Consider the following 115,343-nt stretch of genomic DNA (forward strand, 5'->3'; position numbering starts at 1 on the left):
GAAAGCCTTGGGGTGATCAACCACCAGGGCGTCGTTATCACCACAAGAAAACGTGAGCGGGTAAAAGTGGCGCTCACGCCAGGGGGTATTCTGCACCTCGGCAATCATGCTGTCGGGCTGGCTTTGCCCTTCAGGAAAATGCAGGTACAGCACCAGCGGATTGAACAGGGAACCAAACGTACGCCACTGCCCCAGCATAAAGGTCCGCCCCCGGGACCAGTCCAACCCCAGAGTGGCGGCTTTTTGCTGCACTTTTTCCGCCAGCGGCACGCAACGGTCATCCAGGTAGTCCCGGTCACGGAACGTTACCGGTCGCCATGCCCGGCCCCAGGCCCAGTGTCGTCCCAGCAACTCATCAATTTTTTCCAGATCGCACCAGACCATCCACAGCGGGTAGTCAAAGCGATGCGTAAAGGGTTGCAAGCGCTGATGCCAGACCCGCCCCTGTGCAATGGCACAGGACATTACCGCCTGCTCTGCCGAGGCACGCATTACGCAGCACTCCCCGGCTGCGCTGTGCCAGCAATGCCTTCCACCACGTTCAACGCAGACACCACACCATCTTCATGAAAGCCATTGCGGCACCAGGCACCGGCAAACCAGGTACCCCGTTTGCCGTTTTCTTTCAGCAATTGCTCCCGGGCCGCCACGGTGTGCGGAGTGAACAACGGGTGCGCAAAACGGTAGCGGGCCAGGATCTGTTCTTCATCAATAAGATCTGTGGCATTGAGCGTCACACAGAACGTTTCCGGGGCGCTGATGCCCTGCAGGATATTCATGTTGTAGGTCACCTGAACCCGCTCCTGATCCTGTTCAAACAATAGAGCATTCCAGCTGGACCAGACCCGCTCGCGACGGGGCAAAAGCCGGGTGTCCGTGTGCAAGACCACCTCGTTATCCTGATAACCCAATTGCGACAAGGCGTCTTTTTCTCGCGCATCCGGATCATCCAGCAATGCCAAAGCCTGGTCGCTGTGGCAGGCCAGCACTACCTGGTCAAAGTGCTGCTCTTTGCCCTGTGCGGTGACGTGCACCCCGTGATGATCTCGACGTATCCCCTGCACCGGTGTGGCGATATGGAACGCGGCATCACAACCGTCCACCAGTGGCTGCACATATTGATTGGAGCCACCCGGCACCACAAACCACTGCGGGCGATCATTCAGCGACAGCAGGCCATGGTTCTGGAAAAACTGGATAAAGAATCGGGCAGGAAACACCTCCATCTGCTCCAGTGAGCAGGACCAGATAGCCCCGCCCATGGCCAGAATATAATCCCGGCAAAAGCGCTCACCGTAACCGTGCTCACGCAAATATTGCCCCAGCGGAATGTCTCCCTCTGCGCTATTGAGCAAGGCCGGCGCCTGCTTGTTGAATCGCAAGATGTCACCAATAAAGCGCCAGTGTGATGGGCTGAACAGGTTGCGTTTTTGGGCAAACATGCCCCCCAGCCCGTCGCCACAATATTCCAGTCCGTTCTTCTGGTCGCTCACCGCAAAACCCATGGGCGTCGGTTGCCCCTGTATGCCCAATTCATCCAGCAGGCGCAGATAGTTCGGGTAGGTGCGGTCATTGAAGACGATAAATCCCACATCAATCCCGTACTCCCCGTGGGGCCGGGAAACCGGCACCGTACAGGTATGGCCACCCAGATAGTCATTGGCTTCAAACACCTCAACCTGATGGCCCGCTTTGGACAGATACCAGGCTGAGGTGAGCCCACTGATCCCGGCTCCGACGATGGCGATACGCTGACTCATGCCTTTTCCTTTTTGCTGTTACCCATGTTGTTTTCCATAGCCGAGCCCATGGATTGCGCCTGATCAAACTGTGTCTTGGCCGCCTTGAACGCGGTGGTCACCCGCTCACGCACCCCGGCATGGGGCACGATGGGTGGCGGATAATCCGGGGCCAGTAACGGTTGCTTCCAGGGCTCATGGATTTGCTTGCTGTCCAGCCCGTTTAGTTCCGGCACCCAGCGGGCAATAAAACGTCCCTGTGCATCAAAACGCTGGCTCTGGCGCACCGGGTTGAAGACCCGAAAATAGGGCACCGCATCCGTGCCCGCCGACGCGCTCCACTGCCAGCCCCCGTTATTGGCGGCAAAATCCCCATCCATCAGGTGTTCCATGAAAAAGGCTTCTCCGCGACGCCAGTCCAGCCAAAGATGCTTGCTGAGAAACATGGCTGTCACCATACGCAGCCGGTTGTGCATCCAGCCGGTGGCAACCAGCTGACGCATGGCCGCATCCACCAGCGGGTAACCGGTACGCCCTTCGCACCAGGCGGTGAAGCGTTCGTCATCCTGGTCCCATTGCAACAGATCGGTTTCGGGTCGGAATGCCTGGCCGCGGCTGACACGGGGAAACTGGGCCATGATCTGCCGATAGAAATCCCGCCAGGCCAGTTCACCAATCCAGCATGCGGCACCGTCACGGCTTCCCGCATCTGCCATGGCCTGACTCGCCGCCCGGTAACAGCTGGCCACGGACACGGTCCCAGCGGATAACGCCGCCGACAAACCACTGGTGCCCGCAATATTGGGAAAATCCCGCTGGCGGCGATAACCCTCCAGTGATTGCTCCACAAACTGGTCGAGCTGCTGCCAGGCAGCCTCTTCTCCAGATTGCCACTGTTGCGTTAAGGCCTCAGGTACGCTCAGGGATTTCAGGGCCCTGTCCACCACCGCAGCCCCGACAAAGTTACCGCGGTGATCAGATTCTGGCGGAGCCGGCGTCACCACCGGGTGATGGTCCGCCATCCAGACATCCCAGCGTTTCTTGTAGGCACCAAACACCGTGTAGGGGGTGCCTTTTCCGGTACGCAATGCGGCAGGCGGCACCAACACACCATCGTCGAATCCCTGCAGGCAAACACCCTGCCCACGCAACCGCTCTGCCACCGCTTTGTCGCGCTGTTTTTCGTTCAATGGGTACTCACGATTGCAGTACAGGTGTGTCACACCGTGCTCTTGGGCAAACCGGGCCAGCACCTCCGGCACCGCAGCAAAGGTATCTGCCTCCAGCACATGCAGATCAATCCCGCGGCGGGCCAGTGCCTCCCCCAGCTCACGGACACTTTCCAGCACATACCAGCGCCGTAACGGCGCCACTTGATGGCGATCCCACTGCCCCTGGCACAGGCAGTACACCGCCAGTGCCCGTGGCCCCGATGACCGCTCTGACGATTCCGACAGGGCGGCCTGCAAGGGCGAGTGCGCGGCCACACGCAAGTCATTGCGATACCAGACCAGATTCATACGTGACTCCAGGATTGCTGCAGACGGTCCAGCTCACTCGCCAGCGCCTGGCGGCGCCCGCTGAGCTGCGACACTTGCGTCGGCAACGGCATTGAGGACAAATCCAGGCCCCAGCAGGCTTCACTGAGGCCGCGGGCAGTGGCCATACCGATTGGCTGACGCTCCACCGCCGTCGGCCAGCGATCCACCACCCAAAGCACACCACCCGCTCGCCCTGCCATACCTTCCACGACACTGCGTGCCTGGCCCGCAGCCAGGTTAGCGGCCAGGCACCAGAGGGGGCGGTTTAATACCATCGCCAGTTCCAGGGCCGGCAAAGCGCCCCCCACCGGCACCAGCAGCCAGCCGGCCTCCCGGCGCCGGGGCGCCAGCGACAATGCCCGCGACGACCACTTAGCCATAAGCACGCTATCCAACACCGTCAACAACCCGGCCAGCGACGGCGTCCCCGCCAGGCGCGCCCGCAATGGATCACAAAACTGCTCCAGCACCAGCGCATGGCTGTAATCGTTCAGCAACCCGTTGAGCAACTGCTCCAGACGGCGGGTATTAAGTGATTCCAGCGCCGTCATGGCCGCAACGGCAGCCTCCTGCCAGGGGCCATCTCTCGACTCATAGCGAGCACTGGCCGCCGTGTCCGGCTGGGCCAGCAAGCCCGCCACCTGACTGATCGGTACGCCCCGCTCCAGCCACTGCTGAATCTGCTGGATACGGGCCATATCGACCTCGCTGTAACGCCGGTGGCCTTTTTCGGTCCGGCCAGGGGACAGCAAGCCATAACGGCGCTCCCAGGCCCGCAGGGTGACCGCCGGAATACCACAGCGGCTGCTCACCTGCTGAATACTGACGCCATCGGCTTGCGGAGCAAGCAGCGGGGAAACTTCCACCGAGTCACTCATACCCGGTTTCTCAGCCCCAGCGGATCGGGGTACGGCGACAGATAACGCTGCTGGGCCAGGTACGGCTGGTCCGTTTTGCGCAGCGCCCCGCGCAGCAACGTCATCGGCACCACCAGGGGCACCTCTTCACGCAGGTAGGCATCAATCTGCTCGTTGATCAGTGCCCGGTCGGCATCTCCCAGGTCCTGGCGCAGAAACCCGGCCAGGTGCTGCAAGGTATTCACGTGCGCCCCGCGGGAGACCCGCTTCTTCATGGCGGTCATAACCGCCTGGATATAATCCCCGGCAATCTCGTCCAGCGGGCGCGCCTTCATGTCCGCCAGCATGGGACCCAATTCACGGTAGGTTTTCTGACAATGCGCCAGTAGCTGGAATTTGTGTCGGCTATGGAAGGCGATCAGTTGCTGGGCAGTAAGCCCCCGCTCCATCATCTGGCACCAGTCGTCATACAGAAAAACGCGCTCAATGAAATTCTCCCGCAAGGTCGCATCATTCAATCGCCCCTCTTCTTCCAGCGGCATCAGCGGGTAGCGCTCTGCCAGCGCCGCCGCGAACAACCCGCTGGCATCACGGCGCTGCACATTGCCGGCAGCGTTATAAACACGGATTCGCTCCATCCCGCAGCTGGGGGATTTGGCCATCAGGATATAACCGCGCAGGGGCGCCAGAGACGGCAGCGTACGGTCAATGAAATCCTGCATCAGCGCGGTGCAATCGCGTTCCCCGTCCGTGGTGAGCAGGCGCAGGGCCTCGCTGCCCGGCTCCGGTTCTGTCTGGGCCGGCTCGACAAGATGCATGGCCTTGCGAGGCGCCGGCATGCCCGCCCCCATTTCCGGGCACAGCGAGCGGAATTCAAAGTACGACGACAGCACCTCGGTACAGTAGCGGGAATGCTTGTGCCCCTTGTCATGACGCACTTCCAGGCCCATCAGACAAGCACTGATCCCCACCGGAATACGCACCCCGGGCAACGTCGACAACGATGATGATTGAGCACTGTCCATGGAGCGACCTCACTGGTTGCAGGAAAGAGCATCACGATGCATGGGCTCTTCCAGGTTGTACACGAAGAAAATCTTGTACAACTTTAACCTGTCACTCTGTCAACGACCTGTGAATGCGGCCATCCACCTATCCATCACGTGCCTGCAAGACAACAATCACAAAGATGCAATCGCTGAGCCCTATGCTTATACTTCCCGCAACACTGACATTATGGACAGTATAATGCGTATTCTTGTCTGCGGTGGCCGCGATTTTGACAACCATGCCCTGCTGGAGCAGACCCTCTGCCGCCTGCACCGGAATGACACCCTAAGCCTGTTGATTCACGGCAACGCCAGCGGCGCCGACCGCCTGGCAGGCCAGTGGGCCCACAACCACGGCATCGACCAGGTGAGCTACCCCGCCAACTGGAAAGCCCATGGGCGGGCCGCCGGCCCCATGCGTAACCGCCGCATGCTGCATCATGGTCGCCCACAGGGCGTCATCGCCTTCCCTGGCGGGCGTGGCACTGCACACATGGTGGAGCTGGCTGAATTGGCTGGCCTGCCCGTGTGGAAGCCTGCGGAGGAACACGACAACCGCTTGTTTCAACGCACGGGAGAACTGCAGCGCTGATCGATCGCAGCCCGCACAGAACATCGGAGGAAGGGAGAAGAGAAGCCGGGAGGCTGAAACGAAAAAGGGCCCGCCGTAGGCGAGCCCTTTAAATATGGTGGGTCGTGCTGGATTCGAACCAGCGACCAATTGGTTAAAAGCCAACTGCTCTACCAACTGAGCTAACGACCCGCTCCCGAAGGAGGCGCAAATAATACGGATTTATTTCTGGGTGACAAGGGGTTAACCGAAATTTTTTCCGCTTTATTGATAGTTTGTTGGATCTTTAACCAATGCATCCTCGAACCCCTGGCTGCGCAAGCGGCAACTGTCGCATTTGCCACAGGCATTGCCATTCTCGTCAGCCTGATAGCAGGACACCGTGAGCCCGTAATCCAGCCCCAGCGCGACCCCCTGCTGAATAATCTGCGCCTTGCTCAGGTGCATCAACGGGGTCTCGATCTGCATCGGCCGGCCTTCCACCCCGGCCTTGGTGGCCAGGTTGGCCATGGACTGGAACGCCTCGATAAAGGCCGGGCGGCAATCCGGGTAACCGGAATAGTCCACCGCATTCACGCCAATAAAAATGGCTTGTGCATCAACCACTTCCGCCAGACCCAACGCCAATGACAGGAACACGGTGTTGCGCGCCGGCACATAGGTCACCGGGATGCCTGCGCCACCGTCTTCCGGCACATCGATAGAATGATCGGTCAGGGCGGAGCCGCCGATATTGCCCATGCCCAGCTCAATAACGCGGTGGCTCAGTGCCCCCAGCGCCCCGGACACCTGCACCGCCGCATCCAGCTCCGAGCGGGTGCGCTGGCCATAATCAAAGGCGATGGTATGGCATTCATAGCCCTGGTCCCTGGCAATGGCCAGGCAAGTGGCAGAATCCAGGCCACCGGATAGCAACACCACGGCTTTTTTCATGGCAAGGCTCCTTAATTACTCATTACTTGAAGGCTCTCGGGCTTTACGTCAGGCATCGTGCATCTGGCACCAATCAACGCCCCCGGGCATCATTCCAAAGGTATTTATGCAGCTGTAACTGAAAACGGACCGGCAAGCGATCTGCCACAATCCAGTCCGCCAATTCTCCCGGCGCCAGACCGTCCTGCACCGGCGAAAACAGCACATCGCTGACCCGTTTATGCAGCTGGTGCTGGTCCAGCATGAAACGCGCCCAGTCATAGTCCTTGCGATCCGCCAGCACGAACTTCACTTGATGGTGCGCCTTGAGCAGGGGGATATTCTCCAGACGATTGTTGTGCTGTTCCCCGGAGCCCGGCGCTTTCAGGTCCATGACCACAGAAACGCGCTCATCCACTCCGGCAATATCCATGGCACCACCGGTCTCCAGGCTCACCTGGCAACCGTCATCACACAGCGCCGTAAGCAACGGCAGGCAATTCGGCTGGGCCAGCGGTTCGCCACCGGTCACCGTCACGTAGTGCGCCCCATGGGCGGCTACCTGCTCGCGAATCGCCGCCAAGGTCCATTTCTCCCCTCCGGAAAAGGCATATTCCGTATCACACCAGACACAGCGCTGCGGGCAGCCGGTCAGGCGCACGAATACCGTCGGGCAGCCCACGGTGCGGGATTCACCCTGTAGGGAATGGAAAATTTCGGTAAGACGGAGTTCCACAACATCTCCTGAGGGCCCCTTAATCGTCGGCTGGGGCGGAAATGCGCGGATTCTATCACCTTTACCGGCCTCTGTGCCGCCGGTAAAGGGACAGGAACGGGTTACGGGTTGAGCTGGTCCAGCAGGCTCTTGGCCTGGCCGGCTTCGCTGCTATCCGGGTATTGCTTGATCAGCTTGTGCAAATTGACCTTGGCGGGCGAAACCTCACCGGCCTTGGCCTGCATGACGGCCAGAATATAGAGGCTTTTCGGGGCCTTGCTATGGTCCGGGTAATCGTCGGCCACCGCCTGAAAATGGCCTTCCGCCTTCTTCAAATCCGGCTCTTTCTGGTCACTGTATAGCTTGCCCGCCCAGAAATGGGCGTTGGCCCGGGACATTCCCTGCGGGAATTCACCCAGATACGCCTCGAAACCGGCAATGGCACCCTTGAAGTCACCACTGACCAATTTGTCTTTGGCGGCATTGTAGGCGGCACGGTCCGCTTCCGGGTCATTATCCCCTTCAGCGCCGTCCTCTGGCTGCTCGGTCTGTCCCCGCTCAGCCAGCGTATTAATTCGGGTATCCAGATCCAGATAACGTTCACGCTCGGCTTCCTTGAGAGTGGAAAGCTCGTGGCGCAGTTCTTCCAGCTGACCCTGCAGCTGCTGAATCTGTTCTTCAAACTGTTGCTGCTGTTGCATCAACACCATCAACCCATCCTCGTTCACCGCAGCAGACGGTGTGGAGGTATTGCGCATTTGCGATTGCGCCTGGGCGAGGCTGCGCTCTTCAACGGCCAGCGGCCCAGTGCTCTGTGCATGCGCACAGAGCACCAGGGAGCTGAGCATCGCGCCTGCGAACAGGCGCGCTGTCATCACTACCTTCATGCCTTACGGACGGCCGGACAGGTAGTTGATTTCTACGCGGCGGTTCTTGGCCCAGTCCATTTCACCGTGGCCAAAGGCTGCCGGCTTCTCTTCACCGTAGGAAACGATTTCCAGCTGTGAGGAAGCAACACCTTGTACGCGCAGGAACTTCTCTACCGCTTTGGAACGACGCTCGGACAGAGCAACGTTGTATTCACGGGTACCGCGCTCATCAGCGTGACCTTCCAGACGAATTTTCGCGTTAGCGTTGTTCTTCAGGTAAGTCGCGTGGGCACGCAGGGTTTCGAAAGCCGCAGCCGGAACGGTGTTGCTGTCGAACGCGAAGTAGATAACGCGAGAATCGGTAGTACCGTCATAGTTGGACGGATGGTTGTAGAAGTTGTCAGCAGTCAGCGGGATGCTGCTGGTGTCCGGCTTAACCGGCTCTGACGGCTCAACCGGAGTCACCGGAGAAGTGTCAGTCTGCTGAGACATGTTGTCAGTGGCAGAAGTATCGTCTTCAGTCGGGGTGCTGGAACAGGCTGCCAGGGCAGCTGCCAACACAATGGCAAACAGCGGGTTAAGTAATGAACGCATGCGAAAAGCTCCTATAATTTCCTAGTATTGGACTCCGAGAACCACTCAGAGGAACGGCGACCATGCCGGTTCTCTGACTTCCCCTTCCTTCGACGGCAGCTCAACTTTCACTCTGCCATCGATGGATACGGCTTCCAGAACCCCCGTTCCCCCGTGTTGCGTCCCGTAAATTACCATACTTCCATTGGGCGCAACACTGGGCGATTCATCCATATCGGTGCGGGTCACAATATTAAATGTGCCGCGCTGGAGGTCCTGCACACCGACATTGAAATTTCCATTTCGCCGGTGCACATAAACGAGATAGCGACCGTCGGGGGTGACATCCGAGCGCGCATTATAGGCGCCCTGGAACGAAACCCGCCGGACCGACTTATCATTTATGTTCAGTTTGTAAATCTGTGGGCCACCGGAACGGCTGGAGGTAAACACCAGGTGCTCACCATCCGGTAACCAGCGCGGCTCGGTATCAATGCCGTAATTGTTGGTTAACCGGGTCAGTGCCTTGGTCGACAGATTCAACATATAAATTTCGGGATTACCGTCCCGCGACAACGTTAACGCCAGCTTCTGGCCATCCGGTGACCAGTCAGGGGCACCGTTGATGCCGCTGAAACTGGACACTTTTTCCCGCTCGGTGGTGGCCAGGCTGTGAATATAAATGGCCGGGCGTCCCTGGTCTTCAAAAGAAACGTAAGCAATTTTCCTGCCATCCGGTGACCAGGTAGGGCTCATGATCGGCTCTTTACTACGCAGAATCGTGGTCACACGATGGCCATCCGCATCCGCATATTGCAACTGATACGGGTTGGCATCATGACGATTGTGTGTCACATAAAGAATCTTGGTGGAAAAGGCACCGGGAATACCGGTGAGCTGTTCATAGATACGGTCACTGATGGCATGGGCCACATCGCGCAGCTGCGACTCTGGCGGACGGTAGGTTTCCGACATCAGTTTTTTCTGCCGGGCCACATCGAATAGCGCATAGCTGACTTCATAACCACCGGTTTCCTGGCGCTTCATGCTGCCCGTGATCACGTATTCCGTGCCCAGCACCTTGAAGTCCCGGTAGATCATTTCCTGTTCATTACGGGGCCGACTGAGCATGTCTTCCGGCGGCAGCGGCTTGAACTGGCCACTGCGATGCAGGTCGGCCTGAATAATCTCGGACACATCTTCCGGCGCATTTTGCGCGCCATCAAAGGGCACGACTGCGATCGGCACCGCGTCCACGCGCCCTTCTGTTACCTTGATCAACAACTCAGCCTGGGCATTTACCATCCACAGGGCGGCCATCAGGGCGATGCTGACTTGTGTCCACACTTTGCGTTTACAGGTTTGCTGCATCCTTAACACACTTCTCATTGTGCAACTCCAGGATCAAATTCGATCACCAGTGAGCGAAACTGTTCGTTAAACAGCTGGCCATCCGGTACCGGTAGCGGGCTGGCCAACTTGACGGCATTCATGACCGATTCGTCGAAATCCGGGTAACCACTGCTTTGTGCCACCGATACATTGATCACTTCACCGCCCGGGATCATCTGTATTTTAACCCGCGTGGTGATGTCATCCCGGTTACGGTAATTGCCGGGAATCCGCCAACGCTGCCCCACATGGGCGGCGATGGCGTCGGTAAAACTGGCCACTTCAGCGTCAGCCTGATCCGCATTGCTGGCCGCTTCCTGATCGGGCTGATCAGACGCCTTGCTCTGCCTGTCCATTTCCAGCTCTTCCTCGGCCAGCATTTCTTCCACGCTGGGAGTGTCAATGTCAGGCACCGCCGGTTTCGGATCCGGTTTGGGCGCTGGCTTCGGGTCCGGCTTCTTCACCGGATCCGGTTTCTTTTCCGGCGCCGGCTTGGGCTTGGGTTTTGGCGCGGGCTTGGGCTTTGGCTCCGTTTTCGGTTCAGGCTTGGGTTTCGGTTTCGCAGCAGGCTTGGGCGTCGGCTTCACTTCTGTTTTCGGCTTCGCCACGGGCGCTTTCTGTTGTTTCGAGCGCTCCACCATGGTGGCCTTTACATGAGGCGGCACCACGGGGGCCTTGTGCAGAGACGGGTCCGTGCTCCAGCTAAACACCAGCAACCCGAATACCAGCAGGTGGATAAACAGCGTGAACAGCAACCCAACGCGGCGATCACTCATTGCGTCCCTGCGGTTCTGTCACCAACCCCAGCTGGGAAATACCCGCTTCCTGTAACGCGCCCATCAGCGATACCACCCGGGCGTAGGCCACGTTGCCATCGCCTTCCACCAGAAACAGGGTGGATGGTTTATGCTTGTGGATGCGTAGCACATGGCCTTTCACCGTCTCCAGGCTGGACGACTTCTGGCTCTCGCCACCCACATCAATGAAATAACTGCCATCGGCGGTAACGGAAATGATCACCGGTTCGTTCTTGGTGGTATCAATGGGATCGCTGTTACTGTCCGGCAGGTCCACATTGATGCCCTGGGTCATCATCGGCGCCGTGGCCATGAAGATCACCAGCAGTACCAGCATCACATCGATGTAGGGCACCACGTTCATCTCGGCAACGAGCTTGCGCGGCACCCGTATCTTTACGCCGCTCATGCTCATGCTCCGCGCCCGTGGGCCTGACGGTGGAGTACGGAAGAAAACTCTTCCGCAAACATCTCATTTTCCGTCAGCAGGGCGTCGCTCTGGGCGGAGAAGCGGTTATAAGCCATCACCGCCGGGATCGCCGCGAACAGGCCAATGGCCGTGGCAATCAGCGCTTCTGCGATACCCGGGGCCACCACACTGAGGGTCGCCTGCTTCACGTTGGCCAGCGCCATAAAGGAGTTCATGATGCCCCAGACGGTACCAAACAGGCCCACATAGGGACTGGTAGAACCGACCGTGGCCAGAAACGGCAAGTGTTTGGTCAGGCGAGTCTGCTCACGCTGCAGGGCCACGCGCATGGCCCGTTGAGCACCATCCATGACCGCTTCGGCACCACGGGTACTTTTGGAAAGCCGAACAAATTCCTGAAAACCGGCACGGAAAATGGCTTCAGTGCCGGAGTCCACATCCGGGTCCTTGCGGCTCTGGTTGTAGAGGGACGCCAGATCATCGCTGGACCAGAACTTTTCCTCAAAGGCACGGCCCGCACGATGGGCACGGCCGAGCACCCGGAAACGGCCCACAATCATGTACCAGGACGTCAGTGACGCCAGAATCAACAGCGCCATCACCAGCTGCACCACCACGGTGGCATTGCTGATCAAACTGACGACAGACATGTCGGATGCCTCAACCATGTAGCCCTTCTCCTTTGCTGGCCGCGCTAAATTTTTTATACAGTGACGGCGGAAGTGCCGACGGCTTCAGGGTATCGGCGCTCACGCAGGCCACTTTAATCTCTGCCTGGCAGATTAAGGCGCCCGTTTTACGCACCTGCTGATCAAACACCAGCGTGGCCTTACCCAGTTTTTTCAATGAGGCTGTCACCGTCAGCGCATCATCAATACGTGCCGGTTGGCGATACTGCACATTGGCGGAATGCACCACAAACTGAAAGTTTTCATCCGCCAGCGCATAATGCTGATAGCCCAGCGTGCGCAGAAACTCGGTGCGCGCCCGCTCCATGAATTTCAGATAATTCACGTAATAGACAATGCCACCAGCATCAGTGTCTTCGATGTAGACGCGCACCGGCAGGGTAAATTCCCCGTTTTCCTGATCTTTTTCAATCATTAAACAAATCACCGTCACGGCGGGGACGCTGCAGGCCAAAATGGCGCCAGGCATGATTGGTCACCGCCCGCCCGCGCGGGGTGCGCTGAATGAAGCCCTGCTGAATCAGGTAAGGCTCCACCACCTCTTCCAGGGTGCCGGAGTCTTCATTGAGCGCCGCCGCCAGGGATTCCAGCCCCACCGGCCCGCCATCAAATTTGTGCATTATCATGTCCAGCAAGCGGCGGTCGGTGCCATCCAGGCCACAACTATCCACTTCCAGCATGTCCAGAGCCCGCTGAGCGATGTCTTCGGTAATGCGGCCATCGCCTTTCACTTCGGCGTAATCACGCACTCGGCGCAACAGGCGATTGGCAATACGGGGGGTTCCCCGGGCCCGGCGTGCCACTTCCAAGGCTCCCGCCTTTTCAATGGGGATGGCCAGGATGTCGCAGGCGCGGCTGACAATGTCGGACAGGTCATCCACGGAATAGAATTCGAGGCGTTGCACAATGCCGAAGCGATCGCGCAATGGAGCGGTGAGCAAACCGGCGCGGGTGGTCGCCCCCACCAGGGTAAACGGCGGCAGATCCAGCTTGATCGAGCGAGCGGCCGGGCCTTCACCGATCATGATATCCAGCTGATAGTCTTCCATGGCCGGGTAGAGAATTTCCTCTACCACCGGAGAGAGGCGGTGGATTTCATCCACAAACAGCACGTCGCCCTCTTCCAGATTGGTCAGGATAGCCGCCAGATCTCCGGCTTTTTCCAACACCGGACCGGATGTGGACTTGAGTTCGCAGCCCATTTCACGGGCAATAATGTGCGCAAGGGTCGTCTTGCCGAGACCCGGCGGGCCAAAAATAAGGGTATGGTCGAGCGCTTCATCGCGGCCGCGCGCGGCATCAATAAAGATTTCCAGGCGCTCGCTGACTTTCGCCTGCCCGTGATAATCCGCCAGGCTGGCCGGGCGAATGGCCCTGTCCTGTTGCTCTTCGTGGCTGCCAACCGCAGCCGCGGTAATGACTCGTTCGTTATCCATGCCTGCGGCGGGCTTGCCTCTACATCGTTGAATGTGGCTAGCGTAGCGCACCCTGATACCGAACTGCTATTACTGTTATCACAAAGTGAAGGGCGACATCAGGGTATCGCGCTAGCGGGCCAGGCTTTTGAGCGCCTTGCGGATTAATTGTTCACTGCTGAGGCCATCCTCATCCGCGGCTTTGGCCACCGCCGCGGATGCATCCTTGTTGCGATAGCCCAGCGCTTCCAGGGCGGCAATGGCATCGCTACGGGCGTCATCGGGCTGTCGGGTATCCACCAGACCGGGCAGATTCACCGGGCCGCCGTCAATTTTGTCGAGCCGATCGCTCATTTCGATCACCAGCCTCTCGGCGGTTTTCTTGCCAATGCCCGGCACCTTCACCAATGAGGTCGTGTCCTGATCCTGAATACAGCGTGCCAGTCGATCCGCTTCGATGCCGGACAGAATCGCCAGGGCCATTTTCGGCCCCACGCCGTTTACCTTGATCAAGGCGCGAAACAACTCTCGCTCATAACGGTCGGCAAAGCCATACAACAGCTGGGCGTCTTCGCGGACCACAAAATGGGTATGCAGGGTCAATTCTGCGCCCGCGTCGGGCAGGTCGTAGAACACGGTCATGGGGGCTTCCACTTCGTAGCCAACGCCGCTCACATCCAGCAGCAATACCGGAGGGCGTTTTTCCAGCAAGGTTCCGCGAAGTTGTCCGATCATGGGGTTATCCGTGTTGTTAACGTGTAATTAAAGGCGCCAGCTTAACGAAGCCGCCCTCGCCTGACAGCCGTGGCACCGCCCATTCTGGCCAGAGAAACACGCATATGCGCATGGCAGAGGGCGATGGCCAACGCATCGGCAGCATCTTCCTGGGGGCGCTGTTCCAGCTTCAACAGGTACTTCACCATTTCCCCGACCTGGTTCTTTTCCGCGCCGCCTTTACCGACCACCGCCTGTTTTACCTGGCGAGCGGAATATTCGAACACCGGAACATGGGCCTGCATAACCGCAGCAATGGCAGCCCCCCTGGCCTGGCCCAGTTTCAGGGCGGAATCCGCATTGCGCGCCATAAAGACTTTTTCAATGCTGACTTCCGCCGGGCCGAATTCTTTCACCACCTGATCAATGCCCGCGAATATTTCCCCCAGGCGCGGCGGCATCTCCTTGTGGGTGGTAGCGATGGTACCGAATGCCACGGCCCTGGAACGATTACCCACCTGCTCCACCAACCCGTAGCCGGTACGACGCGAGCCGGGATCGATACCTAAGATAAGCGCCATATTTCTCTGACCGATAATGAAAAGACAGCTGCCTGATAGCTGGCCCAGTTCTACCCGAGCACTGTCCAAATGTCCAGCTTCTAGCTTCTAGCTTCTAGCTTCTAGCTTCTAGCTTCTAGCAAGATTGTGGCCCGGCACCAAAAATGCACAAGCTGAATAACAAAAACCCCGACATAGCGGGGTTTTGGTTTTCCTCGTGGCTAGCAGCTCGCAGCTAAATCGCTATTCTTCCGGCGCCGGCCAGCTGGCGTTGGTATAGACGTTCTGCACGTCATCCAGATCTTCCAGCATGTCGATCATCTTCTGCACGGTTTCCGCAGTATCGGCATCCATTTCCGCTTCCGTGGACGGGTGCATGGTGACTTCCGCTTCGGCGAACTCCAGCCCGGCTTCGCGCAGGGCATCAACCACTTCACCGAAACTCTTGTCCGGTGTGGTGGTGACCACAAAGCCGTCATCGCCCACTTCTTCCACGTCTTCTGCGCCAGCTTCCAGAGCCACTTCCATCAACTTCTCTTCGTCTACCCCCGGCTCAAAGAAAATTTCGCCACGCTTGGTGAACAGGAAGGCCACAGAACCGCTGGTACCCAGATTACCGGCGAACTTGGAAAAGGCATGGCGCACTTCGGCCACGGTGCGGTTCACGTTATCGGTCATGGTTTCTACCAGGACCGCCACGCCGCCCTTGCCGTAGCCTTCATAGGTGATTTCGTCCATGTTGCCGTCGTCATCACCGCCGGCACCACGCTTCACGGCCCGGTCGATGGTGTCGCGGGTCATGTTCTGCCCCAACGCCTTGTCGATAGCCGCGCGTAGACGCGGATTATCGTTGGGTTCGCCGCCACCCATCTTCGCGGCCACGGTGAGCTCACGAATCAGCTTGGTAAAAATCTTGCCGCGTTTGGCATCCTGGGCCGCCTTGCGGTGTTTGATGTTGGCCCACTTACTATGTCCTGCCATATTACCTCCGCCAGCACGCAGCACGCGTCACGCAACACATTTGCGGCACGCTTGTTTGCGTGAAGCGTGCTGCGTGGTGCATGCCTGCGTCTTTCTATATCAACCTTCTTCTTTTCGTACCTGTACGCCCACTTCACGCAGCTGCTTGTTGTCCACCGGTGACGGCGCGTTGGTCATGGTGCACGCTGCGGTCTGGGTCTTCGGAAAAGCAATCACGTCACGGATCGACTCACAGCCGGTCATCAGCATGACCATGCGATCCAGACCGAACGCCAGACCACCGTGGGGCGGCGCGCCGTACTTCAAGCCGTCGAGCAGGAAGCCGAACTTCTCGTCCGCTTCTTCATCGGAAATGCCCAGGGCTTCAAAGACCGTGCGCTGCATGGCCGGGTTGTGGATACGGATGGAACCGCCACCCAGCTCGGTGCCGTTGAGCACCATATCATAGGCCCGCGACAGCGCTTCTGCCGGGTTGCTCTTGAGTTCTTCCGCGCTACAGCTGGGCATGGTGAAGGGGTGATGCAGAGCGTGGTACTGCCCTTCGTCTTCCTCGAACATGGGGAAGTCCACGACCCACAACGGTGCCCACTCGCCTTCAACCAGGTTCAGGTCGTGGCCCACTTTAACGCGCAGGGCGCCGAGGGCTTCGTTGACGATCTTGGCCTTGTCGGCACCGAAGAAGATCAGGTCGCCGGTCTCGGCGCCGGTGCGCTCAAGAATGCCCTTGATGGCATCCTCAGTGAGGAATTTCAGGATCGGCGACTGCAGGCCTTCTGCGCCAGCGGCCAGGTCGTTGACCTTGATATAGGCCAGCCCCTTGGCGCCATAGATGCTGACAAACTTGGTGTAGCCGTCGATATCCTTGCGCGACAAGGAGCAGCCGCCCGGTACACGCATGGCCGCCACCCGGCCTTTCGGATCGTTGGCCGGGCCGGAGAATACCTTGAAGTCCACACCGGCCAGCAGATCGGCGATGTCGATCAGCTCCAGCGGGATACGCAGGTCCGGCTTGTCGGACCCGAAGCGCTGCATGGCTTCTGAGAACGGCATGCGCGGAAACTCCGGCAGGTCCACCGCCAGCAGCTCTTTAAATACCGAACGCACCATCCGCTCGGTAATCCCCATGATGTCTTCTTCCTCTACAAAGGAAGCTTCCAAATCAATCTGGGTAAACTCCGGCTGGCGATCGGCGCGCAGGTCTTCGTCACGGAAACACTTGGCAATCTGGTAGTAACGATCAAACCCCGCCACCATCAACAGCTGCTTGAACAGCTGCGGAGACTGCGGCAACGCAAAGAAGCTGCCGGGATGGGTTCGGCTGGGCACCAGATAATCACGGGCACCTTCCGGGGTAGCGCGGGTCAGGATCGGGGTTTCCACGTCCATGAAGCCTTCGCCTTCCAGGAAGGCACGGACCACGTGGGTCAGGCGCGAACGAAACTGGAAGTTTTTCAACACTTCCGGGCGACGCAGGTCCATGTAACGGTACTTGAGGCGCACCTCTTCACCGGCGGCGGAATGGGCATCCAGCTCGAACGGCGGCGTCTCGGCTTCATTGAGGATAGTCAGTTCCTTGCCCAGCACTTCGATGTCACCGGTGGACATCTTGCTGTTACGCACCGCTTCGTCACGCATGCGCACCCGGCCGCTCAGGCGCACGACATACTCGCTGCGCACTTTATCGGCCAGGGCAAAAGCTTCCACCGTATCCGGGTCGAAGACCACCTGCACCAGACCATTGCGATCGCGCAGGTCGAGGAAGATCACCCCACCATGGTCACGGCGGCGACTAACCCAACCGCAAAGCTCTACTGTTTCTCCGTCGTGGGAGGCTCGCAAATCACCGCAATAATGGCTTCGCATGCTTAACGTCCGCTTCTATTCTGATTACGCCGTCCGGCTCATTGAAGGCGATCCCAGGCTCGCTGGAACCTGCCCCGACGCCGGACCACTGAAAAAGGCGCCACAGTATAGCGATTCAACCGTCCCCGAGCCATGCCAGACGGCGATTCACTGCCAAACGGGCCACATGCCTACCTAATTTCACAAAATACCTTGAAAAATAGTGTCTCAACGCCTTGTGCCCTGAAAATCCATGACATATAAAAGATGCGAACCCTATCAGGGGGCCACTGTGTTGTGCAGTCCAGGGCCATACCTGACAAGGAAGCACCGCCGGTTATCCGCACCATTGCGGAACCAATACAACATCAGGAAGACACCAATAAGGGGTAAGCAATCCATGGCTGCAAAGAAAAAGACAGCTGCTAAAGCATCCAGCGCTACAGCGGCTCGCAAGGTGAAAACCATCACCGAACCGATGAACAAAACCCAGATCGTTAACCAGATCAGTGAAACCACCGGCCTGACCAAGAAAGACGTCAACGCGGTTTTCGACGAACTTGCCGATATCATGGAAGGTCACCTGAAAAAGCGTGGCGCTGGCCAGTTCACCCTGCCGGGCCTGCTGAAAATCGTGACCCAGAAAAAACCCGCCACCAAAGCACGCAAGGGCATCAACCCGTTCACCGGGGAAGCCACCACCTTCGCAGCCAAACCTGCCCGCACCATGGTCAAGGTTCGCCCGCTGAAGAAACTGAAAGATATGACCGCCTGATTCATGCTCCACCACCGGGTGCCTGGCGCCCGGTGGGCTCTCCCCGCCCATTTCATCGCGCCACCCCTGACTTTGCCCCACGCTGGCCCCCAAAGGCCGCAAGCCTCTATAATGCCGCCGCATACGGAGGAGACCCCCATGGCTGAACGTAAAGACAAGCAGAAGGTGATCGGCGAGCCGATGACCGATGAACAGATTGCAGTATTTCTCGATTTCCCTCCTGAAGAGGGTGTAAACGGGGACTTCCACTTGCTGGAAAAAGCGTACCGCGCCCTTCGCGCGGAGGATTTCGCCCGCTTTCTGACGTTTTTCAAGGACCAGAACCGGGATCTGGATGCCCGCGACCCACAAGGTCGCACGCTGCTGGATCAGATTGCCCAACACCCGAAAAGCAGCGATTACGCGCAGGCCCTGCGCGATGCCGGCGCCACCGCCTGATTCCCGCCCCTCCCCTCACCTGCCCGGTGCAAACCGGGCAGGCATAACAACGTTACACTCCAGTCAGCAAACTCATACTGACCAGAACTTGTTCACATCCCGCCCGCATGGCATTGTTATGCCATACAGGGCTATCGGGGCCCGGCGAACCTGTTCGCCTACAAACACAACAACAACAAGAGCTGTAAAACACCATGGCAGCATATTCTGTACCGTTCTGGCGCTCTCTGTGCCTGATCGCGCTCTGCGCTATCAGCTTGCAACTCCATGCGGCCCGCGATGACGAGGCCGACGACGAAATGGACGAAGTCACCCCGGAAGAACTGCAAATGCAGGAAATCCCGGTGGATGAACGTATTTTCGTCGAAAAATGGAACGAGGTGCCCTACAAGAAAAGCTACTTCACCTATACCGACAAGCAGATCCGCGACAAATGGGAATACCTGATGCGCGGCTTGAAGGTGCCCTACCCATCCGCCGCTTACATGAAGGAACAGTTCGAAAAGTACCCCTTCATGAAAGAGGATATCAAAGACTGGAACGGTGATTATCAGGTGCTGGAGGCTCGCAGCCTGCAGGTATGGCGCAAGTTCTTTGCCGGCGACTTCCAGGAAGCACGCGAAGAAGGCCTCCAGCTTGGCCCTATCGGCAAGATTCCTGCCCTGTTTTCCCAGCTGATGTACGCCATCTACCTGGCTGATCGTCAGAGCACCAAATACATGATGCTCCAGGACGTGGCCAACCAGGCACAAGAGTACTTTGATGACATGGAAGAAGCGGCCGACGATCCTGCGGTGGCCCCCATTGTCGCCTCGGTGAAACTCGGTTACGCCTACGCCATTGCCCGCATCGCGGAAGAATCTCCGGTGCCGATCGTGGTCGCCCGCCGTTATATCGGCAAGATCAAGAACAGCGCTGAGGAAGTGGTGGAGATCATGCCCGATCAGCCGCTGGCCCATGCTTTCCGCGCCGGCGTGGACGCCGGTATCATGCGCCGGGTGGGCAAGTTCACCGGCCGCATGACCTACGGCGCACGCACCACCACGGTGGAAGAATCCTTTGCTGACGCCCTGACGCTGGCCCCGGATATTCCCATCGTCAATTACGAATACGCCAACGCGCTGATCTACATGAATCGCAAGCGTGACCTGAACGAAGCGATCAGCTACCTGGAAAAAGCCATGAAGATCCGTCCGGAATTTTCCATGGATGCGCTGGATGTCATGTACTCCTACAAGCGCCTGCAGGAAGTGCGCCTGTATGCGCTTAACTTCCGCAGTTTCCGCAAGTTCGAAAAACTGCGTCGCAAGTTCAGCAAGAAAACAGACCGGAACCTGACCAGCATTATCAGCGACCCGCTGAGCATGGATATGCTGAACAACCCGGACAAATACATCCTGCCAGAGCGCAACTAACAGGCGACACATGTCCCTCTACGAAGACAAGCTGTTCCCGGTATTACTGGATTGGGCCACCCGTCCGGTCTACCGGGACCGGCAACGGCTGCTGGCCCAGGCCAGCGGCCGGGTATTGGAGCTGGGCGTCGGCACCGGCGCCAATTTCCCTTTCTACAGCCATACCGCCACCGAAATTCATGGCATCGAGCCGGCCCGCGGGCTACTCACCCTGGCCCGCGACAGTGCACAACAATGCGATGCCCCTGAACGTTTTCACATCCAGGAAGGCGATGCTCAACAGCTGCCCTACCCGGACCAGCATTTCGATACGGTAATTGCCTGCCTGGTGTTCTGCACCATTCCGGACCCGGACCTGGCGGCGCGGGAAGCCTTCCGCGTCCTCAAACCCGGCGGTACCCTGCTGTCACTGGAGCACGTACTCAGCGAACGCCCCTGGATTCAGCGCCTGCAAAAAACGCTTAACCCGGCATGGAAACCGCTGGCATGCGGTTGCCAGCTCACCCGCGATACCGCTCGTATTTTCCAGCGCGCAGGCTTTCAGGCCGAGACGGCCCGCCAGCACCGCCATCCCAAACTGCCCGCCTTTGCCGGCGAGTTATACGAAGGGCGACTGCTGCGCCCTTGAAGAACAGTAGAAAGTTCAAAGTGTAAAGTTCAAACGCGATGATAACTTCGTGCCGACGCTGAAAAGCGTTCCTTCGCGCTGCGGTACTGTGTGCGGGTACTGAGCCATGGAATGGCACGGCGCTATGACGTGCTTTTCAACTTTACACTTTGAACTTTCAACTCGCCCCCACCCGGGCAAACTGCCACACCTGCCCGCGCCAATTTACCGTTACAATAGCCACCATGGATAATCGCCCCCCCTTATTGAACTGGCGTCTGCGACTGATCTGGCTGCGCAGCCTGCTGGTACTGGTCATCACGCTGGCCCTGATTGTGCTGCAGCGTTTCGGCCACACCGGCTATCAGCTCACGGAGCTGGGCTGGCTGGGCGCATTACTGCTACCCAACCTGGTCACGCTGCTTACGCGCAAGGTCCACGGCCTCCGCCACAGCCAGTTGTTGACGCTGGAACTGGCCATGGACGTGGTGCTGTTTGCCGGCCTGATTCAGGGGTTCGGGGGCGCGGGGAACCCCCTGTCGTTTTACCTGCTGGTCCCCGCCCTGATGGCCTCGCTGACCCTGCCCATGGCGGGGGGCCTACTGGTCGCCCTGCTGGCACTGGGCGGCTACATGGTGTCGCTGAGCTGGTATCAAATGCCCGCCATGAACAGCCCGTTACATGCCCTCAGCCACCAACTCAGCGGCTTGCACAGTGCCGGCATGGCCGCTGTCTTCATCGCCCTGCTGGTCATGCTCAGCCTGCTCGGACAGGTCATCCAGCGACTGATGCGACAACAACAACGGCAACAGGAACAGGCACTGGATCTGGCCGGGCGCCGTGAGCATATGTATCAGGTAGCCGCCACCCTGGCGGACCAGGCCCATGAACTGAATACCCCGCTGGGCACACTGGTGATGCTGGCAGACAACCTTATTCACGCTCCCGAAATGCCCGACTCACTGCGTCCGGAAGTCGAGCAAATGGATCACCTGGCCCGCAACGTGGCCAGCCGACTCAAACAGGGCACAGACGCCCAGCTGGAATCCGGACTCCCCCTCAGCGTGCTGATTCAACAATTACAACAGCACCTGCGTCATCTGGCACCCACCCTCAAGGTGACGCATGCGCTGGAAACCGACCCCCAGGTGGCCGACAGTCAGAGCTGGTTCCGGGTACTGTGCAATCTGGGCTACAACGCCATGGACGCCGGCGCCACGCGACTGGCCATCACCGTCAGCAATCATGCGCCGCTTTATCGACTCCAGCTCAGTGATGATGGCCCGGCACACCCGGACTCAGAACGCGAAGGCCTGGGCATGGGGCTCACTCTGGTGCACTCCAGCCTGGCGCAAATCGGTGCCGAGCTGGAAATGGACTTTGGCCACAGCTGGACCCAGGCGCGGATTCACTGGCCGCAAACCGACAGCCCGGGAGCCGCATCATGAACAACGCCTCTCTCACCCGTCAGCTGTTGCTGGTCGAAGACGATGACTTGCTGGCCGAGCAAACCGCCCGGGCGCTGAGCCGCCATGGCGCCCAGGTCCATGTGGCCCATGATCGCGAGCAGGCATTGCAGCTGATCGCGCAGCTAACCGCACAGAGCGCCCCGCTGGACGGCACGATTCTGGACCAGAACCTGGGCAGCGATAATGGCCTCGACCTGATCGAGCCGATCCGCCAGCACTTCCCCCTTTGCCGGGTGATCCTGTTGACCGGCTACGGCAGTATTGCTGCCGCTGTCGCAGCCACCCACCGTGGCGCCCATAACTATCTGACCAAACCCGCTGGCGCCAACGATATTCTGCAGGCACTGGATGCCGACCCGGCCAGCCAGGCCCTGCCCCTGCCAGACAGCCCACCCTCACTGCAGCGGCTGGAATGGGAGCATATCCAGCGCACCCTCGACACCCACGGCGGCAATATCTCACGGGCGGCAGACGCCCTTGGCATTCACCGCCGCACCCTGCAACGCCGGCTGAAAAAACGGCCCAGTGCCAGCGACTATTCACGTGACAGCCAGCGAGAAAACCCGCACCACAAGGTTGACCCGCCAGGCAGTTAAGGTTCTCGTTCCCCCCGCCCTTGGCTTACACTGTGGGCTGACGTAAACAGGGATGCAGAGCTTGGCGCACCATCGATACCACAATCGGCAGAGCAAGACGTTCATCCTGATGCTGCTGATGCTGTTTCCCGCCCTTGCGTTCGCCAAAGACACGCCAAACCTGCACATCACCGGCAACGCCAGCGAGGCGGTAGCCAACAACATTCAGGCGCTGGTGGACCTGTCACGCTACCCCTGCCGGCCGCCCAGAGCCCAGTACGGCCTGATCCGCCGTCAAATCCTTGCCAACAGTACCGATGCCCTGCAAGCCATGGGCTACTACGACAGCCAGCTTTCCCTTTCCGCCGATGAAAACGGCGACTGCGTCAGCGTGACCCTGGACGTGAACACCGGCCCACCGGTGATACTCAAACACGTGCAAGTGGAAATCACCGGTGATGCGGCCCAGGACCCGGCGTTCACCAAATTGGTGGAACAGGCACAGCTGGCCACCGGTCAACGGCTGCAACACGACCGCTACAGCAACCTGAAAAAAAGCCTGCAACAGCACCTGATCAGCCGCGGCTATGTCCACGGCGAGCTGACCACCCACACCCTCAAGGTGGACACAAAAGCCCACCGGGCCAGCATTACGCTGCATGTGGACAGCGGCCCGCGCTATCACTTCGGTGAAATCACCGTTAGCGGCAGCGTACTCAATCCATCATTGGTTAACGCCTATGTGAGCTTTCAGGAAGGCGAGCCCTACGACAGTGGCCGCATGCTGGAAACCCAGCAGTCCTTTCTTGGTGCCGGTTACTTCAGTGCCGTGCGGGTAGAGAAAGGCGAACCCAACGACACCACCCGCCGGATTCCCGTCAGCATCGCCCTGACGGACAACAACCGCTGGTCCCTGCTCACCGGCGTCGGCGTCAGCACCGATACCGGGCCGCGGGTTCGGCTGGGGGTAGAGAATCGCCGGGTCAACAAGGCCGGACACCGTTTCCGGGCGGAAACCGAATTGTCCGAAGTGCAGCAAGGGGCCGGAGCCAGTTACCAGATCCCGCTGAAGGACCCGCTCCATGAACGGCTGGACCTGCACACCAGCTTCGTCAACGAAAACACCGACAGTAATGAAAACGAGCGCTGGAGCACCGGGGCAGATTATATCGTCGAACTGGAAAATCGCTGGGTGGCCACCACCTCCCTGGAATTCTTGCGTGAGACCTACCAGATCGCCGACCAGGTGGATCAGGCCGAACTGCTGATTCCCGGTTTCCAGTTAAGCCGCGTCAAGGCCGACGACCCGGTCTACCCCACCTTCGGGTGGCGCCTGAACACCGCCGCGCGGTTCGCCGATCAGAACCTGTCCTCCACGGCCTCGTTCTTGCAACTCACCAGCGGCGGCAAGATTCTCTTTCCCTTGCTGGGCGGGCGCGTCTTGATGCGCACCGATCTGGGTTACACCGAGGTCAATGATGTGACCGAACTGCCAGCCTCCATCCGCTTCTTCGCCGGTGGCGATTCCAGCGTGCGCGGTTTCGCCTATGAATCCCTGGGCCCGGAAGACAGCAACGGCGAAGTCATTGGTGGGCGTCACCTGGCCACAGGCAGCCTGGAATACGATCATCCGATCACCGAAAAATGGCACCTGGCGGTCTTCACTGATGCCGGTAATGCTTTTAACGATTTCGATGCCTTCGAACCCCGCCACAGTGCCGGCATCGGCATCCGCTGGCGCTCACCGCTGGGACCGATTCGGCTGGACCTGGCACGGGCGGTGGACGAACACCGCGACTGGCGCGTGCACCTGAGCATGGGGCCAGACCTGTGATGGGGCGCCAACGTCAAAACGGCGTTGCCTTGCGCACCGTCCTGACCCGCGGTCTTCTGGTATTGCTCAGCCTGTTGCTGGTCTGCGTGCTGGCCCTGGCCTTGTTGCTGGGCACCGCCACCGGCAACCGCTGGCTACTGGAAAAAGCCTCCCCCTTTATCCCCGGCGAACTCAGCCTGGGCGAGTGGCACGGCAGCCTGCTCAGCGGCATCACCCTCAATGACATCGACTACCGCTATCAGGGGCTCACCGTGACCCTGGATCAGGTCAGCGCCGACCTGGTGCCGCGGGCCCTGCTCAGTGGCTGGCTGGAACTGGAAAACCTGTCCCTCGGCACCCTGCACATTACGCTTGCGCCCGGAGATGACACCGAGCCGCAACCAGCCACCCTGCCAGAGAGCCTGGCACTGCCCTTCGGGATACGTATCGACCGGTTAACCGTGGACGCCTTTCAACTGAACGACACAGTCCTGGTCAGCAAGCTGGAAGCAGACAGCCTCGCGGCCTGGCGACGCTTCCAGATCGCCCGCCTGCACACTCACACCCTGGCCGATGCCACGGTGCAGGCCACCGCCCAGGGCAAATTGACGGCCCCCTTCGATGTGCAAGGCACGGCAAGCTGGCAGCTGCCACTGCCCGACACCGATACCCTGCAGGCACAACGGGCCAGCGGCCAACTCACCCTGGCGGGCCCACTGAGCCAACTTCAGCTGCACCATCAGCTTACCGGCCCGGTGGAAATGCAAAGTCAGGGGGAGTGGCTGCTCAAGGATGAGCAATGGCAAATCGCCCTGCAGCATCGCTGGCCTGCCCAGACCTTGCCGCTTGTCTTGCCGCAGCCTTTGTCGCTGGGCAAAGGCGAACTGGACACCAGCGGCCCACTCGACGCCCTGCGCCTGAGCGGCCACACCGGCCTGTCCAGCGGTGAGCGCAATGTGGCCATTACCGTGGACAGCGCCCTCATTCCCGGCGGCATTACCCTGCATGAATTCACCGTACAGGACGGCGAGCAAACTCTGGCCAGCAACGGCCAGATCATGTTCAGCCCATTAAGCTGGGATCTGGACCTCAGTGGCGATCTCAACACCGCCCTGCTGCACCCGCTCTTCCCCGGCCAACTGGCCATCGACGGTCACAGCCAGGGGCAGTGGGACGGCGATCGCTGGACCCTGTCGCCCAGTGAGCTGACGTTACGCGGCCAGGTGCGCCAGCAGGCACTGTCATTCACCAGCACCCTGCAAAGCCGCACGCCCGATGGCAAACAACAATTGCAGCTGAACACCCAGGGCAACTGGGGAGACAACCAGCTGCAGGCCAGCGGCCAGGTGTGGCCACAGTGGCAACTGCGCAGCGACCTGACACTGGCACGCCTGCAGCAAGTACACCCGGGGCTGAGCGGGAATCTGGCTGGCCAGATTCAGCTCCAGGGCACATATAGCGACCCGGCACTTAGCGGCCAACTCACCGGCAACACCCTGGGCTGGCAGGACTGGCAGATTGCCCAACTGCAAAGCCGTTTTGCCCAACTGCGCCTGCCACAAACCACGCAGCAGGGAGACATGACGCTAAGCCTGAACGCAGCCCAGATCACCCAGAACAACACTGAACAGGTCAGCGCCCTCACGGTCACCGCCAACGGCAACTGGGCCCGGCATCAGCTCCAGGCCAACGCCAGCCGCGATGACGTATCCCTGGAAACCCGCTTGCGGGGCGGCCTCAACCCGGCGGGCAACGCCTGGCAAGGCACCCTCTCCGATACCCGGCTGCAACACACTCGCCTGGGCCATTGGCAACAGGAGGCGGACAGCACCTTGCGTGTCTCTGCCCAATCACAATCACTGGCCCCGTTCTGTCTGGCACAGGCCCCCAGCCAGCTGTGCCTGCAAGGCAGCCATACCTCCAACGGCCAGGACAACGTGAACGCAGAGGTACATCTGGCCGACCTGCCGCTGGCCCTGGCCAATAGCCTGCTCGGCCCCACCCTGAGCCTGGAGGGCGCCGTGAATGCCGACATCACCCTGCACGGCCCGCTGGACAAGCCTGACGGCCAATTCTCTCTGCAAACCCGGGACGCGAAGATCACCGTTAACACCGCAGATGCCCCTCCCCCGGTGGAGGTCGAAACGCTCACCGTGCAAGGCACGCTCGCCGATCAACGACTCAGCAGCAACCTGACCCTGACCACCGCGCTGGGCAATGCCCAGGCACAACTGGAGCACGGGCTGGAGCTGGATTCCTCGCTGCAAGGCGAGGTGGATTTCACTCTGAGCAGCCTGGCGTTTGTGGAACTGTTCACCGCCGACCTGCGTGAAGTGCAAGGTCGTATTCGCGGCGACTTTTCCCTGGCCGGCACGATTCGCCAGCCCATCATGAACGGCGCCGTCAAACTGCAGGACGGGCAAGCACTGATTCCTTTTCTCGGGATCGATATCGCCGACTTGCAAGTGGCAATCCAGGGCAACCCCCAGGGCAAACTGGACATCACCGGCTCCGCGCAAATGGGCACAGGCACTCTGCGTCTGAACGGCACGGTGGACCCCAGCGAGAAAAACATTCCCCTGCAACTGACACTCGGCGGCGAGCGTTTGCTTGCCGCTGACCGGCCCGATGCCCGCATCCTGCTAACGCCGGATCTGACCCTGGCAGGCGACCTAGAAGGACTGAACCTGACCGGCTCCCTGGCCATCCCGGAAGCCGAAATCCGCCCAGTGGAAATTCCGGAAGGCGCCATCACCGTCAGCAACGATCAGGTGCTGGTCCATCAGGAAGGGGACAGCCCCAGCCAACTGCCACTGGGCATGGATGTGACCCTGACACTAGGCGACAAGGTTCACTTCAAGGGTTTCGGGCTCGACGCCATGCTCGGCGGCACCCTGCAGGTTGAGCAGAAACCCCAGCGGCCACCGCAACTCAATGGCGAGCTGGTGATTCGTGAAGGGCGTTACCGGGCTTACGGACAGAACCTGGCCATCAGCGACGGCCAGCTAATATTCCAGGGGCCACCGGACAACCCTGGCCTGGATATTCGCGCCATCCGAAAAATCCCCAGCGAAGGCGTAGTGGTGGGTGTGCAGTTAAGTGGCACCCTGCAAGAACCCAGTGCATCTCTGTTTTCCGATCCCAGCATGGAACAAAGCCAGGCCATGTCTTACCTGCTCACCGGGCGCCCACTGGAAAGTGGCTCCAAGAGCGAGGGCAACCAAATTGCCCAGGCCCTGGCGTTATACGGGCTGGAAAAAGGCAGCGGTGTTACCGAAAAAATCGGCGATAAACTCGGTGTGGATGACATCAGCGTGGGTAGCGACTGGGAAAGCGACGACGCGGCACTGATGCTCGGCAAACAACTCTCCGAACGGTTGTATCTCACCTACGCGGTGGGCCTGTTCGACGTCATTTCCACCGTCATCCTGCGCTATACCCTGACCCGCAGCCTGCACCTTGAGGCCCGCTCCAGCAGTGAATCGAACAGCATCGATCTAATCTGGGAAAAAGAGTTGCGGTAAAAGCAGCGACGAGCTGCGAGAAAGCATAAAGTCGACTTTAGAAAGCACAGTGAGTACAGGAACTTTTCCCCCTCCCACTATCTTTTTTTCGTAGCTCGTAGCTCGTAGCTCGTAGCTCGTAGCTCGTAGCTCGTAGCTCGTAGCTCGTAGCTCGTAGCTCGTAGCTCGTAGCTCGTAGCTTGTAGCTTGTAGCTCAACGCGGCAGCGCGTACGTCCCGGTCACATGGGCCACCATTTCATCGCTCCCTTCACTGAACAGCTGTACCTCCAGCACCGCAGCACGACGGCCCAGCCGCAGAATCACCACCTCGGCGATCAGGTCCGCCGGCGCCGGGCGTGACAGGAAATTAATATTCAGATTCTGTGTCACCGCCATTTCCACCCGGCCCAGCTCTCCCAGAATCGCCGCGTACATGGCCGCATCCGCCAACCCCATCATGGTCGGCCCGGAGATACTGCCACCGGGGCGCAAGGTCGACGGCCGGAACGGCGAACGCACCCGCGCCCGCCGCGCCCCCACTTCCTCAATCCGCAGCCCTTCTTCAGAGGCCGCTGGCAGGCCCTGGTAAATCACATCCTGCACCTGCTGCGCATTCAGCATATCCATCTCTCAATCAATACGGTAAAACCTCAAGCATACGAGAGCGCACCGCATAAACACAGTGCCGGAAACGCCGGATGACTGGTTAGCAATGCCCTTTGCCCATAGAATGGAGGGCTATCGAATTAACTGGCCGAAGACACCCTTTATGCGCACCTCCCAATACTTGCTTGCTACCGTGAAAGAAACCCCGGCGGACGCCGTTGTGACCAGCCACCAGCTGATGCTGCGTGCCGGCATGGTGCGCAAACTGGCTTCCGGCCTTTATACCTGGTTGCCATCCGGGTTGCGGGTGCTGCGCAAGGTAGAACAGGTTATCCGTGAGGAAATGGACCGGGCCGGGGCGCAGGAAGTGCTGATGCCGGTGGTGCAACCCATGGAACTGTGGGAAGAATCCGGCCGGGCGCCGGCCTATGGCCCGGAGCTGCTGCGCATTACCGACCGCCACAACAATCCCTTCTGCCTGGGCCCGACCCATGAAGAAGTGATCACCGACATGGTGCGCAACGAGCTGCACAGCTACAAACAGTTGCCGGCCAACTTCTACCAGATTCAGACCAAGTTCCGTGACGAAATTCGCCCACGTTTCGGCATCATGCGCTCGCGGGAATTCATCATGAAGGATGCCTATTCCTTCCATGCCAACATGGATTCCCTGGCAGAGACCTACCAGGTGATGCATCGGGCTTACTGCGCCATCTTTGATCGGCTGGGCCTGGATTATCGCCCGGTGGAAGCCGATACCGGCGCCATCGGCGGCGCCGCCAGCCACGAATTCCATGTACTGGCCGAATCCGGCGAGGACGACATCGCTTTCTCCGATGGCTCCGACTACGCCGCCAATGTGGAACTGGCGGAGGCGCTGGCCCCTGCCATCGAGCGCCCGGCGCCCGGCGCCGCCATGGAAACGGTGGATACCCCCAATGCCAGAACCATTGAGGAACTGGTGGCACAGCTCGAACTGCCCATCGAGAAGACCATCAAGACACTGGTCGTGAAAGGGGCCGAAGAAGGCCAACTGGTAGCCCTGCTGGTACGCGGCGACCACGAGCTGAACGACATCAAGGCCGAAAAACTGGAGGCCGTGGCCGCGCCACTGGAGTTCGCCAGCGAAGACGCCATTCGCAACGCCGTGGGCGCAGGCCCCGGCTCACTGGGCCCGGTGGGCCTGTCGATGACGATCATCGCTGACCGTAGCGTAGCTGTGATGAGCGACTTCGGTGCCGGCGCCAATGAAGATGGCAAACACCACTTCAACATCAACTGGGAACGGGACGTGGCCCTGCCGCAAATCGCCGACCTGCGTAATGTGGTAGATGGCGATCCCAGCCCCGATGGCACCGGCACCCTGAGCATCAAACGCGGCATCGAGGTGGGGCATATCTTTCAGCTCGGCACCAAGTACTCAGAAGCACTCGGCGCCACCGTGCTGGACGAAAATGGCAAATCCGTGGTGATGCCCATGGGCTGCTACGGCATCGGCGTAACCCGCGTGGTCGCCGCCGCCATTGAACAGAACAACGACGACCGGGGCATCATCTGGCCACAAGCCATTGCCCCGTTCCAGGTGGCCCTGATTCCGGTGAACATCAAGAAGAGTCCCCGGGAGCGTGAGCTGGCAGAAACGCTCTACGCCGAGCTCACCGCTGCCGGTATTGAGGTAATCTTCGATGACCGCGAGAAAGAACGCCTGGGCGTCAAACTGGCTGACAGCGAACTGCTCGGCATCCCCCATCGCATCGTCATCGCCGAGCGTGGCATGGACAACGGCGTGCTGGAATACAAAGGGCGTAAGGATGCGGACAAGACCGAGGTGCCGGTGGATGAGGTGGTGGCGTTCATCAAGGGAAAGTTGGGGACGAATTAATAGTTAATAATGAATAATTAATAACTGGCGCGAGCCAGTTATTAGCAGTTTAAAACGCAAGAGGCCGCGCCCAAACTTTGGGCGCGGCCTCTTTGCTTCCAGACCTGAAAAACCGTGTCTGCGACGTTATTAATTATTCATTATTAACTATTAATTAAATTTTCACCGTGCGCTTGACCGCCATCACCTGACTCATAGTGTTGTCCCCATGGGCAGTCAGTTGCCAGAGCGGCAGGCCACGGCTGTCTTTTTCTGCCGACCGATTGATCAATCCCAGCGCCCGCAGATGGATTTTCACCTGATTAAAGGCATGGGCTGCCAGCACCACATTGCGCACGGCATGGGCTCGAGGGAAATCGTTCTGCACATCCACCAGAGCCTTACGGCCGATAAAGTCTTCCAGCGCCTTCTGCAGCACGGGTTCCGACGCCGGATTCAACATCAACGGCGCCACACAGGAAAAAGCCTGGTCCCAGCTAATCCTGGTGGTCACCATGGCCAACTTGCAGTCACCGCCTTCATACACATTACAGGAATAATCCAGCGCCACCTGGTCACCGGCACGGGCCAGGGTCTTCAAGGGAGGGCGAGCCTGACTGAGCGCTTCTTCACGCTCTTTTTCCAGCAATTCAATGCGCGCCTTGAGCCCCTCCGCCTGGGCACCACCGCCCTCGCCCGCCTGATCGGCACGCACCCAACCCACGGCATGGTGCTCACGCATCAGGTGGGGAATGACCTTGGCAGCCAGCTCATTCAGGCCCGCTTCAGTGCTCCAGCGGTAGCAGGTCACCTTCTCTTCCAACAGGCGCACAAAATCGTCACGGCGCACCTGACCGTCACGGGTCGGCTCGCGCTGTGCTTCCGGCAACGCGGAGGGGTTTTCGTGGATAAAGGCAACAATCGGTTTGCGCTTGGTGGCGGCGAAAATGTACTCGCGATGGATCTCGCTAAGCCCCATCGGCGACAGGGTGCCGTAACGGCCGCCCACAATCAGGATGAAATAGTCACTGGTTTCGATCAGTTTCTGGATCACCGGCAACAGAGTATTGCCGTCCGCCGCCGCACTATCCAGGCCGGTAGGAATCAGCCCGTGCTCCAGCATCGGCAGCATCAGTGCCTGGCGCGCTCCCTGCATATCGGGAAACGTGGCGCTGATAAAGACTTGATAGCGTTTGTTGGCTGTCGCGCTCACCCTGATCGAGACCTCTTTCTTTGTAATTCCGGCCCGCCGGGCCGTGCCTGTGGAGGGCTATTAAAGCGCCTGACTGCCCTGATCACAAGCCAGCCCAGTGGCCCGGGAGCCCAGCGCAGGCGAGACATGGGACATTTAACCGGTTCGTGCTAGCCTGAGCCCAGCCTATAACGCGGCCGGGGCCGCTATAATGGCGGGTCGCACGGGCAGGCAGACGGGAGCCCCGGGCACTCCACTCTCAAAGCTTACAGGAAAGGGACGCCATGCAAACCATTGCCTTTTACAACCTGAAAGGGGGCGTAGGTAAAACCACCACCGCAGTCAACGTGGCCTGGCATGCTGCCCGCTGGAAACATCGCACCCTGCTCTGGGACCTGGACCCGCAAGGGGCCGCCAGCTTTTACCTGGGTGTGGACGATGGCGATGGCTACAAGGCCGCCAACCTGATCAAGGGCAAGCAGCCCATTGGCCGCCTGAAGCGGGAAACCCGCTGGGCAAACCTGGATGCGATCCCCGCCGACCTGTCCATGCGCAATGCGGACATCAAGTTGATCGAGAATGGCGGTGCCAAGAACCGCCTGAAACAGCTCATTGCCCCGCTGGGGGAAAGCTACGAACTGGTGATTCTGGACTGCCCGCCCACCCTGAGCCCGGTGGCGGAAAGTATCTTCGCCGCCGTGGATTACCTGTTTGTCCCGGTGATTCCCACCCACCTGTCAGTGCGCGCCTTCCAGCAGGTGCTCGACTGGATCGACAGCAAGAACTACAAGAATCTGACGGTGGTGCCGTTCTTCAACATGGTCGATCGCCACCGCGACTTGCATGTGGAAATGCTGGTGAAACGGCCCAAGGCCATGAAGGGCGGATTGAAAGGCTGGATCCCGTATTCCACCCACGTGGAGCAGATGGGAGACCACCGCGCGCCGGTCGGCGAATTCGCCCCCTACACGCCAAGCGCCCAAGCGTTCCGCGCCATGTGGTTCGAGATTGCAGGAAAGCTGAAGCTTTAATTAATAATGAATAGTTAATAATTAATAACGTCGCGAGACGGGTTTTCGTGTTTTGAAACGCATGAGGCCGCGCCCAATGTTTGGGCGCGGCCTCATTGCTTGGCATTAAGACAGTCGCTGCTCGCGCAGCTATTAATTATTCATTATTAACTATTAATTGCCCTCCCACGGGTTCGCCCGCTTCAACACCTCATCCAGGTCCAGCCCCCTCGGCAAGGTCCCATAATTACGGTCGCCGTGCTGACCGAGACGAGAAGCGATAAACGCCTCCGCCACGGACTGATTCCCCGCCGCCACCAGCTGGCTGGCCTGCATGGTCAGTGATACCCGATCCACGATATCCCGGGCCCGGTATTCCGCCTCATCCATATCGCTGAATTCGCGCTTGAGCGCGTCCACGGCCTTGTCCAGACGGGCATCACTCCCCTGGGTCTTCGCCAGTTCCGCAAACCAGGTATCCAGCACTGCCGGCGTTTTACCAAGGGCGCGCAGCATATCCAGCGCCTGCACATTACCGGAGCCTTCCCAGATCGCATTGATTGGCGCTTCGCGATACAGGCGCGCCATGATGAAGTCCTCCGTCACACCGTTGCCACCCAGGCACTCCATAGCCTCGTAGGCATGGAACGGGGTGCGTTTGCAGATCCAGTATTTGCCGGCGGGCAAGCCCAGACGCAGCAGCAGGCTTTCATGGCTGTTGGACGGGTCCAGCGTGGACTGATCCAGCGCTTCGCCCATGCGCATGGCGATGGCCAGGGAACCTTCCACTTCCAGCTGCAGATCCGCCAGCACATTACGCATCAAGGGCTGGTCCAGAAGCGTTTTGCCGAAAGCCGCACGCCCGGCGGCATGGTTCACGGCCTGGGCCACCGCCTGACGTTGCCCGGATGCCGACCCGATCATGCAATCGAAACGGGTCATCGCCACCATTTCGATAATCGCCGGCACCCCGCGGCCTTCTTCGCCGACTAACCAACCCAATGCACCACGCAACTCGATTTCCGAGGAGGCGTTGGACACGTTGCCCATCTTGTTTTTCAGGCGCTGTACCTGGATCGGGTTCTTGCTGCCATCCGGGCGCCAGCGCGGCACCAGAAAACAGCTCAACCCGCTTTGCGTCTGCGCCAGCACCAGAAAGGCATCGCACATGGGAGCGGAGGTAAACCACTTGTGCCCCACCAGCTCATAGGCTTCACCCGGCCCTTCATTGCCAATGGCAGTAGCAACGGTGGTGTTGGCACGCACATCGGAACCGCCCTGCTTTTCGGTCATGCCCATGCCAATGGTCAGCGCCTGCTTCTCGGTATGGGGCACATTGCGCGGGTCATAGGCGTTATTGAGAATCTTGGGCAACCACGCCTTCGCCAATGACGGCGTCAGGCTAATGGAGGGCACCGAGGCAAACGTCATGGTCAGCGGGCAACCGTGGCCGGCGTCGACCTGCGCCTGTAAATAGCTCTGCGCTGCCCGGGCCACATGAGCCCCGGGCTTGGGGTCCGCCCAGGGAGAGGAGTGCATGCCAGACTCCAGCCCCAGGGCCATCAACCGGTGGTAAGACTCGTGGTATTTCACCAGGTCCACCCGGTACCCCTGGCGATCGTGGGAAAAAAACTGTGGCTTGTGTTCGTTGGCCAGAAAGCCCCACTCGATCACTTCGGCACTGCCAGTGCGAGCACCGTGAGCAGACAGGGCACCCTCCGCCCAGCCCGCGCCATGGCGGGCCACCGCCTCGCGCAGGGCCGTATCGTTGTCGTAAGCGTTGTAATCTTCCAGCGCCCGGGCCTGGTTGAAGACCTCATGGGTCTGGGCCAGCGGGTCCGCTTTCAGGGTGTCGTGCTTGGCATTCATGTGAGCTCTCCCGTTTTATTAACGCAGCGTGTTTCACGCTTCATGCAACAAGCTCCACGGCCACTCCCCACGCAGGGAAAGCGCGCTGCCGTTGCTGCTTTTTACGCAGTCTGTTGCTGCTGAATAGCTTGCGCCTGCGCCGGTGGAGCACCCACCGCGCGCAAACAAAATTGGGTCAGGGATTCCGCCAGGCTGGCCTTGGGTAACGGTTCGGACAACGGACCCACCAGCGCCTCAGCAATGGCGCCCACCAGTGCTGCCGCACTCACAGCCGTGTCCTGCATGGGCAATGCTCCCTGGCTGACGCCATCGCTCAACAACTGCTGGTACAGCTCGGCATAACGCTGGCGGTAGATCAGACGCTCCGCGTCCACCGCCGGGTCCACCGGCTCGGCGATCAGGGACCAGGCCAGCGTAGACGCGGCTTGCGCCCGGCGTACAAACACCTGCAGCACGTATTCCAGCCGCTGGGCAAAATCGCCGCCTTGCTCCATGGCCCGGGCCACCGCCGCCACTTCCCGCTCGGTGGCCAGGCGAAACACCTCCGCCGCCAGCACCGCCTTGTTGTCGAAATAGCGATACAAGGTGCCCACACCAACCCCGGCCTGGCGGGCCAGCGTCTGCATGGTCAACCCGGCAAAACCGCCGTCGCGCACCAACTGCTCCGCATTACGAAGCAAGTGGGCGCGCTGGGCCGCCTTGCGGGCTTTCACATTGTCGGTTTCCCGGTACGCCATAAACGGAATCCATATTCATTTCTTAAAAGAAGTGAACCATGGTTCCGACTTTCGATCAAGCACCACCTGTCGCGCAGCTCGCTGCGGCAGGAGCATCGCTGGCGGCGCGCCTACAACAAACCTGTTAACACCCCCAGCGCCGCCATGCCCAGCACCATCCCCCACAAGGACACCGTCTTGCTGCGCAACACCACGAAACCAGCCACCACGATCAATAAATCCCACCCATCATGCACCGCAGAGACGAACACCGGCTGGTACAGCACTGCCAACAGCAACCCCACCACTGCTGCATTAATGCCCGCCACCGCACCGGCCAGCGCCGGGCGGGAGGACAACCATTGCCACCCTTCCATCATTCCCAGTACCAGCAAAAAACCGGGCAGGAAAATCGCCAATGTGGCCAGCAAGGCGCCCCACCAGGGGCTGGCTGGCAGCAAAACGGCCCCCAGATAGGCGGCCAGCGAGAACATGGGCCCAGGCACCGCCTGTGCCGCCGCATAACCGGTAAGGAACGAATCCGGGCTCATCTGTGGCCCTACCAGCTCCTGCAATAACGGCAGCACCACATGGCCGCCGCCGAACACCAACGCACCGGCAGTGAAAAAATCATTCCAGAGACCCAGCAACCGCCCGGCGGGTAGCACCGTCAACAGCGCCAGCAGTCCCAACAGCCCCAACGGCAACCAACGCCAGACCGGCTTGCCCTGCAACGGCGCCACGTTTGCGGGGCGCAACCAGTACCAGCCCACCGCTGCCGCCAGTAGCAGGGCCGCCACTTGGCCCCAGAGCGCAGGCCATAGCACCAGCAACAGAGCCACGCCCAGTGCCAGCCCCCGCGTCAGCGGGGCCGTACAAAAGCGCGTCCCCATATTCCACACGGCATCGGCCACCACCACCACCGCCAGCCACTTCAGGCCTGTGACCACACCACCCTGCAGCCATTCCGGCAGTGCTGCCGCATAGATAGCCAGCAGTGCCATCAACAAAAAGGACGGCAAGGTAAAACCAATAAAGGCCACAAACGCCCCCGCCACCCCGCCGCGCACCCGGCCTATGGCGAAGCCCAACTGGCTGGACGCCGGCCCCGGCAGAAACTGGGTGAGTGCCAGCAAGCGGGCAAAGTCCGCCTCGCTCAACCATTGCAGTTGCACCACAAATCGCTGGTGAAAATACCCCACATGGGCCGCCGGCCCGCCAAAGCTGATCAGTCCCAGCAGCAAAAACTGACGAAATATTTCTGTCATTACCTACACACTTACCCGTCCACAGTGCCCAAAACGCTACCACACCGTCATGACATTCGAATGCATGTCGTCCGGATGTCATCGCTCCGGCCCCACGGGTATACTCCCGGCCATGCAATCCAATGCCCACTCCGTTCTTGAACATGTCTTCGGCTACCACCAGTTTCGCGGTGAACAGCAGACCATTATCAATACCCTGATACAGGGCGACGACGCCCTGGTACTGATGCCCACCGGCGGCGGTAAATCCCTGTGCTATCAGATCCCCGCCCTGGTCCGGCCAGGCACCGGTGTGGTGATCAGCCCGCTGATTGCCCTGATGCAGGATCAGGTGGATGCGCTCAAGGCACTGGGCGTGAAAGCCGGCTTCCTCAACTCCACCCTGTCACTGGAACAAGTACGCGAGCTGGAAAACGCCTTGCTGCAAGGCGAGTTGGACATGCTCTACATCGCCCCGGAGCGGCTGATACAGCCGCGTACCCTGGCGCTGTTGAAACAGGCTGAGATCGCCCTTTTCGCTATCGATGAAGCCCACTGTGTGTCCCAGTGGGGGCACGATTTCCGCAACGACTATCTGCAGCTGTCCCTGCTGCACCGGGAATTCCCGCAAGTGCCCCGCATTGCGTTAACCGCCACCGCGGACCAACGCACCCGCACGGAAATTGCCGAGCGACTGGATCTGACCCAGGCGCGGCATTTTGTCTCCAGCTTCGACCGCCCCAACATCCAGTACCGTATCGAGCGCAAGGACGGCGCCCGCAATCAGTTACTGCGCCTGTTGCGTGCCGAGCACGCCGGTGAAGCGGGGATCGTCTACTGCCTGTCGCGCAACAAGGTGGACCGGGTGGCCGAATGGCTATGCCAGCAGGGCATTAATGCTCTGCCCTACCACGCTGGGCTTTCTGGCCCGCTGCGGGAAAAACACCAGCAGCGCTTTCTGCGCGAGGACGGCATTGTCATGGTCGCCACCATTGCCTTCGGCATGGGCATCGACAAACCTGACGTGCGGTTTGTGGCGCATCTGGATCTGCCCAAGAGCATTGAGTCCTACTATCAGGAAACCGGCCGTGCCGGCCGTGATGGCAACCCGGCTACAGCCTGGATGGCCTATGGGCTGGAAGATGCCATCAAGCTCAAACAGATGCTCGCCCAAAGCAGTGGCAACGAGCAGCACAAGCGCAACGAAAACCAGCGCCTGGAAAGCATGCTGGGGCTGTGCGAAATCACCCATTGCCGCCGCCAGGCATTGCTGCACTACTTTGCCGAAACTCTGGAAAAGCCCTGCGGTAACTGCGACACCTGCCTGCACCCACCGGAAACCTTCGACGCCACCGAAGCCGCCCAAAAAGCCCTGAGCTGTGTCTACCGGACCGGACAGCGCTTCGGCGTCAATCACCTGATCGACGTACTTACCGGCAATCGCTCCGACAAGGTCGCCAGCGCCGGGCACGATCATGTGTCCACCTGGAACATCGGTAACGAATTCAACGCCAACCAGTGGAAAAGCATCTACCGGCAACTGGTGGCCCGCGGCCTGCTTACCGTGGACATGAACGGTTACGGCGCGCTGCAACTGACCGACGCCTGCCGCCCCTACCTGCGCGGGGAACAGCCCCTGCACCTGCGCAAGGAAATTGCCAAAGCGAAAAAAACCGGCACCCGCAAAAGCCAGTCCAACGTGGCGGAAGCGGATCGCACACTGTGGGAAGCACTACGCGCCTGTCGCAAACGGCTATCCGAAGAAGAAGGGGTGCCGCCCTACGTGGTCTTCCACGACGCGACCCTGATGGACATGCTCGCCATCCGCCCGCGCAACCGCATGGAATTTTCCGCCGTGAGCGGTGTAGGGGATCGCAAACTGGAGCGCTACGGCGACGACTTTCTTGCCGTTCTCAATGCAGCGGCGAATGGCAGCAGCGCCAGCGAGGCAGAAGACGCCGGCCCGGACAGCAACGAGATTCTCACCCTGGCCCTGGCCAACATGGACCCGTCCGCCATCGCCCGGCAGCAGAACCTGAACGAGCAGACCATCTACCGGGAACTGAGCCAATTGGTGGTGAACGGCAAGCTGTCACTGGAGCAGGCACTGGGCCTCAGCGACGTGGAAATCGGCATCATTCAGGACGCCCTGCTCAGCCAGGCCAACCTGGCGGAAGACACCTTCAGCTACCGCCAGATCAAGGAACAACTGGCTGACGACTGGCCCACTGGCGTCCTTCACTGTGTCCGCCAGGCCATTCTGGCTCAGTGCTGATCCGCACTGAGCCAGGTTCAGTACGAACGTTCAAATAAAATTCACTGGATCGTCACCCCTCCCACATACGCCCTCTCCACAATCCCCCGACCAACTCTTATCTGACCGGGGATGCCATTGTGAAACAGCTCAATTACAACCTTGCGGCTCTGCTTGCCGCGCTTGCGCTCACCGGCTGCGGGGGCGATTCGTCCTCCTCGTCCGACGACACCGATACAACTGATAAAGGCGGCACCCCCGCCACCACGTCCACTTTGCGCATCGGCTTGCTGCCCGACACCCAGGGCGGCGGCGACAACGTGGCCATGCACCCGATGAAAGCCGTGCTGGATAAAGAACAGGCGCTGGGCGCTAACATCGTCATCCCCGTGGGCGACCTGACCGACCACGGCACCACCGGCGAATTTGAACAGTGGACCTCCATTGCCGAAGGTTACCGCGATGCCGGCATCGAATTTCTGCCATTGATGGGTAACCACGAAGACAGCTATGCCTACTCCGTGGAGTGGGTTGAAAACATGAAGCACTACATTCCCGATGACGCCGTCCACATGGCCGGCGCGCAGTACCTGAATTATTACGTGATCCGCGACAACGTGATGATTGTTCTGCTCAAGTACTACAACCTGCCGATCGCTTTTCAGTGGATCAAACAGGCGGTCAATACCCATCGCGATGAGGTAGACCATATCGTGATCGCCAGCCACGACGGCCTGATCGGCGCCAAATACGGGGAAACCCGCGAAATGATTGTGGAAGGCGTCACCGGCGACAACCTGCTGATGAACCAGTGGGATGATATTCGCGCCTTCTTTGCCCGCAATGACGTGATTTGGGTGCAGGGCCACGAGCACATGTACCAGCGCTCTGTTATCACCGCCCCGATTTATGTGGATCCCGCCTCCTGGACCGAAGAGGAAGGCAACTACCGGCTGCCCCAATACACCCAGATCGTTTCCGGCAACGCCTCCTACAAAGGCTACGAATTCCGTTACGGGGAACGCGAACTGGTGCAGCGCATCGTGCAGCAAAAAATGAACACCAAGAGCAAAGGCTCCACCGCCTACGATGTGAATGCTTCGGTGCTGACCTTCCACGGCCCGCGAGTGGATTACGAGTCATGGTTTGCCGAACACACCATCACCCGCAACGAAGACGGCGTGAAAGAACTGGCTGACCCGAACTGGCAATTGCTGGACCGTTTTTCTCGCACCAGCAACCGCTGCGAACGCGTGGTCTACCCGAACTCCATTCCTGACGGCACCCGTCCGGTCATGTATCTGGACAGCCAGTACATCAGCAATGACTGCCGCGCAGACGATGGCAGTACTGCCCGAATGGTGGCCGGCACCAACAATACCTTCAACCGCCTGGAAAGCCGCACCCGAGACATGGAACTGACCCCCGGGTTCAGCCGAGCCGAGAGCGTGCCGGATCTGATGCGCCTGTCTTATCAATATTTGTTCCAGTACAACCAGCCCTGGACCCCGAACCTGAACGCTGAAAACCGGGTCATCCCCAACGGCGGCGACAGCAATGTGCTGGATATCCCGGAAACCACCATGGACCTGAAAGAAGATGTGGCCATGAGCTGGCAACCCGCCACGGACGACACCCTTAGCGACATCCTTATTATCAGCGGCACGCAAAACCAGACCGGCACCTATTCCAGTGCCTATGGCGCCGTGAAGGATCTGGAGGCAGACACCGGCCTGCCCGGCAGCCAGCCGGACGGCACCGCCAAGCAAGCCCATACCCTGCCCGCCAGCGCCAGCAAGTCGTGGGACCTGGCCGGCGCCGTTTCGGATCGTTACGCCCTCACCTTTGATGCCGCCGCCGGCATCGCCACTGAGACCACGACTCTGGGCATGCATAGTGAATCCGGTTGGCAGGCCATCACCTCAGCGGGTTGCGTAATCAACCAACCTTTCGATGAGAGCTTCCTGGCTACCCCGCCGGTGCGCAGCGCAGGCTGCGATGCGGAACCACTGGTGGGCTTCGATGCTGACCACGGGCAACGCTGGTGGGTCGTCCTGGAGCAGGACGCAGAACTGGCCTTGCTGGCCCGCTAACCTGCCACGTAAAGCCCTGTTAACCGGCCCTTCCCGTCACGCGGGGAGGGTCACCCCTCCTCTTCCTGGCGTTTGAATGATCGAGAAAACTGCAGAATCAAAAAGTTGATCAGCGACAGCACCAGGGCAATTTCATAACGGCTGTAAGCCACCGAAATACCGATCGCCCCGGTATTCCACAGGCTCGCCGCCGTGGCAGTACCGCTCACGTTAGCCCCATCCTTGAGAATCGCTCCACCGCCGATAAAGCCCATGCCGGTAATGATCCCGTACATGACCCGCGCTTCCGCGTCGGACCCGGTATACACCTGCATCCCCACCAACATATAGCCACAAGCCGCAATGGAGACCAGCGGAAAGGTACGCAAGCCGGCGCCTCGCGCCTTCTGCTCCCGGTTCCAGGCCACCGGCAACGCCAGCACAAAGGCCGCGCCAAGCTGAATCAGGTGGGTCCCCACCTGCGCCCAGTCCAGTTCCTGCATATCGCTCTCCTTGCTTGAGGGGGTACAGGGCCTTGCCCACGGCCGCTGGCAGTAATCCAGCCCGGCTACCATTGAGACGCATATGTAAGCAAAAGCTTACATCGTCACAACAGAAGCCCGCCGCCCGATCACGCTACCGTTAGTACACAGAATAAACAGAGGGGAAGGAAAAATGGAACAGAATGAATCCCTGGATCTGAACTGGCTCCCCGAGCAGCTTGATGGCATCTTCGAAGACAGCCATGCCGCCGACGCCGGCCGATGGGAATCCATAGAAAGCCACGATATCAGCTACCAGGCGGCCTGAACCGGCCGTCGGCTTTACCAAGCATTACTCGTGTTCACGCCCCGGATCAGTTAGGCTTGCCGCCCTTTTCCAGCTGATCCTCCCAACTTCATGCATTTTTCAGATCTCGGGCTGTGTGATGCCCTGCAAGCGGCCGTGGCTGAGCGTGGCTACGACACCCCTTCCCCTATTCAGGCCCAGGCCATTCCCGCCGTCTTGTCCGGCCGTGATGTGATGGCCGCCGCCCAGACCGGTACCGGCAAAACCGCCGGCTTTACCCTGCCGCTTCTGGAGCGCCTGCGCACCGGCACCCCTGCCCGCAACAATCAGGTCCGCGCCCTGGTACTCACGCCAACCCGCGAGCTGGCCGCCCAGGTGGCGGAAAGCGTCTCCACTTACGGCAAGAACCTGCCGCTAACGTCCAGCGTGGTATTCGGTGGTGTGAAGATCAACCCGCAGATGCAGCGCCTGCGTGGCGGTTGCGATGTGCTGGTGGCCACACCGGGACGCCTGCTGGACCTGTATCAGCAGAACGCAGTGAAGTTCGATCACCTGGAAGTGCTGATCCTGGATGAAGCCGACCGCATGCTGGACATGGGCTTTATCCACGACATCCGCAAGATCCTCTCGAAACTGCCGCCCAAACGTCAGAACCTGATGTTCTCTGCCACCTTCTCGCCGGAAATTCGTGCCCTGGCCAAAGGGCTGGTCAACGACCCGGTGGAAGTGGATATCAGCCCGCGCAACACCACCACCGAGCTGGTCACCCAATGGATCGCCCCGGTGGACAAGAGGCGCAAACCCGCCCTGCTCACGCATCTGATTCAGGAGCACGGCTGGTTCCAGGTGCTGGTATTCAGCCGCACCAAGCACGGCGCCAACAAGCTGGCCAAGCAACTGGAAGCCAGCGGCATTGAAGCCGCCGCCATCCACGGCAATAAAAGCCAGAACGCCCGCACTCGCGCCCTGGCCGACTTCAAAAGCGGCAAGGTGCGCGCGCTGGTCGCCACTGACATCGCCGCCCGCGGCCTGGATATCGAACAGCTACCCCAGGTGGTCAACGTGGACTTGCCCAATGTCCCCGAGGATTACGTGCACCGTATCGGCCGCACCGGCCGGGCCGGCGCCACTGGCCAGGCCATTTCCCTGGTCAGTGCCGACGAGTTCCAGCAGCTCAAGGACATTGAGCGCCTGACCCAGCAACAGCTGGAGCGCAAAATCGTAGCGGGCTTTGAGCCCGGCGAACCGCTTCCCGCTGGCCGCGCTCCCTTACCTCCCAAAAACAAACGCCCCAAGAAGCCGAAAAAACCTTCCTCCGGTGGCCACCGGGGCGGGCAGTCGTCCGGTAACGGCCAACCCGCGCAGCAAGGCAGCAAGGCCAACGGCAATGGCGGCAATGCAGGTGCAGGAAAACCTGCCGGGAACGGGCAACGTCGGCGCCGGCCGCAACGCAACAACCGTCCGGCAAATGGCAATAAAGCCTGAATCGCATAACGCCCGGTGCCTGACGCCGGATAAAAAAACGGGGCCAGCTGGCCCCGTTTTTTTATGCTAACGCCAACCCTTAACGCTGGCGTAGCAGCCCCTGGTAGTGGGCCATATAACCTTGCAGCTCGGCATCACTCAGGTCTTTGAGCACCTTGTTGTTCACCGCATGCACCGCCTTGCGGCTGCCATCCACCCCCACATTCAAGGCCTTCTGGGTCACAAACCCCACCTTCACTTCCTTGGTGTTGGCAACAAAGACTTCATCGATAATCTTGTCTGCCACATCGCCCATGGCGCGGGTCACCAGCGCCACATCCTCGGTGCCTTTGCCCGCCGCACACAGCTCGGTGGCCTTGCGGAATCTCTCGGCAAAGGCGTCATCCACCGGGAACGAAATATGAGCCTGGTTACCGTTGTCGTCACCGGCCTGCCAGTACATGTCTTTCACGTTCGCCAGTACCGGTGCAAATTCCTTGCTGGTGATTTTCTTGAAGATCTGGCGAGTCAGCATGCTGGACGCCTTGCCCGCAGTAGAAACGGCAAAATCGATGACTTTTTTCTGGCCACCGGACAGTTCGGTCATGTTGGCCGGCTCCACCAGAAACAGGCTGAGAACACGGTCGGTCAGATGATCTGCCATCTGGATAAACTTCTCCGCGCTGTCCTTGCGGTCGTTTTCAACAGCGTGGATGAAATCTTCCGTGCTGTTCACCAGCGCCGGGTTTGCGGGAATCGCCACCACATTTTGCATTGTTATGTCCTTGCCTAATCTGTGTGCCCAGGCTACCCCATCAGGCAGCCGATCAAGCTGGCCATAATAACGGGGCGATGGGCACAGGGGAAACGCCGATCAGGCCGGAATAACAAAGCTGATACGTCTTCAGGGCGAACTCGCACTTTGTGTAACCGCCCCGGTTTGCGACGGATGACGGATATCCACCTGCGGCGTGGTGAGCATGGTGCCATTCATGGCGCAATCCGGCCCCAGGTTAACCTGTTCAAAGCTGGCCGAGGCCTCGGCATTGCGCCATACCAGCGACACCGGGCCCGGACCGCAAATCCCCCCGAGCATGGGCACCCGGACTTTTACCTGCATATCATGCACCGTGAGCTTGCGGGGGCTATCCACCTGCCCTTGCCAGGGCAGGCCCAGCGCCTTGATGCTTTTACACAAAGGGTTGAGCCCCCCGAAAGTCACCGCAGTAACACGAAGCCCACCGGCGGCATCCACGCGGCCATCAAAGGTGGTTTCACAGGACACCGGTATACGACCTTTTTTCATGGCCAATTCACCGCTGGCGGAAAAGGGCCCAGCCGGCGCCACGGCCACGTCGGCCGATGCGGTAAAGGAAAGCGACAACAACACGATGGGCAAGAGCACGGCGCTCCTGCGGGCAATGACAGTCCTTATCATTGTTATTATTCCTGTTTCTGTTCTTGTTTTGTCCGGTGTTTTTCTGATGATCTCCCCGTACCCATACTGTCACGGCAATTCAACGGCTGCCAATTACAGCACGGCGGATCTTCGCCGCGCTGCTACCGTTTATCGTTCTCCGAAAAGTGAATAACATTCACACCAATTGGTAACTGATCCCGCCCAATACCGCCAGAACCACCGCCCACTTGGCGGTTACATAGAATCGCTTGTTCTTCCGCTTCACCGATTTGAGGAAGCCTTTGTAGGCGATGACACCCTTGCCCAGTTTGTTACCAATACCGGTGTGGCTGCTGTCCACGTTGTCGATCATAAACAGACGGTTGAAAAACCAGCCGAAGAACCAGTAGCCCTTTTGCACCCATTTGCTCTTCAAGGGGCGGTCCACATCGGTCATCAGGATAATGCGGGGCGTCTCGGTGCGGTTCCACGCAGAATGAATATAGGTTTCGTCGAAGATAATGCTGTCGCCATCGCGCCAGATGTAATCCTCCTCATTCACCGTCAACCCGCAGTTTTCATCATTGGGGGTACTCAGACCAATGGAGTAGCGCAGCGTGTAGGCAAACGGATCGTGATGGCGATTCAGCTTTTTGCCCGGCATCAACACCGCGAACAGGGCGATATTCAGGGTGGGAATCTGCTCCAGCAGCGCCATGGTTTTCGGCGCCAGGTCATAGGCCGAGGGCAGCTTGTTGTCATACACTTTCAGATAAAAACTGGTCCAGCGATTATCCTTGTAAAAACTACTGGCCGGCAGATCCTCTTTCGCCGTAATCAGCCCCCCGTGATACAGCGCCACCGCCTCATCGCGAATGGTTTCCCAATTATCCTCAATCAGCTGTAGCTCTGGCAGATGTGACAGGCTCAGGCGCGGCGTGGTTGGCACCTTGGACAGCAGATAGGCCGGAATATTGAACGGCACCATAAAGGTGGAAAAGTCCGACAGCTGGCGCTTCAGGCCAAACGGTTCCCGGTTACGCACCCGAATAAAAACAATGCAGCCTGCATAAGTCAGCAGACAGGCCAGAATTACGGTCATCTGTTTTCCCTTGGTTCATTGATCCCAGGTTCGAGGCAACCCGCGCTGCCCGAAAAATCGACGGCCGGGATTTTAAAGCAAAATCCCCCGTAAAACCGGGATAATACCTGCCAATTGCCGCCATTGCTCTGTCTGACAGGCCCGTCGGTCTGTTCTCTGCGGCCTTGTCAGCGCCACCATCATTGGCCGACACCCCGGTTAGCGGTACATTCTAGCCTTGCCTTGGCACAACAGCCCCCAGCCTTGAGGAATCCACCCTGTGACGCACCGAATTCTCCCCCTGATCGCCTGCCTGCTGCTCCTGGCACCGTGGAGCCACGCGGACGATAGCTCGCTGACCATCAAGGATGTCATTGATACAGGGGAGAAAGCCGAAGCGGTGATTGCTGACTCCCTGCAAGATGACAGCATTCGACCCGGCGATACCCCCTATCGACCATGCTGGCCATCATGAACGCAGCCCAGGACGGAAACTGGGACGCCGCCGGGGCTTACCTGGACATGCGCTACCTGCCCGCAGACATGGCCGACAAGGACGCCGCCACCTTGATGGAGCAGCTGAACATTGTCTGGGGGCAGCAGCGTATTCTCGACCTGACCCGGTTATCCACCCACCCGGAGGGGCACCGGGATGACGGCCTGCCCAGCTACCGGGACAAGATCGCCACCCTGACCCTGCCGGACGACACCCTGACCCTCTATTTGCAACGGGTACCCGGCGATGACGATCGTCGTATCTGGAAAATTTCCAACGCCACAGTGCAGCAAATCCCCCATCTCTGGGAGCTGTTCGGTTACAACCCGACCATTGCCCGTCTGGCGGATTATCTGCCGGATTTCACGGTCCTCTATATGCAGAACTGGCAGGTGGCCGGGCTGGTACTGATCATCATCGGCGCCTGGCTGGCCTCTTCCCTGCTGCGCCGGCTGACACTGCGCCTGCTGGAGTTCTCGGACCGTTACCGCGATACCCTGCACCAGTTCTTCTCCATGCCGTTTCGCTGGTACCTGTTCTTCAAGATGATGCAGCTGGGCGTGGCCGAACTGGGCCTGTCCATCCGCGCCCAGGTGTACCTGAACCAGTCCGCCCTGGGCTATCTGGCCACCCTGTTCCTGGCGCTGGGCGTTATCGAACTGCTTTCTGCCCTGTTCCTTAGCAGTGCCCAGAACCAGAAGTACTGGTCCGGCATCATTCGCCCGGTTCGCACCATCCTGAAAATGATCGCCACTGTGGTGATTTTTCTGCTGTGGCTCAGCGACTCCGGCTACGACATCACCACGGTGCTGGCCGGGCTGGGCATCGGCTCCATCGCCGTGGCGCTGGCCGCACAAAAGACCCTGGAAAACGTGATTGGCGCCTTCACCCTGTACATTGCCAAACCCGTTCAACCCGGCGACTTCTGCCGGGTGGGCACCACCGCCGGCGTCATCGAGGAAATCGGCCTGCGCTCTACCCGCATTCGCCAGACGGACCGCACCGTGGTGTACGTTCCCAACGCGGTACTCGCCAGCGCCAGCATCGAAAACATCAGCGATGTCCGATTTCCGTCGCTACCATCGCGACCTGCATATCCGCCTGGGCGCCAGCACCGACCAGCTACGCCAGTTACTGGTCGACCTGAGGCGCTTGATTTACAGCCACCCACGGCTCACCGAACGCGCCGCCCGGGTACGTTTCGAGGAAATCCTGCGCGACGGCTACCGCATCTCGCTGAACTGTTATGTGGACAGCAGCGCTTATGGCGAATTCCTGGCCGTGGCTGAAGACCTGAACCTGCGCATCCTGCAAATTCTGGAGGATAACGGCGTCCACCTGGCGGTGCCGGTTCAGCAATGGGTCAACAACACCGAAGACAGCACAGCCACGGTGCAACGCAGCCAGGATGAGGCTTTGCCCTTCCCCGACTTCAGTGACGACGACAAGGTCGCCATGAAAGGCAGCCTGGACTATCCGTACAAGGGCTGAGAAAACGTATATACATTGACTATCTTAAAGATAGCCTATGGCCTCATTGAAAGTCGAGCGTGAACCGGCGACGATGCGGCGTAATTTTTCATGGTGATGACCAATGGCAAAAAGCAAAGCCAAAAAGAAAAACAGCCAGCTTATCGTCCGAATCAACGACGAAGAGCGTGTGCGCTTTATCGAGCTCTGTGAGGAACTCGATACCAGTGCAGCAAGGGAAGTACGCCGGTTTATTCGCGACTTTATCAAGAATCAGGAAGCGCCTTCCGGCGACTGACTGAAACCGATAGAACCTGTATTCGACATAAACGACGGAGCACACCATGTCTCAGAAGAAAAAGCTCAAGAAGCTTTAATCTTCCATTGAAGGGGCCGGCATCGCCGGCCTCCTTCAACCACGTTCAGCCTTCCTCAGCTTCCTCCCCCTCCCTCTCACCCAATGGCATATCACCCCACACACCCAGCGGCGTACGGGTTCAGTGCTAATCATCAACATTCCGCCAATGGCAGTGTTAACATCAAGCTTCACGGGTTCAGGGGATGTTTGGGAATGATGCAACGGCTCGCTTTGCTATTCAGCCTTTTCACTTTCACCGCCGCATGCAGTTTTCAACCCGGCATCGTCGACGACAACGCTCTGCGCGAAGGCGCTACGCAACATGCGGAACAAGCGCTGACCGTACGCGCCAGCGTCATCAGTGACAGCGATGCCCACGACATCTTTGGCGTGGCCCTGGGGATACACGGCATTCAGGCCGTCTGGCTGGAGGTGGACAACCACACCGGAACGCCGCTGTATTACCTGCCCGTCACCACCGACCAACAATATTTTTCGCCACTGGAAGTGGCCTGGAAAGTGAAAGGAAAGTTCGGCAAGGAAGATGAAAAAGCCGTGGACCGCATGTTCGTTTCCCGTGCCATGCCCATCAACCTGCCAACCGGTAAGCGCACCAGCGGCTTTGTATTCACCAACCGCGATCTTGGCGTCAAGGTCGTCAATGTGGACCTGCTCGGCGGCGGAAAAAGCTGGCAATCGTCATTCATCATCGACGTGCCGGGCATCAAACTGGATGTGGACGAGGCCCGGGACTACCTGCCACAGGACATGATTTTTTCACAACGGCTGGCCGAGTTCGGATATGTACGGGCCATGGAAGCCAAACATATCGACAATCCCGGCCATAACCTCACCGGCGATCCCTTTATTACCGATGGCCTGCGGCTGGTGATATTCTTCCATAACCCCATGACGCCCATGCATGAAGTAAAAACCTCCACTGGGAACAGCCGGACCGGAACCGTCGCCACTGGATAGAAAGCAATTCGGCCCCGGCAGCGCCATCACCATAATTTTTTGCTTTCTTTACAGATTGTCGCTTGAGTCCTTCAGACCAGCCCGTAGGCTTTGTGGATACTGCTCACCCACTGACTGGAGCCAACCATGTTCATTCGCTTTCTGACCGTGCTTGCCGCCGCGTCCCTGGTCGCCTGCGTGACCGCCGCCTCCCCGATCCGGGTTGCTGACGGAAACCAGAATGAAGGCACCGTGACTCTGGCCACCGACTATAACCTGATGCAGAACCCACAGATGGACTGGCAACAAGGCCTGCAAAAAGCCAGCGCGCAATGTCAGGGCTGGGGGTATAACGGCGCGATTCCCAGTGGCAAACCCAGCCAGACCTGCAGCAATGAAACCCAGGACGGTGACTGTATCGGCTGGACGGTTAACGCGACTTTTCAGTGCACCGGGCAGGCTGCCCAGAGTAACGTCCGCCGGCAATGAATAGGGATTATCGCGGAACTGAGTGATCAGCCGGCTTCAGAACTTGTCCCATTATCCCGTCCTGGCAAGCGTTGGACGCCGGATGCCCGACGACTAACGCCTGCATTAAAAACCTGAACACTTGGCCTCCACGTTCTCTGTGCAACATGCATTACCCAGTTACTACCTTCGTGATGGTCCTGAAATCCCCGCCACCACGACAGCCGCTCAGGCTATGGGGGGTTACGTCAGGCATCCGACATCGAGCGTTTGGCTAAGTGCCAGGCATTCGCGATAAACCCTTCAGACAGCGAGTAGCGCGTTATTCACTCTTATCCGTGAGAAACAAAAAAAGCCTCTTAAAAGAGGCTTTTTTCTTTCTGATGCCTACTGAGCGAACGTGCTCAGGTCAGCCCTGATTACTTGTCGGCGTCCAGCGCCTGGTAGTAATCCATCAGGATCTGCGCCACTTCAGGACGGGAGAATTCCGGCGGCGGGGCAATCCCCTGACCCAGCATCTCACGGACCTTGGTGCCTGACAGCAGCACAAAGTCTTCCTTGGTGTGATCCGGCACATCACGCATCATCACCACGCGATCGAGCTTCTTGGAGTAGGCGGTGTGGTCGGCTTCGAAAATCTTGATCTCCAGGGCGCCTGCCGGCACTTTTTCCTGGAAAATGGTTTGTGCGTCGAAGGCACCGTAGTAATCGCCCACACCGGCGTGGTCACGGCCAACGATCAAGTGGCTGCAACCACAGTTCTGACGGAATACCGCATGCAGCACCGCTTCACGGGGGCCGGCATACAGCATGTCAAAGCCGTAACCGGTAATCATCACGCTATTGGGCGGGAAGTACACTTCCACCATCTTGCGGATGGAGGCATCGCGCACGTCGGCAGGAATATCACCCGGCTTCAGTTTACCCAGCAGCATGTGAATCAGGATACCGTCGGCGTTCAGCGCTTCCTGGGCCATGCGGCACAGTTCTTCGTGGGCGCGGTGCATGGGGTTACGGGTCTGGAAGGCAACCACATTGTTCCAGCCACGCTCAACGAATTCATTACGGATGGACACCGCCGTGCGGAAGGTATCCGGGAAGTCGTCAGCAAAGTAGGAGTAGTTCAGGACCTGGATGTCGCCAGACACAATAAAATTGCCGGCGGCCAGGAAGTTGGCCACGCCCGGGTGCTGCTTGTCGGTGGTGGCGAAGACCTGCTCGGCCACCGCTTCCAGTTCCGCATCAGTGGCTTCTTCGATGGCCGCCACGTCCATCACCGCAATTACCGGCTGGCCGTCCACATTGGGGTCACGCAGGGCAATGCGCTTGGCGCCTTCAATAGCGCTGACATCCTTCAGCATATTGACGATCGGCACCGGCCAGAACAGGCCATCGGCAGTGGTCAGGTTTTCCGCCACGGACAGCATATCCGCCTTGTTCATGTAGCCGGACAGCGGGGTGAAATAACCGGCCCCCATCATCACCGCATTGGCGGCAGCTGCCGAGCTGATCACCACTGAAGGCAGTAATTCCGCTTCATGCTGCAAGGCAACGCGCGCGGCTTCATCGGCAACGTACAGGGGCTTCAATGCGTCCGCACCGTGCGGCTTGACCAAAGAGACCATCAATTTACTCCATATGCTCAATCAACGAGGGGATTCCGTGAGCGGCGGAGTATAACAAAGGATAAGCGACAGGTCGGCCCGGGAATGCGTAATAAGAGAAGCACAAAAAAGCATAAGGGGAAGAGCCCCCCGCCCACCAAGCCGCCAGCGCGCGTTTGCATGACGCCTGGCGCCTGGCCTGAGTGGCCACAGGCGCGAGCCGGATTATACGATCGGCGGCTCCCCCGACAGAGTCGGCCCTTCCTCGATATCGTGGGTAAACTCTTCCAGGGATTGCGCCACTTCCCCCACCTCCTCGAAACGGGCGATGTGATAGAGGGCTTCGCCTTCGTTGACCAACGGCAGATTGTTGCGGCCCACCAGAATGCCAGCAGCGGGGGCGTGGATATTGATATCATCGCCGCCAAAGGGGCTGGAGATACGGCCGATGAGATCCCCTTTCTTGATCCAGGCACCCAGGGCCACCAGGGACAGGAAGACACCATCACGCTCGGCACGCACCCAGCTGGAGGAGCGGGCAATGTAGGGCTCGGCGGGTGCCTTGGTGCGGCGAGAACCGGTCATACCCAGATGATGCATCACGTTGAGCACGCCTTTGACGCCAGCACGAATGCAGGACTCGTCAAAACGCAGCGCCTCGCCGGCTTCGTAAGTGATAACCGGAATGCCCTGGGCTTCCGCCACTTCACGCAGCGTGCCCTCGCCCAGCACCGAGTTGATCACCACGGGCACGCCAAAGGCGTTGGCCATTGCGCTGGTATCGTCGTTGGACAGGTTGGCTCGAATCTGCGGCAGATTATCGCGGTGAATGGCGCCGGTGTGCAGGTCCACCGCGTGGGTGGCACGGTCCAGCACCTGGGTCTTGAACTGCCATGCCATGCGCGCACCCAGGCTGCCGGTTTCCGAGCCCGGGAAGCAGCGGTTCAGATCCCGGCGGTCCGGCAAATAGCGGGATTTATGGATAAAGCCGAACACATTCACCACCGGCACCGCCAACAGGGTGCCGCTGAGGTTTTTCAGGGCAGAATGGCGTAACAGGCGGCGGATGATTTCCACGCCGTTCAGCTCATCGCCATGGATAGCCGCGCTGACCATGAACACCGGCCCGGGCTTGCGGCCGTGGATCACGTGAATAGGCACATTCAGCGGTGTCTGGGTATAAAGCTGAGCCAACGGCAATTCCACTTTCGCACGGGAGCCGGGCTGGACGGTGATGCCATCAATTTCAAAGGGAGCGTTTTTCGGTTCTTTTGGATTTTTCATTTCTCACCCGAAACAGCCACTAAAATCTCATCCACTGTAGGCGCCTCCCATGAAAGATAACCCTACGGTGCAACCTCTTCGCGTTCGCGCCTCCAGTGGCGCTCCTACAAAAGCGAGGATCAGCCTTTGGATCCTTTCGTCTGGGTTCTGTAGGGACGGGCATCCTTTTCGATGAATTTGATGATCATGCCAGCCACATCCTTGTTGGTGGCCATCTCAATCCCTTCCAGGCCTGGAGAGGAATTCACTTCCATCACCACCGGACCATGGTGCGAACGCAGAATATCCACCCCCGCCACATTCAACCCCATGATACGCGCGGCTCGCACAGCGGTGGCGCGCTCTTCCGGGGTGATGCGGATCAGGCTGGCACTGCCACCCCGGTGCAGGTTGGAGCGGAACTCGCCCGGCGCGGCCTGGCGTTTCATGGCCGCAATAACCTTGCCGCCCACCACAAAACAACGAATATCCGCGCCGCCGGCTTCCTTGATGTATTCCTGCACCATCACCGACACGTTCAGGCCCATAAAGGCTTCGATTACCGACTCCGCGGCCTTGCGGGTTTCCGCCAGCACCACGCCGATGCCCTGGGTACCTTCCAGCATCTTGATCACCAGCGGTGCACCGCGAACCATGTTGATCAGGTCAGGGATGTCATCCGGCGAGTGGGCAAACCCGGTGATGGGCAACCCAACGCCTTTGCGCGAGAGCAGCTGCAATGAACGCAGTTTGTCACGGGACCGGGAGATGGCCACCGATTCATTGATCGGAAAAACGCCCATCATTTCGAACTGACGCACCACCGCCGTACCGTACTGGGTAATCGAGGCGCCAATACGGGGAATCACCGCATCAAACCCTTCCAGCACTTCACCCTTGTAGTGAATTTCCGGCTTGTGAGCCACCATGCTCATGTAACAGCGCAGGGTGTCGATCACATGCATTTCATGGCCCGCTGCTTCGCCGGCTTCGACCATGCGTCGCGTGGAGTACAGGCGCTTGTTTCGGGAAAGAATCGCAATTTTCATGGTTGCTCTTTTGTGCCGCCAAGGAGGAATGACGCTGTCGGGTCCACGGTAATCAGGTCCATGGCGGTTCGCCCCAGCAGCATGCGGAATTTCATGTTTTCACGGTCGGTGAGGGTGATCTCGATGGGCCAACAGCGCCCGCCCAATGCAATCTCCGTGCGAATCACCGGGCGCTCTTCCTTGTGACCACCGGAGTCGGTGACCACACGGCGATCCAGCACCGGGGCTTCGCATTCACGAACGGTATCCTGATCCTGAATCGGGTGAATGCAAAAACGCACCCACTCGGCCCCGTCACGCTCAAAGGTTTCCACCTGATAAGCGTGCAACGCGGACGTGCGGGCACCGGTATCCACCTTCATCTTGATGGCGTCGATGCCCAACCCGGGCAACTGGGCCCACTCACGCCAACCAACGATCACCTTGTTGCCCGCCTGCAAATCCTTTGTTGCCATCAATCGCGTCCCAGCAATTCGATTTTGTAACCATCCGGGTCTTGAGCAAAGGCCAGCACCGTGGTGCCATGCTTCATGGGGCCCGGTTCGCGGGTGATACGCCCGCCTCTTTCACGAATACGCTCACAAGCAGCGTACACGTCGTCCACGGCCAGAGCCACATGGCCATAGCCGTCGCCCAGATCATAGGATGACTGGTCCCAGTTACAGGTCAACTCCAGCACCGCGCCTTCCGATTCCGGCTGGTAGCCCACAAAAACATTGGTAAAGCGCCCTTCCGGGTAGTCCTTGCGACGCAATTCGGTCATCCCCAGCACCTGGGTATAGAAAGTGACGGACGCCTCAAGATCGCCCACACGCAGCATGGTATGCAGGATTCGCATGGTTGGGAAAACTCCTGACAACAGAGAAATGCACAGGTGCCGCAAGCGCCTGCCGTGTCAGGGCGAAGTGTGGTGGCAGAGGGAGGAATTGACAAGGAAAAACGCCGGAGACACGACGCCGAAAGCCAGACACAGGGAAAGGCGGTCGGGTTCTCAGCGTCAGGCCTCCGGCATTAGGCGTCTGGCGTACTTCAAGGCAGAAACAGGGACCCCTGATCCTCTACCCAGTCTTGCGGCACACTGCCCTCACGGATTCGCTGCGGGTGGTCGCCCACATCCACCCGGGCCACTTCCTGGCCGCTGGTATAGTTGAAGACTGACATCTGGTCGGTGCCACTCCAGGACACATAGCAGTGGTCACCGTCCTTGCTGGTGGTCACCCAATACGGTTTTTCGCCAATACCGGTTTTCAGTTCGTAGGAGAAATCGTCACGGTCCACCAGCGCCACATAGTCGCTCATGGTGCCGGCCACACAGAAGGTGCTGTCGTCTGCACTCAGGGCGATGCCGTGGTGGGCGGAATCGTTCACATAGGTTTCCCGGGTCACCAGTGGGCCGGTCAGGTCCGGTAGCTCGGCCAGACGCAACACTTTCTGCTCTTCCATGTCGTACTCGATAAAGCCGTGCAGAAAAGACAGCTGGAAGTAGAAATAACGCTCATCTGCCGTGTGCGCCATGGGCCGCACTGCGGTGCTCAGGTTGCCATAACCCGCGGCCTCCAGATCGGCTTCCAGATCCAGCGTTTTAATAATTTCCAGGCTGTCGGCATCCACTACCTGAAACACCCGCTCCCCCTTGGTCGCATCCAGCAGGTTCTTGCCAAGCAGGGCATCGGTGACGCCGCCCAGCAGCTCGCTGTCCAACGGGGTGTACACGGTACCGATACTGGCGTGATAGATGCGCTTGCCATCCTCGGAGTAGATATTTTCATGGGGCGAGTCACCGGACGGGAACTTGCCCTGCTCTTCACCGGTTTCCACATCGAGAATATGGACCACGTTGCCGGTGGAGGCGGACACGGCCACCTGGGTGCCATCCGGGGACAACGCCATGTGATCGGAACGGTAACCGTCCACCTCAAAACGCCAGACCACCTCACCGGTGGCAATATCAATGGCGGCCACATCCGCATAGCTGGGGCGGGAGACGATCAGCAGGCGGCCGTCATTGGAGCTGTACATATCATCCACGTACTGGTGATGACCTTCGCCAATGAGCACGCGAATCCCCTGAAAGAACACCAGATCCAGTGGGTTCATGGCAATTGCCTTCTCCCGCTCGGTCTGGTCCGGTATGCCATTGATGCGCCCCAGTCGCTTGTAGGTGCTGGCATCAATCACATCGACCATGCCTTCCCAGTTATTGCCCACGAAAATGACCTTGCGCGGGCCATCTGGCTCGGTAGCCGGGTTGTCAGGGGATTCGTCCGCCGGCGCTTGCGGCTCCGCCACCTCCCGCTCTGCTTCCTGCGCCGGGCTACTGGCGGCGGGCGCATCACTGCTGCCACCCCCACCACACCCTGACACCAGCAAGGCGGTACTCAAGGCGATAGCACCCAAAGCACGGGGAAAGAACGGGATCTCGAAAACCGGTTGGCGCAGCAGCATGGCGATTCCTCAATAAGCCTGTTGTTGTGGATATAGAGCTGTCGATATATCGCTGCTCACAGGTTAATTGAGACGATCGTACAATCTAAATGTACTTTCCTTGTTGTTATGTAACGTATTACGCCGGACGCCCGGTGCCAGAGGCCCGACATAAAAAAGCCACCGCGTGCCCGTGGCTCGCGGTGGCTTTTTGTGGTGCTTTACCCGTTAGGCGTCGGGCGTCATGCATCCAGCGTAGATCAACCCAACTTGCGGCCCGTCTTGGCGGCAATACGCAGACGCAGCGCGTTGAGCTTGATAAAGCCTTCCGCATCTTTCTGGTCGTAGGCGCCGGCATCGTCTTCAAAGGTAGCAATGGACGCATCGAACAGGCTGTCGTTGTCGGAACGGCGGCCGACAACGGTCACGCTGCCCTTGTAGAGCTTCAGGCGCACTTCGCCGTTCACGTGTTCCTGGGTGGCATCGATGAGCTTCTGCAGCGCCAGACGCTCCGGGCTCCACCAGTAACCGTTGTACAGCAGCTCGGCGTACTTGGGCATCACGGAGTCTTTCAGGTGCGCGGACTCACGATCCAGCGTCAGGGACTCAATGGCACGGTGGGCCGGCAACATGATGGTGCCCCCCGGGGTTTCGTAGCAGCCGCGGGACTTCATGCCCACGTAGCGGTTTTCCACGATATCCAGGCGGCCAATACCGTTATCGCCACCCAGCTTGTTCAGTTTGGTCAGCACTTCGGCCGGGCTCAGCGTTTCGCCGTCGATGGAGACGATATCGCCCTTTTCAAAGCCCAGGGTGATGTAGGTGGCCTGGTCCGGGGCCGCTTCCGGGCTCACGCTCCAGCGCCACATGTCTTCTTCTGCTTCCCACCACGGATCTTCCAGGTTGCCGCCTTCATAGGAGATGTGCAGCAGGTTGGCGTCCATGGAGTACGGGGATTTTTTCTTCTTGCTGGAGAAATCCACCGGGATGTTGCGCTCCTCACAGTAGGCCATCAGCTTTTCGCGGGAGTTCAGATCCCACTCACGCCAAGGGGCAATCACCTGAATGCCCGGGGCCAGCGCGTAGGCGCCCAGCTCGAAACGCACCTGATCGTTGCCCTTGCCGGTGGCACCGTGGGAGATGGCGTCAGCGCCGGTCTCTTCAGCAATTTCCACCAGACGCTTGGCGATCAGCGGGCGGGCGATGGAGGTGCCCAGCAGGTACTCGCCTTCGTAGATGGCGTTGGCACGGAACATGGGGAATACATAATCGCGTACGAATTCTTCGCGCAGGTCTTCAATGTAGATCTCTTTCACGCCCATGGCTTCTGCCTTGGCGCGGGCCGGCTCCACTTCTTCGCCCTGACCGATGTCGGCGGTAAAGGTCACCACCTCACAGTCATAGGTATCCTGCAGCCATTTGACGATAACTGAAGTATCCAGGCCACCGGAATAAGCCAGTACCACCTTGTTGATCTTGGACATTGAAAGACTCCGCAAATGGGTGACCGGCAGCGCATGGGCCGGCCCCCGATGAATCGTGGGGCATATCGAGGGGGCGTATTGTACCCGCCCGCCCCGGTTCCCGTCACCTCCATGAACTTGAGCAGCTCGGTTTCGCCTGTTGCCTGCGTGACGATTCCGGTAGCATAAGCCCCGCTCGCCGTTGCGCTTGCCGTTTCTGCGGGGTCTTTGTGTTTGATGGAGTGATCATGAGCGATCAGCATCCCAGCCTGGCGCTACGTTTCCGCGGCTTTTTGCCCGTCGTTATCGACGTGGAAACCGGGGGATTCAATTCCCAGACCGACGCGCTGCTGGAAATCGCCGCCGTTTTGATTGAAATGGACGCCCAGGGCAACCTGCGCCCGTCCACCCGTATCCAGTTCCATGTGGACCCGTTCCCCGGAGCCAACCTGGAACAGGCCGCACTGGATTTTACCGGCATCGACCCGAACAACCCGTTACGCGGGGCGGTATCGGAAGAAACCGCCCTCAAGGGCGTATTCGAACCGGTGCGTAAAGCAATTAAACAACACGGTTGCACCCGCGCGGTACTGGTGGGCCATAACAGCTTCTTCGATCAGGGCTTCCTGAACGCCGCCACGGACCGGGCCGATATCAAGCGCAACCCATTCCACCCGTTCTCCAGTTTCGATACCGCCGCCCTGGCCGGGCTGGTATACGGACAAACGGTGCTGGCCAAAGCCTGTGAAGCCGCCGGCATCCGCTTCAGCCAGCGCGAAGCCCACTCAGCGCTATATGATGCCACCCGCACGGCGGAACTGTTCTGCTCCATGGTCAATCGCTTCAAGACCCTGGGCGGCTGGCCACCACCACCGGCCAAAACCATCCCGCCGACCCTGGCGAAAGAGCTGGATTGATTGGACGCCTGACGCCTGACGCTGCGCAGTGTTTTGATCCTGCTTTTAGCGTCAGGCATCCGGCAAGCAGCACAAAAAAAGGGGCGCCATCTCTGGCGCCCCTTTCTTGTGCTGCTTTCTATTACAGCTTGTCTGCGTTACCAGACAGGTACTCGGCCACACCGTCCGGGGTGTCTTTCATACCGGAATCGCCTTTCTGCCAGCCCGCCGGGCACACTTCGCCGTGCTCTTCGTGGAACTGCAGGGCATCAACCAGACGAATCAGCTCGTCCATGTTACGGCCCAGCGGCAGATCGTTAACGATCTGGCTACGCACCACACCGTTCTGGTCGATCAGGAACACGCCGCGGAAGGCCATGCCACCTTCAGACTCAACGTCGTAGGACTGGGCAATGCCGTGGTTCATGTCAGCGGCCAGGGTGTATTTCACCGGACCGATCCCGCCTTCGTTGACCGGGGTGTTACGCCATGCGTTGTGGGTAAAGTGGCTATCGATGGACACACCGATCACTTCCACGTTGCGCTCTTTGAACGCATCCATGCGGTGGTCCAGAGCGATCAGCTCGGACGGGCACACAAAGGTGAAGTCCAGCGGGTAGAAGAACACCAGGCCGTACTTGCCCTTGATGGCTTCGGACAGGGTGAACTCGTCAACGATGCTGCCATCGCCCAGTACAGCAGGAACAGTAAAATCCGGTGCAGGTTTACCTACCAGAACGCCCATTGTTTCTCTCCATTGTTTCCATTCTTACGGTATAGCCAGAGCAAAGCGCTCGCTCTGGCCGCTTGAAATCCTGTGGAGCAGCGATCATACAACGCCCGCAGCAATACTGCATGGGCTAGCTGCATTGGACAATCATGGGGATTGTGTCCCGGCTTTCAACAGGCAAAGCGCTTTCTTTGGCAGGAATCTGGATCGTTTGCGCAAAACACCGCCAATTCAGCCCCCAGGGCCCTATGAACGGCGGGAGCGACTCCAGATCACCGTACCGGTCAGCGCCAGCACCACCAGCACCAGGGCCGCCAGGTCCATTACTAACTGGCCGGCCAGACCGAACAAACGCCCGGCATGCAGATCCAGCAACAAACGCTGCCAATTCAGTGACGGCGGTACACTTTGCGCCACTACACGCTGCTTCATGGTTACGGGCAGGGCCTGGAACAGGGAGGGCGCCCAGGTGGCGCCCTCGGGCAGCGCCACGCTGGCCAGCTGATCCACATCGTACTGGCTCAACCCCTGCTCGGTTTTCAGCACCAGCCCCTGATCATTGCGCCCCAGGGTACTGAATGCAGGCACCCCGTAGGCTGGCCCCATACGCTCCACCTGTTGGCCCTGGGCATCCAGCAGCAACAGTGCGTCAGCACAGCCGACCACCGTCCAGCCATTATCCTGCACCACGCCACGCAACGGCGCCCGACAATAGAGGCTCTTTTCCCCGTCAATAAACAGGCTGTCATTGGCCTGGGCATACCAGCGGTTATCCAGGACGATACCCGACACGGACTCTGGCACCGGCGCACCGTACCAGCGCGCCAGCAATGGCGGCAGCGGCCGGGACGACCAGCCGAAGGATTCGATATGATTAAGCAGGACGCCGGTGACAGACAGCACCAGCACGGGCAGCGCCACGGCCAACCCCAACCAGCGATGCCAGCGGCGCCACTGCCGAGTCGGTTTGCGTTGGTTCATGACGGCCTCGGTATTCAAAAAAACCCGTTAATGAGCAGCAACCGCTACGGCGTAAGCTGCTGATCCAGCCACAGCGCCAGCCGGGCCGCACGCTGCAAGGCATCCACCGACAAGGTCGCACCGGTAATGCCATCGATGGAACGGTCCAGTTTGCCGTTTTCCAGTTGCGCCTGATCGAACTGCCGGGTGAAGAAGGCATGCCGCACTTCCCAGCCCCGGGATTCGCGATAAATCAACACGCGCAAAGAAGCGATTCTACCGTCTTTAACACTAATACCAAGGGTAATGGGGTGATCCCGCCCGATGACGTTCAGCACCCAGGCACTGGTTGTTCCATCTGACCAGTAACGCTGGCGGAACCCCGGGTCTTCCTTGCTGAGCGCAACCGCCTGCTGGCGCTGCGTCTCATCCAGCCAAAGCATGGCCGGCGTTGGCACAGCCGCAAACTGCTGCGCCATAAAATCTGCGACGGAAAGATACACATCTTCCGCGCGGGCGTTTCCTGACAGACACAACAGCAGAGTGAGCGACGCCCACCCTGCTGCCTGTCGAAGTGATCTCAAGCGCAAGGCCTAGAAGCTCCAGCCAATACCGAGATTGATGCTGTCGTCAGCCTTATCATCCTCGGTGGAGTTTTTGTAATTCACATTCTGCATATCGGCCTTCACTACCACCTGCGGCACAATCCAGTAGTTCACACCGAAGGTGCTGATCATCGATGCTTCGTTGTCAGTACCATCTTCTGCCAGCAGGTTGATGTTCTCATAACGACCGAACACACCCAGCTTCTCGGTGACTTTATAGGAAAGCTCATACAGCTCGCCGTCCTGACGGTCGGCATCCGTATTAAAACCGTTAAAGTCCCAGCGAGCTTTTTGTACCGTCGCGGTGATGCCCGCGATGGTGTAACGGGCATGGGCTTCCACCAGGCGGGCGCTGACGTCTTCCGGACCCAGATCCTGGTTTACGTCTTGCTGGTACTGAACCGACGATGCCAGATCCAGCCCGGGAATGCCGACAAAGCGCAAACGCCCTGTGGCCGCCCCTTTATTGGCCGCCGCTTCAGACACTTTCTGGCGGCTGCCGCGAATGCTGGTGGTGCTGCCCTGGAAATCCAGGCCGGAATGCACCGCGATGTCATAGGTCAGACCCGCGCCCAGATCCTGGCTGAACATGGCACCGGCTTCCCACCAGGTCGCAGGAATCACCGCGCTTTCCAGGCGATTACGCTCCACACCATAGAAGGTGTTCGGCTCATGGGTTTCGTTGATGATCCCCACTGGCACCAAAAATTGACCCAGCTTCAGCTTGGTATTGGCGGTCGTATCGATCTCGATGTAGGCCTGTTCAAGCTCCACTTCGCCGTCTTTGCCTTCCCCAGCCAGACCATGCTCCAGCTCAAACTCGGAGAAAAAACGCACTTTGTCCGTAAAATCGTAGCCGAAGAAAAGAACAAAACGATGCGCATCGATTTCGTCATTCTGCTGCTTGCCACCAAACTCGGGGTCTCTGTTGAAATGGTTATAGTGCAGCTCGCCGTAACCGCCAATGCTCACTTTACCGAACGGATTGGAGGAGGCGCCCTGCTCTTTTTGCAGTGCTTCTACTTGCTGGGCAAGAATGTCGATCTGTTTCTGCAGGTCTTCGGCGGATTGCGCCGCCTGCGCAGAAAAAGGCACAGCAGCCATTGCCGCAGCCATAAGGGTACGCTTGAACATGTTTCTTCCCTTCCCTGATACAAGACTAAATAAGTAAATCGCGCAGGAATTTAAACGAAGAAGAAACAAGATTGAAACTTATTCTTAATACACTTTTTGTGGCCAAACATTAAAAAACCCGGTTCACCCGGGTTTTTTAATGTTGAATATTATTCGGAGAAAAATAAAAAAATTTCTCGAATTTAATTCAAATCAGGATTCGGACTCATCCGACTCCACTGCAACGCCTTCCACCAGCTCTTTGAGCTGACCGGAACGGTACATATCCATGATGATGTCGCAGCCACCGACCAGCTCGCCGCCCACCCACAACTGGGGGTACGTGGGCCAGTTCGCATACTCTTTCAGGTTCTGACGAATTTCCGGCGCTTCCAGAATGTTCACATAGGCAAACGGCTTGCCAACGGCGGTCATGGCTTCCACTACCTGGGCGGAAAAACCGCACTGGGGAAACTGGGGAGACCCTTTCATGTAGAGGATCACCGGGTTTTTCTCGATCTGGTCTTTGATGACCTGCATCACATCCATTACTTCACCTATCTCGTATTGAGTGCCGTTACGCCTGTAAATCTCGCGGCACGTAATCATCTGGCAACACCTCTGCCACAGAGTTACGCCCTATAGTGGCCATTGTACCACTGTCACCCCCCATAACCGCCACCACCCGGGGAGGCGATGATCAGGCGGTCGCCGGGAGCAACCTCGGTACTGTATTTGGGGGGCAAAGCCTGATTATTCAAGCGGTTCTCACCGGCAGCGCCCTCCCCGCCGCCCGCTAGCCCCCAGGGCCGATAGCGGCGACGCTCGGTCAGCAGCGTCACACTGGCTGGCCCCAGAAACTCCAGTTCCCGCAGGATACCCTCTCCCCCTCGATGCTGCCCGCGCCCTCCACTACCCTGGCGAAGCTGATAGCGGTGCACGCGCAAGGGGTAATGAGACTCCAGGCTCTCGATCGGCGTGTTCAGGGTATTGGTCATATGGCTATGCACACCGGACAGCCCCGCACCCGTGGCATGGCCACCGGTGCCACCGGCCATGGTTTCGTAATAATCCCAGCCCTGCTCACCGTCGGCGCCCATGGCCACGTTATTCATGGTCCCCTGGCTCGCCGCCGGAATCGCCTCCGGCGCCACCTGGGCCAGCGCACCCAACACCACGTCCACCACCCTGGAGCTGGTTTCCACATTACCCGCTGCCACTGCCGCCGGGCGACGGGCATTAAGCAGTGAACCTTCCGGTGCGTACAGCTTGATGGGGCGAAACAGACCATCGCAGGCGGGCACATTGTCATCCATCAAACAACGAAAGCAGTAATAGGCAGCCGCCGCCGCCACGGACAAGGGGCAATTGATGTTGCCGGCAACCTGCCCGGCCGTACCGGTGAAATCCAGCGACGCTTCTTCCCCACGAATCGTCAGCGCCAGCACAATAGGAATATCCTGTTGCCCCTGCCCGTCGTCATCCATGTAATCTTCAAAACGATATTGTCCATCTGGCAGCGCAGCGATACGCGCCCGGGCCCGCCGCTCACCATAATCATTAAGCGCATTGAACGCCTCGGCCAGCGCCGCGCCATCGTGCTCCGCCAACGCCACCAGACGAGCAGCCCCCGCCTCACAGGCACTGGCCTGGGCGGCAAAGTCGGCAAAGCGGGCATTGTCCACCGGCAACACCGCCCGGGCGTCGGCCTGCAGCCCTGCCAGGCGCCGGCACAGCGGCACATCCCACTGCCCCTGCTGCTTGAGCAACGTGGGCGCAATCACAATCCCTTCCTGGGCCAGGTCCGTAGACACCGGCATGGAGCCCGGGCTGTGAGCACCGATATTGGCGTGGTGGGCGCGGGTCACCGCGAAGCCGAGCAACGTGGGCCCCACCAGCACCGGAGCAATCACGGTCACATCCGGCAGATGCGTGCCGCCCAGATAGGGATCATTCACCACCATCAGGTCCCCGGACTGCCAAGTTCTGCCACTAACCAGATCCGCCATGGCGTAGGCCATGGAGCCCAGATGCACGGGAATATGCGCGGCCTGAGCACATAAACGGCCCTGAGCATCAAAAATGGCACAGGAAAAATCGAGCCGATCCTTGATGTTCGGAGACAGGGCACTGAGACGCAGCACCGCGCCCATTTCATCGCAGACACCGGCAAGGCGGTTGGCAAAAATACTCAGCTGGACAGGATTCATAAAGGCAATCAATAGCTAACAGTGAATAGTTAATAGCTAAAACCATTAACCCTTGAGGCAAACAAGCCTAACGCCAATCCATGCAGGGTGTTAACTATTCACTGAAATGTGCGCTATTATCGGGGGTTCCCGGCAGCCTAACAGCTGCCGTTTTTTGTTTTGGTCACGCCAAAACAGACGAATTCGCTTTAACGAGTCAGGGTAATGAGCCAGCAATTTTTGATTCCCACCTACGCGCGCCAGCCAGTGGCTTTCGTGCGGGGCGAGGGCGTGTGGTTATACGACGAAAACGACCACAAATACATGGATGCCATCTCCGGGATTGGCGTGTGCAACCTGGGCCACTGCCACCCGGCAGTCACCCGCACCCTGGCCGAACAGGCCGGGCAGCTGATGCACACCTCCAACCTGTACCGCATTCCTGCCCAGGAATCGCTGGCCCAGCGGCTGTGCGAATTGAGCGGCATGGAGAACGTGTTCTTCTCCAACTCCGGAGCAGAAGCCAATGAGGCCGCCATCAAGATTGCCCGCCTGTATGGCTCACGCAAACAGATCGCCCGCCCCACCGTGATCGTTATGGAAGGCAGCTTCCATGGCCGCACCATGGCGACCCTGTCCGCCACCGCCAATGCCAAGGTGCAGGAAGGCTTTGCGCCTTTGCTGGACGGTTTCATCCGTGTGCCGTTCAACGATCTGGCAGCAGTAGAAGCCCTGGCTGATAATCACGATATTGTCGCCGTTCTGGTAGAACCGGTGCAGGGCGAAGGCGGCATCCACATTCCCGCCAACGATTACCTGGCCGGCCTGCGCACCCTGTGCGACCGCAATGACTGGCTGCTGATGCTGGATGAAATCCAGTCCGGCAACGGCCGCACCGGGGATTACTTTGCCTGCCTGGGCGCCGGTGTCACCCCGGATGTGCTGACCACCGCCAAAGGCCTGGGTAACGGTTTCCCCATCGGCGCCTGCCTAGTGGCCGGCAAGGCAGACGGCGTGTTCGGCCCCGGCAATCATGGCAGCACCTACGGCGGCAATCCGCTGGGCTGCGCCACCGCCCTGACCGTGGTAAACACCCTCACCGACGACATCATTGATGGCGTGGCCGACAAGGGATCCTGGCTGAAAGACGCCTTTACCCAGGCATTCTCAGCTCTGCCCATGGTTACCGAGATCCGCCAGAAAGGCCTGATGCTCGGCATCCAGCTAGATCGCCCCTGCGCCGAACTGGTCAACCGGGCCCGCGACGCCGGCCTGCTGATCAATGTCACTGCCGGTTCCGTGGTGCGCTTGCTGCCGCCACTGGTAATCAGCCAGGCAGAGATGCAGCACCTGGTGGACACTCTCTCGACTCTGATCCACCGTTTTGCCGACGAGCAGGAGGTCGCATGACCCGTCATTTCCTGACCCTCACCGACCTGACCCCGGATGAGCTCGGCTACCTGATCCAGCGCGCCATTGAGCTGAAAACCATGCTGCGCAACGGCCAGCACCACGAGCCGCTGAAAGGCAAAACCCTGGGCATGATTTTTGAAAAATCATCCACTCGCACCCGCGTTTCCTTCGAAGTGGCGATGACCCATTTCGGTGGCGCCAGCATTTTCCTGTCACCCCGTGACACCCAGCTGGGCCGCGGCGAGCCAATCGAGGATTCCGCACGGGTTCTGTCACGTATGGTCGACGCGGTGATGATTCGCACCTTTGACCACGCCACCCTGCAGACGTTTGCCGACCACTCTGCGGTACCGGTGATCAACGCACTCACCGACGACTTTCACCCCTGCCAGTTGCTGGCCGACATGCAAACCTATGTGGAACACCGCGGCAGCATTCAGGGCAAGAAAGTGGTGTGGGTCGGCGATGGCAACAACATGTGCGCCAGCTACATCAACGCCGCCAATCAGTTTGATTTCGAGCTGGTGATCAGCAGCCCGGATGGCTTCACTCCGGACAGCGACTTGCTGGGCCGCTACCCGGACCGGGTCAGCCTGGAGCCGGACGTGGCCACCGCCGTGCAGGGCGCACACCTGGTGGTCACCGATGTATGGGCTTCCATGGGCCAGGAAGACGAACAGCAAACACGCCTTAACGCCTTTGACGGCTACCAGGTCACCCCGGAGCTGATGGACAAGGCCGACCCGGATGCGCTGTTCATGCACTGCCTGCCGGCCCACCGCGGCGAAGAAGTCAGCCATGAAATGATGGAAGACCCCAGAGCCGTGGTCTGGGATGAGGCGGAAAACCGCCTGCATGCCCAGAAAGCCCTGCTGGAATTCCTGCTCACCGGGCAACATTGATGGCAACGCTGCACGCACCATGCCACACGCATCACGGAGACATCTTCCCCTGTTGCGTGCAGCGTGAAGCCGGGAGCGCATGATCATGAACGCCCCCCTACTGCGCCTTGAGAATCTGGCCTGCGGATATCACCAGCAAACCGTCGTAAAAGATTTGAACCTGGAACTGGCGGCCGGTGAAATTGCCTGCCTGCTGGGCCCCAGCGGCTGTGGCAAGACCACCACATTGCGGGCCATCGCCGGGCTGGAACCGGTGACCGCCGGCGCCATCAGCATTCAGGGCAAACAAGTCTCCGGCCCCCACCGTCAGCTTCCTCCCAACCAGCGCGGCCTGGGCATGGTATTCCAGGAACATGCCCTGTTTCCTCATCTCACCGTGGCAAACAACGTGGCTTTCGGCCTGCGGCAGCAAAGCCGGGAGGAACGCGAAGAGCGGGTACACGCGAGCCTGCAACGGGTACGGCTCAGCGGCCTGGAGCAACGCTACCCCCACGAACTCTCCGGCGGCCAACAGCAGCGTGTGGCGCTGGCCCGGGCGCTGGCCCCCCAGCCCGCCCTGCTACTGCTGGACGAGCCTTTTTCCAGCCTGGACCTGGACCTGCGGCGGGCGCTGGCCCAGGAACTGGGAGACATCCTGCGTCAGGAAAAGGTCACCACCCTGCTGGTCACCCACGACCAGGAAGAAGCTTTTGCGCTGGCCGACCGAATCGGCGTCATGCAACAGGGCCACCTGGAGCAATGGGATACGCCCTATAACATTTACCACGCGCCGGCGAACCGGTTCGTGGCAGAGTTCGCCGGTTACGGCACCTTTTTGCGTGGCACCGTACGCGATGGCAACACCGTCCACACCAGCCTCGGCGATGTCAGCGGTCGCAGCCATGCACCGCTAAAACCTGGCACGGAAGTAGAAGTACTACTCCGCCCGGAAGACGTGATTGCCGACGAATCCGCCCCCCTGGCACTGCCCGTCACCCGACGCCAGTTCACCGGCGCCAACATCCTCTACCATCTGCGCGTCGACGCCAGCGAAACCCTGCTCTGCCAGACCGACAGCCACACCAATGTGGTGGAAGGCGACAACCTGCATGTACGCCTGGGCACCAAGCATTTGGTCACTTTTTCAGTTGACCGTTGATAGTGGACAGTTGACAGCTACGCGACAAAGAGCAGGACGGATTTGAAACGCAAGAGGCCACGCCCAACATTTGAGCGCGGCCTCTTTGCTTTAATAAACAGATGGACTCGTCCGCGACGCTGTCAACTGTCCACTATCAACTGTCAACTTTTCATGCCACCTGGCTCTGGTCCCGCCCCCCGGACTTGGCCTTGTACAAACCCTGATCGGCCCGGTTAAGCAGCTCATCGACACTTTCGCCGTCCCGATAATCCGCCACGCCCACGGACAGGCTGACAGTGGCCGGGCCGCCCTGGGCATCGAAACGCTGTTCACGCCAACGCTGGCGTAGACGTTCAGCCACCAGCAGGGCGCCGTGGGCATCACTTTGCGGCAACACCAGCAGGAATTCCTCGCCTCCCAGGCGACCAAAAAAATCACCGTCACGCATGCCCGATAACGCCAGCTCGGAAAACTGGCGCAGTATCCGGTCCCCCCAGTCATGACCGTGCCGGTCGTTGATTTTCTTGAAGTGATCCAGGTCCACATAGCAGACCGCAAACGGCACCCCTTTACGACCGGCCAGCGCCCGCTGGCGCTCCAGAATATCCAGCAAATGGCGGCGGTTGAACAGGCCGGTTAAATCATCACGGATGGCCATTTCCCGCACCTTTTCCACCGCATTGGCCAGGTCCCGGTTCTTGTCTGCCAACGCATTACGCAGGCGGTTCACGCCCCCACCGGTGACAGCAAAACTGACCGAGATCATGGCAAATACCAGCCACTGCAACAGCTCCACCGACAGGCTCAGCTGCACCCAGCGATCCATCAACGCCAGCCACAGCATCAGCGCATAGGCTGCACTGGCCAGAAACGCCACGGCAATCATCACCTTGCCACTGAGCCGGAACGACACCATCAGCAAGGCGGCAAAGAACAGGGTCACCACGCTGAGTCGAAACTCATCCACGTAATAGCCCGACACCATGAACACCCCAATAAAATACAGAATCAACGGCAGCGACAAACTTGGCTCACGCAGATTCAAGGTAATGCCGGTTGCCATCAGCAGCTGGTAAGCCAACAGAGAAATCCAGACCAGCGACACCAGCACCAATGCTTCCGGCAGCGCGATATGCATATAGCCCAGTTGAAAATAGACGACACAAAGCAAGGTATGCATGGCCATGATCGCCATGGCCGAACGGCTATGGCGTTGCATCAGGCGCTTTTCACTCAACGTCAGTTTTTCTGCCTGATGAAGGTCCTGATTCATTCCGTCTCCCCGACAATCAATCTATCGCGGCCGGTTTCCTTGGCCCGGTACAGCGCCTGGTCCGCCCGCTTGATCAACTGCGCAGGCGTTTCGCCAGGATTCAGCATCGCCAGCCCCCCGGAAACCGTGACCGCCAACCCGGGAGCGTCCTTGAAACGCTGGCTGCGCATGCCCAGCAGAATACCCTCCACCAGATTGCGCGCTTCCTCCGGATCACTCACCGGCAACACCAGCATAAATTCTTCCCCGCCCAGACGGGCGGCGAAATCCTGATTGGTCAGGTGGCGCCGTGTCACATCCGCAAAACGCTGCAACACCAGGTCGCCCATGCCATGGCCATACTGATCGTTGGTTTTCTTGAAATGATCCAGGTCCAGATACACCACACCCAGTTGATACGCGCCACGGGCAGACTGCCCACACGCCTTGCTCAGCAGCTCCATGGCATGGCGACGGCGGTAGAACCCGGTCAGCTCGTCTTTTACCGCCATGTCGTGAATACGCTCAACAATTTCCGCCAGCTGCTGATTACGCTTACCCAACTGGAACCGAATGGTGGAAATCTCCGACGCCACCAGCATGGCGGCCAGTACCATGGCACTGAACAGGCCCCACTGAATCCACTCGCCCTGCACGTCCACCACTTCCGGCCAGTAAACACAAACCACCCCCAGCACGAGCGCATACCCCAGCACGCAATACCCTGCCAGAGCCATGAACTGCCGGAGCGAGGCCTGCAACACCCCCATCTGGACGATGGCGAAGAAAATCAACATGACACACAGACGCACCTGATCGACGACCAGGGCAGTGACCAATAACCCGGTGGTTGACCACACCATCAGCGGCATGATCATGGAAGGTTCGGAAAGCCGGCGGTTCAGGCCCACCAGCATAAACAAGACAAACAGGATATGGCCGGCCCAGAGGGCAGCAAAAAGGGAGTAGAACAGGGCCTCCCCACCGCGGAAAAAGTCCAGCTGCAAAGCAATCCAGCAGAGCAGTGTATGGGCACTGCCGCCCGCCAGGATGGCAAAGAGCACCCGGCGTAATCGCTGCGACTGCAAGGCCACAGGGTGGAACGTTAACGTTTGATCCATGCCGGATTTCCCGATTTGGTGCGATCATCCCCACTATCGATCGCACCAACTAGTAGCATAATAGTATTATTGTTGAACCAATAGTAATACCAAATGCCTACTCCGTCACAGTTTGGCCATCCCCTAAACGGAACCGCTCATCGTTGTAAAACGGATTTTACCGCACCGAACCTTCTGATTTTTATGCACTTTAGCGGCTTGATGAATCCGGGGAGGACTGGCAGACCCGGGCCACCGCATCCCGCCAACCCTGGTAGCGTTTCTGACGCTCCGCCTCGTCCAGCGCCGGGGAAAACTCCCGCTCACAACGCCACTGCTCGGCCACGGACTCCAGCGATGTATACAAGCCCACCCCCAGACCCGCCAGATAGGCCGCTCCCAGGGCGGTGGTTTCGGTGACCACCGGCCGATCCACACAGACGCCCAGCACATCCGACAGGGTCTGGCTCAGCCAGTTGTTCACCACCATTCCGCCATCCACCCGCAGAGTGGTGGGCCGAGTGCCACAGTCCGCTGCCATGGCATCCAGCAGATCCCGGGATTGGTAGCACACCGCTTCCAACCCTGCGGTTACCACTTCGGCAATACCCGTGTCGCGGGTCAGGCCCAGCAACGCGCCCCGTGCATGGGGGTCCCACCAGGGCGCCCCCAAGCCGGTAAAGGCCGGCACCAGATACACGCCACCGGCGGAACCGGCACGGCGGGCCAGCGCTTCGGTTTCACTGGCATCACGAATCAGGTTGAGGCCATCACGCAGCCACTGGATCGCCGCACCCGCCACAAAAATGGAGCCTTCCAGGGCATAGGTGGTCTTGCCGTTCAGGCGGTAGCCCACGGTGGTCAATAACCGGTTATGGGATTCCACTGCCTCGCCGGTATTCATGACCATGAAGCAGCCGGTGCCATAGGTGCTTTTCACCATCCCCGGAGAAAAACAGGCCTGGCCGACCAGAGCCGCCTGCTGGTCCCCGGCAATACCCGCCACCGGCACGGCCGCGCCCAACAATTCCGGGCAGGTGGTACCAAAGTCGGCGGCACTGTCTCGCACATCCGGCAGCACTGAAGCCGGCACATTGAACAAGGCCAGCAGCTCCTCATCCCAGCATTGTTCATGAATATTGAACAACAGCGTCCGCGAGGCATTGGTGGCATCGGTGGCGTGCACCTTGCCGCGGGTCAACTGCCACAGCAGCCAGCTATCAATGGTGCCAAATGCCAACTCACCGGCCTCAGCACGCTGGCGGGCACCCGCCACGTTATCCAGTAACCAGGCCAGCTTGGTGGCCGAAAAGTAAGGATCCAACAGCAGGCCCGTCTTGCTGCGCACCCAGCTTTCATGCCCCTGATCCCTTAGCCTTTCACAGGTGGCGGCTGTACGGCGATCCTGCCAGACAATGGCTTTGGCCAGCGGATCCCCGGTTTCCCGGTCCCACAGCACGGAGGTTTCGCGCTGGTTGGTGATACCGATAGCGGCCAGTTGCTGTGCCTCCACCCGGGCATTGCGCAAGGCTTGCTGGCACATCGCCAGGGTGTCATTCCAGATCTCCATGGCATCGTGTTCCACCCAGCCATCCTGGGGAAAATGCTGGCGAAACTCTTTCTGCGCCTGCCCACAGGCACGGCCACTGGCATCAAAAACGATGGCGCGGGAACTGGTGGTGCCCTGGTCGATGGATAGGATGTAAGACATGACTCGGCTAATCCTGTTATCAGTATTGGTGGCTGGATCAGGCAGACGTCCCGGAGGGCGTCGGGAGACGCATTTTAAATGAAGGTCCGATGACAGATTGCACGATAACGGACAACCTTATAGACCTTATCGGCTATATATCGCCTGGCACCGGGTGCCTGACGCACAGCTCGCGCACTGCAGCCGGGTTCGATTACGGTTTTCGATATCGTCCGGTATCTGGTGCCCGGCGCACTATCCGCTCATCCGACCCAGCACATGCTGGCCTTGCTGGCTCTTGGGCAAGCTTACGGTAAACCGGGCTCCGCCTTCCGGGCTTTCTTCCACGCGAATCTCTCCGCCGTGCCAGTCCACAATCCGCTTCACGATGGACAGCCCCAAACCATACCCGCCGCTGGCCCGGTGACGACTTTTATCCAGCCGGGCAAAGGGTTTGAACACCCGCTCGCGCTCATGCTCCGGAATACCCGGACCATCATCGTCCACATGGATCACCACCAGATCCTCGCTCTCCTCCACCCGCATGACGATACGTGCTTTCGCGTAGCGCAGGGCATTGGTCACCAGGTTCTGCAACACCCGGTGCAGGTAACGCTCTTCCGCTTCCACTTCCAGGGTCGGGTACGGATTGATCACGGTGATGACCGTTTCATCGCGGATGGTTTCCAGCTCATCGCGCAGTTGCTCGCACAACTCGCCAATCACCACCGGCTGGAATTCGATATTGGGTGTGCCCTGCTCCAGACGAGCATAGGTCAAAATTTCGTCGATCAACTGATCCAGCTGCTCGATGTCCAGATCCATGGCATTGAGCTTTTCCCGGCGCAGCTCCGCCGATTCGATATCCGCCAGCATCTCCAGGCCAAAACGCAGACGCGCCACCGGAGTGCGAAGTTCATGGCTCACCGCCCGGGTCATCTCCCGCTGGGATTCGATCAACCGGCGAATGTGCGCCGTCATGCCATTAAAGGTGGCGGCCACCTGGCCGATGGCGTCGCTGCCTTCAATATTGGCGTAGGCGCCCAGATCACCACTGCCAAGTTGGCTCACGGCATTGTCGAGCTGCTTGAGCCGGCGTTGCAACGGACTCACCTGCAGGTAGGTTGCCAATGCCACCGCCAACAGGCTAGTCGCCCCGGCAATGATCAACAGCTCAATGGGGAATTGGTCAAACAGGCTTAGCGGACCAATCACCAACAGCTTGCCGGTCTGCGCCACCGGAGCGTAAATACGAATACTGGAATCACGGCGGGTACTGTCATCCAGGGCGATGACCACCTCGCGGCGGTTGAGTCGCTGCTCCTGCTCGCCATCCAGGGAGACGTCATTACGCTGAACCAGTGTCAGCGGGTAACCAAACTGATGCTGCAGGTCCGCCAGCGCCGGAGCCCACTCGGATTCCTGAAAATGCGATAAATGATTCAGAATCAACACTGCCGTGGCCCGCGCCTGTTGCTCGGACACTTTGGTCATACGTGTGTTGATATAGGCATCTTCGTCGGGGATCTGGAACAGAATGTCGGCGTAGCCTTCATCGTCGTTCAGACGCATGACCACCAGGCCGTCTTCCAGGTGCAGCTTCTCCCGGTAGCCCAGCGCCAGTTCCTCGCGGGATTTCAGGGATATCTCGGCACTGAACAGCTTGCTGAGTACCTGGCTCCAGCGATCGCGATCCCCGGCTTCATAGCGCTGGTAGCCTTCCGCCATAAGGAAAAAGGTACCGCGGGCCATTTTTTCCCGGTACAGATCAGATCGGTAGCTGTTCACCAGCTCCACGGCACCATAGGTGATGGCGCCGATGAAACACAGCGCCAGCAACAAGCCCCCGTAGAGCCTCAGGAAAATACTATTCAAACGTCACCCAGCGTCATCCCTGCGCCGCGACGGCCACAACAGCCGTTATGCCGCACCGATTTCCTTGACGAACAGATAGCCCTTGGAACGCACCGTCTTGATGCGCTTGGGATTTTCCGGGTCGTCCCCCACTTTCGGGCGAATCCGGGAAATACGCACATCAATAGAGCGGTCCTGGCCGTCATATTGAATGCCACGCAGTTTCTCGAAAATCGTCTCCCGCGAGAGCACCGTGCCCGCATTGGACGCCAGCAACCAAAGCAGGTCGTATTCGGCGCTGGTCAGGTCCACCGACTCACCCGCGAGGGTCACTTCCCGCGCCGAGTTGTCGATCACCAGGGCACCAAATTCCAGGCGGGCCGGTGAGTTGTCACGTTCGCTGTCGGTTTCCACCCGGCGCAACAAGGCGCGAATCCGTGCCAGCAACACGCGGGGTTTCACCGGTTTGGCCACGTAGTCATCCGCGCCCATTTCCAGCCCCAGCACCTGATCCATGTCATCCGTACGAGCGGTCAGCATGAGGATGGGATTCTTATAGGCACTGCGCACTTCACGACATACCGTCAGGCCGTCGGCCCCGGGCAGCATCAGATCCAGTACCACCAGATCGGGCTGTTCCGCACGGATGCGACGAATGGCTTCTTCGCCGTCGCTCACTACCGTGACATCCAGGCCGTTGCTTTGCAGATATTCACAGGTTAAATCGGCAAGACGCTCGTCGTCTTCTACGATCATGATGGCTGGCGGGTTATCCTGCACCGTTGTCATCCCGTCCTTATCCTTTTGAATTTGTATCGTTATTGTCGTTTTGTTTCAGCGCCAACCCGGCGAACTGTAACAAACGTATCCCTATCGGATGTTTATACGCATACACGCTGTGCACGGCAACCTCTCGGCCTGTTCATCGTACAAACAACCGCCATACCCCGCTTTTGCGTGGGGCCCACGGTCCCTTGACACAGAACAGCCTGTGACCGTTTTTCCCCATTGACAAACACTATATCTAGTGTGCGCCTGCACAGAAAAAAAGCACTCGCAATGCACCCACATCGCCCCACAGGTTATCCACAAGATTTCCCCAGGCGAAGTGCTTGCAAAAAAGCGGGGGCAACTATAACTTGTACTGAACTCAGGCGCCGACCCCAAGATGTTGGGTTTTTGTAAAACGGACGCCGCCCCAGGACAAAACAGTCTACAGCGTGGAAAAGTGCAATCGCATCAGCGATTTAGCCTTTTACCGACAAGAAGGGGAAAGAATAACGTCATGGATAAGACACAATATATTGTGGTTCGCGCGCTCGCGATACCACCATGCACCACCCACGACACGATTTAACACGCCATGGCCCTGGGTCGTGGCGTTTTGCGTGGTGAAGCTGCCACGCCCACAACACACAAAACAGACAGCGAAAGCACAAACAACGGAGAGGGCACCATGCAGACGGATATGAGCCAAAACCCACAGAACGCCGGCTCCCCTGCCAGCGACAGCAACGACCAGGATCAAAGTATTGCCAGCACCGCCCCCGGCCAGCTGCGCGTGATCAAGCGTAATGGCAAGGTAGTGAGCTACGATGACGACAAGATTACCGTCGCCATCAGCAAGGCATTCCTGGCTGTGGAAGGCGGCACCGCCGCTGCATCGTCCCGCATCCATGAAACCGTGGCGCGCCTCACCGAGCAGGTCAGCGCCACCTTCAAGCGTCGCATGCCTTCCGGTGGCACCATCCACATCGAAGAAATCCAGGACCAGGTCGAACTGGCCCTGATGCGCAACGGCGAACAGAAAGTCGCCCGTGACTATGTACTGTACCGTGAACAGCAGGCCTCCAAACGCGCCGCCGAACACAGCAGCGACCTGCCCGCCCCCACCCACCAGGTGGATATGTCTGTCACCATGGAAGACGGCAGCAAGGCCCCGCTGGACATGGCCCGCCTTGAGCACCTGATTCGTGCGGCCTGCTCCGGCCTGAGCGATGTCAACGCCGACAAGATCATCACCGAAACCGTAAAAAACCTGTACGACGGGGTGTCTATCCACGACGTGAACACCTCCATGGTGATCACCGCCCGTACCATGATCGAGGTGGAGCCGAATTACTCCCAGGTCACCGCCCGCCTGCTGATGGACAAGATTCGCGCCGAAGCCCTGCAGTTCCTGAATGTGGCCGAGCGCGCCAGCCACGATGAAATGAACGCCCTTTACGGTGAAGCGCTGAAAGCCTACATCGGCAAAGGCATCGAGCTGGAACTGCTGTCTCCGCAACTGGCCGAGTACGACCTGGACAAGCTGGGCGCCGCCCTGGATGGCAACCGCGACCTGCAGTTCTCCTACCTGGGCCTGCAAACCCTGTACGACCGCTACTTCATCCACCACAACGACACCCGCATCGAGCTGCCCCAGTGCTTCTTCATGCGCGTGGCCATGGGCCTGGCCGTGGAAGAAGACAACCGCGAAGCCCGCGCCATCGAGTTCTACAACCTGCTCTCCAGCTTCGACTACATGAGCTCCACGCCGACCCTGTTCAACGCCGGCACCCTGCGCCCGCAGCTGTCCAGCTGCTACCTGACCACCGTGCCCGACGACCTGCACGGCATTTACGGCGCCATCCAGGACAACGCCATGCTGTCCAAATTTGCCGGCGGCCTGGGTAACGACTGGACCCCGGTGCGGGCACTGGGCGCCTACATCAAGGGCACCAATGGTCGCTCCCAGGGTGTCGTCCCCTTCCTGAAAGTGGTCAACGATACCGCCGTGGCCGTTAACCAGGGTGGCAAGCGCAAAGGCGCCGTCTGTGCCTACCTGGAAACCTGGCACATGGACATCGAGGAATTCCTGGAGCTGCGCAAAAACACCGGTGACGACCGCCGTCGTACCCACGACATGAACAGCGCCAACTGGATTCCCGATCTGTTCATGAAGCGCGTGATCAACGAAGAAGACTGGACCTTGTTCAGCCCCAACGACACCCCGGACCTGCACGACCTGTACGGCGAAGCGTTCGAGAAGGCATACCTGGAATACGAAGCCAAAACCCGCAGTGGCGAACTGAAACTGTTCAAGCGTCTGCCCGCCATCAACCTGTGGCGCAAGATGCTCTCCATGCTGTTTGAAACAGGCCACCCCTGGTTCACCTTCAAGGATCCGTGCAACCTGCGCAGCCCGCAGCAGCACGTGGGCGTGGTGCACTCCTCCAACCTGTGCACCGAGATCACCCTGAACACCAACCAGGACGAGATCGCCGTCTGCAACCTGGGTTCCGTGAACCTGGCCCAGCACGTGGACGAAAACGGCCTGGATATCGAGAAGCTGCAAGGCACCATCAACACCGCCGTGCGCATGCTCGATAACGTGATCGACATCAACTACTACAGCGTGCCCCAGGCGGAGCGTTCCAACATGAAGCACCGCCCGGTGGGCCTGGGCATCATGGGCTTCCAGGACGCCCTGTATAAGCAAGGCATCAGCTACGCCTCCGAAGGCGCCGTACAGTTTGCCGACAACTCCATGGAAGCGGTGAGCTACTACGCCATCCAGGCCTCCGCCAAACTGGCGCAAGAGCGCGGCGCCTACCAGACCTTCGACGGTTCCCTGTGGAGCCAGGGTGTACTGCCCATCGACTCCATCGAGATCCTGGTCAAACAGCGTGGCGAGGACTACTGCAAGGTCGATCGCAGCCAGACCCTGGATTGGGACAGCGTGCGCGCCATGGCCAAGAAAGGCATGCGTAACTCCAACGTGATGGCCATCGCACCCACCGCGACCATCGCCAACATCACCGGGGTCTCCCAGTCCATCGAACCCACGTACCAGAACCTGTACGTGAAATCGAACCTGTCCGGCGAGTTCACCGTGGTCAACCCGTACCTGGTCAGCGCCTTGAAAGAGCGCGGCCTGTGGGACAACGTGATGGTCAACGACCTGAAATACTACGATGGCTCCGCACAGCCCATCGAACGGATTCCGGCGGACCTGAAAGAACAGTTCCGCACCGCCTTTGAAGTGGAGCCGCGCTGGTTGGTGGAAGCCGCAAGCCGTCGCCAGAAATGGATCGACCAGGCTCAATCCCTGAACCTGTACATCGCCGAAGCGAACGGCAAGAAGCTGGACGTGACCTACAAGATGGCCTGGTTGCTGGGACTGAAAACCACCTACTACCTGCGCGCCATCGGCGCCACGCAGACCGAAAAGTCCACCATCAACGATGGCAAGCTGAACCGGGTTTCCTCCAAGGTGGAAGAGCCAGCCGCAGAATTCGGCCAGGCCGCCGACGTACCCCAGGCCTGCTCCATCGATGATCCGGATTGCGAAGCCTGCCAATAAACGCCGGACGCCAGATGCCGGACGCTCAACGCACGCCTTTCTTCAAGCGTCCGGCGTCAGGCATCCAGCATCAGGCCACTTAAAGAATGCACCACCGGTGACGCCATCGCGCCACCCTTGAAAGAATGGAGAGAACACATGCTGAGCTGGGACGAATTTAATGCGCAAGAGACGCCTGTCGCCAAACCGCAGCCCGCAACCGCAACGCCGCCGCAATCTGAGACGGTATCTGACCAAGCGGCACCTGAAGCTAAAGCACCGGGAGCGGGAAGTTCTGCGGATGATGGAATCGAGCAACAGCGACGAGACAACACCGCCGCAGCCCGAGCCGCTTCAGAAGCGGTAGCCCGCGCCCAGGCCGCCGTGGCCAAGATGGACATCGAGGAAGGCCTTGCCGAACTGGAAGGCACCGCCGGCCGAGTGGAAGTTGACGACAAGCGCATGATCAACTGCCGCGCCGACCTGAACCAGCTGGTCCCGTTCAAATACGATTGGGCTTGGCAGAAATACCTGGATGGCTGCGCCAACCACTGGATGCCCCAGGAAGTGAACATGAACGCCGACCTGGCGTTGTGGAAAAAAACCGACGGCCTCACCGACGACGAGCGTCGCATCGTCAAACGCAACCTGGGCTTCTTTTCCACCGCCGATTCCCTGGTCGCCAACAACCTGGTGCTGGCCATCTACCGCCTGATCACCAACCCGGAATGCCGCCAGTACATCCTGCGCCAGTCCTTTGAAGAAGCCATTCACACCCACGCCTACCAGTACTGCATCGAATCACTGGGCATGGACGAAGGCGAAATCTTCAACATGTACCAGGAGATCCCCTCCGTCGCCAAGAAAGCGCAATGGGGCATCCAGTACACCCGCGACCTGTCCGACCCGGAATTCAAAACCGGCACCGTGGAAACCGACAAGGCCTTGCTGGAAAACCTGATCGCGTTCTACTGCGTACTGGAAGGCATCTTCTTCTACTGTGGCTTCACCCAGATCCTGTCCATGGGTCGCCGCAACAAGATGACCGGCGTCGCCGAGCAGTTCCAGTACATCCTGCGTGACGAATCCATGCACGTGAACTTCGGTGTCGACGTAATCAACCAGATCAAACTGGAAAATCCACACCTGTGGGATCAGGCCATGCGCGACAAGGCCACCCAGATGATCCTGGAAGGCACCGAGCTGGAAATCCAGTACGCCCGTGACACCATGCCACGCGGCGTACTCGGCATGAACGCCGCCATGATGGAAGAGTACCTGCAGTTCATCGCCAACCGCCGTCTCGCCCAGCTGGGCCTGCCGGAACAGTTCAAAGGCGTGAACAACCCGTTCCCGTGGATGAGCGAAATCATGGACCTGCGCAAGGAGAAAAACTTCTTCGAAACCCGGGTTACCGAATACCAGGTGGGCGGCGCCCTTTCCTGGGAATAACGAAAAAAGGGCGCTTCGGCCACTGCTGTCCCACAGTTTGGGATAAATGAAAAAGCCTGAACCAATCTGATTACAATGTATCTGCGAAGAAAACGTTGTCATCAGGGAGGTTCAGGCTTTGTCGCATTCTAACACCGCCTTTCACGATCTGCTCAAGCCGGTTTCGAGACATGAATTCGAGGCCTTGGCGCGAGAGCACCATCAGGGGCAGAAATTGCGCTGTGCCAGTCGCTGGGATCAGTTTCTCGGCATGGCGCTTTCCCAAGTAGCGGGCCGCCAGAGCCTGCGAGATATCGAAGCCAACCTGCAGGCCCAGCAAGGCAAGCTGTACCATCTGGGCGGCAAGCCGATTGCTCGCTCGACGCTGGCCAGGGTAAACGAGAAACAGCCCTACCAGTTGTACGAAGCCCTGTTTGGTAAGCTGCTGACACGCTGCCAGAGCTTGCCTGGGCAGCACCGCTTTCGCTTCAAAAACCCGCTTTATTCCCTCGATGCCAGCCTGATTGATCTTTCCATCCACCTGTTTCCCTGGGCACGGAACAATGCCGACAAGGCCTCGGTAAAACTGCACGTGGGCCTGAATCACGAACGCATGATTCCGGAGTTTGTGTCGATCTCCGATGGCAAACAAAGCGAACTGATTGCCGGGCGAGGCTTTGACTTTCCCAAAGGCAGCATCATTGCCTTCGACAAGGGTTACGTGGACTATGGCTGGTATAAGTCATTGACTGACAAGGGCGTATTCTTTGTGACTCGGCTCCGCCCGAACAGCATCTACAAGGTGGTGGAGCGGCGCAAGTTCAGCAAGGGGCAAGGCGTGACCTCGGACCAGGTCATCCAGCTCAACAGCGCGCATGCCCTCAAGCGTGGCGCGCCCCGGCTACGCCGGGTCGGCTTCCGCTGCCCGGAAACGGGCCGCCGCTACGTCTTCCTGACCAACAACTTCCAGCTAAGCGCACGCACGATTGCTGACATTTATAAGGATCGTTGGCAGGTTGAGCTATTCTTCAAAGCCATCAAGCAGAACCTCAAGATCAAGGCCTTTGTCGGTACATCCCGCAACGCGATTCTGACCCAGCTGTGGATTGCCCTATGCACTTACCTGTTGTTGTCATTTGCTCGTCACAGCGCAAGGGCCGGCTGGACCGTGCAGAGGATCATGCGAGTACTGCAAGGCAACCTGTTCGAGAAGAAGACCCTGAAAGAGCTGCTGAATCCGGACCCTCCAGACAAAAAAATAGAGCCTCAAATGAGGCTCTATTTATGATCGCCCCAAACTGTGGGACAGCAGTGGTTAGACACCCGGTTTTTCCCGAACAGCATGATGCCTAGAAACGAGGCTTCCAGGAAAAAGGCGGTGAGCACTTCATAACCCAGTAACGGGCCAGCGATATTTCCTGCGCGCTCCATGAACCCGGGCCAGTTGGTGCCAAACTGAAAACTCATGGTGATGCCTGACACCACCCCCAGCGCAAAGCTCAGCGCAAAAATTTTTACCCAGAAGAAGTAGGCATATTCCCAGGCCTTGTCACCGGAAAAGGTGTAACGCAGGCGAAAATAGAACAGCACCCAACACAGACCGATGGTGATGGTGGGAAACAGGATATGAAAACTGATATTGGCAGCGAACTGCAGTCTAGCCAGCAAGAACGGATCAAATTCCACCGGGGCAACTCCTTCCTTTGTCCAGTGACGAGGCGTCACTCTCCAAGACAGTAGCACAGACGATTGCCGGGTAAATGAGACAAAAGGTCCATGCAGGAGCCCGGGCAAGGCGCCACCGCATGTGAAGAGGACGGCAAGAACCAACAGGTGTTAACACTTTGTATACACCCGCAACATTTCCGCGCTCTCGCACTACATCTTTCACACAGTACTTGCCTGCGCTAACCAACAAAATGCACTTCATGAAACTGGCAGGTTATCCGAGTCGTGCCAGTTCAGTTCACTTTCCGGAGAGCACACCATGAAAACAAGAATGGGCCTGGTAGCCCTGGCCACCGCAGCCATGTTATCCCTGAGCGGCAACGCCATGGCACTGACCAAACGAACCTTTTGCGTATTTGACATCATTGGCGCCAATGGCGACACCTTCAACATCATGCGCGACTACAAGACTGCCGCCGTCGCATGGGGCGTGGATGTGGAGTTAAAACCCTACACGGATGAAAAAATTGCATCCGAGGACCTGAAGGCCGGGCAATGCGACGCCGCCGTCCTGACCGGCATCCGTGGCCGCCAGTTCAACAGCTACACCGGCAGCATGGATTCTATCGGCGCCATCCCCAGTTATGAGGCCATGAAAACGGTGATTGCCGTGATCGCCAGCAACAGCCCCAGCGTCAACAAACATCTGGTTTCCGGCCCCTATGAAGTGGGCGGCGTTGCCCCGCTGGGTGCAGCCTTCCTGTTCCTGAAAGACAAGGAAATCGATACCGTTGAAGAACTGGCCGGCAAATCCATTGCCGTGCTCGAATATGACAGCGCCCAGGCGAGCATGGCCTCGCGGGTCGGCATGTCACCGGTCATGTCCGACATCACCAATTTCTCCACCCGTTTTAACAACGGCTCCGTGGATATTTGCTTTGCACCGGTGATGGGCTACTCCGCTCTGGAACTGTACAAAGGCATGGCACCGGACGGCGGCATTCTCGATTACGTCCTGGGCCAGCTGAGCGCCCAGGTCATCTTAAGGAAAGACAAGTTCCCGGAAGGCTTTGGCCAGCAATCCCGTGCCTTCATGTTCAGCCAGTTTGATCGCGCCATGAAGCTGATCGATAACGCCAGCAAGGAAATCGCCGATCGCTGGTGGATTCGAATCCCCGAGAAAGACAAGCTTCGCTATGACGAAATGATGCGTGATGCGCGCATTGAGCTCACCCAAAAAGGCGTTTACAGCAAAGACATGATGTCGCTGCTGCTCAAGGTGCGCTGTAAGCAGGAACCGTCACGGGCGGAGTGTGTTAACCCGGCCGAGTAACCCGGCCTGCATACCCGGACAACACCGCCGCCAGCAACACTGGCGGCGTTTTCCGTTCAGCCTTGAGGCATTACCCCCTCTTTGAGCCAGAGACAGTACTGATCGCACAACAATTGAACGCAACCGCAAAGCTGGGTAGTTTATTGACAACAGCACTACCTGTTTGTGGTGCCCCACTTTCACCCTGACCTGCAGCGAGCCATGGCCCTGACTTCCGCGGATGTTCGCAACGCCGCTCCCCTCAAGAAAAACTACAAACTCCAGGACGACAAGGGGCTATACCTGCTGGTAGAGACCGATGGCAATCGTACCTGGAAGCTCAGCTACCGATTCGACGGCCGCAGCAAGGTCATCACTCTGGGCCCCAGCCCGGAAGTCAGCCTTTCCTTCGCCCGTCAGCTTCGCGATGAAGCCCGGGAGCTGATTGCCGATGGCACCGATCCCATTACCCGCTGTGAAAAGCGGGAAGTGTTCAGCCCCTCGGTGGAAACCTTCGAAGCCGTGGCCCGGGACTGGCTGGAGCGGGTGTATCGCCTTGAAGTATCCGAAGAGCAGTTCCGGCGCACCAAACGGCAGATGGAAAACTACCTGATCTCCAGCATTGGCAAACGGGTGGTCAGCGAAGTGACCCCGGAAGATCTGAAATCGCTGGCGGCCGCACTCGGCGCCGAAGGGCACCTGGACAAGGGCAAGCGCGTGCTGGGCATCGCCAAACGGGTATACACCCATGCCCGGGATACCGGTGTGAGTGGTTACCAGCACACCAGCGCCCTGCGTCGCCGGCTTACCGGCTCCGGTACCGAACCGGAATTCCTGGTCAGCACCCGTGAGCAACTCTTCACTCTGGCCAGCGGCGTACTCGGACAGTGGAGCCGCACCACCACCACCGCCGCACTCAAACTCACCGTCTGGCTGCTGGCGCGGCCCAGCGAAATCGTCAACGCACGCTGGTCAGACATGGATCTGGATGCCGGCGAATGGCGCATCCGCCGCAACAATCCGGACAGCCCGGATGGCAACAAGATCATTACCGTCCCCCTGCCACGCCAGGCGGTGGAGCTGTTGCGGGAAATGGAACCGATCACCGGTCGTCAGGAATACATCTTCCCCGGCACCCGCGATCGCAAGAAGCATCTGGGTGCCAGCACCCTCACCGGCGCCCTGAAGAAAGTCACCAGAACAACGCCGGTGTCCACCGACAACCTGCGCACTCTGGCCGCCACCGCGTTAGGCGAGCTGGGCTACCAGGCGGAGCAGATCCAGGCACAGCTGCTCAACCAGACCGGCGACGAACAGAGCGACCGTCAGCTCTATCAGGAAAAGCGCCGGGAAATGCTGCAGGCCTGGGCGGACTACCTGGACAACACCGTCATCGGCAAGGTCTCCCGCCCGCGCAGACTCTGATACCCTGTTGGCCACAGTCACTGCCACCATTCAGGATATTGCATGCCAAGCGCGTTCGGCTTCCGTTTCGACAACACCTACCGTCGCCTGCCGGAGGCCCTGTTTTCAGATTGCACCCCGCAACCGGTCAGCACACCGAGCTTTGTCTTGTTCAACGATGATCTGGCCCGGGAGCTGGGGCTGGATAACAAGGCACTGTCGACACACCCTGAATTTTTCAGTGGCAATGCATTACTGGCGGGCAGCGAGCCCATTGCCCAGGCCTATGCCGGCCACCAGTTTGGCAACCTAACCATGCTCGGCGATGGCCGTGCCGTGCTGTTGGGGGAACACCTTGGCCGCAATGAACAGCGCCATGACATCCAGCTCAAAGGCGCCGGGCGCACACCCTTTTCCCGGGGTGGCGACGGGCGTGCGGCCCTTGGCCCCATGTTGCGCGAGTACATCATCAGTGAAGCGTTACACGCGCTGAATATTCCCACCACCCGCAGTCTCGCCGTCACCGCAACCGGCGACCCGGTGCGGCGCGAAACACCACAACCCGGCGCCATTCTGACCCGTGTAGCGGCCTCACATATCCGTGTAGGCACCTTCCAATATGCCGCCGGACAGCAGAACCCCGCGCTGCTGGAACAGCTGGTGGATTACACCATCGCCCGCCACTACCCGGAATTGGACGGTGCACAAAACAAGGCCCTGGCCCTGTTCGACGCCGTGATGGATAGACAGATAGACCTGGTGGTTCACTGGATGCGAGTGGGCTTTATTCACGGCGTGCTCAACACCGATAACGTCACCCTCTCTGGCGAGAGCATCGATTTTGGCCCTTGCGCCTTTATGGACAACTTCGACCCGAACACGGTCTTCAGCTCCATCGATCATCAGGGGCGCTATGCCTTTGGTAACCAGCCAACCATTACCCAGTGGAACCTGGGGCGCTTTGCCGAAACCCTGCTCGGCCTGATAGACGACAACGTGGACACCGCCATCGAAAAAGCCACCGCGTCGCTGAAGTCATTCAGCCAGCGTTACGAAGAAAAGTGGCACGCCATGATGAGCAAAAAACTGGGATTGTTCGCAAGCGAAGCAGATGACGGCAAATTGATTGCCGATTTACTCACCTGGATGCAGACCCGGCACGCGGACTACACCAATACGTTCCGTGACCTGATCAACGACGGCCTGCCTGACGGGGAGCAATACCAGGATGAAAGCTTCCAGCAATGGCACCAACAGTGGCGGGCAAGACTGGCCCGCAACAGCAAACCCCTGGCGTCATCGCTGTGCCTGATGCGCAACCACAACCCGGCGGTGATACCGCGTAATCATCTGGTGGAACAGGCCTTGAATGCCGCCAGCAACGATAACGACCTGGCGCCAACCCGAGCCTTGTTAGAGACGCTGGGCACCCCTTATGCGGACCGGGACAGTGACGATCCTTATCGGCAAACAGCCGCACCCGGCGAGCAAGTGTTTCAGACCTTTTGCGGCACCTGAAAGAAACAGCATCTTGGCATTTTGCGGATTACGCCTTTCAGGCTAATGCGACCTACGGAGCCAGTGGTGTGCTTGTCGGTCCTGTTAGCCGCGCGTAGCGGCGTAATCCGACATGCCGCGCTCAAGGAACACCCTCGCCCTCAGCCTTGCAGCTTGTCCTGTGTCTTCAACTCGAAGTCACTGGCATCATGACGCTCCCACAGCTGGCTGGCCGGATCACCCCAGGCCCGGTTTACCATGCGGCCACGCTTTACTGCCGGACGTTCGGCAATCTGGTTAGTCCAGCGCAATACATTGGTATAGGTATGGGCTTCGATAAACTCCGCCGCTTCATACACCTTGTTGGTAACCAGGGCGCCGTACCAGGGCCACACCGCCATATCCGCGATGGTGTACTCATCCCCCGCCAGAAACACATTATCCGCCAGCCTGCGATCCAGAACATCCAGCTGTCGCTTGATTTCCATGGTGTAGCGATCGATGGGGTATTGGTACTTTTCCGGGGCGTAAGCGTAAAAGTGGCCAAAGCCACCGCCCAGCAGCGGCGCACTGCCCATCTGCCAGAATAACCAGTTAAGCGTTTCGGTACGGGCCGCTGGATCCCGGGGCAAAAACTCACCAAACTTTTCCGCCAGATACAGCAGAATGCTGCCGGACTCGAACACCCGCTGGGGCGGGTTCACGCTATGGTCCATCAGTGCGGGAATCTTGGAGTTGGGGTTCACGTCCACAAAACCGCTGCCAAACTGGTCGCCATCCTGGATATTGATTAGCCAGGCATCGTATTGCGCATCCTTGTGGCCTTTCTCAAGCAGCTCTTCGAGCATCACCGTGACCTTTACCCCGTTGGGGGTGGCCAGGGAATACAGCTGCAAGGGGTGCTTGCCCACTTGCAGCGCCTTGTCATGGGTGGGCCCGGCGATCGGGCGGTTGATATTGGCAAACTTGCCACCGCTTTCCTTGTCCCATTTCCAGACCCGGGGTGGCGTGTAGGTATCGTCAGACATCGTGTAGGTATCGTCAGACATATTGGCTCCAGAAGAGAGTGAATGCAGTCACTATGGCCAGCCACCCCGGTGTAAACAAGGTCAATCAGCCGATTGATTCCTTCAGCTTAATGGATCAATCCGCTTGCTGGGCCTTGCGTTGCTCACGCAGCGTTTGTTCCGCTTTTTTCGCATAGTCCACACAATCGATCCGTGTCGACTGAGTGGCATCGGTGTAGTCCCAACCACTGGCACCGGGATGTGGCGTCAACAACAGGTCGCAAGGCAATCCCTTCACGGTTTTGAAGGTAGCGGTGAAGTCCTCCACGATATGGGGATAACGCGGATTATCCACCAGCTGATAACCCGGCGCTGTCAGGCTGTCCACGTAGGCGATATCCACTTTCTCTCCGTCTCGCGTACCCTGCCAGGTCCAGGCCATGCTGCCGGGAGTATGGCCCGGAATGAAATGGGCGGTGAGTGTGAGGTTGCCCAGAGTGACCTGTTCGCCGTCCTGAATCTGTCGGTCCACCCGCACTGGCGGATAAAGAATGTCGTCACCAAAATGAATATCGTTGGCGCCACCGTCCGCCATCAGCATGGCGGTTTCCGCGTTGGCCACCAGCCGGGCACCGGTGGCCTGTTTGATCGCCGCCAGCGAACCGGCATGGTCGCCGTGACCATGGCTGACCAGAATCCACTTCAGGGTCTGCGGCGACACACCTACGGCCTTCATGTTGGCCAGCAGGTGATCGGCACTCTGGGGCATGCCGCCATCAATGAGGATGGCGCCTTCGCGGGTTTTCAGCAGCAGCGAGGTAAGCTCATCGGTCCCGATCTGCCAGACGTTATCGGCAATCTGTAATGGCGCCATGGGCTGCAGCCAGGCCTCCGGCACGGTATAGGCCTGCAACTGCGGCAACGGGGTTACCGGTTCCGCCTGGGCGACGCTAAATAACATCAACCCGCATAACGCACTGCATCGCATGACAGTCATCGTTGCTCTCACTGGAAAAACCCTTGGACGCAACTGGCCGGGGCTGGTTCGCCGGGGCTTACCCTTTTTGCTGCTTAAGCCATACCTGCAGCCCCTGACTGTTCAGGTTGATATCAAACCCGAGCGCATCCTGCAGCTCATCCTCCGACAGGGCCACACCATGGTCGCGAGCCTTGGCAAACAGATAGTCCTGCATGGCAGATTCCAATCGCGGCAACAACGTAGCCTCATCACCGGGAGCGGCTTTTTCCGCCAGCGCCACGTAATCATCCACCATGGCCAGCAAGCGTTCGCCAGGCTCCCGGGGAGCGTCCAGGGTCCCATAGTGAGTCAGAAACATGCGTTCGGGGTTCAGAGCCAGCAGCTTGCGAATCGATGCTTTCAGCGCCTCAGGATCAAACTGTACCGGGGTCGTCGTGGGTAAAATAAAAGGGCCTTTTTCGGTCATCAATGGAGGATAAGACAACCCAAAGGTATCACCCGTAAAGATGCCGGCGGAGAGCGAGTCATACACACAGAAATGGTGGCGGGCATGGCCCGGAGTATCGTAAAAATCCAGGCGCCGATCGCCCACCAACACATGGTCGCCCTCATGCATTTCTCGCACACGCCGCGCGTCCACAGGAATAATATCGCCGTAGACTTTCGAGAAGGCCTCTTCACCGTATACCGCCGTCGCGCCCGCCTTGAGCTTGGAGGGATCAATCATGTGCCGGGCACCACGGGGGTGGATCAGCAAGGTGGCCGCTGGCAATGCCTGCATTAACCCACCCACACCCCCGGCATGGTCCGGATGGACATGGGTGGGAATCACAAATTTCACCTGATGCCGCTCAATACCTCGCTGCGCCAACAGGGAAAGAATAATCGGCACCGTGTGATGGGTGCCGGTCTCAATAATGGCGTATTCCTCTCCAGCCTGAAGCAAATAACAGGCCGCCAACCCTTCGCGGATCATCGCCGTATCAATACGGGTTATTTGCTGACCGATATCCGTGTAAGGCTGGAAGGGCATGGGGGCGACTCCTGGCAGGTCAATAGCAACTCCGACTATAGAGGAATTGACCACCCACTTGCACTCGACTCTGGTCGTAATAGCCCACGCATTAATACCAGTCCGATGTGACTGGCAAGAAACATTACCCCTTGGCCAGTTGCAGCAGATCTCGCGCGTAAGCATTGATATCAAAAGGCGTCTGGTTTTCCAGGGTCGCCGCCACGTGCACGGCAAGCACATCCGCCATTTTTTCCAGCGCGGCATCATGGTCCAGGCCATTTTTGGTCAACGCCATCATTACCATGCCCGCCTCACGGGGGTGACCATCCGCAATCTGGTTTTCCACCGCTTCAATCATTGCCTTCTGCGCAAATTCGTCTTCGGCCTGCTCCATTTCATCCATAAGAATGCTCGCTTGTCGTGAATGTTTTCATTGCTGCCGCAGGCGCGTTGCCAGGCGGTGTGACAAGTCTACCCTCGCCGATAATAAACACGCCACCGGAGCCCTTCACACCGGGCTGACTCATGAACCGGTAAAACCCCGGCATGATCACTCCACCTGCCATGACAACGCCTCACTGGGTCAACGACCTGCCCACGCATCCGGGCATCTATCGTTTCTACGGTGTTGAGGGGGAACTCCTCTACATTGGCAAGAGCATCAATATCCGTCAGCGAGTGAAGAGCCACTTTCAATCATGTCAGCGATCGTCGCGGGCACGCCGAATGTGCCAACTGACGAATCATATTGATTACACACTTACCGCTGGTGAACTGGGCGCCCTGCTGCTGGAAAACCGGGAAATCAAACAGCGCCAGCCAATCTTCAACCGTCGCCAGCGGCGCTATAAACAGCTGCACACCTGGATACTGAACGCCTCTGACACGGCTTTTCTGGCACCGGTACTGCATCGTCCGGCCGGGGAATCACTGTGGAACCAAGATAGCTATGGCCTTTACCGCAGCCCCCGACAGGCCCGCCTGGCCCTGGAACGCTGGATCAAACAATATCGCCTTTGCCCAAAGGTCTGCGGACTGGAAAGCGGCAGCGGGCCGTGCTTTTCGTTTCAATTGGGCCGCTGCCAGGGAGCCTGCTGCGGCAAGGAAAGCCCTGCCAGCCACAACCGTCGACTCAAGCAGGCGTTACATGAACACCAAATCCAGGCCTGGCCCTATAACGGCACGCTAGTGATTCGCGAATGCGGGGCAACGGAAGACAACTACCATCTGGTACATCAGTGGTGCCATCTGGCGACGCTTAACCATGCCCCCGGCGAGGAAGATCTGCACCCCCGGCATGACGTCTGCTTTGATCTGGACAGCTACCGCATGCTCCTGCATTTTCTCAACCGGGGAATCGAGCATTTCGTGATGCCATAAATCGTCTTCACGGTCCGTTATACCAGCCTGTACATACTGGTCCCATGACAACGCCCACCATTTCGTCTCCGATCCGCCTGATTACCGGCGCCAGCTCCGGCATCGGGCTGGCCCTGACTCGGCACTGGCTAAACGCTGACTCACCCGTGATTGCCGTATCCCGGCGAGCTTCGTCCTGCCCAGCCCTGCTGCATCTGCAAAAACAGGGGATGCCACTACACTGCATTGATACGGACCTGACCGACGAAACCCAATTGGACACCCTGGCCCGGCAAATCCGGCAACTCGGCCTGGCCCCGGAGCAGATCATCAACAGTGCCGGCTGGCTTCACGACAGCGGTGCCGCACTCAGCCCGGAGAAGCGGCTGGAGGATGTCACCCTCCACGGCCTACAGCAAAGCTTTGCCCTCAATGCTTTTGTGCCCGTGCTTCTTGCCCGGCACCTGATCCCCGTTATGCCACGGGATCGCCAAACCGTGTTTGCCAGCCTGTCTGCACGGGTGGGCAGCATTGCCGACAATCATCTGGGCGGCTGGTACAGCTACCGCGCCAGCAAGGCAGCCCAGAACCAGCTACTGCGTACCCTGGCCATTGAAACCCGGCGCCGCTATCCGAACCTGTGTGTCATGGCCCTGCACCCCGGCACCACCGATACTCGCCTGTCAGAACCCTTCCAGCGCAATGTGCCGGCACACAAACTGTTTTCCCCACAACGATCGGCACGACAGCTGGCCGCGCTGATCGATAGTGCAGACGAGAATGACCATGGGCGCTTTATCGCCTGGGATGGCGGAGACATCCCCTGGTAGGAGCACTCAGTCTTTTTCGGGCGGGGTCTCGTCGACAGACTCCTGCTCCGCCGGCTTCGCTTCCTGGGTATCCGCTCCCGAGTTTGCGCTGCCATCAACCAGAGAGCCCACACACAACCGGCATTCGCCGGCGGGCGGCGCTGAACTCTCCACGTAACGCACCCGATGGCGCGGGCCACCCCGGTGACTGGAAAACTGCACATGCCCGGCTTTGCGATCATCCTCATCCCGCTCACCCATGCTCAATCCTCCCAGCTTTTTCATAGTGCCGCGTCCCCGTTTTTATATTTTTCTTACAGAAGTATGCCCAAGCTTCCGCACAATCACACTGACACAGCACTCTCCTCGCCGTACCTTATTTCCGCCGGGGCAACGTCCCATCGGGGACACGCACCATTTTCCTGAACCAGGCTTCTCTAATCCAGTGACAACCCTTGAGGAAGATAACTGATGTGAATGATCTCGGAGGAGATGCCTCGAGTGAGAGGCGATCCAAGCCAAGAACAATACCGCGCCGAAAGACAGCTATCTCGCCATGTCTCATGAGGGGTGTGCAGAGGGCAATCCAGCAACCTGTTTACGAAGAGAGTATCGAGGCCTGGCTTGTCAGCGTTTTGCATAAAAGCATCAACCGTCCGGCGTCCGTCGGGCCACGCCTAAGCCGGCAAGGCGCTGTCAGCAAACCACTGCAGGATGGCCTCGTGCTGGCGCTTACTGTGAGGGTGGGCCAGCAACCCCTCCACCAGAAAGGTGCCCACTGTGGCCAGCATGGTCGCGCGCTCTTGGGTCACGCCGTCCGCTTGCAGGGTATGGATCACTGCCGCCTCCACAAAGCGGTGGAACTGGTCATGCCATTCCCTGAGCACTGTGGACTGCTCCAGACGGGCATGCACCGTGGTGACCAGTTCGCGGCTCTGCTCGAATTCCCGCAACGCCCAGGCCATCTTCTCCTTCAGGGATTTGTCCACGATGGCCGGCAGGCGGACCAGGGCCTGTGACATCTGCCGGTTGAGTACCGCCACTAACAGTTCGTCCTTGCTGGCGTAGTACCAATACAAGGTATTCGGGGCGACCCCCAGTTCCCGGGCAATACGGTTCATGGACGTGCCGTCATAGCCCAGCGACAGGAACAGCCGGGCTGCTGTGCTCTCCAGCTCGTCCTGCTTTACCTTCAGATCGATATCGCGCTTGTTCTTGGCCAAGGGGCCCTCTCCCACAGTCTGTCCGGTCATCTTGTATGATATTCAAGAATGCTAGTCTTTGCTCTTGAATGGCATACAAGATGACCGGAGCCCGACCTTGGATACCCTGCGACACAGCCCCCAGGACCTGACCTGTAACAGCCAGCGAACCGGTTTTTACTCCGGCGGAACCTGGTGTGCAGCCACCCTGCACCGGCCAGCGAAGGCGACGGCAGAAACACGGCCAGCTATCCTTATGCTACACGGCTGGGGCGGGATTCAGGATGCGTTAACAGTGTCCTATTACGAGGAATTCACCCGTGCGGGCTATGTGGTCATGACCTTTGATTATCGCGGCTGGGGCGATAGTGCCGGCCTGCCGCGACATGTGATTTCTGCCCGCCAGCGGGTAGCCGATGGGGATGCCGCCCTGGCCTTCCTGAAAAGCCAGCCGGGCATCGATCCCCGTCGCATCGTGCTGTGGGGCTCGTCGTTTGGTGGCGGCCACGTGGTGGAGCTGGCAGCCGAACACCCGGAACTGGCCGGGGCTATTGCCCAGGTTCCCATGCTCGATGGCATGGCCGCGGTGCGCGCCGTCCCCTTGCCACGACTGCTGAGCTTTGGACTCTACGCCATGGCCGACCTGCTCAAGCCGGGCCAGCCGATCTACCTGCCCGTGGTCAGCGAACCCGGGGCGTTTTCCTCCATGGACCGGGACGATGCCGGCAAGGCACTGCAGCTGGCCGAAACCAGCATCGGCCGTCGCTACGACAACCGCGTGGCAGCCCGTTCCATGATGACCATGGGCCCCTACCGCCCTTTCAAGCGCCTCAAGGACATCCGCATCCCCACCCTGCTGCTGGGCGCTAATCAGGATTCCGTCGCCCCCTTTGTGGAAAGAGCCATCCGCGAGGTGAACAACAGCAACTTGACTATCGCCAGCATTGATGCCAACCACTTCGAACCCTATTTCGAGCCGGCATTCAGCGGCGTGATCCGCCAGCAGCTGAGGTTTCTGGAAGGGCTGGACGATCTTGAAAAACCGGAACAAGGGAAGAACACCTGAAAATCATAGGCTGTACAGCCCATTCTCTCACTGATGCGTATCCCTTCTTTCCGTTCGGGGTGGGCCTGTATATCGGAGGCTGGATCACTCACGTCATCATCTACTAGGGAGCCTCTGAAAATAGCAGGCAAAAAAGCGCGCAGGAAAATGCGATAATGGCCAGCGAGACAAACAGGAACGACCACGCCCGACCAACCGGTGATACGCCATGACCACACTACTGCTGAATTTACGCCAGGTTCCGGACGACGAAGCCGAGGAAGTGCGCACCCTGTTGAATGAGCAGCAGATCCCGTTCTACGAAACCACGCCGAGCCTGTGGGGGATTTCTTCCGGGGGCATCTGGCTCACCAACCCGCAGGACCGCGAGCGCGCCAAGGTACTGATGGAAGGCTATCAGGAACAACGCACCCGGCGGGAAAGGGAACGGTTTGAGGAAGCCCGGCGCGATGGCACCGCGCCAACGCTGGCTGGCCGCTTGCGCGATCAACCCGGGCGCGCGCTGGGCGTGCTGATCGCCGTCACAATATTGATATTGGTGACACTGGTGCCCTTTTTGACGCTGGGCGAATAATCCCGGTATTTACCTGCTGATTCAGGCGGAAAAGTAATCCTTCATCCACGTAAATAGCGTATCCGCGCTCACCTCGGACAAGTTCACCGGTTGGAAATCATCGCCTGCATCCGCGTCCATGGTCCCGAATTGGTAAAGCAGCACACCGGGCTGCTCATCGTGCAATATCAGCAGAATCCGCCCGCGGGTCTGCAGGCAATCGATGGTCATGGCATCGGCAGGAATGCCCACATCGCGCATGCCGCGGCGCACACCGACCACCGGATTAATATGCTCGTAAGCTTGCTGGATGCGCGTATGCGCTTCGGTGATCATATCGGACAAGGCTTCAAGGGCGGCTTCTGACATTGGGGGCTCCTGGCAGGTTAGCGGCACAGGGTAGCAAATTGCGCGAAGACACCACTACCGACCATTACACCGCCACCGATAGAAAGGAACGCCCTTACAATAAAAGCTCGCCCTCTATCGGAATAAACCGGCTGGCAGCGCGAGCCAATGAATCTGCGGTCAGTGGCGCGACGCCATAGACATCCACGTGCTTGCCCTTGTCCACGCGCAGCTTATCCACCAGCAAATCGAAATCACCATCACCAGACACCAGCACCACGCTGTCCACCTCCGCAGCATATTCCAGCGCATCAATGGCGATACCCACATCCCAGTCGCCTTTGGCAGAACCATCGGACCGTTGAATAAACGGTTTCAGTTTCACCTCAAAACCAATCGCGCGCAGGATGTTTTGGAATTCACGCTGCTTTTTATCGCCCCGGTCGATGGCGTACGCGATGGCTTTCACTACCAGCCCCTCTGACGTCACGGTGGACCAGAACTTGTTGTAATCGAATCGGCGGTTAAACGCCTGCCGTGTTGTGTAGTACACGTTCTGCACGTCTACCAGTATTAAAACTGTTTTCATCGGGCTCCCGGTTTCACTCAATCACTTATCATTAGTGTGTACAGACTGGGCAATAAAAACCTCAACCCTCAATCAGCCAGGCTGTCATTTTTTCTGCCAGCGCATCCAGTATGCCTTCCGGGTCCATGGCTGGCGGGGCCACCAGCACCAGGTGCATCAGCGTGCCGGCAACGGAAGTGGTCATCAGGTACAAGGTGTGCTGCTGGGCATTCAGGGAATATTGCTCCCGCGTATAATCCAGCCCTGCCATCAAGACCTGCTGTAATTCGATTTCCAACTGCCGGGTGGCCGGCAACTGGTGCAAGTAAGGCACCTGGAAAACCAACACCCGCAATAACGCTCGATGCTTGCGCATTAGCCGGTAAATGGCGCCCAGAAAATATTGCATGGCGCTGTTTAAATCATTGCGACTGTCTGTCAGCGCCAGCCGACCTTCCAGCATGGCCCTGGCCTCTGCCACCATGTCCTGCACTAACCGCGCCACAATGGCATCCTTGCCGGGAAAGTACTCATACACCGACCCGATGCTGACACCCGCCACTTCCGCAATGGCATTGGTGCTAAGCCCGGCGTATCCCCGGGTCTCCAAAATCCGAGCACATGCCTGCACCATCGCCTGAACCGAGGCTTTCGAACGGGCCTGCCTGGGCTCTTTTTTGACAGTAAAATCAGAGACTTTCCAGCGAACCTGCCCCATACAACGCCACTCCTTGCCAACGGAGAAACCCGAGTATTTCCGAGTATATGCTCAGGTTACACTGGATGCATTCGCTCATTCCATGGATCCACTCGAGAGCCCATCATGTCCAATGCCGTGAAATTCAGAACCCCCAAAGTCCTGCCTTACGTAAACAGGCTCCGGGATCACTGGGCCTGGCATCTCAAGCGTGCCGTGGCGCCGGGCAAAGCATTGCAACAGCGGGTCAACGGCAAAGTGATTCTGCTCACCGGCGCCAGCTCGGGCATCGGCGCCCTGGTGGCAGACAAGCTTGCCGATGCCGGCGCCACTGTGCTGCTGGTGGCCCGCAATCAGGAGAAACTGGAAGCGATTGCCCACGCCATCCATCAACGGGGCGGCCAGGCGTCCGTGTACCCCGGCGACCTGTCCAAAATGGAAGAGTGCGATCGCCTTTGCGAACAGGCCCTGCAGGATCATGGCCGGGTGGACGTGCTGATCAACAATGCCGGACGCTCCATTCGCCGTTCCATCAAGTTCACCGTGGGCCGCTTCCACGATTACGAACGGACCATGCAGCTGAACTATCTGGCCTCCATCCGGCTGGCCACGAACTTGCTGCCGGGCATGGAAGCGCGCAACGAAGGCCACATCATCAACGTGTCCACCGTGGGCGTGCAGGCTAACCCGGCGCGCTTCTCTGCCTACCTGGCGTCCAAGTGGGCACTGGAAGGCTGGACCTGGGTGGCCGCCAATGAGTACGCCCACACCAAGGTGCGCTTTTCCTCACTGAATTATCCGCTGGTGCGCACCCCCATGATTGCCCCCACCAAGATTTACCAATACATGCCCGTCATGTCACCGGAAACCGCCGTGAACTGGATGCTGGACATGATCATCACCCAGGACAAGCGCAAGCTGGGCGTGTTCGGCAAAGGCGCACTGGCCATGTATTACCTGTTACCGAAAACGTCAGAATCCATCGTTAATTTCAGTTACCAGAGCCTTTACGAAGAGCCACCCGCCAATTACGTTTCCAGCAAGGTGCGCGCGGGCACCGTGGCCAACACCGGCGACAGCACAAAAAAACGCCGCGCATAAGCACGGCGTTTTTTATTCCATCCAGGACAGGCATCGCATTGATACTGACAGCTTATTATTCAGTTCCTAACGACCCTGCAAGCTTTCCAGCAATTGGTCGATTTCTGCCTTGAGCTCTTTATCTTCAATTTTTTTGGCGCTGACCTTTGCGTCCGCCAGGTTGCTAATGGCTAATCCGGGACACGCATAAATTTAATCAAAAGAGAGCTTGATCAATCAGCATGCGGTCAGGCTTTGTCCCGACACCCATTTACGACCTGTCGAGGCCGCATAGGCTTTCAGTCTTTCCAGGCTGCCGACCGCGACAGGCAGTCTCTGCTTGTGCGGCTGCATATGCAGCAACCATGCCCTTTCATCAATACCAAGCCGATCCAGAATCCCTGCGGCCCGCTCCGAGATTGCGCCACGTTTACCTGCACGCACCGCCCTTCCCGTACTGTCCACGAGCTCCAGATAGTCCATCAGCCGAAAGCGGCAAACCGTATCATCGTGTTCAACTTCCACTGTCTCACTATCCACCATCGGGAGTAGGTGAGGCATTTTCTTCGTTGTCTGGCGACCCTTGATCTCGCTGGCTCGTTGTTGAACCGAGGTATAATCCGAAGCTTCAGGAGTACTGGCCATATCTGCCCGAACAGGATTGAGATCCACATAAGCCATACACTGCAATACGGCCTTTTCATCCAGTAGCGCCTGACACTTGTAACGGCCTTCCCAGAAGCGTCCCTTACAGCAATCCTCCTCGTTCGCTCGCCGGGCGAGGTATTCATTCAGGCATTTCATGAACCAGCCAAGATCATAAAGCCGCTCACGCCATTGGCCGACGATCTCAAGCGCTTTCAATGCCTCACCACCCTCTGACTGCCCGCTCAGCCAGCGCTTCACAATCAGTGGCCCACTGAATAACCGCATCCATCGCTCAGCGACTTCAGTATCTGACCAGGCCTGCGCCTTCTTCTGATTGAGCCGAACAACAACGTGATAGTGATTGGACATTACCGCATAGGCACAGAGATCAATGGCAAACATCTCACCCAGCACCGCAAGGCGATCCACCACCCATTGCCGGCGATGTTCGTAATCCTGGCCGGAATAGTGGTCCTGACCACACAGGAAGGCTCGCCGCACACAACGGCAGATACAGTGATAGTAGGGAGTGGAGTCCAGAGAAACCTGGGCATAGCGAGCACGAGTCATGGAGCGCCTCCTTGCTTATCCATGACCCCAAAGATACTGACCATACAAACAGACCAATATCAGACATCGTGCATTTTCAGCGTAGGAGATCTTCCAATTTATGGGTGTCCCCTATTTCCCTCTATTTCACGTCCACGATTATCTTCTCCTTCCCTAACGATTTTTCCTTTCGGTATATTACCTGCCAACCTTGGAAAGCCAACGTGTTCGCTTGCTAACCACCCGGAAGAACAAGAACATCCCTCCATTGATTGCCGCAATTATTAGCCAGCGACTATCCAGAATAATTTCCCCCTGGATCATTGTATCTTCGCCGACCTCCATAACAAACAGCAGCAACACTGTCATGGCTACAGTTATATATTCACGACGTAACACCGTTCTCCAACAAAAAGGCAATTCATCAGGCTGGTACTTTCGTAATATTAAAGGGAAGAAAGCCGGCGTTTTTTCTGCCCATTGGCGATATGAATCACCAAATTTTCTCAACAGAAATCTCTCCTCAACAAGAATTACACGTTCGAAGTAAAGCGCGAACGCCAGCACATAGTAAAGGGTTAGCCATAAGGAGTGGAGCAATAGAATCACCCCCAAGCCTCCGACAAAATTCCCCAGGTAGAGAGGATTACGAACAATAGAATAAATACCGCGAGTGTTTAGTGAATCCGCCACCTGACCTTTGGTATTACGACCAGAGGTTCTTCGCGGGGTATGTCCAGTAGTCCAGACACGAATCCCAAGGCCCGCCACCACAAACGATATCGCGAACAAGTCCCACCACTGATCATAGGTGTGACTATCCAAAAAATATTGCACATCTATTAAGGCAACTATTACCGCGGGAATCATAAGCACCGCCGGAGCGATACTACGCCATCGAAAAGCCCAGTCACCTTGATTGCACAATGTAGAGTAAAGCATTTTTTCCTCCTCAACCCCCCGGCTGATAACCGCCGGGGGAAGATTAGATTATCGTTGTAACTCGACAGCTTTTTTGCTCGAGAAAAACGCATAAAGACTTGGCAGTACCAGCAACGTTAACCCCGTCGCCGACACTAGCCCCCCGACAATTACCACTGCCAGCGGCCTTTGCACCTCACTGCCCACCCCCGTGGCCAGTAACATGGGAATCAGACCCAGCATGGAAGTGAGCGCAGTCATCAGCACCGGGCGCAGGCGAGACACCGCCCCTTCGAAGATCGCCGTCTCCAGCGCCTCCCCATCACGCAGCCGATGATTGATGGCTTCCACCATTACCACCCCATTGAGCACCGCCACGCCGAACAGGGTGATAAAGCCCACGGAGCTGGGCACGGACAGGTACTGGCCGCTGAGAGCCAGGGCAAGGATGCCGCCAATTAGCGCCAGGGGGACGTTCACCAGGATGAGGGCTGCCTGGGCCACGGAGCCAAAGGCGAAGTAGAGCAACAGGGCGATAAGACCGACAGCCACGGGTACCACCATGGCCAGGCGTTGTTGGGCGCGCTGCTGGTTTTCGTATTGGCCGCCGATGTCCACGCTGTAGCCGGCGGGCAGGTCGACTTCGCTGTCGATGGCCTGCTGGATATCGGCGACTACGGAGCCCATGTCGCGCCCGGCCACGTTGGCCTGGATGACCACGCGGCGTTGCACGTCGTCGCGGCTGATCTGGGGCGGGCCGGAGACCAGGGATACGTCTGCCACATCCATGAGTCGCACCCAGGCGCCGTCGGCGGCTTTGAGGCGAAGGTTGCGGATGGCTTCGGCGTCCTTGCGGGCGTTTTGTTCCAGGCGCACGTAGATGTCGTAGCGTTCGTTGCCGTTGATCACCTGACCGGCGCTGCCGCCGCCCAGGCCGTTGCTGACCAGGTCCATGACCTGATCCACGCTCAGGCCGTAGCGACTGAGGGCGTTGCGATCCGGGGTGACGACAAGCTGGGCTTCACCGGCGATCTGTTCCAGTTGCACGTCGGTGGCGCCGTTCACTTCTCTTACTGCCTGGGTGATGGCTTCGCCTTTTTCCTGCAGCACATTGAGATCAGGGCCGAACAGTTTGATGGCGAGCTGGGCCTTTACACCAGAGAGCAGTTCGTCCACGCGCATGGCGATGGGCTGGGAAAAGTTAAGCAGCAGGCCGGGATGCTTTTCCAGTTTCTGCTGAATTTTTTCCTGTAGCTCAAGGCGGTTGCTGGCGCTTTCCCATTCATCCACCGGCTTGAGGCCGATATAGATTTCCACGTTGCTGACAGGTTCCGGGTCGCCGCCGATTTCGGCGCGCCCTACCCGACTGAGCGCGTAGGTGACTTCCGGGAAGGCCATGATTTCCTTTTCCAGTTTCTGACCCACATCCAGAGCGGTGTCGAGACTGGAGGACGGTGCCAGGGTCACGCGCAGGGCCAGGGTGCCTTCTTCCAGTACCGGCACGAATTCCGTGCCGATAAAGGGCGTGGTGGCCAGCGCCAAAGCGAACAGACCTACCGCGCCGCCGATGACCACCTTGCGGGCCTGCATGGCGTTGGCCAGAAGCTTCCGATAGTGGGCCTCCAGCCACTGCATCAGTTTGTTGGGCTTTTCTTCCACGCCGTGACGGAACAGAAAGCCCGCCAGTGCCGGCACCACGATCAACGCCACCAGTACGGCGGCGGTCATGGCTAGCATAATGCTGATGGCCATGGGAACGAACATCTTGGCTTCTACCCCTTCGAAGGCGAACAGGGGCAGGAACACCACCAGGATAATGCTGGCGGCGAAGAACACCGGGCGCGCCACTTCCTGGGCGGCGTCTTTTACCCTCAGGGCGATGCCGCCCTGTGAATCGTGACTGCCCTCTTTGCGGCTCAGGTGTTTGAAAATGTTTTCCACCATCACCACGGAGCCATCCACCAGCATGCCGATGGCCACGGCCAGGCCGCCCAGTGACATCAGGTTGGCGGACATGCCCAGGCTTGCCATCACCAGCAAGGCCAGACCAATGGAAAGCGGAATGGACAACAGCACCAGCGCGGTGGCGCGCAGGTTCATCAGGAACAGGGCCAGCACGATGACGATAAACACGAAGGCCAGCAGCAAGGCGGTGACCACAGTGCTGACGGCTTTTTCCACCAGATCCGCCTGATCGTAGAAAACCTGGAATTCCACGCCGTCGGGCAGGGCCTGCTGGATGCGCGCTTCGCGTTCCTTGATGCCATCAATGGTGGCCTTGGTGTTGGCGCCCATGCGTTTGAGCACGATGCCGGCCACCACTTCGCCCAACGCTTCCGGTTCACCGTTGGCATCGCGGCGGGTCATGGTGAGCGCGCCCTGGCGAATCTCGCCGCCGAACTCGACTTTCGCCACATCGCTGACGCGCACCTGGGTGCCGTCCACTTCCTTGAGGGGAATGGCGGCAATGTCGCCGAGCCCTTGCTCGCCACTGCCGACCCAGCCCATGCCGCGAATCACCAGTTGCTCGGCGCCGCGATCCAGATACCAGCCACCTGCGTTGCGGTTGTTGGCGGCAATGGCATCCATAACCTGTTGCAGGCTCAGGTCGTAGGCCAGCAAGCGGGTGGGGTTCACGTTGACCTGATACTGGCGCACTTCACCGCCGTAGCTGAGCACATCGGTGACGCCGCCCACGGGCATGAGCAGCAGTTTCACCACCCAGTCGTTAAGACTGCGCAGTTGCATGGCATCCACGCCGGAGCCCGGCTCGGCGGTAAGCAGGTATTGATAGACCTGACCCAGGCCGGAGGTGTTGGGTCCCATTTCCGGGGTGCCGACGCCGTCGGGAATATCTTCCCGCGCCGCCTGCAACCGTTCGAACACCAACTGGCGGGCGAAGTAGATATCGGTGCCTTCGTCGAACACCACGGTGACGATGGACAGGCCGGTCTTGGAGATGGAACGCACCTCGGCCACCTGGGGCAGCGCGTACATCACCGCCTCGATGGGATAGGTAATCAACTGCTCCACTTCTTCGGCAGCGAGGCCTTCGGCTTCGGTATTCACCTGCACCTGGACGTTGGTTACGTCCGGGAAGGCATCCAGTTTCAGGCTGGGCAATTGCCAACCGATGATGCCGATGGTGATGACCAGCAACAGCAAGACAATGAGGCGGTTATTCACCGCCCAATCGACAAGTCGATTAAACATGACGGTGTTCCTCAGTGGTTGTGGACGTCGAAGCCTGACTTGGCCATTTCGCTGGCCAGGAAAAAGGCACCGCGAGTGACCACGCGAGTGCCCGGTTCGATGCCAGTGACAATGCGGCGGTTTTCCAGTTGGCCATTGAGTTCGATTTCCACGGGTTTGTAGTGGCCCGGCTCTTCTTCCACAAACAACTGCCAGTCGCCATCGGCACTGCGGGTGAGCGCCTCTTCCGGCACAGTGAGTGCGTTCTCGGGAGCCGCTAAAGAGAGCGCCACATCGGCAAACATGCCCGGGTGCAGCAGGTGGCCAGCATTGGGGACCGCTACGCGCACGGACAAGGTGCGGGTGATCGGGTTGAGGCGATGACCGGATTGAATCACTTGGCCATTCACCGAGGTTTCGCCCACGATCACCTGCGCCGGGGTACCGGTGGCGATCTGTAGGCCGGGGCTCGGTGGCAGTGCCGCTTCTGCCCACAATTCGGATTCATCCACCAGCGTCACCAGGGCACTGCCGGCGGTAAGCCATTGGCCTTGCTGAAAGGCATCTTCCAGCACCAGGCCTTCGTCGGGCGCGGTGAGGGTATAAATGCCTTTCTCGCTTTTCCCGGCTTCAATATCGGTAATGGCGTCATCACTCAGACCGTAACCCTTGGCGCGGGCACGCAGTGACTGATACTGGCTCTGGGCGTCCAGGTAGCGCTGGTTGCCCACCGCTCGGCGGCCCAGATTGCGGACCCGCCGCCAGCCATCTGCCGCCACTTGCAGTTCGCTTTGCAGTTGCGCCATGGCCGGGCTGAACAAGGTGGCGATGGCATCCCCTTTTTCCATGTGCTGACCCAGCGTGGCACTGCGTGATTGCACCTGGGAATCGATACGGACCGGCACTACCCAGGTGCGGTACTGGTTACTGGTGATCTCCGCAGGCACGGTAAGAGTCAGGCTGGCGTTGGCGTCGGGCTGCAGGGTAATGACTTGCAGGTCGAGCATTTTTTGCTGCTCACCCGTCAGCTCCAGTGTGGTTTCTTCATCGTCGTGTTCGCCGTGTTCGGCTTCATGATTGTGCGCGGTTTTTTCTTCGTCTTCATGGGCATCGTGTGCGTCATGATCATCATGGGATTCTTGCCCATGGGATTCGCTCTTCGCTGGCGCAGCTTCATGGTCATGATCGTTTTCGTCTTCTGCCCAGACGGGAAAAGACAGGGTGGCCAGCAGCGCAATGGCCAGTGGCGTTTTTTGAAATGTCATTTTCGTTTTCATAAAAAATTTTCCATTTTTTGTAGGAGCGCCGTTCAGGGCGCGAAGAAGTTGGCACCGCGTGTTGCAGAAACCATTCGCGCCTCAAGTGGCACTCCTACAGTAATTTTTCGCTTAATTTCTCGTTTCGAGAGGTGGTATTCGCTTCGCTCACCCTTCGGGCCAGCCTGCGGCTGTTACCTCGCAAGCTCGGTTCCTGCAGAGCCGTTATTCGTTGGCCAACTGGTTCAGCCAGTCGTTAAGTTGGGCGCTTTCATAGAGCCACTGCACCCAGGCTTTCTGCATGGCATCGCGCAGGGCGATACCGGCCAGCCGGGTATCGAGCCGCTGGTTCAAGGCTTGCAGATAGTTCTGGGTGGTCAGCTCGCCCTGCTGCCAGACGCGCTGGAGTAATGCAGCGCCGCCGGCCAGGCTATCGCCGGTGAGCTGTTGCCAGGTTTCCCATCGCTGGCGGCGCTGCTGGTAATCGCTCAACGCACCATCAAGGCTGGCCTGAATATCGTTGCGGGTTTTCTCCAGCAGTGCGCGGCGCGCCTCACTGTCTGCCAGGGCCGCCTGATAATCGGGTTTACCGGTATTGAAGAATTTCAGCGGCAGGCTGAAATCCACCCCCCACAGATTTTCGCCATCTTCCTGACCCACCCGCAGGCCCAGGGTCGGGTCGGTGTTGCGCTGTTTATCCGCCACCGACACGCCGCGCTCGGCCAACGCCAGCTGCTGCTCCGCCAGTTGCAGATCGAAGTTGGCGGGCAGCCGCTGTGAAGCGGTATCGGTGAGCGCCGACGCCTGCCAGCGATCGGCCGCCGGCAAGGCTACCGCCGGTTGCTGGCTGGCCAGCTGCTGGCGTAGCGCCGTGGCTGCACGGGTGGCGGCGCTTTCTGCATCGGCCAGCGCCTGCTGGGCCTGGCCCAGCGACAGGTAGGCCAGCTGTGCGTCCACCTGGCCCACATCCCCGGCTTGTTCGCGGCGGCGAATCAGGTCGGTGAGGTCACTGAGCTGCTGCGCCTGCTCACGGGCCGCCGCCAGTTGCTCGCGGGCAGCGGCATGGGCCACCAGCGCGTTGAGGCTGTCCGCCAACAGGCGGGCGCGGGCCTTGTCGCCACGCAGCTGCGCCAGTTGATCACGCACCGCCACGGCATCGCGGCTGGCGCGGGCCTTGCCCGACCAGTCCAGGGTCTGGCTGAGGCCCACGGTCTGGGTGATATCGAGGCTGTCTTCGTAGTCGATATTCAATGAGGGGTTATAAAGCGGCTGCGATAAAGCCCGGCTTTGCGCCAGCAACCGTTCCTGCTCAGCAGTAATCGCTCGGCTGGCGGGCAGCTGACTCACTTGCCGCTGCACCCATTGCGCCCATTGCGAGGGCGAGGAAGAAGTATCGGCCGACGCACTGGCATACGCGCACACGGCCAGTAACAGTGCGGCCACGCGCACTGCGGTCTGGATTCCCATAGGGAGACTCCTGATGTTTCAAAACGTCACGTCAAGAACAATGCCGGGCCACGCTTACGGCGCACATTCACCGGTGGACGGGGCAGCAAAGTCGGAAAAACGAAGAAACGATCAGGCTATCGGAGGACGGAAAGGATTATCGGCCGGGGCATCCGGCAAGAAGGGGCGTAACGCCATTTGACCCGCAGAGGGAGGGGCCAGGCGCAACGGTTCGCTATCGGTGGAGGCCATAAAGCCATGACATTGGCAGCAATGGTCGCCACCCTTGTCCAGTACATCGGCACTGGCCAGGTCCTGTTGGACCTGCTCCATGGACACCCGGTCATCATGCTCATGGTGCACAGCATCCAGCACCAGTACATGAGTACTGATGATAAGCAGCAATGTGTAGACCAGTGCTTTCATGGGATGCCCGCTAATCAGGGAAGACGCAACCTTGCGATACCCATGGACCGCCGTCAAGGCTGACAGTTCCCCGGAACCGGGCGGAACAGCCTGCCATCCCGTTTTTCCGGTAGACGCCGTATAGTGACGGCGCCATAAAAACGATTATGACAGGAGGAACCATGAGCCACATCGATCAGGTCAAAGACGACGTGCTCGCCCACCCGCTACATCGGGCCTGTGAGCTGGAACTGATCAGCGCTGAGGATGGCCGCAGCGAAGTCCGCTTTCCGGTGAACGACTTCACCACCAACCCCGAGGGCGCGCTGCACGGCGGTATCGTTTATGCCTTGATGGATGTGGCCTGCTTTTTTGCGGCCATCTCCAAACTGCCATCGGACCAGCACGCGGTGACCATCGAAACCCACAGCAGCGTGCTGCGCGCCGCCAGCCAGGGAGAGCAGATCATTATTCGTGCCCATGTGGATCGGCTGGGCCGCACGCTCGCGGCCATGCGGGCGGAAGCCTATGCGCTAAACGCACAACAACAGGAGCGACTGATCGCCACCGGGTCGGTCACCAAGGCCATTATTCAGACCGTAGTCACCTGATGCTTGATGCCCGAGGCCAGACGCTGAAAACCGAACACCTGCCGTGCCACAGGCGTGCGTGAACCCGTGGAAATAATGCCGCACGGAAGACGGCTTTCAGATCGATTATCTTTGTTCCCGCAGCACTGGAGCACCACTCACGGGGTTATCATTGGCCAGTCGACCCACCTGGCATTTTTCCCCGCGACCTCGTGAAGACGCTTTTTCCCGATTATTTCCCCCTCACAGACAAACGGCAAAACGGGCTGCATGACCGGCCCCCTCTGGCCTGCGGCGTCAATTGTCAGCCCCTAGAGCGGGGCGTATTGTAAAACCGGGTACCCCCCTGGCCCGTCAGGGGGAGCGCAACGTTGTTGAACGCATGCAGTCGCCGGCAGGACGCCAGCGTAGTAGCACGCCGTGAGTGAGGGATTCAGCATGTATCAGATCATGGTCGTGGACGACGAGGAATACATCCTCAAAGCCTTGAAACGCACCATCAACACCTACACCGACTGGGAGGTGGAAACCTACCAGAACCCCCACGAAGCCCTGCGCCGGGCACGCACCACCGTGTTCGATGCAGTGATCACCGACTATATGATGCCGGAGATGAATGGCCTGGAGCTACTGCAGGAATTGCGCGATCTGCAGCCCGATACCATTCGCATTGTACTGACCGGGGTGATCGACATCGAAACGGTCATGTCCGCCATTAACAAAGCCGGCGCCTTCCGCTTTATCCCCAAACCCTGGGACGACGAACAGCTGCTGGACAATATCCGCGAAGGCCTGAAGTTCCGCGATATTCTGCTGGAAAACCGTATTCTGGCGGAAACCGTGCGGGAACAACGCGAGACCCTGCGCAGCATGGGTTACGAGGGCTAGCCCTTTCAGCCCGACAAACAACAACTAACGGCGCGGCGCATGAATAGCTTGCTGGACAAAACGGAGATCGGCTTTGGCATGGAGGCCCAGGGGTTATTCCTGGTGTGTTCCACCGTGATTCTGCTGATCATTATTTTCTTTCTGTACAAAACCTATCGCACGTCCATCAATGTTGAAGCCAAGCTGGCGGAATTCTCGTCACTGACGGATAACCGGTTTGGCCGCAAGATGCACCTTATTGAAGTGAATGCGGACGAATACAAACTCAACAAGGCCCTGCTCGGCCCGCTGGCGCGCATCATCGACGAGTACTGCGTACTCACCACCGACCGCCACGGCACCATTACCTTTGCCAACGGCAAATTTCTCGCCCTCAGCGGTCACTCCTTTTCCCGCCTGATTGGCCAGAACGAAAGTTTCAATCACCCCGACGATGACTCACTGCCGGTGATGCAGTGCGACCAGGCGCTATCCGGGGTGTGGAACGGGGAGGTTTGCAACCGCCATGCGGACGGCAGCCGTTACTGGATGAACATGTTCCTGTTCCCGCTTTCCTACATTTCCGATGAAGACGATGGCTATATTTATTTCGGCACGGACATCACCAGCATCAAGACCGAAAACAACCAGCTGATGCAGGAAGTCAAAGACAAGAACCAGAAGCTCGACCAGGTGGAGTCACTACTGCTGCACTCTGAAAAAATGGCATCACTGGGCACCATTTCTGCGGGCATCGCCCACGAGATCAATAACCCGATTGCCTTTGTGTCATCCAACCTGAACCGCAGCCGGGACTATCTTGGCACCATGGCGGGGATTATTCAGGGGCTACAAAAACGCATTAGCGAAGAAAAATTTCAGCAATTTCTTGACGCAGAAACCAACCTGAATGTGGATGCCCGCAAGCTGACCTTCATGATGGCGGACTACCCCGCCTTGATGGACGAAACCGACGAAGGCATCGAACGGATCAAGAAAATCATTCGCGACCTGAAACACTTTTCCCACAATCAGCCGGAAGCCTTTTCGCCAACGGATATCGCCACCTGTATGGCAATGTCTTTGAACCTGGCAAAGCATGAACTGAAAAACCGCATTACCGTGAGCCACTCACTGCCGGATTCCATGCCGTTGATTAACGGCTCGGAAAGCCAGCTGTCGCAGGTTTTCATGAATGTGTTCGTCAACGCCGCTCAGGCCATCGAAGGGAAAGGCAATATCACTATTGCCGGCCACTGCGATGAACAATGGTGCACCCTGACTATTACCGACGACGGCCCCGGCATTGCTGAAGATACTCTCAAACAGATTTTCGAACCCTTCTATACAACCAAACCGATCGGCCAGGGCACCGGACTTGGGCTGTCTATTTCCCACGACATCATCCAGCACCACGGCGGCACCATGACCGTGGAAAGCCAACTTGGCGCCGGCACCACCTTTACCATCCGGCTGCCGCTGAAGCAGACCGACCGGGCCGATGCAGCCTGATTTCGTTTACACCCTCACCACACCCGCCGGGGCGCAGCAACGCATCCCGATTACGCTGGTTGAGCAACACGGCACCATCGCTATCCCCGATACCTTTACCCCACCGGACTGGGCAGAACTGAGCTACCACCAGTGCAGCCACTGCCCACTGGACCCACGCGAGCACCGCTACTGCCCCGTCGCCCGCAACCTGGCCTATCTGTTACCCGATTGCGCCCTGGGGGATTCATTTCAGCCGGTGACGCTGGACGTACAAACATGGCAACGCAACTACCATCAGGACACCACCCTGCAGCGGGCTCTCAGCTCCCTGTTCGGCCTGATCTGCGCACTGAGTGACTGCCCGCATACGCGCTTCCTGCGCCCCATGGCCAGCTTTCACCTGCCGCTGAGCAGCGACACCGAAACCCTGGTGCGCACCGCCAGCCTGTACCTGTTGCAACGCTATATCCGCAACCGCCAACAACCGGAACAGACCATTTCCCTGGACGGCCTGAATGCGCGCTACGATGCACTCAATGAACTGAACCGTTGTTTTACCGGGAGGCTGCGCCAGCGCGGTGAGTCCGATGCGCCGATCAATGCGTTAGTGCTTTTGCATGTGACCGCGCGGGAAATGCACTGGAATCTGGAAGAAGAACTGGAGAGCCTGGCGGCGTTGTTTGCCGGGAGCGACAGTTAGATAAACGCCCAGGCGCCAGGATGTCGGATTACGCCGCTACGCGGCTAATCCGACCTACACGAAGCACAGCGTTTACAATAAAGCGGCGTAACCCGACACCAGCGAACGCAATCTCCCATTCAATCAACCCCCCAACCAAAACCCACCGTTATTCTTCCGCGCCCAGATAGCGATTCAACACTGTGCGCCACTCCTGGGTCGGGAGAATTTCCAGCATGGCCTGATCCAGCCGCTCACGCAGCGGGCTACCATTAGCCATGGCAAAGGCATAACTTTCTTCGCGAACCAGCGATGGCAACACCAACGCATTGGTGGTGCCACGCTCGCGCAACATATAGCGCATCACAGGCGCATCGGAGACCAGGGCATCTACCTCGCCAATCATCACCGCGCGCAGTGCCTGCTGGTTATTCGGGTAAGGCACAAAGTTTGTACCCTGACCCGCCAGCCAATGGGCACCGCTGGTGCCGTCCACCGCCGCCACTTTTACCCGGGGCAAATCGGCCGCGCCATTGATACGCGACTGCAGCTCATTCAGCGTCACACTGGAGGCAATGGCGGCAGTGAAACCGGAAATGGTGATGATGCTGACAAACATCCAGATCAAGCCCACAACCCGGCCGCCGGCACTCACCGGCGCCTTGTCGCCGTACCCCACCGTGGTCATGGTCACCGCCGACCACCAAAAGCCGCTACCGATACCCTGGCTGGCAGAGCCGCCGAACTGCTCTGGATTCTTGCGCCGCTCCAGCAACCAGATCAGCAACCCCACCAGCAACAGCACCAACACCAGCGCCAGCACGGCTGACATAAACTTCCAGCTGAACAGGTTGCGCAGTGTCGCCACCCAACCACCCGCTTCATTGCGGGTGGCAATCCCCAGGCCCGCCCGAAACATGGGCTGGGTGAAATCCAGTCGCCGCTCACGGTCGGCGGTCACACTCACAGCGCCGATGGCCACATCCGCCTGGCCCTGCTCCACCGCCGCCAGCATTTCCATCACTGACCCATAAGGCCGCAGGCGATACTCAAAGCCGGCCTTTTCCGCCACCTTCTCCCACAGTTCCACGCTGATGCCGTCCCAGCGATCTCCTTGCTGATAACTGAAAGGCGGCGACGCTTTCACCGCCACCGTTAACGGTGCGGCCTGCGCCGTTGAAACCAGCCCCCATAGGCAAACCAGTACCAGTGCGAGTATTCTGCCGTTCAATGTGTTGCTCCTTTTTCTTCCACTACCAACGCGGTAACCCATGCCCCAACGTCCGCGAGCATTGAGCCTGTTGCTGCTCATCAACTTATTCGTGCTCTCACCGCCAGGCAACGCCCACGGCATCCTGCCGGATGAAATCCCCATGGCCGCTGGCACGGCACTGCGCGAGCCCGGCAATCTGGCACCACAAACGGCGGTGCTCACGGATCACTGGGCGCCGCACTCACTGAGCTTTACTCAGGGACAGGCCGTGTTACTGACCCTGGATAATGCCAGCCCGGAGTGGCATTTGCTTGCCCTGGTCGATGATACGGCCCTGCGCGACCAGAGCCTGATCCACCGGCTGATGCCGGACCTGCGCAAGGACTACCCCAACACCCGCCTGAGCGAACCCGGCACCCGTGTGCAACTGCCCTGGCGTTTCGACAAACCCGGCGAGTATACCCTGCGTTGTTTACGTGCCGAGCACCAGCAACACAGCCCCGCATTAACGATTACCGTCCGAGCCATTGCCCCCCGATAGTGCTTCACCGACCGAAGATCCATCGCCACACGCCGCAAACAATCAGGTCCGTTTTGTCGCAATTGCGTGATAAACCCAAAAAAAGCCCCGGCAAGTGCCAGGGCAAGGGGAAAACCGGAAACTGTCCGGCAACAGAGTCAGCGTTCGTTATGCTGTATCGGCATGCTCTTCTTTCACCCGGAACCAGGCCGCGTACAGCGCGGGCAGGAACAGCAGGGTCAGCGCGGTGGCCACAATCAGACCACCCATGATCGCCACTGCCATGGGGCCAAAAAAGACACTGCGCGATAACGGAATCATTGCCAGAACAGCGGTTAGCGCGGTCAACGCAATGGGCCGGAACCGGCGGACTGTGGATTCAATAATCGCATCCCAGGCAGTGAGCCCCTGATCCATGTCCTGACCAATCTGGTCAACCAGAATCACCGCGTTACGCATAATCATGCCGGCCAGTGCGATCGTGCCCAGCATGGCGACAAACCCGAATGGTTTCTGGAACAACAGCAGGAAGAAGGTCACCCCGATCAGCCCCAGCGGCGCCGTGATAAAGACCATCACCGACAACGGGAAACTGCGCAGTTGCAGCATCAGCAAGGTAATCACCACCAGAATGAACAGTGGCATCCCTGCGTTGACCGATTTCTGGCCCCGGGCCGATTCTTCCACCGTGCCACCCACCTGCAGCAGGTAACCCGGCGGCAGGTCCGCCTGCACCTGGGAGAGCGTCGGCATGATTTGCTGCATCAACGTGGCGGGCAGAGCGCCGTCTTTCACGTCCGCCAGCACCGTCACCGTTGGCAAACGATCACGATGCCAGATGATGCCCTCCTCGAAACCGGATTCCAGTGTCGCCACCTGATTCAGTGGCACGCTGCGTCCACTGTCCGTCTGCACGGCAAGGTTGCCCAGCAAGCCCAGAGCATGACGCTCGTGGCGATCGCCTCGCACTTCCACGTTGATCAGCTCATTGTCTTCGCGGTACTGGCTCACCGCGACCCCGGAAAGGGACGCCTGCAGCGCCGTGGACAAGTCCGACGTGGTAATCCCCATGGCGCGCGCCCGGTCCTGATCCACCACCAGACGCACCACCTTGCTGGGCTCTTCCCAATCGAGATGCACGTTGGCGGTGTGCTCGTTATCACGCACTTTCTCGGCCACCCGGCGAGCCAACTCCCGCACCTGGGAAATATGCTCACCGGACACACGCAGCTGAATCGGATAGCCCACAGGCGGACCATTCTCCAGTCGTGATACGCGGGTACGCACGGCCGGGAATTCCCGCTCCAGGATCTCCATCAACCAGCTACGCACCTGTTCGCGTTCTTCCACATTCCGGGTGAGCACCACAAACTGGGCGACACTGGCGGCCGGTAATTTCTGATCCAGCGACAGATAAAAACGGGGCGAGCCGCTGCCCATATAGCCCACGTAATTTTCGATCATGTCGTTTTCGCCAAGCATGGCTTCCAGGCGCAGAGCCTTTTCCTGGGTCGCCGTCAGCGATGCGCCTTCTTCCAGCTTCATATCCACCATCAACTCAAGCCGGCCGGACGCCGGGAAGAATTGCTGAGGCACAAAACGGAATAGAAAAAGCGAGAACACGAAGATGCCCACGGTCAGCCCGATGACCGTTTTCCGGTAGCGCACACACCACTCTACCCAGCCACGGAAACGACGATAGAACGGCTTCTGGTAAGGATCGTGCACATCCCCACTGGCATCACGGCGTGCCAGACTGGGCAGCAACTTTTCACCCAAATACGGAACGAACACCACCGCCGCCACCCAGGATGCCAACAAGGCAATGGTGACCACCTGAAAGATGGAGCGGGTATATTCCCCGGTGCTTGATTCTGCAGTGGCAATGGGCAGAAAGCCTGCAGCGGTAATCAAGGTGCCGGTGAGCATGGGGAAGGCCGTACTGGTCCAGGCAAAGCCGGCAGCCTTGATACGGCTGAAACCCTGCTCCATTTTTATCGCCATCATTTCCACGGCGATAATGGCATCGTCCACCATCAGGCCCAGTGCCAACACCAGCGCACCCAGCGAAATCTTGTGCAGGCCGATGTCGAAATATTTCATCGAGGCAAAGGTCATCGCCAACACCAGCGGAATGGAAAATGCCACCACCAGCCCCGTGCGCCAGCCCAGTGAGAAGAAACTCACCAGCAACACGATGGCCAGCGCCTCCATCAGCACCTGAACAAATTCTCCCACCCCGGCTTCCACCGCCGCCGGCTGATCCGATACCTTTCTCAGCTCCATACCAATGGGCAGGCTTTCCTGCAATTTGGCAAAGGTCTGGTCCAGGTTGTCACCCAGCTTGAGAATGTCGCCGCCGTCTTTCATGGACACCGCAATACCAATGGCATTTTCGCCCATGAAGCGCATGCGCGGCTGCGGCGGATCGCTGAAACCACGATAAACGTTGGCGATATCGCCCAGGCGCAGGGTGCGGTTTTCTACCTGAATGGGGAAGTTACGGATATCGTCCACGCTGGTGAATTCACCGGAGACCCTTAGACGTACGCGGCTGCTCGGCGTTTCAAAAAAACCGGCATCGGCCACGGCGTTCTGCGACTGCAATGCCTGCTGAACCGTCACCAACGGAATGCCCAGAGAGGCCAGTTTGGTATTGGCAATTTCTACCCAAATCTTTTCGTCCTGCAGACCGACCAGCTCCACCTTGCCCACGTCGTCCACCCGCTGCAGGGCCAACTGCAAACGGTCGGCGTAGTCTTTCATGATGGCGTAATCAAAACCCTCGCCGGTGAGCGCATAGATGTTGCCGAAGGTGGTGCCAAATTCGTCATTAAAGAAGGGGCCACGTACGTCCTGGGGCAGGGTGTGGCGAATGTCGCCAATCTTCTTGCGTACCTGGTACCAGAGATCCTTGATGTCCTTGGAGCGCATTTCATCCCGGGCCATGAACATGACCAATGACTGGCCGGGCCGGGAATAGGAGGTAATGCGTTCAAAGTCACCGGTCTCCATCAATTTCTTTTCCACCCGTTCGGTGATTTGCCGAGAGACTTCCTCGGCACTGGCACCGGGCCACAGGGTGTTGATGGTCATCAGTTTGAAGGTAAAGGGCGGGTCTTCACTCTGGCCCAGGTTGGCATAGGAAATTGCCCCCATGGCACCGAGCAGAATCATGGCGTAAAGCACCAGGGTGCGGTTCTTCAGCGCCCATTCGGAGAGGTTGAACGACATGGTCATACTCCCCTATTGATCCGCGTCTGGACTTGGCGCCGCATCGGCATCGCTGCCTGGCTCTGCACTTGCGGCGTCAGCCTCTGCGGGCTCGGGCTGTACCGCCGCGACAGTCTGTTGCAAATCGATCTGACGATTCTGACGATCCACCGGGATCACCGCCTGCCCTTCACGCAGCAGATGCGTGCCGGCGGTCACCACCCAATCCTGCGGCTGCAGACCGCTGAGCACCGGTACCACCTGCTCCTGGTACGGCCCCACTTCCACGGATGTTTTATGCAGGGTAAGCGCGTCCGGATTCACCACCCAGACGTAGGTTTCTCCCTCCTCGGCGGTGAGCGCAGACAGCGGGATACTGAGTACCCCGGCATTATCCCCACCGCTGACAAACACCCGGGCAGACTGACCCAGGTCCGCCCCGACATCCATATTCTCGAACGCCACACGGGCTTCAAATGTGCGCGAGCGAGGGTCCGCCGCAGGCGACAATTCCCGAATCTTGCCTTCGAATACCTGGCCGGGACGCGACCACAATTCAATGGCCACCGGCATGCCGATCTTGAAGCGCCCCACATCCTGCTCGGGCAGATCGATCCGCACTTCCCGGTCGCCATCGACCGCCAGCACAAACACTGCCTGCCCGGCAGCAACGACCTGGCCGGCCTCCGCCAGACGCTGGGCGATAACGCCGTCGCGGGGAGCCTTCAAGGAGGCATAGTCCGCCTGATTGCGAGCCACGTTCAGATTGGCCCGGGCCTGCCGCAATTGCGCCACGCTGGCGTCATAACGGCTTTCAAAGGAATCGAACTGGGAGCGGCTGATCACATTGCGCTCCATCAGCTCGCGGTATCGTTCCAGTTCGCTGCTGGCCAGCTTGTGGTCAGCCTGGGCAGAGGCCATTTGCGCCCGAGCCGCATCCAGGCGCAGGCTCACATCATCGGTATCCAGTTTGGCAAGTACCGTGCCTTCGCTGACCCGGTCCCCCACATCCACCAGCCGCTGACTGATTTTGCCGCCAATACGAAAACCCAGTTCCGGCTCATAACGGGCACGAATTTCCCCGGGAAACACATCTTGGCTGGCATCCGCCGACAAGGGCTGGGCCACCAGCGCCGGGCGGGCAGGTGCCTTGTCTTCCGGCTCAGAATCGGAACAACCCTGCAGGGCCAACGCCCCCGCCGCCATTCCCGTGACGATCAGCCCCGACAGCACTCTCGACAGCAATACAGAACGAAACATGACTGGCTCCCTCATTGACCCCACCTCTTTAGACGGATCCGCCCGGTAAGTTGGCGGATTGTGCCGGTCTTGGCTTGCCGGCATGCTATACTCGCCAGTATAGTAATTTTATTAAACTGAACCGTCCAGTATTGAAATATGACCGACTCTGCCTCTCCAGATCAGCCCAACCCACGCGGACGCCCCAAAGACCCGGCGAAACGCACCGCCATCCTTGAGGCAGCCAAAACGCTGTTCCTGTCACAGGGCTTTGTCGGCACCAGCATGGATGCCGTGGCGAAACAGGCTGGCGTTTCCAAACTCACGGTGTATAGCCATTTCAGTGACAAGGAAACGTTATTTTCGTCAGCCATTGAGGCGAAATGCCACAACCTGCTGCCCATGCCGATCTTCGAACTGGAGCCAGACCTGCCTATTCGCGCCACTCTGACCAAGATTGGCCTGGCGTTTCTCGAATTGATCCATACCGACGAAGTGATCGAGTTACAGCGACTGATGAGCAGCCTGGCTACACAGGACCCGGCCATGTCACGGCTGTTTTTTGAAGCAGGCCCCCAGCGTACCATCGCCGCCATGGAAAACCTGGTGCGCAACGGCAATAGCGCAGGGCGATTGCAGGCAGACAACCCCAAACAGGCGGCGGAGAATTTCTTCAGCCTGCTACAAGGCTGTGAGCATATGCGTGTCATTATTGGCTGTAACAAGCCAATGACGAGCCGTGAAGCGCAGCCCCATGCCGAACAAGTGGTAGATATGTTTTTGCGGGCTTACGGGAAGGGTGAGAAGTAACCGGATTTAGCGGCAGGACAAAATTGAAAGCAGCGGGGCCCTCGGCCCCGCCCTGAAAAGATCAAAAGGATTTTCTGACGCCCCTTCCTCTCCAACGCTAATTCAATACACGCTACGCCTGACTTTCACTTCTGCCGCATAAAGCAGTGCCCTGCCCCGACGCCGCTCACCCAGTTGCCACCAGATCACCCCAAGCCAGCGAATCGCCCGGCGATTCTCTGCATTGCAGGCCAGTGCTTGCTGGGCGATGCGTAACGCTCGCCCAAGCAAGCGCTGTCGATAGCTGGGGAACCGCTTGGCGGCCCGCACCAGGGTCGCAATATGGCCCAGCCCGTCGGCACTCACGGTGCGTTGCCGCGCTGGGCACTGTCGGCATTCGCCTGCACCTTGGCGGCGGCCTTGCCCGGCACCGCGAAGGCATACCAGTCCAGCTTGCGAGTCACCACCATCACTGCAGCCAGGGCAGCGAACAGCAGCAGGGCGCCCAGCAACAGGGCATAGTCTTCAGCCATGAGAATGCCGTAGATCAACCCCTGCACCAGTAGCAAGCTCAAGGCAAAGGTCCAGCCGGCTTTGAGCGAGCGCATGGCGGCCATCAGGTAGATGCCTATCAATGCACAGCACGATAACGCGGCCACCAGGTAGGCCAGCAAAAAGTCGATATGCTCACTGAGTGCCACCAGCAACAGGTAGAACATGGCCAGCGCCAGCCCCACCAACAGGTATTGCATGGCGTGCAACGGATACCGGCGCAGCACTTCAAAAAGGAAAAACGCCGCAAAGGTGAGCCCCACAATCAGGTAG

109 protein-coding genes, 1 tRNA gene and 2 pseudogenes (1 of these 112 running past the window's edge) are annotated in these 115,343 nt (G+C 59.0%); 44 read left to right on the top strand and 68 right to left on the bottom strand.

From position 1 onward, the window contains the following. The 5 genes from COA55_RS04100 to COA55_RS04120 form a co-directional block, all read right to left on the bottom strand. Nucleotides 1-492 (bottom strand): DUF1365 family protein (locus COA55_RS04100; protein WP_290500747.1); only part of this gene is annotated, 492 nt, incomplete at its 3' end. Further along, complete coding sequence (locus COA55_RS04105) at nt 492-1,760, bottom strand: FAD-dependent oxidoreductase (protein ID WP_290500748.1); 1,269 nt, start codon at nt 1,758-1,760, stop codon at nt 492-494. The genes COA55_RS04100 and COA55_RS04105, both read right to left, overlap by 1 nt. Then, nucleotides 1,757-3,259: a deoxyribodipyrimidine photo-lyase gene (locus tag COA55_RS04110; RefSeq protein ID WP_290500749.1), complete on the bottom strand. Its 1,503-nt coding sequence runs from the start codon at nt 3,257-3,259 to the stop codon at nt 1,757-1,759. The genes COA55_RS04105 and COA55_RS04110 overlap by 4 nt, the downstream gene beginning before the upstream one ends. Then, on the bottom strand, nt 3,256-4,158 hold the full coding sequence (locus COA55_RS04115; RefSeq protein ID WP_290500750.1) for a MerR family transcriptional regulator: 903 nt from the start codon (nt 4,156-4,158) through the stop codon (nt 3,256-3,258). Before COA55_RS04115 ends, COA55_RS04110 begins: the two co-directional genes overlap by 4 nt. Beyond that, nucleotides 4,155-5,162 carry a DUF523 and DUF1722 domain-containing protein gene (locus COA55_RS04120; RefSeq protein ID WP_290500751.1) on the bottom strand — a complete coding sequence of 336 codons (1,008 nt, stop codon included), beginning with the start codon at nt 5,160-5,162 and terminating at the stop codon, nt 4,155-4,157. The genes COA55_RS04115 and COA55_RS04120 overlap by 4 nt, the downstream gene beginning before the upstream one ends. Before the next feature lie 223 nt (nt 5,163-5,385). Between COA55_RS04120 and COA55_RS04125 the strand changes: the two genes are divergently transcribed. Continuing rightward, nucleotides 5,386-5,778, top strand: coding sequence for a DUF2493 domain-containing protein (locus tag COA55_RS04125; RefSeq protein WP_290500752.1), 393 nt, complete (start codon nt 5,386-5,388; stop codon nt 5,776-5,778). Between the two features lie 95 nt (nt 5,779-5,873). Here the strand turns inward: COA55_RS04125 and COA55_RS04130 are convergent. From COA55_RS04130 to aspS, 15 genes are all read right to left on the bottom strand, one after another. Continuing rightward, nucleotides 5,874-5,949: transfer RNA gene (locus tag COA55_RS04130), tRNA-Lys, on the bottom strand. A gap of 72 nt (nt 5,950-6,021) precedes the next feature. Next, complete coding sequence (gene queC, locus COA55_RS04135) at nt 6,022-6,690, bottom strand: 7-cyano-7-deazaguanine synthase QueC (protein ID WP_063518860.1); 669 nt, start codon at nt 6,688-6,690, stop codon at nt 6,022-6,024. A gap of 73 nt (nt 6,691-6,763) precedes the next feature. Then, nucleotides 6,764-7,405: a 7-carboxy-7-deazaguanine synthase QueE gene (gene queE, locus COA55_RS04140; protein ID WP_290500753.1), complete on the bottom strand. Its 642-nt coding sequence runs from the start codon at nt 7,403-7,405 to the stop codon at nt 6,764-6,766. A 101-nt stretch (nt 7,406-7,506) separates the two neighbouring features. After that, the gene (gene ybgF / locus COA55_RS04145) at nt 7,507-8,259 is read right to left on the bottom strand and encodes a tol-pal system protein YbgF (protein ID WP_290500754.1); all 753 of its coding nucleotides are present in this window, start codon (nt 8,257-8,259) and stop codon (nt 7,507-7,509) included. 15 nt (nt 8,260-8,274) lie between these two features. Further along, nucleotides 8,275-8,847 (bottom strand): peptidoglycan-associated lipoprotein Pal, encoded by a 573-nt coding sequence (gene pal, locus COA55_RS04150; protein ID WP_007150084.1) that lies wholly within the window; start codon nt 8,845-8,847, stop codon nt 8,275-8,277. A 45-nt stretch (nt 8,848-8,892) separates the two neighbouring features. Beyond that, nucleotides 8,893-10,215, bottom strand: coding sequence for a Tol-Pal system beta propeller repeat protein TolB (gene tolB / locus COA55_RS04155; protein ID WP_231880713.1), 1,323 nt, complete (start codon nt 10,213-10,215; stop codon nt 8,893-8,895). Continuing rightward, nucleotides 10,212-10,994 carry a cell envelope integrity protein TolA gene (gene tolA / locus COA55_RS04160; RefSeq protein ID WP_290500755.1) on the bottom strand — a complete coding sequence of 261 codons (783 nt, stop codon included), beginning with the start codon at nt 10,992-10,994 and terminating at the stop codon, nt 10,212-10,214. Before tolA ends, tolB begins: the two co-directional genes overlap by 4 nt. After that, the gene (gene tolR / locus COA55_RS04165) at nt 10,987-11,424 is read right to left on the bottom strand and encodes a protein TolR (RefSeq protein WP_063521412.1); all 438 of its coding nucleotides are present in this window, start codon (nt 11,422-11,424) and stop codon (nt 10,987-10,989) included. The genes tolA and tolR overlap by 8 nt, the downstream gene beginning before the upstream one ends. 2 nt (nt 11,425-11,426) lie before the next feature. After that, complete coding sequence (tolQ, locus tag COA55_RS04170; protein ID WP_063538870.1) at nt 11,427-12,113, bottom strand: protein TolQ; 687 nt, start codon at nt 12,111-12,113, stop codon at nt 11,427-11,429. Continuing rightward, nucleotides 12,106-12,549 (bottom strand): tol-pal system-associated acyl-CoA thioesterase, encoded by a 444-nt coding sequence (gene ybgC, locus COA55_RS04175; RefSeq protein ID WP_290500756.1) that lies wholly within the window; start codon nt 12,547-12,549, stop codon nt 12,106-12,108. Before ybgC ends, tolQ begins: the two co-directional genes overlap by 8 nt. Next, a complete protein-coding gene (gene ruvB / locus COA55_RS04180) occupies nt 12,542-13,570 on the bottom strand; it encodes a Holliday junction branch migration DNA helicase RuvB (RefSeq protein ID WP_290500757.1) in 1,029 nt (342 codons plus the stop codon). The genes ybgC and ruvB overlap by 8 nt, the downstream gene beginning before the upstream one ends. Nucleotides 13,571-13,681: 111 nt before the next feature. Continuing rightward, entirely contained in the window at nt 13,682-14,284 is a 603-nt protein-coding gene (ruvA, locus tag COA55_RS04185) for a Holliday junction branch migration protein RuvA (protein ID WP_063519570.1), read from the bottom strand. A 41-nt stretch (nt 14,285-14,325) separates the two neighbouring features. Next, a complete protein-coding gene (ruvC, locus tag COA55_RS04190; protein ID WP_290500758.1) occupies nt 14,326-14,844 on the bottom strand; it encodes a crossover junction endodeoxyribonuclease RuvC in 519 nt (172 codons plus the stop codon). A 222-nt stretch (nt 14,845-15,066) separates the two neighbouring features. Then, nucleotides 15,067-15,804, bottom strand: a complete 738-nt coding sequence (locus tag COA55_RS04195) for a YebC/PmpR family DNA-binding transcriptional regulator (RefSeq protein WP_063519568.1) — start codon at nt 15,802-15,804, stop codon at nt 15,067-15,069. Between the two features lie 99 nt (nt 15,805-15,903). Further along, a complete protein-coding gene (aspS, locus tag COA55_RS04200; RefSeq protein ID WP_290500759.1) occupies nt 15,904-17,667 on the bottom strand; it encodes an aspartate--tRNA ligase in 1,764 nt (587 codons plus the stop codon). Between the two features lie 379 nt (nt 17,668-18,046). Between aspS and COA55_RS04205 the strand changes: the two genes are divergently transcribed. The 8 genes from COA55_RS04205 to COA55_RS04240 all read left to right on the top strand — a co-directional run bounded on the left by COA55_RS04205 (nt 18,047) and on the right by COA55_RS04240 (nt 28,262). Continuing rightward, the gene (locus tag COA55_RS04205; protein WP_063519566.1) at nt 18,047-18,421 is read left to right on the top strand and encodes an HU family DNA-binding protein; all 375 of its coding nucleotides are present in this window, start codon (nt 18,047-18,049) and stop codon (nt 18,419-18,421) included. Nucleotides 18,422-18,559: 138 nt separating this feature from the next. After that, on the top strand, nt 18,560-18,859 hold the full coding sequence (locus COA55_RS04210; RefSeq protein ID WP_290500760.1) for a PA4642 family protein: 300 nt from the start codon (nt 18,560-18,562) through the stop codon (nt 18,857-18,859). A 194-nt stretch (nt 18,860-19,053) separates the two neighbouring features. Further along, nucleotides 19,054-20,274, top strand: coding sequence for a hypothetical protein (locus COA55_RS04215; RefSeq protein ID WP_290500761.1), 1,221 nt, complete (start codon nt 19,054-19,056; stop codon nt 20,272-20,274). Between the two features lie 10 nt (nt 20,275-20,284). Then, a complete protein-coding gene (locus tag COA55_RS04220) occupies nt 20,285-20,902 on the top strand; it encodes a class I SAM-dependent methyltransferase (protein WP_290500762.1) in 618 nt (205 codons plus the stop codon). Nucleotides 20,903-21,126: 224 nt separating this feature from the next. Continuing rightward, the gene (locus COA55_RS04225; RefSeq protein ID WP_290500763.1) at nt 21,127-22,329 is read left to right on the top strand and encodes a sensor histidine kinase; all 1,203 of its coding nucleotides are present in this window, start codon (nt 21,127-21,129) and stop codon (nt 22,327-22,329) included. Then, the gene (locus COA55_RS04230) at nt 22,326-22,946 is read left to right on the top strand and encodes a response regulator (RefSeq protein WP_290500764.1); all 621 of its coding nucleotides are present in this window, start codon (nt 22,326-22,328) and stop codon (nt 22,944-22,946) included. Before COA55_RS04225 ends, COA55_RS04230 begins: the two co-directional genes overlap by 4 nt. Nucleotides 22,947-22,998: 52 nt before the next feature. Further along, on the top strand, nt 22,999-24,759 hold the full coding sequence (locus COA55_RS04235; protein ID WP_290500765.1) for an autotransporter assembly complex family protein: 1,761 nt from the start codon (nt 22,999-23,001) through the stop codon (nt 24,757-24,759). Beyond that, nucleotides 24,759-28,262: a translocation/assembly module TamB domain-containing protein gene (locus COA55_RS04240; RefSeq protein ID WP_290500766.1), complete on the top strand. Its 3,504-nt coding sequence runs from the start codon at nt 24,759-24,761 to the stop codon at nt 28,260-28,262. Before COA55_RS04235 ends, COA55_RS04240 begins: the two co-directional genes overlap by 1 nt. Before the next feature lie 193 nt (nt 28,263-28,455). Here COA55_RS04240 and COA55_RS04245 read toward each other — a convergent pair whose 3' ends face one another. Next, nucleotides 28,456-28,863 carry a PaaI family thioesterase gene (locus COA55_RS04245; protein ID WP_290500767.1) on the bottom strand — a complete coding sequence of 136 codons (408 nt, stop codon included), beginning with the start codon at nt 28,861-28,863 and terminating at the stop codon, nt 28,456-28,458. Nucleotides 28,864-29,011: 148 nt separating this feature from the next. On the opposite strand from COA55_RS04245, the gene COA55_RS04250 reads away from it, so the two are divergent. Beyond that, on the top strand, nt 29,012-30,730 hold the full coding sequence (locus COA55_RS04250) for a proline--tRNA ligase (RefSeq protein WP_290500768.1): 1,719 nt from the start codon (nt 29,012-29,014) through the stop codon (nt 30,728-30,730). Between the two features lie 154 nt (nt 30,731-30,884). Here COA55_RS04250 and COA55_RS04255 read toward each other — a convergent pair whose 3' ends face one another. Next, nucleotides 30,885-31,922 carry a DUF4062 domain-containing protein gene (locus COA55_RS04255; protein WP_290500769.1) on the bottom strand — a complete coding sequence of 346 codons (1,038 nt, stop codon included), beginning with the start codon at nt 31,920-31,922 and terminating at the stop codon, nt 30,885-30,887. A gap of 263 nt (nt 31,923-32,185) precedes the next feature. On the opposite strand from COA55_RS04255, the gene COA55_RS04260 reads away from it, so the two are divergent. Beyond that, complete coding sequence (locus COA55_RS04260; protein ID WP_290500770.1) at nt 32,186-32,932, top strand: AAA family ATPase; 747 nt, start codon at nt 32,186-32,188, stop codon at nt 32,930-32,932. 153 nt (nt 32,933-33,085) lie between these two features. Here the strand turns inward: COA55_RS04260 and COA55_RS04265 are convergent, their stop codons facing one another. The 3 genes from COA55_RS04265 to chrA all read right to left on the bottom strand — a co-directional run bounded on the left by COA55_RS04265 (nt 33,086) and on the right by chrA (nt 36,764). Further along, complete coding sequence (locus COA55_RS04265) at nt 33,086-34,780, bottom strand: acyl-CoA dehydrogenase family protein (RefSeq protein WP_290500771.1); 1,695 nt, start codon at nt 34,778-34,780, stop codon at nt 33,086-33,088. A 101-nt stretch (nt 34,781-34,881) separates the two neighbouring features. Continuing rightward, nucleotides 34,882-35,517, bottom strand: coding sequence for a TetR/AcrR family transcriptional regulator (locus COA55_RS04270; protein ID WP_290500772.1), 636 nt, complete (start codon nt 35,515-35,517; stop codon nt 34,882-34,884). Between the two features lie 110 nt (nt 35,518-35,627). Beyond that, entirely contained in the window at nt 35,628-36,764 is a 1,137-nt protein-coding gene (chrA, locus tag COA55_RS04275) for a chromate efflux transporter (protein WP_290500773.1), read from the bottom strand. Nucleotides 36,765-36,876: 112 nt separating this feature from the next. On the opposite strand from chrA, the gene recQ reads away from it, so the two are divergent. Both recQ and COA55_RS04285 read left to right on the top strand, forming a co-directional pair. Continuing rightward, nucleotides 36,877-39,018 carry a DNA helicase RecQ gene (recQ, locus tag COA55_RS04280; protein WP_290500774.1) on the top strand — a complete coding sequence of 714 codons (2,142 nt, stop codon included), beginning with the start codon at nt 36,877-36,879 and terminating at the stop codon, nt 39,016-39,018. A 119-nt stretch (nt 39,019-39,137) separates the two neighbouring features. Next, complete coding sequence (locus COA55_RS04285) at nt 39,138-41,090, top strand: metallophosphoesterase (RefSeq protein WP_290500775.1); 1,953 nt, start codon at nt 39,138-39,140, stop codon at nt 41,088-41,090. 50 nt (nt 41,091-41,140) lie between these two features. On the opposite strand, the gene COA55_RS04290 is transcribed toward COA55_RS04285, so the two are convergent. Further along, nucleotides 41,141-41,572 (bottom strand): MgtC/SapB family protein, encoded by a 432-nt coding sequence (locus tag COA55_RS04290; protein WP_290500776.1) that lies wholly within the window; start codon nt 41,570-41,572, stop codon nt 41,141-41,143. 172 nt (nt 41,573-41,744) lie between these two features. On the opposite strand from COA55_RS04290, the gene COA55_RS04295 reads away from it, so the two are divergent. Continuing rightward, nucleotides 41,745-41,879 (top strand): hypothetical protein, encoded by a 135-nt coding sequence (locus COA55_RS04295; protein ID WP_290500777.1) that lies wholly within the window; start codon nt 41,745-41,747, stop codon nt 41,877-41,879. Nucleotides 41,880-41,969: 90 nt separating this feature from the next. Next, nucleotides 41,970-43,343, top strand: a complete 1,374-nt coding sequence (locus tag COA55_RS04300) for a DEAD/DEAH box helicase (protein WP_290500778.1) — start codon at nt 41,970-41,972, stop codon at nt 43,341-43,343. A 79-nt stretch (nt 43,344-43,422) separates the two neighbouring features. On the opposite strand, the gene COA55_RS04305 is transcribed toward COA55_RS04300, so the two are convergent. Next, complete coding sequence (locus COA55_RS04305) at nt 43,423-44,097, bottom strand: hypothetical protein (protein ID WP_063519769.1); 675 nt, start codon at nt 44,095-44,097, stop codon at nt 43,423-43,425. Between the two features lie 129 nt (nt 44,098-44,226). After that, nucleotides 44,227-44,628: an activator protein gene (locus COA55_RS04310; RefSeq protein ID WP_290500779.1), complete on the bottom strand. Its 402-nt coding sequence runs from the start codon at nt 44,626-44,628 to the stop codon at nt 44,227-44,229. On the opposite strand from COA55_RS04310, the gene COA55_RS04315 reads away from it, so the two are divergent. Further along, nucleotides 44,627-44,914 carry a hypothetical protein gene (locus COA55_RS04315; RefSeq protein WP_290500780.1) on the top strand — a complete coding sequence of 96 codons (288 nt, stop codon included), beginning with the start codon at nt 44,627-44,629 and terminating at the stop codon, nt 44,912-44,914. The two genes, COA55_RS04310 and COA55_RS04315, sit on opposite strands and share 2 nt — an antisense overlap. A gap of 3 nt (nt 44,915-44,917) precedes the next feature. Here COA55_RS04315 and COA55_RS04320 read toward each other — a convergent pair whose 3' ends face one another. After that, nucleotides 44,918-45,823, bottom strand: a complete 906-nt coding sequence (locus tag COA55_RS04320; RefSeq protein ID WP_290500781.1) for an aspartyl/asparaginyl beta-hydroxylase domain-containing protein — start codon at nt 45,821-45,823, stop codon at nt 44,918-44,920. Nucleotides 45,824-46,082: 259 nt separating this feature from the next. On the opposite strand from COA55_RS04320, the gene COA55_RS04325 reads away from it, so the two are divergent. From COA55_RS04325 to yecR, 7 genes and pseudogenes are all read left to right on the top strand, one after another. Then, on the top strand, nt 46,083-46,277 hold the full coding sequence (locus COA55_RS04325) for a hypothetical protein (protein WP_290500782.1): 195 nt from the start codon (nt 46,083-46,085) through the stop codon (nt 46,275-46,277). A 764-nt stretch (nt 46,278-47,041) separates the two neighbouring features. Continuing rightward, nucleotides 47,042-47,344: pseudogene (locus COA55_RS16925) on the top strand (mechanosensitive ion channel domain-containing protein); the annotation flags it as partial. A 13-nt stretch (nt 47,345-47,357) separates the two neighbouring features. Next, a pseudogene (locus COA55_RS16930) lies at nt 47,358-47,576 on the top strand (hypothetical protein); the annotation flags it as partial. A 3-nt stretch (nt 47,577-47,579) separates the two neighbouring features. After that, nucleotides 47,580-47,789, top strand: a complete 210-nt coding sequence (locus COA55_RS04335; protein WP_290500784.1) for a hypothetical protein — start codon at nt 47,580-47,582, stop codon at nt 47,787-47,789. A 103-nt stretch (nt 47,790-47,892) separates the two neighbouring features. Beyond that, nucleotides 47,893-48,066: a hypothetical protein gene (locus tag COA55_RS04340; protein WP_007150661.1), complete on the top strand. Its 174-nt coding sequence runs from the start codon at nt 47,893-47,895 to the stop codon at nt 48,064-48,066. 273 nt (nt 48,067-48,339) lie between these two features. Beyond that, nucleotides 48,340-49,104: a hypothetical protein gene (locus tag COA55_RS04345; protein WP_290500785.1), complete on the top strand. Its 765-nt coding sequence runs from the start codon at nt 48,340-48,342 to the stop codon at nt 49,102-49,104. Between the two features lie 126 nt (nt 49,105-49,230). Then, on the top strand, nt 49,231-49,572 hold the full coding sequence (gene yecR, locus COA55_RS04350) for a YecR family lipoprotein (RefSeq protein WP_290500786.1): 342 nt from the start codon (nt 49,231-49,233) through the stop codon (nt 49,570-49,572). A 398-nt stretch (nt 49,573-49,970) separates the two neighbouring features. Here the strand turns inward: yecR and sat are convergent, their stop codons facing one another. From sat to COA55_RS04385, 7 genes are all read right to left on the bottom strand, one after another. Beyond that, a complete protein-coding gene (sat, locus tag COA55_RS04355; protein WP_290500787.1) occupies nt 49,971-51,176 on the bottom strand; it encodes a sulfate adenylyltransferase in 1,206 nt (401 codons plus the stop codon). A gap of 204 nt (nt 51,177-51,380) precedes the next feature. Then, a complete protein-coding gene (locus COA55_RS04360; protein ID WP_063519166.1) occupies nt 51,381-52,439 on the bottom strand; it encodes a succinylglutamate desuccinylase/aspartoacylase family protein in 1,059 nt (352 codons plus the stop codon). A gap of 119 nt (nt 52,440-52,558) precedes the next feature. Next, nucleotides 52,559-53,467 (bottom strand): 30S ribosomal protein S6--L-glutamate ligase, encoded by a 909-nt coding sequence (gene rimK / locus COA55_RS04365; protein WP_007148982.1) that lies wholly within the window; start codon nt 53,465-53,467, stop codon nt 52,559-52,561. Then, nucleotides 53,464-53,922, bottom strand: coding sequence for an ATP-dependent zinc protease (locus COA55_RS04370; protein WP_063519167.1), 459 nt, complete (start codon nt 53,920-53,922; stop codon nt 53,464-53,466). The genes rimK and COA55_RS04370 overlap by 4 nt, the downstream gene beginning before the upstream one ends. Then, a complete protein-coding gene (gene gloA / locus COA55_RS04375) occupies nt 53,922-54,305 on the bottom strand; it encodes a lactoylglutathione lyase (RefSeq protein WP_063519168.1) in 384 nt (127 codons plus the stop codon). The genes COA55_RS04370 and gloA overlap by 1 nt, the downstream gene beginning before the upstream one ends. Nucleotides 54,306-54,496: 191 nt before the next feature. Continuing rightward, complete coding sequence (locus tag COA55_RS04380; protein ID WP_290500788.1) at nt 54,497-55,912, bottom strand: serine/threonine protein kinase; 1,416 nt, start codon at nt 55,910-55,912, stop codon at nt 54,497-54,499. A gap of 239 nt (nt 55,913-56,151) precedes the next feature. Next, the gene (locus tag COA55_RS04385) at nt 56,152-57,375 is read right to left on the bottom strand and encodes an argininosuccinate synthase (protein WP_290493871.1); all 1,224 of its coding nucleotides are present in this window, start codon (nt 57,373-57,375) and stop codon (nt 56,152-56,154) included. 227 nt (nt 57,376-57,602) lie between these two features. Between COA55_RS04385 and rnt the strand changes: the two genes are divergently transcribed. Then, nucleotides 57,603-58,271 carry a ribonuclease T gene (gene rnt, locus COA55_RS04390; protein WP_063520992.1) on the top strand — a complete coding sequence of 223 codons (669 nt, stop codon included), beginning with the start codon at nt 57,603-57,605 and terminating at the stop codon, nt 58,269-58,271. Between the two features lie 121 nt (nt 58,272-58,392). Here rnt and COA55_RS04395 read toward each other — a convergent pair whose 3' ends face one another. The 6 genes from COA55_RS04395 to COA55_RS04420 all read right to left on the bottom strand — a co-directional run bounded on the left by COA55_RS04395 (nt 58,393) and on the right by COA55_RS04420 (nt 63,868). Beyond that, on the bottom strand, nt 58,393-58,995 hold the full coding sequence (locus COA55_RS04395; RefSeq protein WP_035248916.1) for a peroxiredoxin: 603 nt from the start codon (nt 58,993-58,995) through the stop codon (nt 58,393-58,395). A gap of 231 nt (nt 58,996-59,226) precedes the next feature. Continuing rightward, nucleotides 59,227-59,961, bottom strand: a complete 735-nt coding sequence (locus COA55_RS04400) for a PepSY domain-containing protein (RefSeq protein WP_290500789.1) — start codon at nt 59,959-59,961, stop codon at nt 59,227-59,229. 44 nt (nt 59,962-60,005) lie between these two features. After that, complete coding sequence (locus tag COA55_RS04405; protein ID WP_290500790.1) at nt 60,006-60,419, bottom strand: FMN-binding protein; 414 nt, start codon at nt 60,417-60,419, stop codon at nt 60,006-60,008. 114 nt (nt 60,420-60,533) lie between these two features. Continuing rightward, nucleotides 60,534-61,679 carry a porin gene (locus COA55_RS04410; RefSeq protein WP_290500791.1) on the bottom strand — a complete coding sequence of 382 codons (1,146 nt, stop codon included), beginning with the start codon at nt 61,677-61,679 and terminating at the stop codon, nt 60,534-60,536. A 192-nt stretch (nt 61,680-61,871) separates the two neighbouring features. Continuing rightward, nucleotides 61,872-62,207: a Grx4 family monothiol glutaredoxin gene (grxD, locus tag COA55_RS04415; protein WP_290493166.1), complete on the bottom strand. Its 336-nt coding sequence runs from the start codon at nt 62,205-62,207 to the stop codon at nt 61,872-61,874. Nucleotides 62,208-62,320: 113 nt separating this feature from the next. Next, nucleotides 62,321-63,868, bottom strand: coding sequence for a hydantoinase B/oxoprolinase family protein (locus COA55_RS04420; protein WP_290500792.1), 1,548 nt, complete (start codon nt 63,866-63,868; stop codon nt 62,321-62,323). A 204-nt stretch (nt 63,869-64,072) separates the two neighbouring features. Here COA55_RS04420 and COA55_RS04425 point away from each other — a divergent pair, with 204 nt between their 5' ends. From COA55_RS04425 to COA55_RS04435, 3 genes are all read left to right on the top strand, one after another. After that, entirely contained in the window at nt 64,073-65,257 is a 1,185-nt protein-coding gene (locus COA55_RS04425) for an aspartate aminotransferase family protein (RefSeq protein WP_063520114.1), read from the top strand. After that, complete coding sequence (argF, locus tag COA55_RS04430; protein ID WP_063520115.1) at nt 65,254-66,162, top strand: ornithine carbamoyltransferase; 909 nt, start codon at nt 65,254-65,256, stop codon at nt 66,160-66,162. The genes COA55_RS04425 and argF overlap by 4 nt, the downstream gene beginning before the upstream one ends. Before the next feature lie 85 nt (nt 66,163-66,247). Next, nucleotides 66,248-67,300, top strand: coding sequence for an ABC transporter ATP-binding protein (locus COA55_RS04435; RefSeq protein ID WP_290500793.1), 1,053 nt, complete (start codon nt 66,248-66,250; stop codon nt 67,298-67,300). 151 nt (nt 67,301-67,451) lie between these two features. Here the strand turns inward: COA55_RS04435 and COA55_RS04440 are convergent, their stop codons facing one another. The 5 genes from COA55_RS04440 to COA55_RS04460 all read right to left on the bottom strand — a co-directional run bounded on the left by COA55_RS04440 (nt 67,452) and on the right by COA55_RS04460 (nt 73,967). After that, a complete protein-coding gene (locus COA55_RS04440; RefSeq protein ID WP_290500794.1) occupies nt 67,452-68,555 on the bottom strand; it encodes a GGDEF domain-containing protein in 1,104 nt (367 codons plus the stop codon). After that, nucleotides 68,552-69,655: a GGDEF domain-containing protein gene (locus tag COA55_RS04445; protein WP_063520138.1), complete on the bottom strand. Its 1,104-nt coding sequence runs from the start codon at nt 69,653-69,655 to the stop codon at nt 68,552-68,554. Before COA55_RS04445 ends, COA55_RS04440 begins: the two co-directional genes overlap by 4 nt. 190 nt (nt 69,656-69,845) lie before the next feature. Beyond that, complete coding sequence (glpK, locus tag COA55_RS04450) at nt 69,846-71,345, bottom strand: glycerol kinase GlpK (RefSeq protein WP_290500795.1); 1,500 nt, start codon at nt 71,343-71,345, stop codon at nt 69,846-69,848. A 234-nt stretch (nt 71,346-71,579) separates the two neighbouring features. Next, the gene (locus COA55_RS04455) at nt 71,580-73,199 is read right to left on the bottom strand and encodes an ATP-binding protein (RefSeq protein ID WP_290500796.1); all 1,620 of its coding nucleotides are present in this window, start codon (nt 73,197-73,199) and stop codon (nt 71,580-71,582) included. A 45-nt stretch (nt 73,200-73,244) separates the two neighbouring features. Further along, on the bottom strand, nt 73,245-73,967 hold the full coding sequence (locus COA55_RS04460) for a response regulator (protein ID WP_007149065.1): 723 nt from the start codon (nt 73,965-73,967) through the stop codon (nt 73,245-73,247). 667 nt (nt 73,968-74,634) lie between these two features. On the opposite strand from COA55_RS04460, the gene COA55_RS04465 reads away from it, so the two are divergent. The 3 genes from COA55_RS04465 to COA55_RS04475 all read left to right on the top strand — a co-directional run bounded on the left by COA55_RS04465 (nt 74,635) and on the right by COA55_RS04475 (nt 80,221). After that, entirely contained in the window at nt 74,635-77,523 is a 2,889-nt protein-coding gene (locus COA55_RS04465) for a ribonucleoside-diphosphate reductase subunit alpha (protein ID WP_290500797.1), read from the top strand. Between the two features lie 138 nt (nt 77,524-77,661). Next, nucleotides 77,662-78,954, top strand: a complete 1,293-nt coding sequence (locus COA55_RS04470; protein WP_290500798.1) for a ribonucleotide-diphosphate reductase subunit beta — start codon at nt 77,662-77,664, stop codon at nt 78,952-78,954. A 118-nt stretch (nt 78,955-79,072) separates the two neighbouring features. Beyond that, entirely contained in the window at nt 79,073-80,221 is a 1,149-nt protein-coding gene (locus COA55_RS04475) for an IS4 family transposase (RefSeq protein WP_290500799.1), read from the top strand. Here the strand turns inward: COA55_RS04475 and COA55_RS04480 are convergent. Further along, complete coding sequence (locus COA55_RS04480) at nt 80,212-80,619, bottom strand: cytochrome ubiquinol oxidase subunit I (RefSeq protein ID WP_290500800.1); 408 nt, start codon at nt 80,617-80,619, stop codon at nt 80,212-80,214. The two genes, COA55_RS04475 and COA55_RS04480, sit on opposite strands and share 10 nt — an antisense overlap. Before the next feature lie 343 nt (nt 80,620-80,962). Between COA55_RS04480 and COA55_RS04485 the strand changes: the two genes are divergently transcribed. The 3 genes from COA55_RS04485 to COA55_RS04495 all read left to right on the top strand — a co-directional run bounded on the left by COA55_RS04485 (nt 80,963) and on the right by COA55_RS04495 (nt 84,835). After that, nucleotides 80,963-81,934: a putative solute-binding protein gene (locus COA55_RS04485; RefSeq protein WP_290500853.1), complete on the top strand. Its 972-nt coding sequence runs from the start codon at nt 80,963-80,965 to the stop codon at nt 81,932-81,934. Nucleotides 81,935-82,135: 201 nt separating this feature from the next. After that, the gene (locus COA55_RS04490; protein ID WP_290500801.1) at nt 82,136-83,338 is read left to right on the top strand and encodes an integrase arm-type DNA-binding domain-containing protein; all 1,203 of its coding nucleotides are present in this window, start codon (nt 82,136-82,138) and stop codon (nt 83,336-83,338) included. Between the two features lie 42 nt (nt 83,339-83,380). After that, nucleotides 83,381-84,835, top strand: coding sequence for a protein adenylyltransferase SelO (locus COA55_RS04495; RefSeq protein WP_290500802.1), 1,455 nt, complete (start codon nt 83,381-83,383; stop codon nt 84,833-84,835). 140 nt (nt 84,836-84,975) lie between these two features. Here COA55_RS04495 and yghU read toward each other — a convergent pair whose 3' ends face one another. From yghU to COA55_RS04515, 4 genes are all read right to left on the bottom strand, one after another. Then, nucleotides 84,976-85,842 carry a glutathione-dependent disulfide-bond oxidoreductase gene (yghU, locus tag COA55_RS04500; protein WP_290500854.1) on the bottom strand — a complete coding sequence of 289 codons (867 nt, stop codon included), beginning with the start codon at nt 85,840-85,842 and terminating at the stop codon, nt 84,976-84,978. 115 nt (nt 85,843-85,957) lie between these two features. Next, a complete protein-coding gene (bla, locus tag COA55_RS04505) occupies nt 85,958-86,818 on the bottom strand; it encodes a subclass B3 metallo-beta-lactamase (RefSeq protein WP_290500803.1) in 861 nt (286 codons plus the stop codon). 58 nt (nt 86,819-86,876) lie between these two features. Then, nucleotides 86,877-87,833, bottom strand: a complete 957-nt coding sequence (locus tag COA55_RS04510; RefSeq protein ID WP_290500804.1) for an MBL fold metallo-hydrolase — start codon at nt 87,831-87,833, stop codon at nt 86,877-86,879. A gap of 124 nt (nt 87,834-87,957) precedes the next feature. Further along, a complete protein-coding gene (locus COA55_RS04515; protein WP_290500805.1) occupies nt 87,958-88,218 on the bottom strand; it encodes a hypothetical protein in 261 nt (86 codons plus the stop codon). Nucleotides 88,219-88,361: 143 nt separating this feature from the next. Here COA55_RS04515 and COA55_RS04520 point away from each other — a divergent pair, with 143 nt between their 5' ends. Further along, nucleotides 88,362-89,195: a GIY-YIG nuclease family protein gene (locus COA55_RS04520; RefSeq protein ID WP_290500806.1), complete on the top strand. Its 834-nt coding sequence runs from the start codon at nt 88,362-88,364 to the stop codon at nt 89,193-89,195. Between the two features lie 44 nt (nt 89,196-89,239). Beyond that, complete coding sequence (locus tag COA55_RS04525; RefSeq protein ID WP_290500807.1) at nt 89,240-90,004, top strand: SDR family NAD(P)-dependent oxidoreductase; 765 nt, start codon at nt 89,240-89,242, stop codon at nt 90,002-90,004. Nucleotides 90,005-90,010: 6 nt separating this feature from the next. On the opposite strand, the gene COA55_RS04530 is transcribed toward COA55_RS04525, so the two are convergent. Together COA55_RS04530 and COA55_RS04535 are read right to left on the bottom strand one after the other, a co-directional pair. Continuing rightward, nucleotides 90,011-90,268 (bottom strand): hypothetical protein, encoded by a 258-nt coding sequence (locus tag COA55_RS04530; RefSeq protein WP_290500808.1) that lies wholly within the window; start codon nt 90,266-90,268, stop codon nt 90,011-90,013. A gap of 392 nt (nt 90,269-90,660) precedes the next feature. Continuing rightward, the gene (locus tag COA55_RS04535) at nt 90,661-91,206 is read right to left on the bottom strand and encodes a TetR/AcrR family transcriptional regulator (RefSeq protein ID WP_290500809.1); all 546 of its coding nucleotides are present in this window, start codon (nt 91,204-91,206) and stop codon (nt 90,661-90,663) included. A gap of 97 nt (nt 91,207-91,303) precedes the next feature. Here COA55_RS04535 and COA55_RS04540 point away from each other — a divergent pair, with 97 nt between their 5' ends. Together COA55_RS04540 and COA55_RS04545 are read left to right on the top strand one after the other, a co-directional pair. Further along, nucleotides 91,304-92,251 (top strand): alpha/beta fold hydrolase, encoded by a 948-nt coding sequence (locus COA55_RS04540; RefSeq protein ID WP_290500810.1) that lies wholly within the window; start codon nt 91,304-91,306, stop codon nt 92,249-92,251. Nucleotides 92,252-92,459: 208 nt separating this feature from the next. Continuing rightward, entirely contained in the window at nt 92,460-92,825 is a 366-nt protein-coding gene (locus tag COA55_RS04545; protein ID WP_290500811.1) for a DUF6164 family protein, read from the top strand. A 21-nt stretch (nt 92,826-92,846) separates the two neighbouring features. Here the strand turns inward: COA55_RS04545 and COA55_RS04550 are convergent, their stop codons facing one another. From COA55_RS04550 to COA55_RS04560, 3 genes are all read right to left on the bottom strand, one after another. Then, nucleotides 92,847-93,173, bottom strand: coding sequence for a hypothetical protein (locus COA55_RS04550; RefSeq protein ID WP_290500812.1), 327 nt, complete (start codon nt 93,171-93,173; stop codon nt 92,847-92,849). A 94-nt stretch (nt 93,174-93,267) separates the two neighbouring features. Beyond that, nucleotides 93,268-93,741 carry an NYN domain-containing protein gene (locus COA55_RS04555; RefSeq protein WP_290500813.1) on the bottom strand — a complete coding sequence of 158 codons (474 nt, stop codon included), beginning with the start codon at nt 93,739-93,741 and terminating at the stop codon, nt 93,268-93,270. Between the two features lie 61 nt (nt 93,742-93,802). Beyond that, nucleotides 93,803-94,438, bottom strand: a complete 636-nt coding sequence (locus COA55_RS04560) for a TetR/AcrR family transcriptional regulator (RefSeq protein WP_063521696.1) — start codon at nt 94,436-94,438, stop codon at nt 93,803-93,805. Between the two features lie 105 nt (nt 94,439-94,543). Here COA55_RS04560 and COA55_RS04565 point away from each other — a divergent pair, with 105 nt between their 5' ends. After that, nucleotides 94,544-95,518 carry an SDR family NAD(P)-dependent oxidoreductase gene (locus tag COA55_RS04565; protein ID WP_063538505.1) on the top strand — a complete coding sequence of 325 codons (975 nt, stop codon included), beginning with the start codon at nt 94,544-94,546 and terminating at the stop codon, nt 95,516-95,518. A gap of 216 nt (nt 95,519-95,734) precedes the next feature. Here the strand turns inward: COA55_RS04565 and COA55_RS04570 are convergent, their stop codons facing one another. The 6 genes from COA55_RS04570 to COA55_RS04595 form a co-directional block, all read right to left on the bottom strand. Continuing rightward, nucleotides 95,735-96,715, bottom strand: coding sequence for a transposase (locus COA55_RS04570; protein WP_290500814.1), 981 nt, complete (start codon nt 96,713-96,715; stop codon nt 95,735-95,737). Between the two features lie 177 nt (nt 96,716-96,892). Continuing rightward, complete coding sequence (locus tag COA55_RS04575; RefSeq protein ID WP_290500815.1) at nt 96,893-97,636, bottom strand: isoprenylcysteine carboxylmethyltransferase family protein; 744 nt, start codon at nt 97,634-97,636, stop codon at nt 96,893-96,895. Nucleotides 97,637-97,684: 48 nt separating this feature from the next. Further along, nucleotides 97,685-100,828 carry a CusA/CzcA family heavy metal efflux RND transporter gene (locus COA55_RS04580; protein WP_290500816.1) on the bottom strand — a complete coding sequence of 1,048 codons (3,144 nt, stop codon included), beginning with the start codon at nt 100,826-100,828 and terminating at the stop codon, nt 97,685-97,687. An 11-nt stretch (nt 100,829-100,839) separates the two neighbouring features. Continuing rightward, complete coding sequence (locus tag COA55_RS04585) at nt 100,840-102,072, bottom strand: efflux RND transporter periplasmic adaptor subunit (protein WP_290500817.1); 1,233 nt, start codon at nt 102,070-102,072, stop codon at nt 100,840-100,842. Nucleotides 102,073-102,288: 216 nt separating this feature from the next. After that, a complete protein-coding gene (locus COA55_RS04590; RefSeq protein ID WP_290500818.1) occupies nt 102,289-103,530 on the bottom strand; it encodes a TolC family protein in 1,242 nt (413 codons plus the stop codon). A gap of 111 nt (nt 103,531-103,641) precedes the next feature. Then, the gene (locus tag COA55_RS04595) at nt 103,642-103,935 is read right to left on the bottom strand and encodes a hypothetical protein (protein WP_290500819.1); all 294 of its coding nucleotides are present in this window, start codon (nt 103,933-103,935) and stop codon (nt 103,642-103,644) included. Between the two features lie 161 nt (nt 103,936-104,096). On the opposite strand from COA55_RS04595, the gene COA55_RS04600 reads away from it, so the two are divergent. The 4 genes from COA55_RS04600 to COA55_RS04615 all read left to right on the top strand — a co-directional run bounded on the left by COA55_RS04600 (nt 104,097) and on the right by COA55_RS04615 (nt 107,565). Further along, entirely contained in the window at nt 104,097-104,525 is a 429-nt protein-coding gene (locus COA55_RS04600) for a PaaI family thioesterase (RefSeq protein ID WP_290500820.1), read from the top strand. Between the two features lie 417 nt (nt 104,526-104,942). Next, nucleotides 104,943-105,392 carry a response regulator gene (locus COA55_RS04605; protein ID WP_046961721.1) on the top strand — a complete coding sequence of 150 codons (450 nt, stop codon included), beginning with the start codon at nt 104,943-104,945 and terminating at the stop codon, nt 105,390-105,392. Between the two features lie 39 nt (nt 105,393-105,431). Next, nucleotides 105,432-106,883 (top strand): ATP-binding protein, encoded by a 1,452-nt coding sequence (locus COA55_RS04610; protein WP_290500821.1) that lies wholly within the window; start codon nt 105,432-105,434, stop codon nt 106,881-106,883. Continuing rightward, nucleotides 106,873-107,565: a hypothetical protein gene (locus COA55_RS04615; RefSeq protein ID WP_290500822.1), complete on the top strand. Its 693-nt coding sequence runs from the start codon at nt 106,873-106,875 to the stop codon at nt 107,563-107,565. Before COA55_RS04610 ends, COA55_RS04615 begins: the two co-directional genes overlap by 11 nt. 148 nt (nt 107,566-107,713) lie before the next feature. On the opposite strand, the gene COA55_RS04620 is transcribed toward COA55_RS04615, so the two are convergent. Further along, nucleotides 107,714-108,775, bottom strand: coding sequence for a transporter substrate-binding domain-containing protein (locus COA55_RS04620; protein WP_290500823.1), 1,062 nt, complete (start codon nt 108,773-108,775; stop codon nt 107,714-107,716). A gap of 40 nt (nt 108,776-108,815) precedes the next feature. Between COA55_RS04620 and COA55_RS04625 the strand changes: the two genes are divergently transcribed. Then, entirely contained in the window at nt 108,816-109,298 is a 483-nt protein-coding gene (locus tag COA55_RS04625) for a hypothetical protein (protein ID WP_290500824.1), read from the top strand. 147 nt (nt 109,299-109,445) lie between these two features. On the opposite strand, the gene COA55_RS04630 is transcribed toward COA55_RS04625, so the two are convergent. Together COA55_RS04630 and COA55_RS04635 are read right to left on the bottom strand one after the other, a co-directional pair. Beyond that, complete coding sequence (locus COA55_RS04630; RefSeq protein WP_290500825.1) at nt 109,446-112,511, bottom strand: efflux RND transporter permease subunit; 3,066 nt, start codon at nt 112,509-112,511, stop codon at nt 109,446-109,448. A 12-nt stretch (nt 112,512-112,523) separates the two neighbouring features. Beyond that, nucleotides 112,524-113,750 (bottom strand): efflux RND transporter periplasmic adaptor subunit, encoded by a 1,227-nt coding sequence (locus tag COA55_RS04635; RefSeq protein WP_290500826.1) that lies wholly within the window; start codon nt 113,748-113,750, stop codon nt 112,524-112,526. Nucleotides 113,751-113,888: 138 nt separating this feature from the next. Between COA55_RS04635 and COA55_RS04640 the strand changes: the two genes are divergently transcribed. Continuing rightward, complete coding sequence (locus tag COA55_RS04640) at nt 113,889-114,539, top strand: TetR/AcrR family transcriptional regulator (RefSeq protein ID WP_063519400.1); 651 nt, start codon at nt 113,889-113,891, stop codon at nt 114,537-114,539. Between the two features lie 102 nt (nt 114,540-114,641). On the opposite strand, the gene COA55_RS04645 is transcribed toward COA55_RS04640, so the two are convergent. Both COA55_RS04645 and creD read right to left on the bottom strand, forming a co-directional pair. Beyond that, the gene (locus COA55_RS04645) at nt 114,642-114,884 is read right to left on the bottom strand and encodes a hypothetical protein (RefSeq protein ID WP_290500827.1); all 243 of its coding nucleotides are present in this window, start codon (nt 114,882-114,884) and stop codon (nt 114,642-114,644) included. Further along, nucleotides 114,881-115,343 carry the 3' portion of a cell envelope integrity protein CreD gene (gene creD / locus COA55_RS04650; protein WP_290500828.1) on the bottom strand. It continues 914 nt past the right edge of the window, so only the last 463 of its 1,377 coding nucleotides appear in the window; the start codon falls outside the window, past its right edge — the gene reads right to left on this strand; the stop codon is at nt 114,881-114,883. The genes COA55_RS04645 and creD overlap by 4 nt, the downstream gene beginning before the upstream one ends.

This window comes from Alcanivorax sp. (assembly GCF_002733835.1).
Lineage (GTDB): Bacteria > Pseudomonadota > Gammaproteobacteria > Pseudomonadales > Alcanivoracaceae > Alcanivorax.

Bases quoted from the DNA above. Each gene is read 5' to 3' on its own strand.
- COA55_RS04345 (WP_290500785.1), top strand. From the start codon at position 48,340: ATGATGCAACGGCTCGCTTTGCTATTCAGCCTTTTCACTTTCACCGCC.
- chrA (WP_290500773.1), bottom strand. From the start codon at position 36,764: ATGACAGAAATATTTCGTCAGTTTTTGCTGCTGGGACTGATCAGCTTT.
- COA55_RS04445 (WP_063520138.1), bottom strand. From the start codon at position 69,655: ATGGATCAAACGTTAACGTTCCACCCTGTGGCCTTGCAGTCGCAGCGA.
- COA55_RS04400 (WP_290500789.1), bottom strand. From the start codon at position 59,961: ATGAACCAACGCAAACCGACTCGGCAGTGGCGCCGCTGGCATCGCTGG.
- tolA (WP_290500755.1), bottom strand. From the start codon at position 10,994: ATGAGTGATCGCCGCGTTGGGTTGCTGTTCACGCTGTTTATCCACCTG.
- COA55_RS04615 (WP_290500822.1), top strand. From the start codon at position 106,873: ATGCAGCCTGATTTCGTTTACACCCTCACCACACCCGCCGGGGCGCAG.
- tolQ (WP_063538870.1), bottom strand. From the start codon at position 12,113: ATGGTTGAGGCATCCGACATGTCTGTCGTCAGTTTGATCAGCAATGCC.
- COA55_RS04635 (WP_290500826.1), bottom strand. From the start codon at position 113,750: ATGTTTCGTTCTGTATTGCTGTCGAGAGTGCTGTCGGGGCTGATCGTC.
- COA55_RS04585 (WP_290500817.1), bottom strand. From the start codon at position 102,072: ATGACATTTCAAAAAACGCCACTGGCCATTGCGCTGCTGGCCACCCTG.
- COA55_RS04270 (WP_290500772.1), bottom strand. From the start codon at position 35,517: ATGGCGTACCGGGAAACCGACAATGTGAAAGCCCGCAAGGCGGCCCAG.
- COA55_RS04250 (WP_290500768.1), top strand. From the start codon at position 29,012: ATGCGCACCTCCCAATACTTGCTTGCTACCGTGAAAGAAACCCCGGCG.
- COA55_RS04600 (WP_290500820.1), top strand. From the start codon at position 104,097: ATGAGCCACATCGATCAGGTCAAAGACGACGTGCTCGCCCACCCGCTA.
- COA55_RS04125 (WP_290500752.1), top strand. From the start codon at position 5,386: ATGCGTATTCTTGTCTGCGGTGGCCGCGATTTTGACAACCATGCCCTG.
- COA55_RS04560 (WP_063521696.1), bottom strand. From the start codon at position 94,438: ATGGGGCAGGTTCGCTGGAAAGTCTCTGATTTTACTGTCAAAAAAGAG.
- yghU (WP_290500854.1), bottom strand. From the start codon at position 85,842: ATGTCTGACGATACCTACACGCCACCCCGGGTCTGGAAATGGGACAAG.
- COA55_RS04465 (WP_290500797.1), top strand. From the start codon at position 74,635: ATGCAGACGGATATGAGCCAAAACCCACAGAACGCCGGCTCCCCTGCC.
- ybgF (WP_290500754.1), bottom strand. From the start codon at position 8,259: ATGACAGCGCGCCTGTTCGCAGGCGCGATGCTCAGCTCCCTGGTGCTC.
- COA55_RS04610 (WP_290500821.1), top strand. From the start codon at position 105,432: ATGAATAGCTTGCTGGACAAAACGGAGATCGGCTTTGGCATGGAGGCC.
- COA55_RS04590 (WP_290500818.1), bottom strand. From the start codon at position 103,530: ATGGGAATCCAGACCGCAGTGCGCGTGGCCGCACTGTTACTGGCCGTG.
- COA55_RS04510 (WP_290500804.1), bottom strand. From the start codon at position 87,833: ATGCCCTTCCAGCCTTACACGGATATCGGTCAGCAAATAACCCGTATT.
- COA55_RS04485 (WP_290500853.1), top strand. From the start codon at position 80,963: ATGTTATCCCTGAGCGGCAACGCCATGGCACTGACCAAACGAACCTTT.
- COA55_RS04595 (WP_290500819.1), bottom strand. From the start codon at position 103,935: ATGAAAGCACTGGTCTACACATTGCTGCTTATCATCAGTACTCATGTA.
- COA55_RS04410 (WP_290500791.1), bottom strand. From the start codon at position 61,679: ATGTTCAAGCGTACCCTTATGGCTGCGGCAATGGCTGCTGTGCCTTTT.
- COA55_RS04630 (WP_290500825.1), bottom strand. From the start codon at position 112,511: ATGTCGTTCAACCTCTCCGAATGGGCGCTGAAGAACCGCACCCTGGTG.
- COA55_RS04310 (WP_290500779.1), bottom strand. From the start codon at position 44,628: ATGAAAAAAGGTCGTATACCGGTGTCCTGTGAAACCACCTTTGATGGC.
- ruvC (WP_290500758.1), bottom strand. From the start codon at position 14,844: ATGGCGCTTATCTTAGGTATCGATCCCGGCTCGCGTCGTACCGGCTAC.
- COA55_RS04550 (WP_290500812.1), bottom strand. From the start codon at position 93,173: ATGTCAGAAGCCGCCCTTGAAGCCTTGTCCGATATGATCACCGAAGCG.
- COA55_RS04110 (WP_290500749.1), bottom strand. From the start codon at position 3,259: ATGAATCTGGTCTGGTATCGCAATGACTTGCGTGTGGCCGCGCACTCG.
- tolB (WP_231880713.1), bottom strand. From the start codon at position 10,215: ATGAGAAGTGTGTTAAGGATGCAGCAAACCTGTAAACGCAAAGTGTGG.
- COA55_RS04435 (WP_290500793.1), top strand. From the start codon at position 66,248: ATGAACGCCCCCCTACTGCGCCTTGAGAATCTGGCCTGCGGATATCAC.
- rimK (WP_007148982.1), bottom strand. From the start codon at position 53,467: ATGAAAATTGCGATTCTTTCCCGAAACAAGCGCCTGTACTCCACGCGA.
- COA55_RS04305 (WP_063519769.1), bottom strand. From the start codon at position 44,097: ATGCAAAATGTGGTGGCGATTCCCGCAAACCCGGCGCTGGTGAACAGC.
- COA55_RS04545 (WP_290500811.1), top strand. From the start codon at position 92,460: ATGACCACACTACTGCTGAATTTACGCCAGGTTCCGGACGACGAAGCC.
- COA55_RS04225 (WP_290500763.1), top strand. From the start codon at position 21,127: ATGGATAATCGCCCCCCCTTATTGAACTGGCGTCTGCGACTGATCTGG.
- COA55_RS04240 (WP_290500766.1), top strand. From the start codon at position 24,759: ATGGGGCGCCAACGTCAAAACGGCGTTGCCTTGCGCACCGTCCTGACC.
- COA55_RS04555 (WP_290500813.1), bottom strand. From the start codon at position 93,741: ATGAAAACAGTTTTAATACTGGTAGACGTGCAGAACGTGTACTACACA.
- COA55_RS04625 (WP_290500824.1), top strand. From the start codon at position 108,816: ATGCCCCAACGTCCGCGAGCATTGAGCCTGTTGCTGCTCATCAACTTA.
- COA55_RS04380 (WP_290500788.1), bottom strand. From the start codon at position 55,912: ATGCTGCTGCGCCAACCGGTTTTCGAGATCCCGTTCTTTCCCCGTGCT.
- ybgC (WP_290500756.1), bottom strand. From the start codon at position 12,549: ATGATTGAAAAAGATCAGGAAAACGGGGAATTTACCCTGCCGGTGCGC.
- COA55_RS04525 (WP_290500807.1), top strand. From the start codon at position 89,240: ATGACAACGCCCACCATTTCGTCTCCGATCCGCCTGATTACCGGCGCC.
- COA55_RS04290 (WP_290500776.1), bottom strand. From the start codon at position 41,572: ATGCAGGAACTGGACTGGGCGCAGGTGGGGACCCACCTGATTCAGCTT.
- yecR (WP_290500786.1), top strand. From the start codon at position 49,231: ATGTTCATTCGCTTTCTGACCGTGCTTGCCGCCGCGTCCCTGGTCGCC.
- COA55_RS04370 (WP_063519167.1), bottom strand. From the start codon at position 53,922: ATGGCAACAAAGGATTTGCAGGCGGGCAACAAGGTGATCGTTGGTTGG.
- COA55_RS04105 (WP_290500748.1), bottom strand. From the start codon at position 1,760: ATGAGTCAGCGTATCGCCATCGTCGGAGCCGGGATCAGTGGGCTCACC.
- COA55_RS04115 (WP_290500750.1), bottom strand. From the start codon at position 4,158: ATGAGTGACTCGGTGGAAGTTTCCCCGCTGCTTGCTCCGCAAGCCGAT.
- aspS (WP_290500759.1), bottom strand. From the start codon at position 17,667: ATGCGAAGCCATTATTGCGGTGATTTGCGAGCCTCCCACGACGGAGAA.
- COA55_RS04120 (WP_290500751.1), bottom strand. From the start codon at position 5,162: ATGGACAGTGCTCAATCATCATCGTTGTCGACGTTGCCCGGGGTGCGT.
- COA55_RS04515 (WP_290500805.1), bottom strand. From the start codon at position 88,218: ATGGATGAAATGGAGCAGGCCGAAGACGAATTTGCGCAGAAGGCAATG.
- COA55_RS04520 (WP_290500806.1), top strand. From the start codon at position 88,362: ATGATCACTCCACCTGCCATGACAACGCCTCACTGGGTCAACGACCTG.
- COA55_RS04260 (WP_290500770.1), top strand. From the start codon at position 32,186: ATGCAAACCATTGCCTTTTACAACCTGAAAGGGGGCGTAGGTAAAACC.
- queC (WP_063518860.1), bottom strand. From the start codon at position 6,690: ATGAAAAAAGCCGTGGTGTTGCTATCCGGTGGCCTGGATTCTGCCACT.
- COA55_RS04205 (WP_063519566.1), top strand. From the start codon at position 18,047: ATGGCTGCAAAGAAAAAGACAGCTGCTAAAGCATCCAGCGCTACAGCG.
- COA55_RS04575 (WP_290500815.1), bottom strand. From the start codon at position 97,636: ATGCTTTACTCTACATTGTGCAATCAAGGTGACTGGGCTTTTCGATGG.
- bla (WP_290500803.1), bottom strand. From the start codon at position 86,818: ATGACTGTCATGCGATGCAGTGCGTTATGCGGGTTGATGTTATTTAGC.
- ruvB (WP_290500757.1), bottom strand. From the start codon at position 13,570: ATGGATAACGAACGAGTCATTACCGCGGCTGCGGTTGGCAGCCACGAA.
- COA55_RS04295 (WP_290500777.1), top strand. From the start codon at position 41,745: ATGGAACAGAATGAATCCCTGGATCTGAACTGGCTCCCCGAGCAGCTT.
- argF (WP_063520115.1), top strand. From the start codon at position 65,254: ATGACCCGTCATTTCCTGACCCTCACCGACCTGACCCCGGATGAGCTC.
- COA55_RS04265 (WP_290500771.1), bottom strand. From the start codon at position 34,780: ATGAATGCCAAGCACGACACCCTGAAAGCGGACCCGCTGGCCCAGACC.
- COA55_RS04315 (WP_290500780.1), top strand. From the start codon at position 44,627: ATGGCCAATTCACCGCTGGCGGAAAAGGGCCCAGCCGGCGCCACGGCC.
- COA55_RS04580 (WP_290500816.1), bottom strand. From the start codon at position 100,828: ATGTTTAATCGACTTGTCGATTGGGCGGTGAATAACCGCCTCATTGTC.
- COA55_RS04470 (WP_290500798.1), top strand. From the start codon at position 77,662: ATGCTGAGCTGGGACGAATTTAATGCGCAAGAGACGCCTGTCGCCAAA.
- COA55_RS04385 (WP_290493871.1), bottom strand. From the start codon at position 57,375: ATGTCCAAGATCAACAAGGTGGTACTGGCTTATTCCGGTGGCCTGGAT.
- recQ (WP_290500774.1), top strand. From the start codon at position 36,877: ATGCAATCCAATGCCCACTCCGTTCTTGAACATGTCTTCGGCTACCAC.
- COA55_RS04490 (WP_290500801.1), top strand. From the start codon at position 82,136: ATGGCCCTGACTTCCGCGGATGTTCGCAACGCCGCTCCCCTCAAGAAA.
- COA55_RS04300 (WP_290500778.1), top strand. From the start codon at position 41,970: ATGCATTTTTCAGATCTCGGGCTGTGTGATGCCCTGCAAGCGGCCGTG.
- COA55_RS04220 (WP_290500762.1), top strand. From the start codon at position 20,285: ATGTCCCTCTACGAAGACAAGCTGTTCCCGGTATTACTGGATTGGGCC.
- COA55_RS04245 (WP_290500767.1), bottom strand. From the start codon at position 28,863: ATGCTGAATGCGCAGCAGGTGCAGGATGTGATTTACCAGGGCCTGCCA.
- COA55_RS04405 (WP_290500790.1), bottom strand. From the start codon at position 60,419: ATGGCGCAGCAGTTTGCGGCTGTGCCAACGCCGGCCATGCTTTGGCTG.
- gloA (WP_063519168.1), bottom strand. From the start codon at position 54,305: ATGCGAATCCTGCATACCATGCTGCGTGTGGGCGATCTTGAGGCGTCC.
- COA55_RS04230 (WP_290500764.1), top strand. From the start codon at position 22,326: ATGAACAACGCCTCTCTCACCCGTCAGCTGTTGCTGGTCGAAGACGAT.
- COA55_RS04235 (WP_290500765.1), top strand. From the start codon at position 22,999: ATGCAGAGCTTGGCGCACCATCGATACCACAATCGGCAGAGCAAGACG.
- glpK (WP_290500795.1), bottom strand. From the start codon at position 71,345: ATGTCTTACATCCTATCCATCGACCAGGGCACCACCAGTTCCCGCGCC.
- COA55_RS04605 (WP_046961721.1), top strand. From the start codon at position 104,943: ATGTATCAGATCATGGTCGTGGACGACGAGGAATACATCCTCAAAGCC.
- COA55_RS04420 (WP_290500792.1), bottom strand. From the start codon at position 63,868: ATGAATCCTGTCCAGCTGAGTATTTTTGCCAACCGCCTTGCCGGTGTC.
- COA55_RS04340 (WP_007150661.1), top strand. From the start codon at position 47,893: ATGGCAAAAAGCAAAGCCAAAAAGAAAAACAGCCAGCTTATCGTCCGA.
- COA55_RS04215 (WP_290500761.1), top strand. From the start codon at position 19,054: ATGGCAGCATATTCTGTACCGTTCTGGCGCTCTCTGTGCCTGATCGCG.
- COA55_RS04460 (WP_007149065.1), bottom strand. From the start codon at position 73,967: ATGACAACGGTGCAGGATAACCCGCCAGCCATCATGATCGTAGAAGAC.
- COA55_RS04570 (WP_290500814.1), bottom strand. From the start codon at position 96,715: ATGACTCGTGCTCGCTATGCCCAGGTTTCTCTGGACTCCACTCCCTAC.
- COA55_RS04530 (WP_290500808.1), bottom strand. From the start codon at position 90,268: ATGAAAAAGCTGGGAGGATTGAGCATGGGTGAGCGGGATGAGGATGAT.
- pal (WP_007150084.1), bottom strand. From the start codon at position 8,847: ATGCGTTCATTACTTAACCCGCTGTTTGCCATTGTGTTGGCAGCTGCC.
- tolR (WP_063521412.1), bottom strand. From the start codon at position 11,424: ATGAGCGGCGTAAAGATACGGGTGCCGCGCAAGCTCGTTGCCGAGATG.
- COA55_RS04320 (WP_290500781.1), bottom strand. From the start codon at position 45,823: ATGACCGTAATTCTGGCCTGTCTGCTGACTTATGCAGGCTGCATTGTT.
- COA55_RS04425 (WP_063520114.1), top strand. From the start codon at position 64,073: ATGAGCCAGCAATTTTTGATTCCCACCTACGCGCGCCAGCCAGTGGCT.
- COA55_RS04195 (WP_063519568.1), bottom strand. From the start codon at position 15,804: ATGGCAGGACATAGTAAGTGGGCCAACATCAAACACCGCAAGGCGGCC.
- ruvA (WP_063519570.1), bottom strand. From the start codon at position 14,284: ATGATCGGACAACTTCGCGGAACCTTGCTGGAAAAACGCCCTCCGGTA.
- COA55_RS04440 (WP_290500794.1), bottom strand. From the start codon at position 68,555: ATGAATCAGGACCTTCATCAGGCAGAAAAACTGACGTTGAGTGAAAAG.
- COA55_RS04565 (WP_063538505.1), top strand. From the start codon at position 94,544: ATGTCCAATGCCGTGAAATTCAGAACCCCCAAAGTCCTGCCTTACGTA.
- COA55_RS04395 (WP_035248916.1), bottom strand. From the start codon at position 58,995: ATGGGCGTTCTGGTAGGTAAACCTGCACCGGATTTTACTGTTCCTGCT.
- COA55_RS04360 (WP_063519166.1), bottom strand. From the start codon at position 52,439: ATGAAAAATCCAAAAGAACCGAAAAACGCTCCCTTTGAAATTGATGGC.
- COA55_RS04495 (WP_290500802.1), top strand. From the start codon at position 83,381: ATGCCAAGCGCGTTCGGCTTCCGTTTCGACAACACCTACCGTCGCCTG.
- grxD (WP_290493166.1), bottom strand. From the start codon at position 62,207: ATGGATGTGATGCAGGTCATCAAAGACCAGATCGAGAAAAACCCGGTG.
- rnt (WP_063520992.1), top strand. From the start codon at position 57,603: ATGAGCGATCAGCATCCCAGCCTGGCGCTACGTTTCCGCGGCTTTTTG.
- COA55_RS04210 (WP_290500760.1), top strand. From the start codon at position 18,560: ATGGCTGAACGTAAAGACAAGCAGAAGGTGATCGGCGAGCCGATGACC.
- sat (WP_290500787.1), bottom strand. From the start codon at position 51,176: ATGGTCTCTTTGGTCAAGCCGCACGGTGCGGACGCATTGAAGCCCCTG.
- COA55_RS04640 (WP_063519400.1), top strand. From the start codon at position 113,889: ATGACCGACTCTGCCTCTCCAGATCAGCCCAACCCACGCGGACGCCCC.